The following is a 114037-nucleotide window of genomic DNA, read 5'->3' as shown; positions in this document are numbered from 1 at the left end:
GCCTCGTCCAGCTTGCCGGCGCCACGGAAGCGCTCGGCCAGTTCGCATTCGAACTGCCCGATCAGCTTGCCCATCGGCTCGCCGGTCACGTCTTCGAAGCGGGTGGCGTTGTCGATCGCCTTTTCCCAGTCGCGCTCGGCCTGGTAGATGCCGATCAGGTGCTTGAGCGCCTGCGGCGCACGCTGGTCCAGCTGCGCCAGTTCGGTGAACACGGTTTCGGCACGGTCCAGCAGGCCGGACTTCATGTAGTCCTCGCCCAGTGCCAGCAGCGCCTGCACGCGCTGTGCGTCGCTCAGGTCGTTGCGGTTCACCAGGCCCTGGTGCAGGCGGATGGCGCGGTCCACTTCGCCGCGGCGGCGGAACAGATGGCCCAGCGCGACCTGGGTCTCGAAGGTTTCCTTGTCCAGTTCGGCGATATGCAGGAACAGTTCGATGGCCTTGTCCGGCTGCTCGTTCAGCAGGTAGTTCAGGCCACGGAAATAGGTACTGGACAGGCGGCTGACCTGGTTGTCACCGTGGCGTTGACCGCCACGCCGGCCGATTACCCAGCCTGCAACGGCAGCCAGCGGCACGAACAGGAAAAACCAGAACCACTCGGTGACGAAATCCATCTTCGATCAGCGTCCATCAAAAGATTGGGGGGAAGTAACCGGGGCCGACGTGGCGGCCACCGACTTGTTGGCGCGGCGCAGCTGGCTGTAGAGCGGAATGACCACGCTTACCAGCACCAGCCCGGCACCGACGACCACGCCGACCAGCAGTGCGGCGATCAACGCCACGCCAACCGACGTATGCAACTGGGTGAACAACAGGTTGATCGACATGTCGGTCATGTTGACCGCGCCGATGATCAGGCCAAGGATCAGGACTGCCAGCAGCACCAGCAGACGGAAAACCTTCATGCGACAGCTCCAATGGCAGGAGCCTGTAGCTTATCCGACTGGCGGGAAAAATCGCACGTCGTCGCGCGACAGGACCTTCAGGCCGGATCGGCGTCCAGCGGCAGCACGCTGCTGACCCGCTCGCGCAGTTCCTTGCCCGGCTTGAAATGGGGAACGTGCTTGCCCGGCAGGGCCACCGATTCGCCGGTCTTCGGGTTGCGACCCAGGCGCGGCGGCCGGTAGTGCAGCGAGAAGCTGCCAAAGCCACGTATTTCGATGCGATCCCCGGCAGAGAGGGAACCGCCCATCATTTCCAGCAACGACTTCACCGCCAGATCGACATCATCGGCCTTCAGGTGCGCCTGGCGGCGCGCAAGGATTTCGATCAGTTCGGATTTGGTCATCGCTGGCTCACATCAGGGGTCACTCAGCCTGAAACGGCCCGGGCAATGCCCGGGCCGTCCAGGAAACAACGAACAGCTACAGGCCGATATTACTCGGACTTGTTGCCGTTCAGCTGCGCACGCAGCAGCGCGCCCAGCTGGGTGGTGCCGCTGGAAGCCGAAGAGGACTGGTATTCCTCCAGCACTTCGCGCATTTCAGCGTCGTCCTTGGCCTTGATCGACAGCTGCAGGGTGCGGCCCTTGCGGTCCATGCCCACGAACTTGGCTTCGACCTTGTCGCCGACCTTCAGGTGCTGGGTGGCGTCGTCAACGCGCTCGTTGGCGATGTCGCGTGCCGAGACGTAACCTTCGATGCCGTCAGCCAGCTCGATGATCGCGCCCTTGGCGTCGACTTCCTTCACCACGCCTTCGACCTTGGAGCCCTTCGGATTGGCAGCCATGTACTGGCCGAACGGATCCTGCTCCAGCTGCTTCACGCCCAGGGAGATGCGCTCGCGTTCCGGATCGACGGCCAGGACAACGGCGTCCAGGGTGTCGCCCTTCTTGAAGTTGCGAACGACGTCTTCGCCGGTGGTGTTCCAGCTGATGTCGGACAGGTGGACCAGGCCGTCGATGCCGCCGTCCAGGCCGATGAAGATGCCGAAGTCGGTGATCGACTTGATCTGGCCCGACACCTTGTCACCCTTCTTGTGGGTGGCAGCGAAGGTTTCCCACGGATTGGCGGCAACCTGCTTCATGCCCAGCGAGATACGGCGACGCTCTTCATCGACGTCCAGCACCATCACTTCGACTTCGTCACCAACCTGCACAACCTTGGACGGGTTGACGTTCTTGTTGGTCCAATCCATCTCGGAGACGTGCACCAGGCCTTCGACGCCCGGCTCGATCTCAACGAACGCGCCGTAATCGGTGACGTTGGAGACCTTGCCGAAGACGCGGCTGTTGGCCGGGTAACGACGGGCGATGTTATCCCACGGATCTTCGCCCAGCTGCTTCAGGCCCAGCGAAACGCGGTTGCGCTCGCGGTCGAACTTCAGCACGCGCACGTCCAGCTCGTCGCCGACGTTCACGACTTCGGACGGATGGCGCACGCGCTTCCATGCCATGTCGGTGATGTGCAGCAGGCCGTCGATACCGCCCAGGTCCACGAACGCGCCGTAATCGGTCAGGTTCTTGACGACACCCTTCAGGATCGCGCCTTCCTGCAGCTTGTCCATCAGCTGCTCGCGCTCTTCCGAGTGCTCGCTTTCGACGACAGCGCGGCGCGAGACCACGACGTTGTTACGCTTGCGGTCCAGCTTGATGAGCTTGAATTCCAGCTCCTTGCCTTCCAGGTAGGCCGGATCGCGCACCGGGCGCACATCGACCAGGGAACCCGGCAGGAAGGCGCGGACATCCTTGATGTCCACGGTGAAACCACCCTTGACCTTGCCGCTGATGCGGCCGGTGATGGTTTCGTTCTTTTCCAACGCTTCTTCCAGCTCGTCCCACACCATCGCGCGCTTGGCCTTCTCGCGCGACAGGACGGTTTCGCCGAAGCCGTTCTCGATCGAGTCGAGGGCGACCTTGACGATGTCGCCTTCGGCGACGTCGATTTCGCCAGCGTCGTTACGGAACTGTTCGATCGGCACGATGCCTTCGGACTTCAGGCCAGCGTTGATCACCACGACGTCGCCGCGGACTTCAACAACGGTACCGCTGACGATGGCGCCCGGCTTCAGCTTGGCCAGGTTGGCCTGGCTGGCTTCAAACAGTTCGGCAAATGATTCGGTCATTAGATTTACTCTGTTGGACACATGGGTCGGTGGCGTCCCCTTCAGGGGAATGGCGACCGCCCGCCTGTTGGTCGACCCCGGAAACGCAGGTCGTGTGTAGTAGGAAAACCGCCACGCATCATTGCGCGACGGAGCTTGTACAGCACTGCATTGCGCGACCACCGCCGGTGTTGCTGGCAGCGCTCCTGCGCGAACGGATCAGGCAGCCGGAACCGGAAGCAGATCCATCACTCTGGCAACGACATCTGCGATGCCGATGCCTGTGGTGTCGATGAGGACGGCATCGTCTGCCGGCTTCAGGGGCGCCACGGTACGCTGAGCATCACGGGCGTCGCGGGCCATGATCTCGCGCAGGAGGTCATCAAAGCTAACAGAAACCCCCTTGTCTTTCAACTGCTTATGCCGGCGCTCGGCGCGCTCTTCGGCACTGGCGGTCAGGAACACCTTGTAGGGGGCGTCGGCGAAGATGACCGTGCCCATGTCGCGGCCGTCGGCGACCAGGCCCGGCAGCTCCCTGAATGCGCGCTGGCGCTCTTTCAACGCCGAACGCACCTCGGGAATGGCGGCAATGGCCGAGGCCAGCGCGCCGGTGGTCTCCAGGCGCAGCTCGTCGGTGGCATCGGTGCCGTTCACCAGCACGCGCATGGCATCGCCCTGTTCAACAAACTGAACGCGGGTGTCGAAGGTGCAGCGCACCAGCGCCGAGGCGTCGGAGGTGTCGATATCGGCCCAGCTGGCCGCCACGCCCACCGCCCGGTACAGCGCGCCCGAATCCAGGTAATGCCAGCCCATGCGGCGCGCCACGATGCGGCTGATGGTACCCTTGCCAGCCCCGGACGGGCCGTCGATGGTCAGGACGGGAGCGAGTGGATTCATGGGGGTCCTTGCGCGTGTGAAGGGGCCATTCTAGCCCCTGCCAGACGCCCTGCGCGGCGACTTTCGTGCAACCACTTGAAACCACGGAGAAAAGCCCGGTAGAATGGCGGGCTTGAACGAGCGTCAACTGCCGATTGTCTTTCGCATATCGCGGCCACGCTCCACCCGAACAACTACTGTTTACGCCGAGGTATGCCATGAAAGTCCTGTCCTCCCTGAAGTCGGCGAAGGCCCGTCACCGTGACTGCAAGGTCGTGCGTCGTCGTGGCAAGATCTTCGTCATCTGCAAGTCGAACCCGCGTTTCAAGGCGCGCCAGCGCTAAGCCTTCCGGCCTTCGGGCCCAGGCTGCCCCACGCGGGGCGACCCGATGCAAAAAACCGCCTTCGGGCGGTTTTTTGTTTATGCGGCTTTTTTCCGCCGTTTTTGCTGTAATCGCCTTTCTTGACCACTGGGGAGTAGTTCGAGATGAAGCGTTACCTGTCCACCCTGGCCGTACTGGCCACCCTGGCCGCCGCCACGCCGGCGCTGGCCGACACCCTGCTGATCGACCGCGCCCGTGAAAAGCCGTCCACCGCCCTGCCCGTCCGCGGCCAGAGCATGCAGCAGGTACAGTCGCAGTTCGGCGCGCCGAGCGAACAGCTGCAGCCGCGCGGCGGCCAGAAGCGCCAGTGGCCGACCATCCACCGCTGGGTCTACCCGCAGTTCACCGTCTACTTTGAAAAGCAGAAGGTGATCGATGTGGTGGCCAACCAGGCCGACCCGAACGAAATCGGCCCGAAACCGCCGATCCGTTGATCCCCCACCCCGCCCGTGGCGGGCCCGTGTAGCGAGACCATGAACCAGAACCTTCGTTTTCCTGCCGAATGGGAAGCCCAGAGCGGCGTCCTGATTGCCTGGCCCACCGCCGACACCGACTGGGCCGACCGCCTGGGCCAGGTGGAAGAGACCTACATCGCCCTGGTTGCGGCCATCACCCGCTTCCAACCGGTGCTGATCTGCGTGGCCGATGACGATGTGGAGACCTATGCCGAAATGCGGCTGCGCTCCAACCGCATCGACATGGACAAGGTGCGCTTCACCACGGCGGCCTACGACGATACCTGGCTGCGCGATTCGGGCCCGATCACCCTGCGCCGCGCCGACGGCGGCTTCCAGCTGCTGGACTTCCGCTTCACCGGCTGGGGCGGCAAGTTCGACGCCACCCTGGACGACCAGCTGGTGGGCGTGCTGGACCAGGCCGGTGTGTTCAACGACGCACCGGTGCGCAGCATTCCGTTCGCGCTGGAAGGCGGCGGCATTGAAACCGATGGTGAAGGCACCCTGCTGACCACCTGGAAGTGCCTGCACGAACGCCACCCGGACCGCGACCGCGAAAGCCTGAGCGCCGACCTGGCCGACTGGCTGCAGCAGGACCGCGTGCTGTGGCTGGACCATGGTTACCTGGAAGGCGACGACACCGACGCCCACATCGATACCCTGGCCCGCTTCGCCTCGCCTGACAGCATCGTCTACCAGGCCTGCGACGACCAGAGCGATTCGCACTACGCCGAACTGCAGGCGATGGGCAACGAACTGGCCGCGCTGCGCACCAAGGACGGCAAGCCGTACCGCCTGTTCCCGCTGCCGTGGGCGCAGCCGGTGATCGACGAAGGCCGCCGCCTGGCTGCGTCGTACGCCAACTACCTGATCGTCAACGGTGCGGTGCTGATGCCGGCCTACGGCGATCCGGCCGACGACCTGGCCCGCGACGTGCTGGCCCTGGCCCACCCGGGCCGCGAGATCGTGCAGGTGCCCTGCCGCTCGCTGATCTGGCAGAACGGCAGCCTGCACTGCATCACCATGCAGTTGCCGCAGGGCCTGCTGAAGGCCTGATGCACCATCGCCGGGCCCCGCGCCCGGCCGTCCCTTGGATGCAACATCGCCGGGCCATGCCCGGCGAGCGCAGCGGCGTCCTGAAAATCCGCCGGGCATGGCCCGGCGCTACCGTGTGCGAACGCCATTCAGCGCGCGACACGCCGTCACCGTCCATCCGCGCTAACATGCAGGTTTTCCCCCGCAGGAACGCCCCGCATGAACTCGCGCAGCCCCCTTACCGTCGCCCTGATCCAGGAGCGCAACCACGGCGATGCCGCCGCCAATCTGGCGGTGATCGAAGCGCGTGTGGCCGAGGCGGCTGCGCAAGGCGCGAAACTGGTGCTGCTGCAGGAACTGCACAACGGCCCGTACTTCTGCCAGCACGAATCGGTGGACGAGTTCGACCTGGCCGAGCCGATTCCCGGCCCCAGCACCGAACGCCTGGGCGCGCTGGCCAAGAAGCATGGCGTGGTGCTGGTTGGCTCGCTGTTCGAGCGCCGCGCCGCCGGCCTGTACCACAACACCGCCGTGGTGTTCGAAAAGGACGGCACCCTGCTGGGCAAGTACCGCAAGATGCACATCCCCGATGACCCGGGCTTCTACGAGAAGTTCTACTTCACCCCGGGCGACATCGGCTTCAAGCCGATCGATACCTCGGTGGGCCGCCTGGGCGTGCTGGTGTGCTGGGACCAGTGGTACCCGGAAGCGGCGCGCCTGATGGCGCTGGCCGGTGCCGAACTGCTGCTCTACCCCACCGCCATCGGCTGGGACCCGGACGATGTGCAGGATGAAAAGACCCGCCAGCGCGACGCCTGGGTGCTGAGCCACCGCGGCCATGCCGTGGCCAACGGCCTGCCCGTGCTCAGCTGCAACCGCGTGGGCCACGAAGCCTCGCCGCTGGGCGCGTCGGGCATCCAGTTCTGGGGCAACAGCCACGTGCTGGGCCCGCAGGGTGAATTCCTGGCCGAAGCCGGCACCGACGCCACCGTGCTGGTGTGCGACGTGGACCTGCAGCGCAGCGAGCACGTGCGTCGCATCTGGCCGTTCCTGCGCGACCGTCGCATCGATGCGTACGGTGATCTGCTGAAGCGCTACATCGACTGATCCGGAGACCCGGCATGGCCGTCCTCATCCGTGATGCCGGCCCGGCCGACATCGCTGCGATCACCGCGATCTACGCGGTGGAAGTGACCGATTTCGTCAACACCTACGAGTACGACATTCCGGATGCGGCCGAGATGCTGCGCCGCATGCGCGACATCATCGACCGCGGCTTCCCCTACCTGGTGGCCGAGATCGACGGCCAGGTGGCCGGCTATGCCTACGCCAACACCTACCGCACCCGCGTGGCCTACCAGTGGACCGTGGAAAATTCGGTCTATGTCGATGCCGCCTTCCAGGGCAACGGCGTGGGTACGCGCCTGCTGCAGGCACTGATCGATGCCTGCACCGCGCGCGGCTACCGGCAGATGGTGGCGGTGATCGGCGAACCCACCAACACTGCCTCCATAAAGCTGCACGAACGCTTCGGCTTCCACCTGGTGGGCGTGTTCCAGGGCCTGGGCCGCAAGCACGGCCGCTGGCTGGACACCGTGCAGATGCAGCGCGCGCTCGGCGACGGCGCCGACACCGCCCCTTCCAATGAATGACCCCATGACTGAAACCCTTCCCGAAACCGGCGACGATCTGTTCGCCGGCCAGCCGGTGCGCGTTGTCGAGCGCGACGGCGTGCGCTACACCCTGCTGGGCACCGCCCACGTTTCCCACGCCAGCGTGGAGACCGTGGAAAAGGCCATCGACAGCGGCCGCTTCGATGCGGTGGCGGTGGAACTGGACCCGCAGCGCCTGCAGGCACTGAGCGATCCGGACACGCTGGCCAAGCTGGACCTGGTGGAAGTGATCCGCAAGGGCCGCGTGGCCCTGTTCGCCGCCAACCTGGCCTTGTCGGCCTACCAGCGCCGCCTGGCCGAGCAGCTGGGCATCGAGCCCGGCGCCGAGCTGAAGCGTGCGGTGGACCTGGCGCGCGAGCGCAACCTGCCGGTACACCTGATCGACCGCGAAGTGGGCCTGACCTTCCGCCGCGCCTCGCAGCGCCTGGGCTTCTTCGGCAAGCTGAAGCTGGTGGCCGGGCTCGGCGCCGGTCTGTTCTCGTCCGAAGAAGTGGGCGAGAACGAGATCGAGAAGCTGAAGCAGGGCGACATGCTGGAATCGAGCTTTGGCGAGTTCGCCAGCGAAAGCCCGGCGCTGTACGAAACCATCATCGGCGAGCGCGACCGCTACATGGCCACCCGCCTGCGCGAGGAACACAGCCCGCTGCAGCGCGAGGTGCTGGCCGTGGTCGGCGCCGGCCACCTGGCCGGCCTGGCGCGCTACCTGGAAACCGACAACGACGCCCCGGCAGCGCTGCGTGCCGAGCTGGAAGCAGTGCCGAAGAAGCGCAACATTCCCTGGTTCACCCTGGCGATCCTGGCCATCGTGGTGACCGGCATCGGCGTGGGCTTCTACCGCGGCGGGCTGGGCGTGGGCACCGAACTGCTGGCGACCTGGGCGATGTACACCGGCGGCCTGGCCGGCCTGGGCTGCCTGCTGGCCGGCAGCCACCCGTTGAGCATCCTGACCGCGATCGTGGTGGCACCGTTCAAGCCGTTCCGCCTGAGCATTCCCACCGGCGCGTTCTCGGCGCTGGTGGAAGCGCGCCTGCGCAAGCCGGCGTACGAGGATTTCCTGAAGCTGCGCGACGACGCGCAGAGCCTGAAGGGCTGGTACCGCAACCGGGTCACCCGGGTGGTGCTGACCTTCATGCTGACCAACCTGGGCAGCATGCTGGGCCTGTGGCTGACCGCCGGCCGGGTGTGGGGCAAAGTCGCGGGTTGATTCCAGCGCCCCGCCGGGCCATGCCCGGTTCTACTGGTAGGTGCCAACCTTGGTTGGCACATCATTCCAGAGCGAAAACGGCCACGCATCGCGTGGCCTTTTTTGTGCCGCGCTTCCGGTGTTGATAGCCGCCGCCGGGCATGGCCCGGCGCTACTGCCTTGCGGTGATGGGTAGCGCTGGGCCATGCCCTGCGAAAAAAGGGGGAGACCGCCCCACTACGACCGGTCTCCCCCCACCACTACACACGGTGTTGCCGCCATTGGCGGTAGTCGAGCCAGCTCGACGCTACGCAGCGGTGGCCGCGGTATTGTCGAGGCCGCGGGCGCGGCGGATCAGGCGTACGGCGGCGTTTCGCAGGTCGTCCAGCAGGGCGTAGATCGTGGGCAGGAACAGCAGGCTGACCACGGTGGAGAACGCCAGGCCGCCGGCAATCGCGCGCGCCATCGGGGCGTATTCCGGGCCATCGCCGAACATCTGCGTGTTGGTCAGCGAGATCGGCACCATTGCCAGGATCGCCGTGCCCATGGTCATCATGATCGGGCGCAGGCGCTCGCGTGAGCCCTCCACCAACGCCTGGGTGCGGCCCATGCCGCCACGCCGCAGATTGTTGATGTGCTCGATCATCACGATACCGTTGTTCACAACCACGCCCATCAGCACCAGGATGCCGATGAAGGACATGATGCCGAACGAGGTGCCGGTGATCCAGAACAGCCAGAACACGCCGAAGATCGAGAACAGCACGCCGCTCATGATCGCCGCCGGGAACAGCAGTGATTCGAACACCGCAGCCATCACCACGTAGATCATGACCAGTGCGATGAGCAGGTTGAACACCATCTGCTGCATGGCTTCATCGTCGTTGCCGTAGTCGCCACCGTCGAAGCTGTAGCCATAGCCGGCCGGGAAGTTCATCGGCTTGAGCACGGCCTCGATCGCCTTGCGGCCATCGGGTGCGGTGATCTTCTCGGCCAGGTTGGCCTTGATGGTGAGCGTGGTCTGGCGGTTGGTGCGGCCGATCTGGGTGGCCGACGAACCCACGTCCACGCTGACCAGGCTCAGCAGCGGCACGCTGCGGCCATCGCCGGTGCGCACGCTGAAGCCGGCCAGGTCTTCCGGGCTGCTCTGTTCGGCACCAGCGAAACGCACCCAGACCGGCACTTCGTTGTCGCCACGGCGGAACTCGCGCATGGGGGCGCCACGCAGGGCCAGGCCGACGAAGCTGGCCACCTGTTCGGCGTTGAAGCCGAAGGCCGCGGCACGTTCGCGGTCGACGTGCACCTTCAGCTCGCCGCCCTTTTCGCCGTTGTCGATGCGCACGTCGCGCAGCTCGCTGCGCTGTGCCAACAACGGCAGCACTTCCTGGCCGATCTCCTGCAGCAGGGTGCTGGAATCGCCCACCAGCTGAACCTGCACGCCCTGGTTGCCACCGCCGCCGCCATCGCCGCCCTGGTTGCCGACGAAGTAATCGGTACGCGCGGATTTGGGCAGGCCCTTGCGGATTTCCTCCTGCAGCGCCTTGATGTCGTTGGCGTGCTTCTCGTCCAGGGTGACCACGGTGGAGCTGCCTTCCTGTTCGCTGTACCAGGAATACACCTGCTGCACGTGCAGGCGCTCGCGGTTCTCTTCGATCCACGCTTCCACGCGCCCCACTTCCTCGGACATCTGCCGGTAGGTGTAGGCGCCCTTCCACATGTAGCCGATGAAGATGTCCTTGCCACCTTCGCCGCCAAACATGTCCACCTTGGTCAGCTTCATCGGCACCAGGCTGACCAGCACCACCAGCACGATGCCCAGCAGGCTCCAGCCACGGTGGCGCAGCGACCAGTCCAGCAGCTGCGCGTAACGGTGCTGCAGGCGCGCGATCACGCCGGTCTGCGAATGCACCAGCTTGGGCGTGGCCATGCGCGCTGACAGCATGGGAATCAGGCTGACGGCCACCAGCCACGAGGCCAGCAGCGAGACCGAGATGGTGATCGCGATCTGCGCCATGAAGATGCTGATGTTGTTGGTTTCACCAAACAGGTTGGGCACGAACACGATGCAGTGGCACAGGGTGCCGGCGCTGAGCGCGATGGCCACGTTGCGGGTGCCGATGATCGAGGCCAGCCGCGGCTGCCCGGGCATGCGCTCGCGTTCCTGGTAGATGCTTTCCACCACCACCACGGCGTTGTCCACCAGCATGCCCACCGCCAGCAGCAGGCCCATCATCGTCAGGATGTTCAGGGTGACCCCGGCGAAGTACATGAAGCCCAGGGTGATGGTGAAACAGATCGGAATGGCCAGGGTGACCATCAGCGTGGACGGCCAGTGGCGCAGAAAGAAGAACAGCACGGTGACCGACAGGATCAGGCCGACTGCACCGGCTTCGGCCAGTTCCAGCAGCGAAGACGTGACCGCCTTGCCCTGGTTGTCGATCACCTTGATCTGCACATCGCGCATGGAATCCTGCGCGCGGATCGCTTCCACTTCGGCCAGCGCCGCGCGCGAGACTTCCACCAGGTTCGCACTGCGCTCCTTGTAGATGTCCAGGCCCACCGCCGGGTTGCCGTCCAGCCGGCGGCCGTAGTTCATGCGCGCCGGCTTCAGGCGCACATCGGCGATATCGCCCAGGCGCAGGCCGGTCGCATTGATCACCAGGTCGCGCATTTCCTGCAGGTCGGTGATCTCGCCCACCGGCTGCACGCGCACGCGCTGGCCGTTGTCGTCGATCTGCCCGGCCGAGATCGAGAAGTTCAGCGTGCGCAGGCGCTCGCTCAGTTCGTTGATGCTCAGGCCGTGGGCGTTCAGCCGGTTCGGGTCGATGGCGATCTCGACCTCGTTCGGCGGCGCGCCGGTGATGTCCACGCGGGCCACGCCGGGAATGCGTTCGATGCGCCGCTTGAACTCGCGGTCCAGCATGTCATACGCAGTGGTCAGGTCGGTGGTGCTGGCCAGGCGCACCTTCAGCACCGGCTGGTCGCTGCTGGACCACTTGAACACGTTGTAGCGTTGCAGGTCGTCGGGCAGGTCGCTGCGGATCGCATCGATGCGTTCGCGCGCATCGGACGCGGCAATGGCGATGTCGCGGTCCCAATCGCTGAACTCGATGAAGATCGACGCCGCCTCGGCGGTGGCCGACGAGCGCATCCGCTTGATGCCGGTCATGGTGGCCAGGGATTCCTCCACCGGCCGGATGATGGTGCGCTCCACCTCTTCCGGCGTGGAGCCGGTATAGGGAATCTGCACGAACAGGAACGGCGCGGAGATGTCCGGCAGCGCTTCCAGCGGCAGCCGGAACGAGGCGATCAGGCCGACCACCACCAGCGACACGAAACACATGATGGTGGTGACCGGGCGACGGATGGAAAACTCGGCAACGCTCATGCCGGTTCCTCCGCGCCCGCCGCGCTGCCGGTGGCGCCGTGCAGGCCTTCACCGGCGTGCTTGCGGCCGCGTTCGCGGTAGTAGGCATCGCCGCGGCGGTCCATCAGGTCGTACACCACCGGAATGACCAGCAGGGTGAGCAGGGTGGACACCAGCAGGCCGCCGATTACGGTGATGGCCATCGGCGCGCGCACCTCGGCGCCCTCGCCCATCGCCACCGCCAGCGGCAGGAAGCCGAACAGCGTGCACAGGGTGGTCATGATGATCGGCCGCAGGCGCGAGCGTGCCCCTTCCACCAGCGCTTCGTGCTTGGCCACGCCGGCTTCGCGCAGCTGGTTCACCTTGTCTATCAGGATGATCGCGTTCTTGGTGACCAGGCCGACCAGCAGGATCAGGCCGATGAACACCACCACCGAAATGGGTTTCCCGGTCAGCATCAGCGCCAGGATGGCACCGACCAGCGCCAGCGGAATGGTGAACAGGATGACGAACGGGTGCAGCAGCGATTCGAACTGCGAGGCCATCACCAGGTAGACCAGGAAGATGGCCAGGCCGAAGGCGAAGATGAGCGAGGTGGCGGCCTGCGCCAGCTCTTCGCCCTGCCCGCCGATGTGCAGGCCCACGCCGGCACCCAGCGGCTGTTCGGCCACCATCTGCTGCACTTCGCGCATGGCCGCGCCCAGATCGATGTCGCGCAGGTTGGCCGAGACCACCGCCACGCGGGTCTGGTCGGCGCGGTGGATCTCGCTGGGGCCACTGGTGGCGATGACGTCGGCCACTGCATCCAGAGTGACCGGACGGGTGCTGCCCGGATTGACGATCAGCCGGCGGATGCTGTCCACGCTGGCGCGGTCGCCTTCCTGGGCGCGCACCAGCACGTCGATCTTGCGGTCGCGGAAGCTGTAGCGCGTGGCCACGTCGCCGCGCACCTTCTTCACCACCACATCGGCGATCTGCCGGGTGGTCAGGCCCAGCGCACCGGCGCGTTCCTGGTCGAAGCGGATCTGGATTTCCGGGAAGCCTTCTTCCACGGTGGATTTGACGTCGGCGTAGTGCGCGTTGCCACGCAGCAGCGCGGCCAGGCGCTGGCCGGCCACTTCCAGGGTGGCCATGTCCTGCCCGCGCAGCTCGATTTCCAGCGGCGTAGAGAAGCTGAACAAGGCCGGCCGCGCGAAGTCGACCTGCGCGCCCGGGTGCTGGCCCATGCTGTCACGCAGGCGCTCGGTGATCTCCGCTTCGGTCTTCGCGTTGCCGCCACCGGCCATCACCACGGTCAGCTTGCCGATGTTCTCACCGCTTTCGGTGGGGCTGGCATCCAGCCGGGTGCCGCTGCCGCTGACGCCGTACAGCGAAGCCACGCCCTGGCTCTGGCCATGGGCCAGCTGCAGTTCGCGCACCAGTGCATCGGTCTGCTTCAGCGGCGTGCCGGCGGGCAGCTTCACGGTCATTTCGAAGCGGTCCTGGGCCAGCTGCGGAATCAGGTCCGCACCCAGCATCGGCACCATGGCCATGGTGGCCACGAAAGCCAGCCCGGCCAGGCCCAGCACCTTGCCCGGGTGGGCCAGCGCATTGGGCAGCAGGCGCAGGTAACCGCGCTCGGCGCCGGCATAGGGCTTCATGGCGATATCGCTGGCCTTGCGCATGACCGGGCCGACCACGGCCACGATGCCGCGCCACACCCGCACCACCAGCCAGGCCAGGGCGAAGAAGCTCCAGCGCACGCTGGCCACGAACCCACGACGACCCAACGCGACCGGCTTCTGCCAGCGGCTGTCCGGCCGCCACGCGTCGGCGCCGGGTTCTTCCGGGAACGCCAGCGGCGGGCGGCCCTTCAGCGAGCTGAGCATCGGGATCAGGGTCATCGACACCAGCAGCGAAATGGCAATGGCGATGGCTACGGTCAGCGCCTGGTCGCGGAACAGCTGGCCGGCGATGCCATCGACGAACACCAGCGGCAGGAACACGGCGATGGTGGTCAGGGTGGACGCCACCACCGCCATGCTCACTTCACGGGTACCGACGATGGCCGCCTGCAGGATGCCCAGGCCACGTTCGCGCGCCTTGGCGATGCTTTCCAGCACCACGATCGAGTCGTCCACCACCAGGCCGGTGGCCAGGGCCAGACCGCCCAGCGACATCACGTTCAAGCTCAGGCCAAGCTGGCCCATGAAGAAGAACGTGGCGATGATCGACACCGGCAGCGACAGGCTGATGACGAAGGTGGACCAGCCATCGCGCAGGAACAGGAAGATGATGAGGATGGCCAGCAGGCCACCGATCACCGCGTCCTTTTTCACATCGGCAATGGCGTGTTCGATGAAGCGCGACTGGTCTTCGATGGTGGTCAGTTCGGCATCGGACGGGAAGGTGCTCTTGATCTGTTCCAGACGCGTGCGCAGGGCCTGCGCGGTGGCAACGGTATTTGCATCGCCTTCCTTGTAGATGGCCAGCTCCACCGATTCCTTGCCGCCCAGGCGGATGATCGCTTCGCGTTCCTTGTAGCCCTGGCGCACGGTGGCCACGTCTTTCAGGCGCACCGGCACACCATTGGCGACCACACTGGAATTGCCCGAAGAGGCACTCTGCGCGGCCGACGCAGCGGCAACGGCGGCCGCCGAGCCGGTGGAGGCGGCGATGGTGAACATCTGCTGCAGGGCCGAATCGGCGGCACTGCCGTTGGACGACTGGGTGGTGACCAGCAGGTTGCGGATCTCTTCCAGATCGGCGAACTGGTTGACGGTGCGCACCAGGAAGCGCTGCGAGCCCTCCTCCAGGCGGCCACCGGAGATGTTGATGTTCTCTTCCTTCAACCGCTTGATGACGGTGTCGATGGGCAGGTTGAGCTGGGCCAGCTTCTGCTGGTCGATGTCCACCTGGATCTCATCTTCAAGACCGCCGCCCACCTTCACCGCGGCCACGCCGGTCACCGGTTCCAGCTTCTTCTTCAGGTCTTCGTCGGCATAGCGGCGCAGCCCGGTCAGTTCGCGGATCGCATCTTCGTCGCTGGCCGGCGCGGCCTTGGTCGACAGCACCAGGCGCATGATCGGCTCGGTGGACGGATTGAAGCGCAGCAGCACCGGCGCCTTGGCCTCCAGCGGCAGGTTCAGCGCTTCCATCTTGTCGCGCACTTCCAGGCTGGCCTGGTCCATGTTGGTGCCCCAGGCGAACTCGAGCACCACATCGCTCTGCCCGGTGCGCGAGACCGACTTCAGCTTGCGCAGGTTCTTGACCACGCCCACCGCTTCTTCCACCGGCTGGCTGATCAGGCTTTCGATTTCGGTCGGCGCCGCGCCGGTGTATTCGGTGCGCACGGTGAGCGTGGGATAGCTCAGGTCCGGCAGCAGGTTTACTTTCAGGTTGCCCAGCGCGATCAAGCCGAACAGCAGCAGGGTAACCGTGCACATGGCGATGGTGACGCGGCGGCGGGTGGCGAATTCCACCAGGCCGCCGCGCATGCCGGAGGCGGCGCCGTCGCTCGCCGGCGAGGCACCGTGGTCGTGGCCCGGGGCGGTCATTGCTGGCTCCCGGCCTTGTCTGCGGGCTTGGCCGCGGCCACCGTGGCCGGCTTGGCCTTGGCCTTGGCGTTGGGATCGGCGATGACCTGCACCGCCGTGCCATCGCGCAGTGCCACCTTGCCGGCCGTGACCACCTGGTCACCGGCGGCCAGGCCTTCGCGGATCTCCACCCACGGGCCTTCGGCATAGCCCAGCTTCACCGGTACGCGGGCGACCTTGCCGGCGCGCACGCGGAACACTGCCGGTTCGCCATCGTCCAGCAGCGACAGGCGCGGCACCACCAGTGCGTCGGCGCGCTGGTCGTAGTCGATGCGGATGCGGCCGAACATGCCCGGCTGCAAGGCGTGCGCGGCGCCATCGAAGGCACTGACCACGCGGAAGGTGCCGCTGCCCGAATCGACCACCGGCGCGATGCGGTCCACCGTGCCGGTGAAGCTCTGCCCCGGCAGCGCGTCGGCCGACAGCGTGACCGGCTGGCCGGCACGCAGGGTGGCCAGTTCGCGCTCGGGCACGTTCAGCGTGGCCTCCAGCCGCGAGTTGTCGACGATGCGGAAGATGGGCGTGTTGATCTGTACGAAGTTGCCGGTCTTGATCGAGCGCGAGGCGATGACGCCGGAGATCGGCGCCACCACCGTGGTGTAGGACAGTTCCAGCGTGGCCAGGCGGTACTGGGCGCGCATGTTTTCCAGGTCGTAGCGCAGCTGGTCCACGTCGGCGGCGCTGACCATCTGCTGGCCCACCAGCTTCTGGGCGCGCTGGTAGTTGTTTTCCAGCTTGCGCAGCTGCGCTTCGCTCTGCGCCACGGCCAGGCGTGCGCGATCGGGGTCCAGGCGCACCAGCGGCTGGCCGGCGGAAACCCGCTGGCCCTCTTCCACCAGCACCGCCAGCGCCACGCCGGAGGTCTTGGCTACCACCTGCGATTCGGCGCGCGGTTCCAGCGCGGCCGTGCCGGTGTAGCTGGCGGCCACGGCGCGATGGCTGGCCACGGCCACTTCCACCGGTACCGCATCGACCTTCTTCTCGTCCTTGGTTTCGGCCTTGGCCTCGGCGTTGGGCCCGGCGGCGCAACCGCTCAGCAGCACGGAGGTGGTGAGCAGCAGCGCGGCAGCACAAGTTGCGCTGCGGCGGCCCGGCAGCAAGATGGAGTACGACATCGTCAGGTCCCTGGAAGATGCGTGGACGGGGGTGTGGACAGGTGTGCTACCAAAGTAATGCACCACTTCACGGCCACACCATATCCCAAAGGTCATGGTGCCTTCACGCCGCTGGTCGGACCGCCCCCATTTCAGCTAGATGAAACCTGCGGCTATACTCGGGACCGTTCCGTACCCCACGCCGGAACGACCAGACCCGAATCCCGGAAACGACATCATGCGCCCGCAGCCGCTCGCCGCTTGTCTCGCTCTGGCCGTCCTCCTGCCCCTTGGGGCCGCCGCACAGCCCGCTCCTGCTTCTGCACCTGCCACACCCGCACCGGCCCCGGCACCTGCCGCCACGCCGGCGCCTGCCGCGCCCAGCGGCAACTTCGACAATGGCCGGGTGCTGGCCTACACCTGCCAGGGGTGCCATGGCATCACCGGTTACAAGAACGCCTACCCCAGTTACCGGGTGCCCAAGATCGGTGGCCAGAGCCAGCAGTACCTGACCCAGGCCCTGACCGAGTACCGCCAAGGCAAGCGCCGGCATCCGACGATGCAGGCGCAGTCGATGAGCTTCAGCGAACAGGAGATCGCCGATCTCGCTGTTTACCTGTCCACCGTCAAGTAAGGCCCGCCCATGTCGAAAGCCGCGCATCCCGTGCGTCACGCCATCGCCCTGTCCGTCGCCCTGCTGCTGGCCGCCTGTTCGCAGTCGCAGGTGGAAAACAGCGAGAAATCCGCCGCCGACCCTGGCCATGCCAGTGGCGAGCACGGCTCGTCATCGTCGGCCGGCCTGCCGGCCGGGCGCGAAGCCGCCGGCGAAGCCCGCGCGAAGGTGAAGGGCAAGGCCACCAACCAGAGCTGCATCGATTGCCATGGTGCCGACGGCAACGCGCCGATCGACCCGACCTACCCCAAGCTGGGCGGCCAGTACGGCGATTACCTGGCCCATGCGCTGCAGGCCTACCGCGCCGGTGACCGCGAACATGCGCTGATGACGCCGCAGGCCAAAGACCTGAGCGACCAGGACATTGCGGATCTGGCAGCGTACTTCGGCAGCCGGACCAGCCAGCTGCGGGATCTGCACGGGGTGAAATGACCCCGCCATCCACGCATGGCGTGGATCTACCGGGCATCGGCGCCGGCCGCCGGCTCTGGTAGGTGCGGACCTTGGTCCGCACACATTGCGCCGTCCGCCTTCCGGTAGCGCCGGGCCATGCCCGGCGGATCACCCGATGCGCCGCGCTGCGCGCTCGCGGGGCATGGCCCCGCGCTACCGCATGCCGCGCGATCAGCCTTCCAGCTCTTCCCAGCGCGCGTACGCCGCGTCCAGCTCGGCCTGCACCTTGGCCAGCTGCTGGGTGTGGGCGGTCACTTCGGCGCTGCTGCGGGTGTAGAACGAGGGGTCGTTCATCGCCGCGGTCAGGCCTTCCACATCGCCTTCGAGCTTTTCGATGGTCTTGGGCAGCTGCTCCAGCTCGCGCGCTTCCTTGTAGCTGAGCTTGCGCTTGGCGGCGGCCGGTTCGGCAGCGGCCGGTGCCGGCGCGACGGCCGGCGCCAGCTTGGCCACCACCGGTGCCACCGGGCTGCTGATGCTGGCCGCGTAGCGCTGCCAGTCGCTGTAACCGCCCACGTATTCGCCGATCACACCATCGCCTTCCATCACCAGCGTGGAGGTCACCACGTTGTCGATGAAATCACGGTCGTGGCTGACCAGCAGCAGCGTACCGGTGTATTCGCCCAGCAGCTCTTCCAGCAGCTCCAGGGTCTCCACGTCCAGGTCGTTGGTCGGTTCGTCCATCACCAGCAGGTTGGACGGCTGCGCGAACAGCTTGGCCAGCAGCAGGCGGTTGCGCTCGCCACCGGACAGGCGGGTGATCGGCGCACGCGCGCGCTCGGGGGTGAACATGAAGTCCTGCAGGTAGGCATGCACGTGCTTGCGCTTGCCGTTGAACTCGAGGAAATCGCGGCCTTCGGCCACGTTCTCGATCGCGCTCCAGTCTTCGCGCAGCACCGCACGGTACTGGTCGAAGTAGGCAATCTGCAGGTTGGTGCCGGCGTTGACTTCGCCCTTGGCCGGCTGCAGCTCACCCAGCAGCAGCTTCAGCAGCGTGGTCTTGCCGCTGCCGTTGGGGCCGATCAGGCCGATGCGGTCGCCGCGCAGGATGGTGGTGGTGAAGTCGCGGACCATGGTGCGCTCGCCGAAGGCGAACGAAATGTCCTTGACGTCGATGACCTTCTTGCCGGAGCTGACGCCCTGCGCGGCTTCCATCTTGACGTTACCGCTGAGGTCGCGGCGCTGCGAGCGCTCGGTGCGCATTGCCTTCAGGCGGCGCACGCGGCCTTCGTCGCGGGTGCGGCGGGCCTTGATGCCCTGGCGGATCCAGACTTCTTCCTGCGCCAGCAGCTTGTCGAAGCGGGCGTTTTCCTGCGCCTGCGCGTTGAGGCGTTCCTCGCGGCGGCGCTCGTAGTTGGCCCAGTCGCCCGGCCAACTGGTGACCTGGCCGCGGTCGATCTCGACGATGCGGGTGGCCAGCGCGCGCAGGAAGCGGCGGTCATGGGTGACGAACACGACGCTGCCGCTCCAGCCCTTCAGGAAGGCTTCGAGCCAGTCGATGGCTTCGATGTCCAGGTGGTTGGTCGGTTCGTCCAGCAGCAGCACATCCGGGCTGGACACCAGCGCGCGGGCCAGCAGCACGCGGCGCTTCATGCCGCCGGACAGGCGGCCGAATTCGGCTTCGCCGTCCAGGTCGAGCTTGGTCAGGGTTTCGCTGACGCGCTGGTCCAGGCCCCAGCCGTTGGCGGCATCGATCTTGGCCTGCACGTTGCCCAGCGCTTCGCCGTCGAATTCCTCGGCATGGCTGAGGTGGTGGAATTCGGCCAGCCACTGGCCCAGTTCGCCCAGGCCGTCGGCCACGACGTCGAACACCGAACCGGCGGCGCCATGCGGCACTTCCTGTTCCAGGCGGGTGACGCGCACGCCCTGCTGCACGCGCACTTCGCCGTCATCGGGCTTGTGGTCGCCGGACAGCAGCTTGAGCAGGGTGGATTTGCCGGCGCCGTTGCGGCCGATCAGGGCGATGCGTTCGCCCGGCTCGATCGACAGTTCGGCCTTTTCCAGCAACAACGGGCCGCCGACGCTGAAGTCGACGTTCTGCAGAGTAATCAGAGGCATCCCCATAGTGTAAGGGTTGGGGAGGTCAGCCGGAATCTCGGCGGGTAGCGTCGACGGGTAGCGTCGACTGTCAGTCGACTGCTCTCTGACGCCCGCGCTGCCCGCGATAGTCGACCAACGGTCGACGCTACCGCCCCGGCTCCGGCAGCTTCCGGCGCTCGGTCGGGGCGGGGCTCAGCGTGCAGCCTTGATCTTTCTGACCTCAGGGGTCAGGGCAAAGCAGTCGTCGAATGGCTCCCCCTCCAGCGCCCAGTACTCGATCAGGGCGTGGTGCTCGTGACGATCCTGACGCAGCGCAGCGAGTACGGCGGCAATGCTGCGATCATCCGGCCTGGCACCCGCGCCAAGCAGATCATTGCTTACATCCAGGGCCAGGGTCATCAGCGCATGCCTGACGTCAGGGGGATAGCCGCTGTCGTGATATGCCGCCATGTACCGGTCCAGCCAGGCGTCGGTCCGATACGGGTCGGGCAGTTCGTAGGCCCAGTCCTGGCTATGGCTGTCAGCGGGTGGCAGGCCCAGGTCGCGGCTGAGTCTCTCTATCGCTCGCATGATCCGTTCGGGTTGCCAATACGCGGTGGCAGGGTTGCATCCCCCAGCAACGCCTGCAACCCCGGCAGCCAATGCTTGCCGGGGTGGCGTACCAGCCACAGGGTGCGCTGCAGGGCCGGTAGCGGAGTGTCCAGCACCTGCAGGCGGCCCAGCGCCAGCGGCTCTTCCACGGCGTGGCGCGACAGGCAGGCCACGCCCAGCCCGGCAATGGCGGCCTGCTTTATCGCCTCGGTATTGCCCAACTGCAGGGTCTGGGCGAAGCCGTGCAGATGCGGCAGCAGGGCCTGCTCCACCGCTTCGCGGGTGCCGGAACCCGGCTCGCGCAGCAGCCAGCGGGCGGCGCGCAGTTCGTCCAGCGACCAGCACGCGGCGGCGTCTGCGGCGGCAACGATCACCAGCGGGTCCTGCTGCCACGGCGTCACCTGCAGGCCGCGCTCGTGGCACGGGCCTTCGATCAGACCAGCGTCCACGTCCAGCCGCTGGACGGCGGCCACCACGCCGGCGCTGTTGTCGATGCGCAGGTCGACTTCGGCCTGCGGGGTCTGCCGCAGCAAGGCCGCAATGCGTGCGGGCAGCAGGTAGTTGCCGATGGTGGTGCTGGCCGCCAGCACCAGGCGCAGCGGTGCGCCCTGCCCCGGTGTGCCGCCTGCCGCCAGGTGGCGTTCCAGGTCGGCGGCGTTCGCCAGCAGGGTGCGGGCCGGTTCCAGCAGGGCGCGGCCATGCCCGTTCAGCACCAGGCGACGGCCGATGCGGTCGAACAGCGGCGTACCGAAGTGCGCTTCCAGCTCCTGCAGGGCCGCACTGCTGGCCGATTGCGAGAGGGCGATCGCCTGTCCTGCGGCCGTGGTGCTGCCGTGGTCGGCAATGGCGACGAAGACCTGTAGCTGGCGCAGGGTCAGGCGCATGCAATTACCTGCTTGATAGGTAGTTTTTACCAATAGTATTCGTTTTACAGGTAGGCCGCTCGGGCGCAGGCTGGGCGCACCTCCTCCGTACCCGCCCGCCATGAACGCCCCTGCCCTGTCTCCCTGGTCCCTGCCCGCCCTGCGCCAGCGCTGGCAGCCGCGCCTGCCCGGCCTGCTGCTGGTGGGGCTGCTGGCGGCGGCGTCGCTGTACCTGGCCGAGCTGCCGTGGCTGCAGGCGCATGGCCTGAGCGCGCTGACCGTGGCCATCGTCGCCGGCATCCTGGTCGGCAATACGCTGTACCCGCAGCTGGCCCCCGCCAGCGCGGCTGGTGTCGGCTTTTCCAAGCACTGGCTGTTGCGCGCGGGCATCGTGCTGTACGGCCTGCGCCTGACCTTCCAGGACATTGGCCAGGTGGGCGTGGCCGGCGTGCTGATGGATGCGCTGGTGGTGGCCAGCACCTTCGGCCTGGCCTGCTGGCTGGGCGTGCGCGTGTTCAGGATGGAGCGCGAAGCGGCGATGCTGATTGGTGCCGGCAGCGCGATCTGCGGCGCGGCGGCGGTGATGGCCGCCGAACCCGTGGTGCGCGGGCGCGCCGCGCAGGTGACCGTGGCGGTATCGACGGTGGTGGTGTTCGGCACGCTGGCCATGTTCCTGTACCCGGCCCTGTTTGCGCTGGCGCAGTCGCATGGCTGGCTGGCCATGGACGCGCGCCAGTACGGGCTGTTCACCGGTGCCACCGTGCACGAGGTGGCGCAGGTGGTGGCCGCCGGGCGCGCGGTGAGCGAGGCCGCGGCCGATACCGCCGTGATCACCAAGATGGTGCGGGTGATGCTGCTGGCGCCGTTCCTGGTGGCGCTGTCGCTGTGGCTGGCGCGCGGCGGCAAGGCGGCTGGTGAAGGCACGGCCCCGCGCATCGTGGTGCCGTGGTTTGCGTTCGGATTCGTGGCGGTGGCGGGCTTCAATTCGCTGCATGTGCTGCCGGCAGGCCTGCAGGCCGGGCTGGTGCAGCTGGATACGGTGCTGCTGGCGATGGCGATGGCCGCGCTGGGCCTGACCACCCATGTGTCTGCGCTGCGACAGGCCGGGCTGAAGCCGCTGCTGCTGGCGCTGGTGTTGTTTGCGTGGCTGCTGCTGGGTGGCCTGGCGATCCACCAGGGTGTGCTGGCGGTGCTGGGCTGAGGGCCGGGACACCGCCATCCACGCGTGGCGTGGATCTACTGAATCAACGCGTGGTACACCGGCGGTAGATCCACGCCATGCGTGGATAGGCCCCAGTAGATCCACGCCATGCGTGGATAGGCCCCAGTAGATCCACGCCATGCATGGATGCCGACTCCGATGGGGTCAGAGCCCATTCCTGCGGAATGGGATCCGACCCCACCCCATCAGGCGGGCCCTGCCGCGCAGACAGGTACAATGCGCCATGACTGACTTTTCGACCCTGCCGCTGAGCCCGGCCCTGCAGCCCGGCCTGGACGCCCTCGGCTACACCACGCTTACGCCGATCCAGGCGCAGAGCCTGCCCGCCATCCTGGACCGCCGCGATGTGATCGCACAGGCGCCGACCGGCAGCGGCAAGACCGCCGCCTTCGGCCTGGGCCTGCTGCAGGCCATCGACCCCAGCCTGATCCGCGTGCAGGCGCTGGTGCTGTGCCCGACCCGCGAACTGGCCGACCAGGTCGGCAAGCAGATCCGCAAGCTGGCCACCGGCATTCCCAACCTGAAGCTGCTGACCTTGGTCGGTGGCGTCCCGCTGGGACCGCAGCTGGCATCGCTGGAAGGCCACGACCCGCATGTGGTGGTCGGCACGCCCGGCCGCGTGCAGGAACTGGCACGCAAGCGCGCGCTGAACCTGGGCGCGGTGCGCACGCTGGTGCTGGACGAAGCCGACCGCATGCTCGACATGGGCTTTGAAGAACCCATCCGCGAGATCGCCGGCCGCACCCACAAGGACCGCCAGAGCCTGCTGTTCTCGGCCACCTTCCCCGACAGCATCCGCGCCATCGCCCGCGACCTGCTGCGCGATGCGGTGGAAGTCACCGTGGAAGGCGCCGACCAGGCCCCGGCCATCCGCCACCTGTTCTGCGAAGTGGAACCGGCGCACCGGCAGAAGGCGCTGGCCGGCCTGCTGCTGAAGTACACGCCGGAATCGGCGGTGGTGTTCTGCAACACCCGCAAGGACGTGGACGAAGTGGCCAACTCGCTGCAGCAGTTCGGCTTCTCCGCACTCGCCCTGCATGGCGACATGGAACAGCGCGACCGCGAGGAAGTCCTGCTGCGTCTGGCCAACCGCAGTTGCAACGTGCTGGTGGCCAGTGACGTGGCCGCCCGCGGCCTGGACGTGGAAGAACTGGCGGCAGTGATCAACTACGAACTGCCGACCGACGTGGAGAGCTACCAGCACCGCGTGGGCCGTACCGGCCGTGCCGGTGCCAGCGGTCTGGCGATCAGCCTGGTGGCCGGCCGCGAGAAGACCCGTGCCGAGGCGATCGAAGCACAGATGGGCCAGCCGCTGGATTGGCAGAAGACCCCGCTGGCGACATCGCGCCCGGCCGAGCTGCCGCAGGCAGCCATGCGCACGCTGCGCATCGATGGCGGCAAGACTGACAAGCTGCGCCCCGGCGACATCCTGGGTGCGCTGACCGGCGATGCCGGCCTGTCGGGCAAGCACATCGGCAAGATCGCGATCTTCCCCACCCGCTCGTACGTGGCCATCGCCCGCGAACAGGTGAACAAGGCCGTGGCGAAGCTGGAAGCCGGCAAGATCAAGGGCCGCCGCTTCCGCGTGCGGATGATGTGATCCGGTAGGCGCCAACCTTGGTTGGCGCTCCACAGATCGCGCGAACAGCAGTGCCAACCAAGGTTGGCACCTACCAGAGCAGATCAACGCGATCCGGTAGGCGCCAACCTTGGTGGGCGTTCCACAGGTCGCGCGGACAGCAGTGCCAACCAAGGTTGGCACCTACCAAAGCCTACCGGCTCAGGCTCCCCGCTCAGAACACCAGTTCGGTGTGCAGCGGCAGATCCGCTTCCCAGCGACCGCGGCCGCCCAGGCCGTCCAGTTCCACCAGCACGCCGGCGCCAACCACGTCCACGCCCAGGCGGCGCACCAGCGACAGCGCGGCGACCAGCGTGCCGCCGGTGGCCAGCACGTCATCGATGATCGCCACGCGCGCACCGGCGTGCAGCGCATCGGCGTGCACTTCAATGCAGTCGCTGCGGTATTCCAGCGTGTATTCCTCGCGCAGCACCCTGCCCGGCAGCTTGCCCGGCTTGCGCACCGGCACGAAGCCCACGCCCAGTTCCAGCGCCATGGCTGCGCCCAGGATGAAACCGCGCGATTCGATACCGACCACCGCATCCAGCTTCTGGTCGCGCCAACGATCGGCCATGGCCGTGATCGCGCCGCGGAAGTCTTCGCCGTGCGCGAGCAGCGGCATGATGTCCTTGAACAGGATGCCGGGCTTGGGGAAATCAGCGATATCGCGCAGGCGCGAGGCCCAGGCGGGGACGGCCACGGTGGCGTCGGTCATTGCAGCTACCAGCTTGTATGGCGGCATAGGGTAACCGGTTCGCCTGAACGCTGCCCGTTCCCGGCACTGGCGCGCCGCAACGTTCCATTGGTGGCCCGCCCGATCTAACGCCAAAATCGCACACACGTGCGATAATCGCCCTAACCGGCCATTCACTCCGCCTGCGCCATAAGCAGGTCACTGCCTGCCCGCCCGCTGGACGGCCCGCAGCCAGGGATGCCGAACGGTCCCCGCCACGCCTGGCGCGCGCGGGCCTTCCCCCACGGTCGTGGGGTTTTTCGATACGAGGTTCATGCAACGTGGACGAGACGACGAAAGTTCCGGCCCTGTGCCGGGTGCTGCTGGTCCTGCTCGGCATTCTGGTGGCACTGTTCGGCCTGGCCCTGTTGGTCGGCGGTGTGCGCCTGGCCCTGCTGGGCGGTAGTTGGTATTTCCTGCTGATGGGTCTGGCATCGGCGCTGGCCGGTGCCCTGCTGCTGGCGCGCCGACCGGCCGGTGCGCTGCTGTTCGGCGCCGCCTTCGTGGCCACCGCGGTCTGGGCACTGGTCGATGCCGGCTGGAATTTCTGGCCGCTGGTATCGCGCCTGGTGATGCCGGCCGTGCTGGCCCTGCTGGTGGCATTGGCCTGGCCGGTGCTGCGGCGCAGCCGTGGCGCAGCGGCTGGCCGCGGTGCCTATGGCGTGGCTGCCGTGCTGCTGGTGGGCCTGCTGGCCACCGCGGTGTCGGCCTTCCAGCCGCGCCCGGTGGTGTCCGCCGCCGGTGATGTGCCGCCGGTAGTGCCGGTGGCCAAGGGCAGCGAGCAGCGTGACTGGATGCATTGGGGCAACACCACCGCCGGCACCCGCTTCGCCGCGCTGGACCAGATCACCCCGGACAACGTGCAGCAGCTGCAGGTGGCCTGGACCGCGCGCACCGGCGATGTGCCGGAAAGCAACGGCTTCGGTGCCGAAGACCAGAACACCCCGCTGCAGATCGGCGACACCCTGTACCTGTGCACCCCGCACAACCAGGTGATCGCCATCGATGCCGATTCGGGCACGCAGCGCTGGGCATTCGATCCCAAGGCCACTGCACCGAACTGGCAGCGCTGCCGCGGCCTGGGCTACTTCGACAGCAGCACCGCCGTCGCCGCGCCCGCCGCTGCGGTCGAGCCGTCCGCACCGGCCCCCAGCGTCGCCGCTGCAGTGGGCCAGCCGGCGATCTGCGAAAAGCGCATCCTGATGACCTCCATCGATGCCCGCCTGTTCGCGCTGGATGCCAAGACCGGCGCGCTGTGCCCGGACTTCGGCAGCAACGGCGTGGTTGACCTGAAGGTGGGCATGGGCGAGATCAAGCCCGGCTTCTACACCCTGACCGCCGCACCGCTGGTGGCCGGTGACCTGATCGTGGTGGGCGGCCGCGTGGCCGACAACATCGAGGTGGGCGAACCGTCCGGCGTGGTGCGCGCGTACAACGTGCGTACCGGCGCGCTGGCCTGGGTCTGGGACCTGTCCAAGGAAACCCCGGACGTGCCGCTGGATCCGTCGATCCACTACACCCGCGCCACGCCGAACGTGTGGACCTCGATGGCCTACGATCCGCGGCTGGGTCTGGTCTACCTGCCGACCGGCAACACCACGCCGGACCAGTGGGCCGGCGAGCGCACCCCGCAGGACGACAAGTACAGCTCGGCCGTGGTCGCGCTGGACGTGGCCACCGGCAAGGAGCGCTGGGTCTACCAGACCGTGCGCCATGACCTGTGGGATTACGACCTGCCCGCGCAGCCGACCCTGACCGACGTGCCCGACGGCAAGGGCGGCACGCTGCCGGCCCTGCTGCAGATCACCAAGGCCGGCCAGATCTTCATGCTGAACCGCCAGACCGGCCAGCCGATCACCGAAGTGCGCGAGATTCCCGCGCCGCAGGGCAACGCCCAGGGCGAGCGCTACGCCGCCACCCAGCCGCTGTCGGTGGGCCTGCCGCAGATCGGCGCGCAGACGCTGACCGAATCGGACATGTGGGGCGCCACGCCGATCGACCAGATGCTGTGCCGCATCCAGTTCAAGCAGTTCCGCTACGACGGCATGTACACCCCGCCGGGCGAAGACCTGGCCCTGCAGTGGCCCGGTTCGCTGGGCGGCATGAACTGGGGCAGCGCCTCGGTCGACCCGACCACCGGCTACCTGTTCGTGAACGACATGCGCCTGGGCCTGTGGACCAAGCTGATTCCGCGTGCGCAGATGACCAGCGGCGATGGTGGCGTGGAAATGGGCGCCGCTTCGCAGACCGGCACGCCGTACGGCTCGCTGCGTGACCGCTTCCTGTCCAAGCTGGGCATTCCCTGCCAGCAGCCGCCGTTCGGCACGATGTCGGCCATCAACCTGGCCACCCACAAGCTGGTCTGGCAGGTGCCGGTGGGCACGGTGCAGGACACCGGGCCGATGGGCATCAAGATGCACCTGCCCATTCCGATCGGCATGCCGACGCTGGGCGGTTCGCTGGCCACGCAGTCGGGCCTGCTGTTCTTCGCCGGCACCCAGGATTACTACCTGCGCGCCTACGACAGCCGCAGCGGCAAGGAAGTCTGGAAGGCCCGCATGCCGGTGGGCAGCCAGGGCACGCCGATGACCTATGTCTCGCCGAAGACCGGCCGCCAGTACGTAGTGATTTCCGCCGGTGGCGCGCGCCAGTCGCCGGACCGTGGCGATTACGTGATCGCCTACGCGCTGCCGCAGAGCAAGTGAACCGTGCCCACGCCGTGGCCCATCGTGGCCACGGCGTGCGGGTACCGATCCTGCGGCCCAGCGCTTACCATGCAGGGCTTACGTAGATGAAACCGGTTGCCATGCCTGCTGTTCCTCCCAGCCGTCGCCCCAAGCGTTCCCCGGCCCCGCCACAGGAGCGCGGGCTGGCCCATGAGTTGATGCAGCAGATCCAGGGCAACCAGGGCGATCCGGATTTCATGACCTCGCTCGGCCGCGGCCTGGCCGTGCTGAGCGTGTTTTCGCAGCATCCGCGCGAAGTGACCATGTCACAGATCAGTAGCGACACCGGCATCTCGCGTGCGGCGGTGCGCCGCGTGCTGTACACGCTGGAAAAGCTGGGCTATGTGGGCGAACAGGGCCGCGGCTATGTGCTGCTGCCGCGCGTGCTGGGGCTGGGCGGCGCCTACGTGGCGTCCTCGTCGATGACCGCCGCCGCGCAACCGGTGCTGGATGCACTGCGCGACGACGTGCACGAATCGTGTTCGCTGGGCGTGCTCGATGGCGACGACATCCTGTACATCGCGCGTGCCGAGACCGTGCGCATCATGTCCATCGGCCTGCGCGCGGGCAGCCGCCTGCCGGCGTACTGCACCTCGATGGGCCGGGTGCTGCTGGCGGCCCTGCCGCGCGACACGCTGGAAGGCTATCTGGAACGCACGCCCCTGCGCCCGCGCACCGAGCGCACGATCACCCGCATGGAGGATTTCCTGGAGACGCTGGAGAAGGTCCGCCGCGAAGGCGTTTCACTGGTGGACCAGGAGCTGGAGATCGGCCTGCGTTCGATCGCCGTGCCGGTACGTTCGCGCAGTGGCGAGGTGATTGCCGCGTTGAACATCGGCACCCAGGCCGGCCGCGTGAACCTGGGCGTGATGCAGTCGCAGTTGCTGCCGCGCCTGCGCGAAGCCGCGCAGCAGCTCGGGTCGTTGCTGCATTGAGCCAAGCCCCGGGGTCGGATCCCTTTCCGCAGGAAAGGGCTCTGACCCCAGTCGTGAGTGGGGGTCAGAGCCCTTTGCGTTGCAAAGGGATCCGACCCCGATCTCAGTCGGCCGCCTGCTCTTCCAGGATCGGCTTGGCCAGCGCGAAGGCGTGGTTGGCCGCAGGCACGCCGCAGTAGATGGCGGCCTGCAGCAGCACTTCCTTGATCTCTTCCGGCGTGACGCCATTGTTGCGTGCCGCGCGGATATGCAGCTTGAACTCTTCGTCGTGGCCCAGTGCCACCATCATCACGATGGTCAGCAGCGAGCGGGTGTGCCGCGGCAGGCCGTCGCGGGTCCACACCGTGCCCCATGCCGTGCGGGTGATGAATTCCTGGAATTCAGTCGTGAACTCCGTGCGCGCCTGCAGCGAGCGTTCCACATGGGCTTCGCCCAGCACCTGGCGGCGTACCGCCAAGCCGGCTTCGTAGCGTTCCTGTTCGTCCATCGTCGTCTACCTGTGCAAGTGTCAGTGCGTGGCCTGCGCCAGATGCGCGGCCAATGCAGCGGTGAAGGCCTGCGGTGATTCCAGGTTGCAGATATGCCGGCCGGCCACCTGCGCATAAGCGCCCTGCGCTGCGCCGCTGGCAATGGCCTGCAGATCGGCCGGCACGCAGACCGGGTCGTCATCGCCGGCGATGGCCAGCAGCGGCACCTGGATGCGTGCCAGCACCTCGCGGAAGTCGGCCGTGCCCACCGCGTTGCAGCAGCCCACGTAGCCTTCCACCGACGTGGCCAGGAAGCGCTGCAGGATGTCTTCCACCTGGCTGGCATGGGTCTGTGCGAAGCCGGCCGTGAACCAGCGCTCGCGCGTGCCATCGACCAGCGGCAGCAGGCCGTCGTGCTGCACCTGGACGATGCGCGCCTGCCAGCTTTCGGCGCTGCCGATCTTCGCGGCGGTGGCAGCCACGGTGAGCGTGCGCAGGCGGTTGCCGGCATGCACGCCCAGCCACTGGCCGGTCAGCCCGCCGATGGACAGCCCGCAGAAGTGGCTGCGCTCGATGCCCAGGTGATCCCACAACGCCAGCACGTCGGCGCCCAGCTCGGCCACGCTGTACAGGCCAGGCGGCGCGCTGGACTGGCCATGGCCGCGGCGGTCATAGCGCAGGATGCGGTACTGCGCCGACAGCGCCTGTACCTGCGCCGCCCACATGCCCAGGTCGGTGCCCAGCGAATTGCAGAAGGTCAGCCAGGGGCCGTCTTCACGGCCCTCGGTCTGGTAGTGCAGGCGATGCTGTGGAAGCTCGAGAAACGGCATGCTGGCTCCAGCGGAATGCGTGGGGATCAGGCGCGTGCAAGCACGCGGTCGATCCAGGTATCGGCCATGCCGCGCCAACTGTCGGCGGCGAACAAGGCATCGAGTTGTTCAGCGGAAAGCTGCGCGGTCACCTCGGGCATCTGCGCCAGTACCGCACGCAGGTGCTGCGATTGGCCCAGTGCGCGCTGCGCCGCCTGTTCCACCAGCGCATGCGCGGCGGCCTTGCCGATGCGCTCGCCGAGGGTGACCGCCACGGCTTCGGCATAGAGCAGGCCGCCATGGCTGTCCAGGTGCTGCAGCATGCGCGCGCGATCCAGTTGCAGGCCCTGCACCACCACGGTGACCTGGGCCAGGCTGCCGGCACACAGGCGCACGATCTCCGGCACGGTTTCCCATTCGGCATGCCACTGCCCGGCCGCACGTTCGTGCGGTTGCGGCATGGCGCTGTACAGCGTGGACAGCAGGCCCGGCACACGGGTCGCGGCAGCAATGGCAGCCACGCAGCCCACCGGGTTGCGCTTGTGCGGCATGGCCGACGATCCGCCCTTGCCCTCGCCTGCCGGTTCGAACGCCTCGGCCACTTCGGACTGCATCAACAGCACGATGTCGGTGGCGATCTTGCCCAGGCTGCCGGTCAGCAATGCGAATGCGCTGCCCAGCTCGGCCACGCGATCGCGGGCGGTGTGCCAGGGCAGTGCCGGCACTGGCAACTGCAGTTCCTCGCCCAGCGCCTGGGCAACGTCCAGGCCACGGTGCTGCAGCGAGGCCAAGGTGCCGGCGGCACCACCGAACTGCAGCACCAGGGTGTCTTCGCCCAGGGTCTGCAGGCGGCGCTGACTGCGTTGCAGAGCATCAAGCCAGCCGGCGGCCTTCAGCCCGAAGGTGACCGGCACCGCCTGCTGCAACAAGGTGCGGCCCGGCAGTCCGGTATCGCGCTCGGCATCAGCCAGCTGCGCCAGCGCCGTGCACAGCGTCTGCAGGCGCGACAGCACGTGCTCACGCGCGGCGCGCAACTGCAGCACCGCACCGGTGTCGATGATGTCCTGGCTGGTCGCGCCCCAGTGCACCCAGCGCGCCGCCTCGGCGTCGTTGGCCTTGACCTGCGCGGTCAGTGCCTTCACCAGCGGGATGGCCGGGTTCCCGGACAACGCGGTGGCGGCCGACAGCGCGCTCACATCGTAATGGCCTGCATTGCAGGCCGCCTCGATGGGGGCCACCGCCGCCTGCGGAATCACCCCGCAGCGCGCCTGCGCGCGGGCCAGCGCCGCCTCCACGTCCAGCATGGCCTGCAGCCGCGCCACATCGGTGAACACCGCGTCCACGGCAGGCTCGCCGAACAGGCCGCCAAGCAGCGAAGGAGTCTGGTTCATCAAGGAAGATCCTTCCAGGGTTGTCCCAGCTTACCCGCGCCGGCGGTGACCGGCGTGGGCAAGCGACAGCCCGGGCATTCAGTAGGCAAAGAACACGGTTTCGTCAGGGCCCTGCATGCGCACGTCCCAGTGGTACACGCCCTGGCCCTGCGCCTGCGCGACCAGGGTGTGGCGGCGCTCGGCCGGCACCAGCGCCAGGATGGCATCGTCGCCATTGCTGGCTTCGTCACTGAAGTAGATGCGCGCGCGGGTGGCCTGCAGCAGGCCGCGCATGAACACCAGCACCACCAGGTGCGGCGCCTGCGCTTCACCGCGCAGCCCCGGCACGCGGCCCGGCTTGACGGTGGTGAACGCAAAGCGGCCCTGGTCGTCAGTCGGCACGCGGCCCCAGCCATCGAAGCTGGGATCGTGGTCGTCGCGGCGCGGGTCTTCGGCGTGCGCGTAGATGCCCTGCGCGTCGGCCTGCCAGATTTCCAGCACGGCATCGGACACCGGTACGCCCTCGCCATCGAACACCTGGCCCTGCACCTGCACGCGTTCGCCCTGCGCCTGCGCCGGCGCGATCTCGACGCGGTACAGCGGCTCCAGGCCCAGCCGGTAGTACGGGCCGACGGTCTGCCACGGAGTGGATTGGAAGCTCATGGTCTTACTCCCACACGGTCATCTTGCGACCGCGCAATACGATGTCGAAACGATAGCCCAGCGCAAATTCATTCGCGGTGGTTTCCCAGTCGAACGAGGACACCATGCGCTCCCGCGCCTTGGCGTCATCCACGCAGTTGTAGATGGGATCGAACGCCAGCAGCGGATCGTTGGGGAAGTACATCTGCGTAACCAGGCGCTGGCCGATGCCTTCGCCGTGCAGCGAGAAATGGATATGCGCCGGCCGCCAGGCGTTGTAGTGGTTGCGCCACGGGTAGGCGCCCGGCTTGATGGTGGTGAAGCGGTAGCGGCCTTCGCTGTCGGTCAGCACCTGGCCGGTGCCCTTGAAGTTCGGGTCCAGCGGCGCGTCGTGCTGGTCGCCCTTGTGCAGGTAGCGCCCGGCGGCGTTGCACTGCCACACCTCGACCACCGAATTGCGCACCGGCCGACCGTTCTCGTCCAGCACGCGGCCACTGACGATGATGCGCTCACCCAGCGGCTGGCCGGGGAAGCCAGCGGTCAGATCGGCGGCATGCGCGCCCAGGGTGATGCGGTTGATGCTGGGGCCCGTCACTTCGGAAAGGGTGACCGGAATGGCAATCGGATCGGTGCCGGGGCCGCGCTTGGCGGTGCTGGCATACGGCAGGTGGATGCGCGGCGGCTGGCTGCCGGGATACGGCTTGCGGTAGCCGCGCAGTTCGGTGGGATCGCTCATGGCGTACTCCTGTTGGCGAGCGGCCCGAGGGCCGCGGCTGTCATGCTGGTTACGGGCAGATTACGGAATGCGAGGGGGTCACACGCGCTCGATGGCCAGGGCCACGCCCTGCCCCACGCCGATGCACATGGTGGCCAGGCCGCGCCGGCCGCCGCTGGCTTCCAGCTGGCGCAGCAGGGTCAGCGCCAGGCGCGCACCGCTCATGCCCAGCGGATGGCCCAGCGCAATGGCACCGCCGTTGGGGTTCACGTGTGCGGCATCGTCGGCAAGGCCCAGCTGGCGCATGCAGGCCAGGCCCTGCGAGGCGAAGGCTTCGTTCAGTTCGATGGCATCGAAATCGGTGATCGACAGGCCCAACCGTGCCATCAGCTTCTGGCTGGCCGGCACCGGGCCCATCCCCATGATGGCCGGCTCCACGCCAGCGCTGGCGAAGCCGAGGATGCGCGCGCGCGGGGTCAGCCCCAGCGCCTTGACCTGTGCGCCCGAGGCCAGCAGCAGTGCGGCCGCGCCGTCGTTGATGCCCGACGCGTTGCCGGCGGTCACCGTGCCCGGCTGGCGGAACAACGGCTTCAGTTTGGCCAGTGCTTCGGCGGTGGTATCGCCACGCGGGTGTTCATCGCGGTCGACGGTCACGGTCTCGCCGCGCTTGCGGCCCGGCACGTCCACCGCCACGATCTCTCCGGCGAAGAAGCCACGCGCCTGCGCTGCGGCAGTGCGCTGCTGGCTGCGCAGGGCGAACGCATCCTGGTCGTCGCGGCTGATGCCGTAGCGCTCGGCCACGTTCTCGGCGGTCTGGCCCATCGTTTCCACGCCATGCAGTTCACGCAGGCGCGGGTTGATGAAGCGCCAGCCCATGGTGGTGTCTTCGATCTGCTGGTCGCGGGCGAACGGCGAGGCCGCCTTGCCCATCACGAACGGTGCGCGCGACATCGATTCGACGCCGCCGGCAATGGCCAGGCCCAGCTCGCCCGCAGCGATGCCGCGCGCCACGGTGCCGATGGCATCCAGCCCCGAACCGCACAGGCGGTTGATCGTGCTGCCCGGCACGGTTACCGGCAGGCCCGCCAGCAGCAGGCTCATGCGTGCCACGTTGCGGTTGTCTTCGCCGGCCTGGTTGGCGCAGCCCAGGTAGACATCCTCGATCAGCGCCGGGTCCAGCTGCGGATGGCGCGCCAGCAGGGCCTTCAGCGGAATCGCGCCCAGGTCATCGGCACGCACGCCGGACAGCGCGCCGCCGTAGCGGCCGATCGGGGTACGGATGCCATCGACGATGTAGGTCTCGTGCAGGCTCATCTCAGGCTCCTTCGGCCAGTGCCAGCGGCAGGCCGGTCAGTTCACGCAGTTGTGCGATGTCCATGCCCTCCACCATCTCCAGCACGGTGGCGCCGTCGGGGCCGAGGTCGAACACGGCCACATCGGTATACACGCGCGATACGCAGCGCAGGCCGGTAAGCGGGTAGCTGCAGTCGGCCACCAGCTTGCTTTCACCCTTCTTGGTGAACAGGTCCATCATCACGAAGACCTGCTTGGCGCCGATAGCCAGGTCCATGGCGCCGCCCACGGCGGGAATGGCGTCGGCCGCACCGGTGCTCCAGTTGGCCAGGTCACCGTGCACCGACACCTGGAAGGCGCCCAGCACGCAGATGTCCAGGTGGCCACCACGCATCATCGCGAACGAGTCGGCATGGTGGAAATAGCACCCCCCGATAAGCAGGGTGACCGGCTGCTTGCCGGCATTGATCAGGTCCGGGTCTTCGTGGCCGGGCGCCGGCGCCGGGCCCATGCCGAGCAGGCCGTTTTCCGACTGCAGGAAGATTTCCTTGTCGGCCGGCAGGAAGTTGGCCACCGTGGTCGGCAGGCCGATGCCCAGGTTCACGTAGGCACCTTCGGGAATATCGCGGGCCACGCGCGCGGCCATCTGTTCGCGGCTGAGCTTGTTCATGCCTTTACTCCTGCTGCGGCCACCGGCACCACGCGCTGCACGAAGATGCCCGGCGTCACCACCGCTTCCGGGTCCAGTTCGCCCAGCGCCACCACCTCACGCACCTGCACGATCGCGCAGCGCGCGGCCATCGCCATCAGCGGGCCGAAGTTGCGCGCAGTCTTGCGGTAGACCAGGTTGCCCCAGCGGTCGCCGCGGTCGGCCTTGATCAGGGCGAAGTCGGCGTGCAGCGGATATTCCAGCACGTAGTGGCGGCCATCGATCTCGCGCGTTTCCTTGCCCTGGGCAAGTTCGGTGCCGTAACCGGTGGGGGTGAAGATGGCACCCAGGCCGGAACCGGCCGCGTGGATGCGCGCGGCCAGGTTGCCCTGCGGCACCAGTTCCAGCTCGATTTCACCGGCGCGGTAGGCCGCATCGAAATGCTGCGAATCGGACTGGCGCGGGAACGAACAGACGATGCGGCGCACGCGCTTGTGCTTGATCAGCGCGGCCAGGCCGGTATCGCCGTTGCCCGCATTGTTGTTGATGATGGTCAGCTCGCGCGCGCCCTGCGCGATCAGCGCATCGATCAGCTCGTCGGGCATGCCGGCGGTGCCGAAGCCACCGATCATCACGGTAGCCCCATCGTGGATATCGGCCACCGCTGCTTCGGCGCTGGCCACGGTCTTGTCGATCACTGCATTGCTCCTTGCCCTGCCCTTCGCTGGTACCGACCAGCGCGGCGCACGGCCACTGCGACGGGAAAACATGACGCGGACATGGTGCGCACAGGCCCCTTCCCGGTCAATCCGATATTCGGCCCTTCAATCCGATAATCGCACATTGCCTGCATGACTCCGGAAGGCGGTTCAACGCCGGTTCTGGCCCACGCCCACGCGCAGGCCCAGGCACGCCCAGGCGGCCAGCAGCAGCGGCAGTGCGCACAGCACATACAGCGCCGACGGCGGCCAATGGCCATCCACCAGCACGCCCACGGTGAGCGGCGACAGGATGGCGCCGACCCGGCCGATGCCGATGGCCCAACCCAGGCCGGTGGTGCGCACCTGTGCGGCGAACACCACCGGTGCGGCGGCGTACAGTCCTGCCATGGCGGCGAACAGCGCGGCGCCGATCACGAATGCCAGCGGGAAGGCCACATTCAACTGCGTGTTGAACGCAGCGAAGCCCAGCATTGCCACCATCGCCAGCAGCAGCGCGCCGGCGGTCAGGCGGGACAGCGACCAGCGCGAGGCCAGCCAGCCGAACAGACTGCCACCGACGATGCCGCCCAGGTTCAGCAGCACGCCGCCGGTAATGCCCTGCTGCGCCGAAACACCTGCAGAAACCAGCAGCTTCGGGGTCCAGCTCAGCACGAAGTAGAACGCGAACATGTGCAGGAAGAACGCCAGCGCGATCAGCAGCGCGACACGGCGCAGATCGCCCACGAACAGCGCGGCGTAGCCCTGCGGCTGGCCCTCGCGCACCGGTGCCGGCGGCAGCGCCTGCAGCGCCGGCATCTGCATGCGCGACAGCAGCGCGTTCAAGCGCGGCAGCGCATCGGCCGGGCGCCGTGCCACCAGGAAATCCAGCGATTCGGGCAGGCACTTGAGCACCAGCGGAATGCACAGCAACGAGGCTGCAGCACCGATCAGGAACACGCTGTGCCAGGACCAGTGCTGCAGCATCCACGCCGCCAGCACCCCACCGGCAGTGGCGCCGATGGGATAGCCGGTTGCCTGCAGGGCCACGGCGGTGCTGCGCCACTTGGCGTTGGCATATTCGGCGGTGATCACCCCCACACCGGCCAGCATGCCGCCAATGCCGATGCCGGTGAACACGCGCAGCGCGCCCAGCTGCCAGGCGTTGCCGGCCAGCGCCGACAGCGCCATGCCCGTGGTCAGGATCAGCAGGCAGCACACGATCATCGGCCGCCGGCCCCAGCGGTCAGCCAGCGGCGCCAGCAGGAACGAGCCCAGCGCCATGCCGACCAGGCCGGCACTGAGCATCAGCCCCAGCACCTTGCCCGACAGTTCCCAGTCCGCCGACACGTGCGGCGCGGTGAAGGCCATGACCATCACGTCGAAGCCATCGAGCATGTTCAGCAGCACGCAGATGGCGATGGCGGTCCACTGGAAGGGACTCATCCGTTCCAGGACGAGCGGCGGTGCAGCGGCGGGGGCGTGGCTCATGGTGCGGTTTCCTGCAACAGCGTGAAGCGGCGGAACATCCGGCGTGGTGGTCTCAGCGACCGGCCTGGCTGGAAGCGTGGATGACCTGCAGGACGTCCTGCAGTTGTTCGACTTCAACCTGGCCCGGCGCCGACGGCGTGCCGATCATGCCGAAGGTCAGGGCCTGGCCGAAGGTTTCCCCGGCCAGTCGCGAGACCACGCCGGTGCCGCCCATCGACATGGTCAGCAGCGGCTTGTCACTGCGCTGGCGCACCTGCCAGGTGGCATCGAGCAGGGCCAGCACATCGCCGGCGTCGCGCGGCATCACCGCGATCTTCAGCACGTCCGCGCCCATCGCCTGCTGCTTCAGCAGGCGCGCGACGATCTCCTCGCGCGGCGGCGTGGCCTGGAAATCGTGGTTGGACATCACCACCTTCACCCCCGCCTTGTGCGCCTGTGCCACCAGCGCCTGCACCACGTTCGGGTCGCGGAACATTTCCACATCGATCAGCTGGGCAAAGCCACCACGCAGCAGCGTGGCGTACAGCGCGCCGTAGTCGCGGTCACTGATCGCCTTCGCACCGCCTTCGGCCTTGGTACGGAAGGTGACGATCATCGGCTTGCCGCCCAGCGTGGCCTGGATGCGCTTGCCCAGCGCCACCAGCTTGCTGCCATCGGTGGCGATATCCAGGTAATCGATGCGCCATTCGGCCAGATCGGTGTGCGTGCTGGCGGCGATGGCCACGGCCTGCTGCAGGGCGAGTTCGGCACTGGCACCGGTGATCGGCACGATGGTGCGCGGGCTGCCCTCGCCGATGCGCAGCGAGCCCACCTGCAGCACCGCCGGTGGCGGTGCGGCCAGGGCCAGTACGGGGGAGGTGCACAGCGCACCGGCGAGGACAAGGGAAGCAAACGGAATGCGCATGGCAGTCACCAGGGCGTGGAAGGGGCGCGCGGCCATCAGAAGGTCACCTTGGCCTGGACACCCACGGCCCAGGCGTTGTCGGTGCCGCTGTAATTGAACGTGCCGGGATTGACGATGTACTGCACGTCGGGGCGGATCATCAGCCACGGATTCACCTGGAAGCTGTAGGACAGTTCGAACAGCTCCTCGGCCTGGCTGAGGTTGTACAGCGGCGAATCCACGGGCACGCCACCGGCGGCCAGCGAAGCGCGGCGCGCATCCACCAGGCGGTCGTTGATGTCGGCGCCCACGTAACCCAGCGCGATGCTGTCCTGCGCGCGCGAACCGATGCCCTGGTACACGCCACCCACTGCATACCAGCGCTTGATCTGCGCGGTATCGGCGTCGGACACCATATACTGCGCGAAGGCCGTCAGGCCGCGGCTGGGGTCGGCCGACTCCTGGGTCAGGCGCTGCTCGGCCAGCACGTAGGCGCCGTGGCGGCCGGTGGTGGGCGAGGTATCCAGGCCGCGCTGGTCCACGCGCGAGGTGTCGTAGTAGCCGCCAAACTTGTAGACGCCGGCGTAGCGGCTGCCCTTGGCCGGGGTCCAGGTCACTTCCACCGGGAACAGCGAACCGGTGGTACCGGAGGCGAACGGGCGGAACGCATTGCGTTCGATGTTGCCACCCAGGTTCGGGTTCACCTGGAACCAGCCGGTGCGCACGTTCAGCGCCGGGCTGACCTGCTGCGCCACTTCACCGCCCCAGCGCGCCACCGGGTAGTTGTACCAGCCGCTGTTGCCGGACATCGCCAGCGGGTGCGCGCAGAACGCCGCGTTGACGAAATGGGTCAGCAGGCTGTGCAGGCCGAACTGGTTGCCCATCGCGTAGTAGCCCAGCTTGTAGTACGACTGGCCACCGTTGAAGGTCTGGTCGTAGCTCAGTTCGGTCAGCCGGGTGTACTGGCCGCCGTAGGCTTCCTGGATCGGGAAGCGGTTGCCGACCAGATCGGCCGAGGTACTGCGGCCACGCCGGTCATTGAGCGTGAAGTGGAAGGCACCGCCGTCCCAGCCGGCCAGCTTGCCCATGTCCAGGTCCATGCCCACGCGCACCTGCTGCGCATAGTGGGCGCCGGTTTCCCCGTAGCCGCCATCCACCACGCCCATGGCCTCGCCCACGTAGTCACCGCGGAAGGCGATGCCGCGCTCGTACAGATCGGTGCGGGTACCGCCCCAGTCACCGGTGAGCGTCTTGCCCGCATAGCGGTTGCTGGATTGCGCGCTGGCGACCGCCGGCAGCAGGGCCATCGCGGCGGCCAGCACGGTCAGGGAAACAGGCTTTGCAGGAATCATGGTCAGGGTCTCGGAAAGGTGATCAGCGCAGCGACAGCGGCGCGCTCAGGGGGGACGTGGCACCCTGCGGCGAGGTGACCGTGGCGGTCACACCGCCCAGATCCGCAGCATCGGCGGCATTGCCCAAGGGGAAGGTGAAGGTGCCGTTGCCCTGGCTGTCGGTACGCGCCTGCACGGTGCCCAGCACGCGCTCGGCTTCGCTGCCGTTGGCCGCACGGTTGCCGAACACTTCCACCTGGTAGTGGCTGTCCGGCTGGCCGTGGAAGCTGCCGGTCAGGCTGCGCTGGGCGCCCTTGCCCTGCACCGCAACCAGTTGCGGCGCCGCCTGGCCCAGGTTGGCCAGCGGCTGGCAATCGGCCTGGCCGGCGGCGGTGCAGATGCGCGCACGCTTGGCCGGATCGGTGTCCACGCCGCGCCCGCGCGAGCCGACGAAGCTGGCATGTTCCAGCCCCGGCACACCGAACACGATGGCGCCGCGCGGCTGGCCCTTCACGCAGGCACCGCCGGCTTCGCAACGCTCGATCGGCAGACCGTTGCCGAAGATGCGGTTGGCGGTGAAGCGGTTGGGTGCACTGACCGGCTGCGGGCGCACGCCAATGCCGATGCCGTTGCCGGTGATGGTGTTGCCATCGACCACGTTGCCGCTGCCGGTGATGCTGAGCCCGATCGAGTTGCCGGTGAAGGTGTTGGCCGCGATGTAGTTGCGGTTGCCCCAGTTGATCTGCAGGCCATCGGAGTAATCGACGAAGCGGTTGTGCACCACGCTGTTGTCATTGCCCCACAGGATCTCGATGCCCTGCGAGGGTTCCGGGTTGGCCTTGGTGGACTGGAACAGATTGTCTGCCACCAGATTCCAGGCCGCGCCGCGGGTCAGTTCCAGGCCATCGCCGTTGTCCAGGAACACGTTGCGCACGATACGGTTGTGCACCGTGGTGGTGGCGGTGGACTGGCCCTTGCCATCGTCGCCGGTGAGCATGATGCCGGCACCGCCCTTGTTGGCGACGATGCGGTTGTCATGGATTTCGCTGTGGCTGGCACGGTTGATCAGCACGCCGATGCAGAAGTTGCGGATCTCCAGGCCGGTCAGTTCAACGCCCTGGGTATCGCGCAGCACCAGGCCAGGCAGCGTGGTGGTGCGCACATTGGTGCCGGACTGGCCCGGCTCGGCACCCGGGCAGGCATCGGTGCCGGTGCCGGTCACGTAGGCCGAACCATCGATGGCCACGAACTGGCCGTCGCGTGCCCACGGCGTGCCGACGATCTGCACCGGGCCCTTGATTTCCGGCAGCGGCGAGGCCGGCTTGATCACGTACGGCGCCGCGCCCACCGCATCGATTTCAATGCGGTAGCGGCCCGGCGTCGCATTGGCGGTGTTGATGGCCCAGCGCAGCGAGCCGGCGTTGCTGTCGTCGGCGTAGCGATCGACACGCAGCACCTGCAGCGCTTCACGCGGGGGTTCGGCTTGGTAGGCCAGCGCCAGCGACGGCAGCAGGGCAAGCAGGGACAGGGAAACGACAGACAGACGACGGCACATGCGATCACTCCGCACAGGTGAAAGAGATCCAACGGTCTTCCCCTGCACCTGGCTTCAGCACCGTGACCGATGCTGCCCTCGCCCCGCCAGGGGTGGATCGCTTGGACTGCTATGAAACTGCGGAAGTGAAATTAGGTTTATCGCACTGCACCATTCAAGTGCGGTAATCGACTGTGCGTGCGAATATCGCACTGAATAGGTAATACGTTGGTTGTAGGGGGGGGTCTTTGCAGGGCTTGCAGCCCTGCACCCGCGCAATGCAACGGCAACGTCAAAAGCTGGGGATCCGTGGGATGGCGGGGCGGTTGGTATCTGCGCCAATTGTCCCGCGCGGCTGTTGGTAGGTGTCGACCTTGGTCGACACATCTGTCAGATATCGAATGAACTCATCCACGCATGGCGTGGATCTACTGACGCATGCCGAAGCAATTCCGGGGTCGGCGCCGGCTGTTGGTAGGTGTCGACCTTGGTCGACACATCTTTCAGATATCGAACGAATTCATCCGTGTCGACCAAGGTCGACACCCACCAGAGCAGAATGCCGTTCCAGCAGATCGCGGGAAACTGTCGAAGGTGGGGCGGTGTCGGATTGCGGGGTGTCAGCCGCATGGATGCGGCTGCCAAGCCTGCAAGCACGTACTTGCGGCGTCCCCGCAATCCGACACCGCCCCGCCATCCACGGAATGCAGCTGTTGCTGTTGCTTTCGCCGTTGCCGTTGCCGTTGCATTGCGCAGGTGCAGGGCTGCAAGCCCTGCAAGAGAACACCCCTACGAACTGCAGGACAGCATCGAGCAGCCGGCGCGGTGCTCGGCCCAGGCCGGCCGCTTGCCGGCGTAATGTTCCAGCCCCGGCCGCTGCGTGTACGGATCGCGCAGCACCTCCTGCAGCGCGTGCACGCCACCCAGGTCGCCCTGCTCGGCGCGATCGATGGCCTCCTGCGCCAGCCAGTTGCGCAGCACGTACAGCGGATTGGCCGCCGCCATCTTCGCCTGCCGTGCTTCGGCCGACAGCGGGTCCACACGCAGCCGCGCCGCGTAGTCCTGCAGCCACTGCTGCAACGGCGCCTGCACTACCTGTCGGCGTGCCTGGTCGTAATACACATCGCCCAGCGCGGCCACGTCCGGCGCGGCCACATCCACGCCCATCAACGCACGCCACGCCAAGGTCATGTCCATGCCGCCGTCCTGCAGCAGTTGCTGCCAGCGCAGGTACAGCTGCAGATCCTCATCGTCAGCTGCCGCCAGCCCCAGCTTGGCCGCCGCATCGCGCCGCGTGCAGGCCACGAAGGTGGACTGGAACGCGGCCAATCCGGCCTGCAGCGGCTGCACATCGGCGAACAGCGGCGACAGTGCCTGCGCCAGCCGGTTGAGATTCCAGTACGCCACCTGCGGCTGGGTGCCAAAGCGGTAGCGGCGCCCCTGCGCGTCGGTGGTGTTGGGCGTCCAGTCCGGGTCGTAATCCTCCACCCAGCCGTACGGGCCGTAATCGATGGTCAGGCCGAGCACGGACAGGTTGTCGGTGTTCATCACCCCATGCACGAAGCCGACACGCATCCAGTGCGCCATCAGCTCGGCGGTGCGCACGGCAATCTGCGCGAACCAGTCGCCGTACAGCGCCTCACCTTCCCCCTGCAGTTCAGGGAAATCGCGGGCGATGCAGACGTCGGCCAGTTGTTTCAGCAGCGTGGTCTCGCCGCGCGAGGCAGGCAGTTCGAACGTGCCGAAGCGCATGAACGACGGCGCCACGCGGCAGACGATCGCGCCGGGCTCGGCGCGCGGGTGGCCGTCGTAGAACATGTCGCGCACCACGTCCTCGCCGGTGCCGACCAGCGACAGCGCACGCGTGGTCGGCACGCCCAGGTGATGCATGGCTTCGCTGCACAGGAATTCGCGGATGGACGAGCGCAGCACGGCGCGACCATCGGCGCCGCGCGAATAGGGCGTGGGCCCGGCGCCCTTCAACTGCAGCTCCCAATGGCGCCCGTCGGCGGCCACCAGCTCACCCAGCGATATCGCGCGCCCGTCGCCCAGTTGCCCGGCCCAATGGCCGAACTGGTGGCCACCGTAGTTGGCCGCCCACGGCTGCATGCCGTCGTACAGCGCGTTGCCACCGAAGACCTGGGCGAAGTCGGCGCCCTGCACATCGGCGGCGTCAAAGCCGAGCAGCGCGGCAACCTGCGGCGACCAGGCCAGCACGCTCGGCGCCGCGACAGGGGTCGGCAGCACCGACGACCAGGCCGCCTCGCGCACCTCGCGGCGGCGTGGGCCGGATTCGGGGTCGCCCGGCAGGGCGGTCAACAGGCGGTTGTCGAAACGGGGGGCGTGGGTATCCATGCCAGCAGGATGGGGGCGGTCGGCCCCGGCCTCAATCGCCGCGCAGGGCCTGCAGTGCGCCGCCGTGGGCCTCGGCGCGCTGGTAGGCCGGGCGCTGGCCGATGCGTTCCAGGAAGCCCCGCAACGCCGGCTTGTCGTCCAGCCCGCCGCCACGGGCGGCCGCGGCCTGGATCGGGAAACTCATCTGGATGTCGGCCGCACTGAACCGTTCACCGGCGAACCACGGGCTTTCGGCCAGGCGCCGCTCCATCCAGTCCAGATGCAGGCGGCGCTGCGGGCCGATGAAGCTGCGCTCGGCCTTGTCGGCGATGCGGCGTGCGATCGGGCGGGCGAAGAACGGCATCGGTGCGCTGCGGATCCGCCCGACCACCAGGGTCAGCAGCAGCGGCGGCATGGCCGACCCTTCGGCGTAATGCAGCCAGTAGCGATAGGCGATGCGCTCGGCACTGTCGGCCGGCACCGGCGACGGCGACAGCACGCGCTGGGTGTCGTAGCGGTCGACCAGGTAGTCCAGGATCGCGCCGGATTCGGCCAGCACCTGGTCACCGTCCTGCAGCACCGGCGCCTTGCCCAGCGGATGGATCTGCCGAAGCTCCGGCGGCGCCAGCAGCGTCTTCGGATCGCGCGGGTAGCGCCGCAGTTCGTAGTCCAGCCCCAGTTCCTCCAGCATCCACAGCACGCGCAGTGAACGCGAGTTTTCCAGGTGGTGGACGATGCGCATGCGGAAACTCCTGAGGGAAGCCCGCATCGTACCGCGCGCGATGCATGCACCTCGCAAAAAAAAAACGCCGGAAGCTTTCGCTTCCGGCGTTCTGGCTACCAAACGGTAGCAGACGGATTAGACCGCCTGCACCTGGTCAGCCTGCATACCCTTCTGGCCCTGGACGGCGATGAAGGTAACCTTCTGGCCTTCCTGCAGGGTCTTGAAGCCGGTGCCCTGGATGGCACGGAAGTGCACGAACAGGTCCGGGCCGCTTTCCGGGGTGATGAAGCCGAAGCCCTTGGCGTCGTTGAACCACTTGACGGTGCCGGTCTGACGATCAGACATTTGACTAACTCCTGAAACACATGTTGAAAAAATCGCAGCCACCGGGAATCGGGGCCGAGACTGAGTTGCAGGCGTTGGTAAAGCGGATCGATGAGCGGATCGTGAGATCAACTGCACCAGGCCACGATTCACGGTGACCCTAGCAAACACAGTGGATCGAACGATACGCGTGTTTTCAGCAAAAAGCGATAGCCCCGGCATTCAGCGGCAGGGCCCCGCCCGCTAGGCGTGACAAGGGCTGGACCCAGATCGGGCCTAAACCCGAGTCCCTATTCAGGTTTTTCCTACCCTACACTGGGCTGATGACTGAAGCTGAAACCCCCGCTGAACACGCCCGTCCACGCATCTGGGTCGATGCCGACGCCTGCCCGACGGTCATTCGCGACATCCTTTTCCGGGCCGCCGAACGGGTCGGCCTGGAGCTGACCCTGGTCGCCAACCAGTGGCTGCGCACCCCACCCTCACGCTGGATCCGCTCGCTGCAAGTGCCGCAGGGCCTGGACGTGGCCGACAGCGCCATCGTCGAACGGGTGGCCGCCGGTGACCTGGTGGTCACCCAGGACATCCCGCTGGCGGCGCTGGTACTGGAAAAGAAGGCCGTGGCGCTGAACCCGCGCGGCCAGCTGTACACCGCCAACAACATGGCCGAGCGCCTGTCCATGCGCAATTTCATGGAGGAACTGCGCGGTGCGGGCGTGCAGACCGGTGGCCCACCGCCGCTGGGCGCGCGCGACCGCCAGCTGTTCGCGGCCGAACTGGACCGCTGGCTGGCCCGGGTCAAGCCACGGTGACCAAGCCACGGCGACCAGGCCGCGGTGACCCGGCCGCGCTGATCAGGCGCCCGGCACCGGACCGGCCGGCCAGTGCAGCGAGCGCTCGCTGCGGAACACACGCGGCTCCCCGCTGAGCGGATCCTGGAAGGCCAGGGCCCGCGCCAGCAGTTGCAGCGGCGGCGCCTGCAGCGGATCGGCCGACGGCTGCAGCCGTGGATACAGGTCATCGCCCAGGATCGGCGCCCCCAGCGCCGCCATGTGCACGCGCAGCTGGTGCTTGCGCCCGGTTTCCGGCCACAGCCGGTAGTGCCAGGCCGCGCCGTGCTCGGCAATCACCTCGATGCGGGTGCGCGCATTCGGCTCGCCCGCCATTTCGGCCATGCGGAAGAAGGGCTCACCCGGCACGATCCGGCTCAACCGCTGCTGCGGGAACGGCAGCCCTGGCAGGGCCGGCGCCAGTGCCTCGTAGATCTTTTCGATGCGCCGTTCACGGAACAGGCGCTGGTAGGCGTCGCGCGAATCGGGCCGCTGCGAGAACAGCACCAGCCCGGCGGTCAGCCGATCCAGCCGATGCAGGGGCACCAGGTCGGGATTGCCGGTGCGTGCCACCAGGCGCGCCAGCAGGGTCTCGCGCACATAGCCCCCGGCCGGGGTGACCGGCAGATAGTGCGGCTTGTCGGCCACCAGCAGATGCGCGTCCTGGTACAGCACCGTCTCGCTGAACGGAATGTCCGGCTCCGCGCTGACTTCGCGGAAGTAGACGATCTCCAGCCCGACCTGCCACGGCTGGTCGGCCGCAAGCGCCCTGCCCTGCGCATCCTGCACGCGCCCACGGCCGAAACGATCCAGCCACTGGCCACGATCAATGCGCGGAAAGCGCGCGCACAGGCCGTCCAGCAGGGTCGGCCAGTCACCGGGGGGCAGCTGCAGGCGGCTGGGCAGGCTCATCGAACACACACGCAGGGAAGACGCGGCCAGAGTGCCACCGTTGACACCGCGCAGACACCCCTGCCACGGACACCCCGCCAGCAAACCTCTATCATGGGCGGTCTTTGCCCCCGGAACGCCCATGGCCCTCACCGCCACCATCCGCAAGGCCGAACTGCAGATCAGCGACATGGATCGCGGCTACTACGCGACCCACAACCTGACCCTGGCCCAGCACCCGTCCGAAACCGACGAGCGCCTGATGGTGCGCCTGCTGGCCTTCGCCCTGAACGCCGATGACCGCCTGGAGTTCGGCCGCGGCCTGAGCACCGACGACGAGCCGGACCTGTGGCAGCACGACTACACCGGCGACATCCTGCAGTGGATCGATCTGGGCCACCCGGACGAATCGCGCATCCGCAAGGCCAGCAACCGCAGCCGGTCGGTGCAGGTGGTGAACTACGCCGGCAACGCGTCCGATATCTGGTGGAACAAGCAGGGCAAGGGCCTGGCCCGTTTCGACAACCTGTCGGTGGTCGACCTGGACGGCACCTTCGTTGAACAGTGGGGCCAGCAGATCCAGCGCGCCATGCGTTTCAGCGTGCTCATCCAGGATGGCGAAGTGCAGATCCTCAACGACCAGATCCAGCTGGACGTGATTCCCAGCTGGCGCAAGCGCGCCAAGGCATGAGCATTACCCGCTGCGACGTGGTGGTCATCGGCGCCGGTGCCGCCGGGCTGATGACCGCGCTCACCGCCGGCCGCCGCGGGCGCCAGGTGCAGGTGCTGGACCACGCCAACAAGGTCGGCAAGAAGATCCTGATGTCCGGCGGCGGGCGCTGCAACTTCACCAATACCGGCACCACCCCGGCCAACTTCCTGTCGGCCAACCCGCATTTCTGCAAATCAGCGCTGGCCCGCTATTCGCCGTGGCACTTCATCGACATGGTGGAGAAGCACGGCATCGCCTATCACGAAAAAGAGCTGGGCCAGCTGTTCTGCGATGTCTCATCGAAGCTGATCGTGAAGATGCTGGTGGAGGAATGCCAGGCCGCGGGCGCGCAGATCCGCACCCAGTGCAGCATCGAGCGCATCGAACACGCCAGCGATGGCTTCCGCGTGCATACCACGCAGGGGCTGTTCCATTGCGCATCGCTGGTGGTGGCTACCGGCGGGCTGTCCATTCCCAGTTTGGGCGCCACCGGCTTCGGCTACGAACTGGCCCGCCAGTTCGGCCACAACGTGCTGCCCACCCGCGCCGGCCTGGTGCCGCTCACCCTCAGTGGCAAGCACCAGGAACGCCTGGCCGAGCTGAGCGGGGTGGCCCTGCCGGTGCAGGCGCACTGCAATGGCAAGAGCTTCCAGAACTTCATGCTGCTCACCCATCGCGGCGTCAGCGGGCCGGCCATTCTGCAGATTTCCTCGTTCTGGCAGCCCGGCGACACCCTGGAAATCGACCTGCTGCCCGGCCAGGACGCCGGCGAGTGGCTGCGGCAGATGAAGCGCGAGCGCCCTGCGGCCGAACTGCGCACGGTGCTGGGCGAGGTGCTGCCCAAGCGGCTGGCCCAGCGCCTGTGCGAGCACTGGCTGCCGGACCGGCCGGTGCGCCAGCTCGACGAACCGGTGCTGCGCCAGGCCGCGCAGGTGCTGGGCGCATTCCCGCTGGTGGCCAGCGGCACCGAAGGCTACCGCACCGCCGAAGTCACCCTGGGCGGGGTGGATACGGCCGAAGTGTCGTCTTCCACGTTCGAATCCAAGCGCGTGCCCGGCCTGCATTTCGTCGGCGAGGTGTTGGATGTGACCGGCTGGCTGGGCGGTTACAACTTCCAGTGGGCGTGGGCCAGCGGTCACGCCGCCGGCAGCGTGGTGTGAACCGCATCGCCGTTCGGTGCTCGCCCGGGGCCAGCGCATGGACGTGCCGCCGCGCATCGTGTATCTAGGTTCGCAGATTGGGGAGCAGTGCATGCAGAACGCGAACGACATCACCATCCGCCTGCTGATCGTGGACGACAGCGGCGAAAACGCAGAAGCCATCGTCAGCACCCTGCGCAACAGCGGCATTGCCGTTCGCCCGTGGCGCCCACAGGATTCGGCCGAACTGTCACAGGTGCTGGCCAGCCAGGCCATCGACCTGGTGCTGGCCTCGCCGTCGCAGGGCATCCCCCTGCCGCTGGTGGCCCAGCACATTGCCGCCAGCGGCAAGGACATTCCGCTGGTGCTGCTGGCCGACCGCATCGACGAAGACGAACTGGTGCAGGCCAGCAGCAACGGCGTGCGCGCCCTGGCCCTGCGCCAGCGCAACGAGCACCTGCTGGCCGTGGTGCGTGACCAGTGGGTGGATCTGCAGGCACGGCGCGGCCTGCGCCGCATCGAAGCACAGATGCGCGAGACCGAACGCCGCTGCGACGCGCTCATTGCCTCGTCCCGCGACCCCATCGCCTACGTGCATGAAGGCATGCACATCCGCGCCAACGACGCCTACCTGGGCATGTTCGGCTACGACGAATTCGACGACATCGAAGGCATCTCGCTGCTGGACATGGTGGCCGCCCAGCACGTGGATGGCTTCAAGCAGCTGCTGAAATCACTCAGCCGCGGCGAAGCACCGCCCCCGCAGTACCAGCTGGATGCCCGCCACCAGGACGGCAGCGCATTCCCGGCCACCATGGAATTCACCGCCGCCACCTATGAAGGCGAGGCCTGCCTGCAGGTGGTGTTCCGCCGCCGCCTGGAACTGGACACCGAACTGGCGCGCGAAGTGGAAGACCTGCGCCAGCGCGACCAGGTCACCGGCCTGCTCAACCGCCCCACCTTCATGCTGCAGGTGGAAGATGCGGTGGCCCAGGCCGGCCGCAGCGAAGGCCAGTTCGGCCTGCTGCTGGTCGAGCCGGACCACTACGCCCGCCTGATCCCCGATATCGGCCTGGACTCGGCCGACACCCTGATTGGCGCCCTGGCAGGGCTGCTGGCCGAGGTGGTGGGCGACCAGGCGCAGCTGGCGCGCTTCGGCGAACACAGCTTTGCCGTGCTGCAGTCGGGCCCGTATGCGCAGACCGAAGCGCTGGCCGAACGCATCCGCGCCGCCTATGCCGCGCATGTGTTCAGCATTGGTGCGCGCTCGGCCACGGTCACGGTCAGCGTGGGTGGCGTGCAGGTGGGCGAAAAAATCGCCAGCATCGGCCAGGTGCTGGCCCGCGCCAGCGAATGCACACAGGCCGCCGCCGCGCTGGGCAATACCTGCCGCATCTTCGACCCGGCCGCTGCCGACCGTGTGGAGGAAGAACGCGTGCAGCGCTGGGTGGCGCGCATCCGCGAAGCCCTGGCCGGTGAAGGCTTCCAGCTGCACTACCAGCCGGTGCTGAACCTGCAGGGCGAATCGCTGGAACTGTACGAGGCCTACCTGCGCCTGGAACACAACGGCGAGCTGCTCAGCCCCACGGCCTTCCTCGGCATTGCCGAGGAGCATGGCCTGCTGGCCGACATCAACCGCTGGGTGGTGTCGCGCGCGATCAGCGTGCTCGGCGCGCGTGCGCGCGAGGGCCATGCCACGCAGATGCTGGTGAAGGTGACGCCCGAATCCTTCGACGACCCGAAGATGATCGCCACTTTGCGCCGCGAACTGCAGGCCCACGGCGTGCCAGGCGAGCGGCTGTGGCTGCACGCGCCCGAGGCCAAGGTGTTCACCCATCTGCGCGCCGCACAGCAGTTCCTGGCCGAAGTTGCCCCGCTGGGCTGCCGCATCGGCCTGGAGCAGTTCGGTTCGGGGCTGGATTCGTTCCAGCTGCTGGCGCACTTCCAGCCGCAGGTGCTGAAGCTGGACCGCAGCTTCACCAGCGACCTGGTGTCGACCCGCGAGAACATCGACCTGATCAGCCAGATCACCGCGCGTGCGCAGGAAGCCGGCATCCGCACCGTCGCCGAGTTCGTCAGCGACGCCAATTCCATGACCCTGCTGTTCAGTGCCGGGGTGGATTACGTGCAGGGTGATTTCGTCGGCCCTGCCCTGCCGGTGATGAATTTCGAGTTCGGTTGAGCGGCATGCGCCGGGCCGCAGATCTGCACCGGTAGCGCCGGGCCATGCCCGGCGAGCGCAGCGGCATTCAAGGCATCCGCCGGGCCATGCCCGGCGTTACCTTCGATCTCAGGTCAGATCGACCAGGTTGGCGATCTTCACGTCCGGATTGACGTCGGCCTCGTAGTCCACGCCTTCCACGCCAAAACCGAACAGGCGCAGGAAATCGGCCTTGTAGCCGACCAGATCGCTGATCTCGTACAGGTTCTCGTTGGTCACCTGCGGCCACAGTTCCAGCACCTTGCCCTGCACTTCCGGCGCCATTTCCTTGTAGTCGGCACGCAGGCGGCCTTCCTCGTCCACCAGCGCAACCTTGCGACCCTGGCCATCGACCAGATCGTGGCGCAGGCGGTCGACGGCCACGCCGTCAGCCTTGCCGCCGTACAGGATGTCGTACAGCACATCGAGCTGCTCGATGCAGCCTTCGTGCGTGCCCTGCGCCTTCATCACCTTGAACAGCAGCGACAGGTACAGCGGCATGGTCGGAATGGCCGAGCTGGCCTGGGTGACCACCGCCTTCAGCACCGACACGCGCGCGTCGCCACCAATTTTTGCCAGCGATTCGCGCAGGCCCAGCACCTTGTTGTCCAGGTCCTTCTTGGCGGCACCAATCGAGCCGTTCCAGTAGATGGCCTGGGTGATCTCCTCGCCCACGTAGGTGAAGGCGGTGGTGGTGCAGCCGTCGGCCAGCACGCCGGCATCGGCCAGCGCCTCGATCCACATCTGCCAGTCTTCGCCGCCCATCACCGCCACGGTGCCGGCGATTTCTTCCGGGGTGGCCGGCTGCAGGGTGGTTTCGGTGATCACTTCCTTGTCGGTGTCCAGGCCACGCAGGGTGATCTGTTCGCCGATCGGCTTCAGCGTGGAGCTGATGATCTCACCGGTCTTGGGGTGCTTGCGGCGCGGCGCAGCCAGGCTGTAGACCACCTGGTCGACCTGGCCCAGGTCGGCCTTGATCATCTCGATGGTCTTGGCCTTCACTTCATCGGAGAAGGCATCGCCGTTGATGCTCTTGGCGTACAGGCCGGCTTCGTCGGCGTACTTGTGGAAGGCGGCCGAGTTGTACCAGCCGGCGGTGCCCGGCTTGGTTTCGCTGCCCGGGCGTTCGAAGAAGATACCCAGGGTGGCCGCGCCGCTGCCGAAGGCCGCGGTGATGCGCGCCGCCAGGCCGTAGCCGGTCGATGCGCCGATGACCAGCACGCGCTTGGGGCCGTTCTGGATGGGCGGGCGGGCGCGGATGTAGTCGATCTGCTGCTTGACCGCGGCCTCGCAGCCGGTCGGATGAGTGGTGACGCAGATGAAGCCGCGGACGCGCGGTTTGATGACCATGGATACCTCGGGTTGGCAGATGCGGCGCACGCGGGCGCACGCGAACCGCAGGATCGTAGTGCGCGGGGGGCGATTGCACAACCGACGCAGGCGTAGGGTGGGGTTTCTCTTTTGCAGGGCTTGCAGCCCTGCACCTGCCGAGGCAACGGCAATGGCAACGTCAAATTCAAGAGCGGGCTATTCGGGGGATGGCGGGGTGGGTCCGGTTGCGGGGGACGCCGCAAGTACGTCCGTGTAGGCTTGGCCGCGGCATCCATGCCGCGGACACCCCCGCAACCGGACCCACCCCGCCTTCGACAGTTTTTCGCGATCTGTCGGAACGGCGTTCTGGGGTCAGATCCCGTTGCTCCGCAACGGGCTCTGACCCCAGACGGATTTCGGTATCCGAAAGATGTGCCGACCAAGGTCGACACCTACCAACAGCCGCGCGGAACAACAGGCGCCGTTACCAACCGCCGCGTGAACCTGTCAGAGGTGGGGCGGTGTGGGTGGGCAGGACCGCAGGCGCCATGGATGGCGCCTACGAGCCTACAGTGACGTACTTGCGGCGTGTCCTGCCCACCCACACCGCCCCGCCATCCCACGGAATGCCGCTCTGGCTTTGGATTTGGCATTTGCCGTTGCTCCAAGCAGGTGCAGGGCGCAGTCCTGCCCACAAAAAACCCCGCTTGCGCGGGGTTCTCTGTGTGCTGCGTGCCGCAAGGATTACGGGCGACGCTCCAGGGCTTCGATGTCCTTGGCCTTGGGCAGCAGGTCCTGCTTGCTTACGCGCAGGAAACCGATCGTCAGCATCGGCACGGCCACCAGGATCGAGGACAGCACCACGATCACCGCACCGATCATGTGCGTCTCGGCCAGACCTTCCATCGAGCTGCCGCCGTACAGGTACAGCGCCAGCGCCGACAGGAAGAACATCACCGCGGTGATCACCGTACGCGACAGCGTCTGGTTGATCGAACGGTTCAGCACTTCCATCGGCTCCACGCGCAGGCTACGGAAGTTCTCTCGCACGCGGTCGAACACCACGATGATGTCGTTGATCGCAAAACCCATCACCGACAGCAGGCCGGCCAGCACCGTCAGGTCGAACTCACGACCCAGCAGCGACACGTAGGCCACGGTGACCAGCAGGTCGAACAGCGCCACGATGCTGGCGGTCACGGCGAACTTCCACTCGAAGCGCACGGCGATGTAGATCAGGAAGCCGGCCAGCATGAAGATGGTGGCGTACAGGCCGTTCATCGCCAGGTCCTTGCCGATCTGCGGACCGACAAATTCATTGCGCAGCACGGTGGCCTGGTTGTCGGCCGAAGAGACCGCCTTGACCACGGCGGCCGCAGTGGCCTTGTCTTCAGCCGACGCGCCACCGGTGCCCGGGGCGTGCTCGCCGTGCGGGGCCAGGCGGATCAGAAGGTCGGTGTTGCCACCCACGCTCTGCACCTGCGCGCCGTCGAAGCCGTTCTGCTCCAGCTTGGTACGGACGTCCTCGACGTCCACCGCTTTGTCGAAGCGGGCTTCGATCAGGGTGCCGCCAGTGAAGTCCAGCGCATAGTTGAAGCCCTTCACGCCGATGATGGCGATCGAGGCAATGAACACGGCGATCGTGACCACCATGGCGACATGGCGCCACCGCATGAAGTCGATCTTGGTGTCGTTCGGGAGGATGTGCAGCGGAAACAGTTTCATTGTGCGTGTCGTCCCGTCAGATGGCCACGTTCTGGAGCTTCTTGCGACCGCCGTAGATCAGCGTCGCCAGCGCGCGCGACACGGTGATCGCGGTGAACATGGAGGCGAAAATACCGATGATCATGGTCAGCGCGAAGCCCTTCAGCGGGCCGGTGCCGAAGGCGAACAGGGCCACGCCCACGATCAGGCCGGTCAGGTTGGCGTCCAGGATGGTGCCCGAGGCGCGGTCGTAACCGGTCACGATGGCGGTCTTGCCCGGCACGCCGGCACGCAGTTCCTCGCGGATACGCTCGTTGATCAGCACGTTGGCGTCCACCGACAGGCCCACCGACAACGCCAGACCGGCGAAGCCCGGCAGGGTCATGGTGGCACCGAACAGCGACATCACCGCCACCACGATCAGCAGGTTGAACAGCATCGCGATGGAGGTGATCAGACCGAACACGCGGTAGTAGATGCTGAAGAACACCAGGGTGAACAGGAAGGCGTAGACCACCGCGGTGATGCCGTTCTTCACGTTCTCGGCGCCCAGGCTGGGGCCGACCACGCGCTCTTCCACGAAGTCCATCGGCGCAGCCAGCGAGCCCGACTTCAGCAGCTTGGCCAGGTCTTCGGCTTCCTTCTTCTGCAGACCGGTGGTCTGGAAGTTCTTGCCGAACACGCCGTTGATGTTGGCCACCGAGATCACTTCCTCGTTGACCTTGAAGCCACGCACTTCCTGGCCATCGACCACGGTCACCGTCGGCACGCGCTCGGTGTAGACCACGGCCATCGGCTTGTTCACGTTGGCGCTGGTGAAGTCGAACATGCGCTGGCCGCCGACATTGTTCAGCGTCACGCTGACCGCCGGCGAACCGCTGGTCGAATCGGTCACCGCCTGCGCGGCCACCATCTGGTCGCCGGTCACGATCACGCGCTTGTTCAGCAGGATCGGGCCGCGGCCATCACGCTGCTGGTAGACCTTGGCTTCCGGCGGAATGCGGCCCGAAGCGATGGCGTCCTGCGCATTGCCTTCCACCACCGCACGGTATTCCAGGGTGGCGGTGGCACCGATCATGCGCTTGGCTTCGGCGGTGTCCTGCACGCCGGGCAGCTGCACGACCACGCGGTCGGCACCCTGGCGCTGGATGATCGGCTCGGCCACGCCCAGCTGGTTCACGCGGTTGCGCAGGGTGTTGATGTTCTGCTCGATCGCGCCGTTGGCGATCTGCGCGATCTCCGCGTCCGGCACGGTCACGGTGATGCGGTTGCCAGAAACGTCATAGCCCAGGGTCGGCTGCGCGGTGCCCAGCGCCACGCGGGCACGGCTGGCCGCATCGGCGCCAGCCGACGGACTCAGGTTGGCCACGATGGTGTTGTCAGCGCGGCGTTCCACCGACTGGTAGGCGATGCGCGCATCACGCAGGGTGCTGCGCACGTCTTCGGTATAGGCATCCAGGCGCTTTTCCAGCGCAGCCTTCTGGTCGACCTGCAGCACGAAGTGCACGCCGCCCTGCAGGTCCAGGCCCAGCACCATCGGGCGACCGCCCAGGCTGGCCAGCCAGTCCGGCACGGTGGAGGCCAGGTTCAGGGCCACGGTGTAGTTCTCGCCCACGCTGTCGCGCAGCGCATCGCTGGCGGCCGACTGCGTCTTCAGGTCCGGCAGGCGGACGATCAGGCTTTCCCCTTCCTTCTCCGCGCCGATCGTGTTGATGCCGGCCTTCTTCAGGTCGGCCAGCACACGGTCGCGCAGCACATCGTCGATCTGCCCGCCACGGTTGGCGGTGATCTGGATGGCCGGGTCCTTCTGGTAGATGTTGGGCAGCGCGTACAGGGTGCTGAGCGCCAGTACAATCAGGATGACGACGTACTTCCAGCGTGGAAATTCGAGCATTGCTTGGGTCCCGCGCGGCGCCATCCCCGGCGCCGCGGTTGTGCATCGGAAAGGGAGTGGCTTACTTGGCCGAGTTCAGGGTACCGGCCGGCAGCACGTTGCCGACAGCGCCCTTCTGCACGCGGATGCGCACGTTGTCAGCCACTTCGATGGTGATGAAGTTGTCGCCGATGTCGGTGACCACGCCGGCGATGCCGCCGTTGGTCAGCACTTCGTCGCCACGCTTGATCTTTTCCAGCATGGCCTTGTGCTCCTTCTGCCGCTTCATCTGCGGGCGGATCATCAGGAAGTACATGATGGCGATCAGGATGATCGGGAACAGCAGCGTGGTCAGGCCCATGCCCTGCGGTTGGCCGCCGGCGGCCTGGGCGTGGGCGGCGGGAATCAGGAAGGCAAGCAGGTTCATCGTTGGTCCTTTGGTTGGGCGGCGCTCCCGTCCGTTCACGGGCGGGGGTGTCGACCGCGGATCTGGGTCAGCCTTGAAGTATGCCACGGCCCCGGACGTTCGTCCTTGGGCCGTTCGGCAGGGGTACCACGGGGTTACAGCGGGGGCGCCACCGCCCCACGGGCCGCATAGAAGGACTCGCGGAAGGCCTGGAAGGTTCCCGCCTCGATGGCCGCGCGGATGTCGGCCATCAGTTTTTCGTAATAGAACAGGTTGTGCAGGGTGCCCAGCATGGGCGCCAGCATCTCGTTGCAGCGGTCCAGGTGGCGCAGGTACGAGCGGGTGTAGCCGCCGGTGCAGGCCACGCAGCCGCAGCCCGGCTCGATCGGGTCCATGTCGCGGGCGTACTGCGAATTGCGGATGCGTACGGTGCCGAACGAGGTGAAATAGTGGCCGTTGCGGGCGTTGCGGGTCGGCATCACGCAGTCGAACATGTCCACGCCGCGCGCCACGCCTTCCACCAGGTCTTCCGGCCGGCCCACGCCCATCAGGTAGCGCGGGCGGTCGCTGGGCAGCTCCGGGTCCAGGTGGTCCAGCATGGCGTTGCGCTCGTGTTCCGGCTCGCCCACGGCCAAGCCGCCAATGGCGTAGCCGTCGAAGCCGATGGCCTGCAGGGCGTCGGCCGAGCGGCTGCGCAGGTCGGTATGCACCCCACCCTGCACGATGCCGAACAGCGCCGCGTCGTTGCCCAGCTCGTCATGGGCGTTGCGGCTGCGCTGGGCCCAGCGCAGGCTCAGTTCCATCGAACGGCGCGCCACCTCTTCGGTGGCCGGGTACGGGGTGCACTCGTCGAAGATCATCACCACGTCCGAATCGAGCACCTTCTGGATCTTCATGCTCTCTTCCGGGCCCAGGAACACGCGGGCACCGTCGGTGGGCGAGGCGAAGGTCACGCCCTGCTCGGTGATCTTGCGGCGGTGGGCCAGCGAGAACACCTGGAAGCCACCCGAATCGGTCAGGATCGGGCCGTCCCAGCGGCAGAAGCCGTGCAGGCCGCCGTGGTCGGCAATGATGTCCAGGCCCGGGCGCAGGTACAGGTGGAAGGTGTTGCCCAGGATGATTTCCGCGCCCAGCGCGCGCACCTGGTCCGGCAGGATGCCCTTGACCGAGCCATAGGTACCCACCGGCATGAAGGCCGGCGTTTCCACCGTGCCACGCGGGAAGGTCAGGCGGCCGCGGCGGGCACGGCCGTCACGGGTCTGGAGCTGGAACTGCAGTCGGGACATGGAGCGGTCATTCAGGCAAATAGTTGCCTATTGTCTCCCATCAGGGCGTGCGCACCAAGGTGCGCACCTACCTTGGGCGGTTCGGGGCGTGCGCACCAAGGTGCGCACCTACCGCGGGTGGTTCGGGGCGTGCGCACCAACGGTGCGCACCCACCAGGCGTCAGCCCGCCTGCGGGAACAGCAGCATTGCATCGCCGTAGCTGAAGAAGCGGTAGCGCTGCTCGATCGCGTGCTGGTAGGCCTCGAACACCCGCTCTCGGCCGGCGAAGGCCGAAATCATCATCAGCAGCGTGCTTTCGGGCAGGTGGAAGTTGGTCACCATCGCATCGACGCTGCGGATGCGGTAACCCGGGGTGATGAAGATCTGGGTCTCGCCGGCGAACGGCAGCAGTTCGCCGTCACGCATCGCGCTTTCCAGCGCGCGCACCACGGTGGTGCCCACGCCGATCACCCGGCCACCGGCCTCGCGCGTGCGCCGCACCTGCTGCACCAGTTCGGCGCCCACGTTCAGCCACTCGCGGTGCATCACGTGGTCCTTCAGGTCATCCACCCGCACCGGCTGGAAGGTGCCGGCGCCCACGTGCAGGGTCACGTGGCCGAACGCCACGCCCTTGTCCTTCAGCGCCGCCAGCAGGGCTTCATCGAAATGCAGGCCGGCGGTCGGTGCGGCCACGGCGCCCACTTCGCGGGCGAACACGGTCTGGTAGCGCTCGCGGTCATCCTGCCCCGGCTCGCGCTGGATGTACGGCGGCAGCGGCAGCCGGCCGGCGTGCAGCAGCCACTGCTCCAGCGATTCGGGCACATGGAACTGCAGCAGGTAGAACTCGCCATCGCGGCCCAGTACTTCGGCCTCGCCGCCGGCATCCAGCGCAATGCGGCTGCCGGCCTTGGGCGACTTGCTGGCGCCCACCTGGGCCCGCACCTGCTGGCCGCCCAGCAGGCGCTCGATCAGGATCTCCACCCGCCCGCCGCTGGCCTTCTGCCCGAACAGGCGCGCCGGAATCACCCGGGTATCGTTGAACACCAGCAGATCGCCCGGCTGCAGCAGCGACGGCAGGTCGCGCACCTGCACATCGGTGAAGGCGGCGGGCGCCGGCGGCACCACCATCAGGCGGCTGGCCGAACGCTCGGCCAACGGCGCCTGGGCAATCAGTTCGGCCGGCAGGTCGTAATGGAAATCGGACTTCTTCAAGGCGGTGGCGGCATCAGGTCGACAATGGCGCGCATTGTACGTCCAGCATCGGCCAGGCAGCGCGCATCGTGGCGAACGTCGGGCATTATGCTGCTATGCAGCAGGTTTCTGCGGGGTTATCGCGCAAAAAAACAAGTGCTAGCATCGGGAAGGAAGTCCGCTGCACGAGCCAGCCCCAAAGCGCGCGTGATGACGCGCGTTCTGCATTTTCAGGCCCGTGTGAACCATCGTTTCAGGAGATCTGCAATGAGCTTCATCGAACGTCTTGCCCCCCTGCGCACCCAGCCCGGCACCCGCCTGACCACCGGCCTGGACGATGCCACCCTGACCGCCCTGGCCGACCGCCACCCGCAGCTGGTTGCCGCGGTGGACGCCGCCGCAGCGGAATTCGCGCGCGTGCAGGGCGAACTGGGGCCGCTGCTGGCACAGGACGAGCAGGCCCAGATCGAGGCCATGCAGGACGGCTTCGTGAACTTCTATGCAGACGATGCGGTGACCCCGTACGTGGCACTGGCTGCACGCGGCCCGTGGGTGGTCACCCTGAAGGGCGCGGTGCTGTACGACGCTGGCGGCTACGGCATGCTCGGCTTCGGCCACACCCCCGATGCCGTGCTGGAAGCGATGGCGCGGCCGCAGGTGATGGCCAACATCATGACCCCCAGCCTGTCGCAGCAGCGCTTCATTACCGCCCTGCGCGCCGAAGTCGGCCACCGCCGCGGCGGCTGCCCCTATGCCCGTTTCATGTGCCTGAATTCCGGCTCGGAAGCGGTCGGCCTGGCCGCGCGCATCGCTGATGTGAACGCCAAGCTGCAGACCGACCCGGGTGCGCGCCACGCCGGCGCCGCGATCAAGCGGGTGGTCGTCAAGGGCAGCTTCCACGGGCGCACCGACCGCCCGGCGCTGTATTCCGATTCCAGCCGCAAGACCTACCTGCAGCACCTGGCCAGCTACCGTGGCGAGGATTCGGTGATCACCGTAGCGCCCTATGACGAGGCCGCCCTGCGCCAGGTCTTCGACGATGCCGCGCGCAACCAGTGGTTCATCGAGGCGGTGTTCCTGGAGCCGGTGATGGGTGAAGGCGACCCGGGCCGCTCGGTGCCGCCGGCCTTCTATGCCCTGGCCCGCGAACTGACCCGTGCCCACGGCAGCCTGCTGCTGCTCGATTCGATCCAGGCCGGCCTGCGCGCCCATGGCGTGCTGTCGGTGGTCGACTACCCCGGCTTCGAAGGCCTGGATCCGCCGGACATGGAAACCTATTCCAAGGCGCTGAACGCGGCCCAGTACCCGCTCTCGGTGCTGGCGGTGACCGAACATGCCGCCCAGCTGTACCGCAAGGGCATCTATGGCAACACCATGACCAGCAACCCGCGGGCGCTGGACGTGGCCTGCGCCACCCTGGCCCAGCTGACCCCGCAGGTACGCGCCAACATCGCCGAACGCGGTGCCGAAGCCGTGCGCAAGCTGGAGCAGCTGAAGAACGAGCTGGGCGGACTGATCACCAAGGTGCAGGGCACCGGCCTGCTGTTCTCGTGCGAACTGGCCCCGCAGTTCAAGTGCTATGGCGCCCACTCCACCGAGGAATGGCTGCGCCAGCACGGCATCAACGTGATCCACGGCGGCGAGAACTCGCTGCGCTTCACCCCGCACTTCGGCATGGACAGCGACGAGCTGGACCTGCTGGTGGGCATGGTCGGCCGCGCCCTGCGTGAAGGCCCGCGCCGCCAGCAGGCCGCCGCCGCGTAAGGCAACGCCCCGCGTTCGTAGAGTCGAGCTTGCTCGACTGCGCCGTTGCCGCCCGCCTTGGTAGAGTCGAGCTTGCTCGACTGGTTTTTGCCGATATCCGGACGAACCTCAGTCGAGCAAGCTCGACTCTACAAAGCAGGGTGGACAGCGCGCAGTCGGGCACAACCCCGCCCAAGGCCTCATAATCACCACACACCCCGCCCGCAACCGCTGAACCGGTTGCCGGCGGGGCGTTTTCGTTTCCGCATCAAGAGACAGGCACACCATGAAGTCGATCTGCGTCTACTGTGGCTCCAACGCCGGCAGCAAGCCGGCCTATACCGAACGCGCCATCGCGCTGGGCGACCGCATCGCCCGTGACGGCATGCGCCTGGTGTATGGCGGCGGCAACGTCGGCCTGATGGGCACCGTGGCCAATGCGGTGCTGGCCGCCGGCGGCGAAGTGACCGGCGTGATTCCGCGCCAGCTGGCCGACTGGGAAGTGGCCCACCGTGGCCTGACCGAACTGGAAATCGTCGGTTCCATGCACGAGCGCAAGTCGCGCATGTTCGATCTGTCCGACGGCTTCGTCGCCCTGCCCGGCGGCTTCGGCACCATGGAAGAAATCTTCGAAATGCTGACCTGGCGCCAGCTGGGCATCGGCAACAAGCCCTGTGCCTTCCTGGACGTGGACGGCTTCTACGCGCCGCTGATCGGCATGATCGATCGCATGGTCGAAGAGCGCTTCCTGCACCCGGAACAGCGCCAGGACCTGTGGTACGGCTCGGACATCGAGGAAATGCTGGTCTGGATGAAGAACTACCAGCCGGCCCAGGCCTCGAAGTGGATCGACGAAAAGCGCCGCGCCGCGCTGCGTTGATGTACCCGCGCGCGGCGGCTCAGGCCACCGCGCGCGTCCACGGCGCCGGGCGCCCCAGCAGGTAGCCCTGGCCGTAATCGCAGCCCAGCTCCAGCAGGCTCTGCCGCTGCGGCTCGGTTTCGATGCCTTCGCCGATGGTTTCAATGCCCAGCGTGCGCGCCAGCGACAACACGCCTTCCACCAGCGCGCGCGTGCTCTGCGCTTCCGGCCCGTGCAGGCCGGCAATGAAGCTCTGGTCGATCTTCAACGTGCTGATCGGGAACCGGTGCAGGTAGGACAGCGCCGAGAAGCCGGTACCGAAATCGTCCAGCTGTACCTGGATGCCGCGCTCGCGCAGGCCCTTCAGCGTGCGCAGCGTATGCGGGCCATCGTCCAGCAGCGCCACTTCGGTGATCTCCAGGCGCAGGCGCCGCGGATCGGCATCGCAGGCTTCCAGCAGGCCGAACAGGCGCGCACTGAAATCGGCCGAGCGGAAATGCCGCGGTGACACGTTCACCGACACATAGCCGCGGCCGCCATCGGCCAGGCCGGCGATCACCTGTTCGTAGATCAGCCAGTCGACCTGCTCGATCAGGCCACTTTCTTCGCCCAGCTCCAGGAACGCGCCGGGCAGCAGCAGGCCACGGCGCTCGTGCTGCCAGCGCAGCAGCGCTTCGTGGCCGACCACTTCGCCGTCGGTCAGGCGCACGATGGGCTGGTAGAACGGCACGAAATCGCGGTTGTTGATCGCCCGCCGCAGGTCCGCTTCCAGGTCCAGGCTGCGCATGGCCTGCTCGCGCATGTCCTCGTCGAAGATCGCGCAGCGGTCGTGGCCCTGCGCCTTGGCGCGGTACATGGCCGCATCGGCATCGCGCAGCAGCTCTTCACCGGTGCGGTAGTGGCTGTTCCACAGGGCAATGCCCAGGCTGCCGGACGGGAACAGCTCGCGCCCGGCAATCCAGACCGATTCCTGCAGCGCCAGCAGCAGCCGCTGGCCGAACTCCAGGGCCTGCGACAGACCGCTGGGGCATTCCAGCAGCACGGCGAATTCGTCGCCACCCAGCCGCGCCACCACGTCGTTGTCACCGGCCATGGAAACGATGCGCTTGGCCACTTCCACCAGCATGCGGTCGCCGGCGGCGTGGCCGATGCTGTCGTTCACCAGCTTGAAGCGGTCCAGGTCCAGGAACAGCACCGCGAACACCGGGCCGCCCTCGCGCCGCGCACGCGCCAGTGCGTCCTGCAGGCGGTCCAGCAGGTGCAGGCGGTTGGGCAGGCCGGTCAGCGCATCGTGCATGGCCTGGTGGGTCAGCCGCTGCTCGGCGCGCAGGCGCTCGGCAATCTGGCCCAGCAGTTTGTCGTTCACCTCGGCCAGTTCGCGGGTGCGCTCTTCCACGCGCTTTTCCAGCTCGGCGTGGGCCAGCCGCAGGTTCTGCTGGTCGCGCTGGCGGGCCAGCCCGGTGCCGATGTTCTGCGCCACGAAGGTCAGCAGGCGCTGGTCGTGCACGCTGAAGGAGATCTGCGCGCTGTAGCTCTGCACCACGATGGCGCCCACTACTTCGTCATCGCGCAGCAGCGGTACGCCCAGCCAGCACTGCGAACGCGCGCCATGCTCGCGCACCTCGCCGGCGTCCAGCAGCGCATCGATCTGCGCGCGCGAGGCCAGCAGCGGGCAGCGGTGGCGTACCACGTACTCGGTCAGGCCGTGGCTGAAGGCGCGCGGTGCCCGGCTGGCGTTGTGCTCGTCCACCGAATAGACGAAATCCAGTCCATTGCCGCGGGCGTTGACCAGCGCGATGTAGAAATTGCGCGCATCCAGCAGGCGCCCGACCACCCCGTGCACCTGGCCGTAGAACTGCGCCAAGCTTTCGGCGGACATGGCCAGTTCGGCAATGTTGTACAGCGCGGTCTGCAGCTGCTCGGCGCGGCGGCGCTCGGACACTTCATCCTGCAGGCTGCGGTTGGCCCGCTGCAGTTCCAGGGTGCGGCGCTCCACCTGCTGCTCCAGCCGCACCTGCGCCTGGCGCCGGTCCATGGCCGTCTGCACGTGCTGGGCCACGAAACCCAGCAGCGCGCGCTCGGCCTCGCCATAGCGCGCGCCGGCTTCATAGCTCTGCACCACGATGGCACCGCAGACCCGGCCGTCGCGCAGCATCGGCACGCCCAGCCAGTCCTCGCTTTCCGGGCCGCGCTGCGGGTCGTGCTCCAGCCCGCCCACCTGCGCCAACAGGGCGCGCGAGGGGCCACTGAGCGGCCGCCCATGCTGCAGCAGCGCCACCGTCAGGCTGTGTGGCATGTCATCGGCGGCGTAGGCACGCGCCGGATCGGCAACGAAATCGTCCAGCTGGTCGGCGAAGTACAGGAAGCGGATCTGCCGGCGCACATCGTCGTATTCCACGATGTAGCAGTTCTCGGCGTACATCAGCGATCCCAGCACGCCGTGCACGTGGCGCAGCATTTCGCCCATTTCCAGATCGGCACCGGCCAGGTCGGCAATCTGGAACAGCGCCTGCTGCAGGCGCTCGGCCTGTTCCAGCGCGCGGATCTGCCCGGCCTGGCGGCCGCGCTGCAGGGCCAGTTCCATCGACTGCCGCGCCATGTCCCACCACGCCGGTGCGGGATCGGCGCCTTGCACCTGCAACCGCAACTGCGCGCCGTCGTGGTCCCACTGCTGGCAGCCGGCATCGACCGCGCAGGGCGAAGACCACAGCACCGCCCCGGCCCCGCCAGCGGCCGGCCACGCGTCCTGGCCGCGGCCCAGCTGCGGGTCGTCCCAGCCCACGCGCACGCTGGCTTCCGCGGGCAGCAGCGCATGCAGCGCGCGCACCAGCGCCGTGCTCAGCACGGCCTCGTGTGGTGATTGCGGCTGCACGCGTTCGGCTTGCATGGACAAAATCACGCTCTCTTGGCACTGCAACGCAGCGCCTCCCCTGAGTCACCGAGCATAGCGCGCCACCGGGGGGGCAATGGAAGCCCAACAACCCCGATTCGCATGGCGGGCCGTTATCGCGTGCACCTTCGAACGCAACGCGCCCTTTGAACGCTGCCCTGCCCCTGCCTGCCACCGGCTATGCGCCACCGCCCGCAGCGCTTACTCTGTGCAGCGTGGACGCCGCCGCCCTGCCAACCGACGAAGCCTTGATGCTGGCCTGGGCCGGTGGCGACCTGCATGCGTTCGAAAGCCTGTATGCGCGGCATCGCAAGCGCCTGTTCGGTTTCCTGCTGCGGCAACTGCGCGACAACGCGCTGGCCGAGGAGATCTTCCAGGACGTCTGGCAACGGGTGATCAGCGCGCGCGCCGGTTGGCAGCCTGATGCCGCATTCAGCACATGGCTGTTCCGCATCGCCCACAACCGGCTGAACGACCACTGGCGCGCGGCGCGCCACCGGCCCGCCGCACCGGCCGATGCCGACCTGCGCCTGGCAGCACTGGAAGATGGGCACACGCCGGAAGCTGAACTGTCTGAATTCGAGCAGCGCCGGCGTATCCAGCGCGCGATGGAAGACCTGCCGCCCGAACAGCGCGAAGTGCTGCAACTGCGGCTGGAACAGGAACTGAGCCTGGAGGAGATCGGCCAGATCACCGGCGTTGGCCGGGAGACCGTGAAATCGCGGCTGCGCTATGCGATGGACAAGCTGCGTGCGGGACTGAACGCATGAACCGAGACGATCCACTGACCCCGGAAGAGCGCGCACTGGCCGGCCTGCTGGGGCGCCGCAGCGAACAGGCGCCGCCGGCATCGCTGGACGCGACCATCCTGGCCGCTGCACGCGCCGCGGTGCAGGACACGGCGGCCCCGGCACAGGGCGCCGCCGCAACGCCGCAGCCGGCTGATCGGGCCCGGCGTGTGCGCAAGGGCGGGCGCTGGCCGGCGGTGTTCGGCATTGCCGCCTCGACCGTGCTGGCCGTGGGCATTGCCTGGCAGATGCGGCCGGAACCCCCTGCACCGCCACCGATGGAAGCCACTGCACCGGCACAGGCCGAACACGCAGCCGCAGACGCCGCAGCGCCCGCGGCTGAGCCTGCGGTGGTCGACCGCGCCGCCGAACCGGCGACCCTGCCGCCCCCACCACCGGCCCAGGCCGCGCCTGCACCGCAGATGGCGCCCGCGCCGGCAGCACCCGAACCGCAACCGGCGGCCGCACCGGTCGCCAAAAATGTTGTTGCGCCACCGGCACCGCCAGCACCGCCGGCGCCCGTGGCGTACGCCGCGCCCGCGCCTGCAGCGGAAGCCGCCGCAGCGGACAGCGCCGAGATGGCCGCCGAAGCAGCACCGGCAGCCGCCGCACGCCAACAGCAGCGCGAAGCACCGGCCGCCTTCAAGGCCAGCCCGGCGCCGGCCAGTGCGCCCGCCGCCCGCGCGCCCGGGGTGATGCTGCGTCGCTCCAGCGATGCCGGACTGAGCGCACAGGACGTACACGCTGAAGTACTGGCCGACGCGAAACTGCCGCGCCGGCAGTGGCTGCAGAAGATCCGCGAGCGCCGCGATGCCGGCCAGCGCGACCTGGCCCGCATCAGCCTGGAGCGCTACCTGCAGCAATACCCGGAATCGCGCCTGCCCAAGGATCTGCGCCCGCTGCTGGACGACTGAGGCAAGCCGGTGGCAACGCCGTAGAATGCGTGCAATGCCCGATACCCTCGCCCAGCCCGTCAGCCATACGCTGGAGATCAAGCACAGCCGCTTCACCGCCCATGCCGCGCCCATCGACAGTGCCGCGGCGGCGTTGGCGTTCCTGCAGCAGGTCGCCGTGGCCGACGCCACCCACAACTGCTGGGCCTACCGGCACGGCCAGGATTACCGGTCCAGCGATGATGGCGAGCCCGCCGGCACGGCCGGGCGGCCGATCCTGGCCGCCATTGATGGCCAGGGCTTTGATCGGGTGGTGGTGGTGGTCACGCGCTGGTACGGCGGCATCAAGCTGGGCGCCGGCGGCCTGGTACGCGCCTATGGCGGTACTGCCGCAGAATGCCTGCGCACCGCGCCACGCCAGCCCCTGGTGGAACTGGCACGGCTGCAACTGGCCGCCGCTTTCGAGGATCTGGGCGCCCTGCACGCTGCCCTGCCCGCGCACGGGGCCGAAAAACGCGATGAACAGTTCGACAGCCACGGTGTGCGGCTGCGGGTGGAATTGCCCGCAGAGCAGGTGGAAGCATTGAAAACGCGCCTGCGCGACGCCACCCGTGATCGTATCCGCATCTACAACGACGACCTGCATGACTGACAAGGACGACGCCACCGCCTCGACCCCGCCGCTGCGCCGCCTGGGCAGCCTGCGCACGCTGTGGCCCTTCGTGCGTCGCCACCGCGGCCTGTTCAGTGCCTGGCTGGTGGCGCTGGCCATCTCCTCGGCGGCCACGCTCAGCCTGCCGCCGGCGGTCAAGCAGATGATCGACCATGGTTTCAGCAGCGGCGGCCAGATCAACCGCGCCTTCGCCCTGTTGATGCTGGTGGCCGTGGTGATGGCCCTGGCCACTGCCGCACGCTTCTACTTTGTATCGCTGCTGGGCGAAAAAGTGGTGGCCGACCTGCGCAGCAAGCTGTACGCACACCTGATCCAGCTGGGCGCCGGTTTCCACGACCGCAGCCGCAGCGGCGAACTGGTCTCGCGGCTGACCGCCGACAGCGAGCTGCTGCGCAGCGTGGTCGGCTCCACCATGTCCGTCGCCCTGCGCAGCAGCGTGACCGTGGTCGGCAGCCTGGGCATGCTGTTCGTCACCAGCCCACGGCTGGCCGCATGGTCACTGCTGGGCATTCCGCTGGCGGTGCTGCCGATCATCATCGGCGCACGCAAGCTGCGCACGGTGGCGCGCAACAGCCAGGACCGCATTGCCGATGCCAACAGCCTGGCCAGCGAAACCCTGGGCGCGGTGCGCACGGTGCAGGCGCATGCACGCGAGCCATACGAACGCGGCCGCTTCGACCACGCACTGGCCGATGCCATCGGTGCCGCGCGCCGGCGCATCGGTGCGCAGTCGCTGGTCACCGCCAGCGCCATCCTGCTGATCTTCGGCGCCATCGTGGGTGTGCTGTGGCTCGGCGCCCACGATGTCATCGCCGGCCGCCTCAGCGCCGGCACCTTGGGCCAGTTCGTGCTGTATGCCCTGATCGGTGGCGGTTCGGTGGGCGCGCTGGCCGAAGTGTGGAACGAACTGCAGCGTGCCGCCGGCGGCATGGGCCGCATTGGCGAGCTGCTGCAGGAAGACATCGAAATCCGCGCGCCCGCGCAGCCGCGTGCGCTGCCGCAGCCGCTGCGCGGCGAGATCCAGTTCAACGATGTGGTGTTCCACTACCCGCAGCGGCCTGACCAGGCCGCACTGGACCACTTCAGCATGCACGTGCGCCCCGGCGAAACCGTGGCCCTGGTCGGTCCCTCCGGCGCCGGCAAGAGTACGGTGCTGTCGATGCTGCTGCGCTTCCACGACCCCGAACAGGGCCGCGTCTGCGTGGACGGCATCGACGTGCGCGAAACCGACCCGGCCGCGCTGCGCGCGCAGTTGGCACTGGTGCCGCAGCAGCCCACGCTGTTCGCTGCCAGCGCGCGCGACAACATCCGTTACGGCCGCCTGCAGGCCAGCGATGCCGAGGTGGAAGACGCCGCCCGCGCCGCCGAAGCCGATGCCTTCCTGCGCGCCCTGCCGCAGGGTTACGACAGCGAACTGGGCGAGCGCGGTGCCCGCCTTTCCGGCGGCCAGCAGCAGCGCGTAGCCATTGCCCGTGCGTTGTTGAAGGATGCACCGATCCTGCTGCTGGACGAAGCCACCAGCGCGCTGGACGCGCAGAGCGAACATGGCGTACAGCAGGCACTGGAACGCCTGATGGCCGGGCGGACCACGCTGGTGATCGCACATCGCCTGGCCACCGTGCTCAAGGCCGATCGCATCGTGGTGATGGACCACGGCCGCATCGTGGCCGAAGGCACCCATGCGCAGCTGTTGGCCGAAGGCGGCCTGTACGCTGAACTGGCGCGCCTGCAGTTCATCGATTGATGACGCCCCGCTAACGGGGGGCAGCCCACGCTGGAATCGCAGCGAACCGGCTGCATGCAGGAGCTGGGCGATGTCGTTCCGTCAGTTTCCCGCCGTGGACAGCCACGGCGAAACCCATGTCATCATCGAATTCAAGCCCGATGCCGATGGCAGCGGGCATGCGTCCGAAGCCACCCCGCGCTACGAACTGGACGATGGCCGGCACCTGGTACGCAACGGCCGCGAATTCACCACCACCGGTGGCGAACTGCACCTGACGATCTGATCGGGCCGCCCGGCATGGCCCGGCCCGGTGACCGGTAGATGTCGACCTTGGTCGACACGGGGGATGCGTCGAGCATGGCTCGACGCTACAAAAATGTGTGGCCAATTTTTCGCCAATCGTCTTGACAGCATTGCCTGCCAAGGGCTGCGCGCGGTTATCCACACCTTTACGCAGAAACCATCCACATCCCCTGTGGATGAATACGACTAGGCCAGCACCCGGCCGATGCCACTGGCATCCACGTCCGCCGCCGCCAGGGCGATGGCAGCGACGTCACTGCCGGCCACGAAGCCGATGCGGAAGTGCACTTCGCCGGCCGGCGTGCGCGAGGAATGGATCGACGCCAGGCTGATGCCATGCTGCTCGAACACGTTCAGCAGTTCGCGCAGCGAGCCGGGGCGATCTTCCGGCAGGTGCACCGACAGCGCGTTGCGCTCGGTCAGGTCGGCCAGCAGGTAACCCACCCGTTCGAAGGTGTAGTTGCCCGCCGCCAGCGCGGGCTCGCCGAACGCCGCGTGGTTGGCCGCCAACGACTGCTCACGGAACGCACCGCGCGCCGCATCGTCGCCCTGCCCCACCTGCTGCTGCAGGCGCTGCAGATGACCGACCAGCTTTTCCAGCATCGGCGCCACATACGGGTTGCCGAACTGGATGTCCTCGTAGATGGACGGGTTCAACGACAGGATGCGCGAAATGATCGCCGTATCCAGCTCGAAGGACGCCGAGCGATACGGCATCATCGCCGCCAGGTCACCCAACTGCGGCTGGTATTCGCGCAGCACGCCGGCTTGGGCCAGATGGGTGGCATGCACCATCGCCTGCACCAGCGCCATCATCTGGTCGTGGTGCTGCGGCGTGGCGCGCACGCACTCGGCCTGAAGGGCGCTGCACAGCGCATCCACCCACGGCTGCCACTGCTGCAGCCGCGCCTCGCAGACCACCATCACCCGGCCTTTCAGCGTGGGCGCCTTCGGCGGCGCGGTCATCGGGTGCAGCCCGACCACCTCGGCCTGCGAGGCCAGCATCGCCTGTACCGGTGCTTCCTTCACCGAGGTCACGTCCAGCCACAGGCGCCCGGCCTCGCGCCCGCCCGACTGTTCCACGTAGCGGGCAATCAGCGCCGGCGTATGCCGGATCGGTGCGGAGAACACCAGCACGTCGGCCTGTGCCAGCAGCTGCTCCGGCGAATGTGAGGTGGGGTCGGCCGGGTCGTGGCCGATCACCTGCAGCTGCATGTGCTGCTGGAAGAAACGGGTCAGCCAGCGCCCGTAGGCGCCGGCGCTGCCAACGATGCCGACCGTGCGCGGCGTGCGTGCCTGCGAAGCGGTCATGCCAGCCGTTCGGCCTGGAAGCGGGCGCCGTCGGCCAGCGCAGCCGGGGCCGCGGCAATCACATCGAACTCCTCGAAGCCCTGCGCCAGCGTCGCCTCGAGCGCCGCATGGGTGCCGGCCACGGCACGCGAGATCGCCTGCTGCATCGATTCACCACGCAGCAGGAACGACACGACCAGGGCCATCAGCACATCGCCGGTGCCGGCCACATCCACCGGCAGCAGCGGCGAGGTCCAGCGCCAGGTTTCCTCACGGCCCACGGCCAGGGTGACCAGTTCGCCCGGGTTGCCGCCAACGCTGTGCGCGATCACCCATTGCGGGCCGCGATCAAGCAGCGTGCGCGCGGCGGCAATGGCATCGGCCTCGGCCAGCGCGGGCATGCCGGTCAAGCGATTCAGCTCGAAGGCATTGGGCGTGACCAGCCAGGCGTGCGGCAGCAGCCGTTCGGCGAAGATGGCTTCCAGCCCCGGCTCCACGTAGGGACCGGTATGGGTATCGCCGATCACCGGGTCCAGGCAGTAGCGCAGTTGCGGGCAGGCGGGCAGCAGGGTGTCCAGCCAGTCGGCGAACGCCGCGCCATTGGCGGCGCTGCCGAAGTAGCCCGAGACCAGCATCTTCGCCCGTTTCGGCAGGCCACGTTCGGCGGCACCTTGCAGCAGGTCGGCGAACCAGTCAGCGGGCAGCACGCGGCCGCGGGTGGTGTCGTAGAACGGCGCGTTGCTGAGCAGGACGGTCGGCACTTCGGCCACGCGAAGGCCCAGCGCACGCATCGGCGGCACCGCGGCGCTGTTGCCGGCGTGGCCGTAGACCAGTTGCGACTGGACCGAAATGACGTCGATCGGCGAGGGCCCGTCGGGCCGCTGGCGACGACCGTGGAGCAAGTGGTTTTCGAGGGATTCGCTCATCCCCGCATTCTACGCCCAAGGGAGTTTTCGGCAGGGCTTGCAGCCCTGCACCTGCTTCAAAGCAACGGCAACAGCCAAAGCAACAGCAACAGCCGCATTCCGGGGGATGGCGGGGCGGTGTGGGTGGGCAGGACACGCCGTGAATCCATCCATGGAGGCTCGTAGGCGCCATCCATGGCGCCTGCGGTCCTGCCCACCCACACCGCCCCACCTCTCACACATTCCGCGTGCTGTTGGTCGGCACATCTGTCGGATATCGAAGGAATTCATCCACGCATGGCGTGGATCTACTAAGACGCGCGGCTGTTGGTAGGTGTCGACCTTGGTCGACACAGTAGATCCACGCCATGCGTGGATGAAACCTGTCAAATATCGACATTCAAAATGGGGTCGGAGCCCGTTGCGCAGCAACGGGATCCGACCCCGTGTGGTTCCGACAGATCGCAGGAAACTGTCGAAGGCGGGGTGGGTCCGGTTGAGGGGGCGTGAGCCGCATGGATGCGGCGACCGAGCTTACAGGGACGTACTTGCAGCGTCCCCCTCAACCGGACCCACCCCGCCATCCCACGGAATGCCCGCTTTTGACGTTGACGTTGCTCCAAGCAGGTGCAGGGCTGCAAGCCCTGCAAACAACCCTCCCCCTCAGTGTGCAGCCGGCCGCGACGGTGGCAGCCAGGCGGCGACGATGCCCAGCAGCGGCAGGAACGCGGTCAACTGGTAGACGAACTCAATGCTGGTCTTGTCCGCCAGCAGGCCCAGCACCGCCGCACCCAGCCCGCCCATGCCGAAGGCAAAACCGAAGAACAACCCCGACACCATGCCGATCCGGTGCGGCATCATTTCCTGCGCATAGACCACGATGGCCGAGAACGCCGACGACAGCACGAAACCGATCAGCACCGCCAGCACCGTGGTCCACAACAGATCGGCATGCGGCAACGCCAGCGCGAACGGCGCCACGCCCAGGATCGAGGCCCAGATGATCGGCTTGCGGCCAATGCGGTCACCCAGCGGCCCGCCCAGGAAGCCACCCGCCGCCGATGCCACCAGGAACGCGAACAGATGCAGCTGCGCCTGCGCCACCGGAATTCCGAAATGGTGGATCAGATAGAAGGTGAAGTAGCTGCCGATGCTGGCCATGTAGAAGTACTTGCTGAAGATCAGCACCAGCAGGATGGCCATCACCCGCGCCACCGTGCGCCGGGGATGACGCGGGGCGACCGGGCCCTGCCCGGCCGGCCGCGGCGTACCCAAGTGCAACGCGTACCAGCGGCTGACATAGGTCAGCAGGGCAATGCCGATCAGCGCCGCGCCGGCAAACCACGAGGCGGCGTGCTGGCCGTACGGCACGATCACCGCCGCGGCGATCAGCGGGCCCAGCGCGGTACCGAAATTGCCGCCGACCTGGAACACCGATTGCGCGAAGCCATGACGGCCGCCCGACGCCAGGCGCGCGATGCGTGAGGCTTCCGGGTGGAAGATGGCCGAGCCGACGCCCACCAGCGCCGCGGCCAGCAGCACCATGGCGTAGTTCGGTGCGAAGCCCAGCAGCAGCATGCCGCACAGGGTCGAGGCCATGCCGATCGGCAGCGAATACGGCGCCGGCTTGCGGTCGGTGGCCAGGCCCACCAGCGGCTGGAAGATCGACGCAGTCAGCTGATAGGTGAGCGTGATCAGGCCGATCTGGGTGAAGCTGAGGTTGAAACCGCCCTTGATGACCGGATAGATGGCCAGGATCAGCGACTGCATCATGTCGTTGACCACGTGGGAGGTGGAAATCGCCGCCAGCACGCCCGGGGACGTGCTGCGGGTGCGTGGAACCGGGGAAGCCAGGCTGGACATGGTGCGCAGTCAGGATGGGGCGAGCCACGCATGCTACGGTGCCCGTCCCTTCCCTTCCGCCGCGTTCTGGTCATGCCATATCGCAAAAAGGACACCCCCTGCGCGATCCGGGAGTCCGCGCCCTGGAACGAGGTGCCCGGCCACCGGCCGGTGACCTGCCGGGTGAAGGACTATCCCGCCGGCACCCGGGTGTCGCCGCACCGGCATCGCCGCCACCAGCTGGTCTATGCCATGTCGGGCCTGATGGTGGTGCGCTCGGAAGTGGGCCGCTGGGTGGTACCGTCCACCCGCGCGATCTGGATGCCGGCCGGCATGGCGCACGGGGTGGACTGCATTGCCGATGTGCACATGCGCAGCCTGTATATCGATCCTGCCTTCGCCCCGCAGCTGGCCACCGAACCGTTCGCGGTGCAGGTGGCGCCACTGCTGCGCGAACTGCTGCACGCGGCCAGCCAGATCCAGGGCGAGCACGAAGACGACAGCCGCGACGGCCGCGTGGTGCGCCTGCTGCTGGACGAACTGCATCGCATGGATGTGCTGCCGCTGCACCTGCCAACGCCGGCCGACCCGCGCCTGCAGCGCATCTGCCAGCACATCCAGAAGCACCCCGGCGACGAGGCCACGCTGCAGGACTGGGCGCAGGCGCTGGCGGTGGACGTGAAAACCATCCAGCGCCATTTCGCCAGCGAGCTGGGCATGACCTTCGGCCAATGGCGGCAGCAGGCCCGCCTGCTGGCGGCGATGGAGCGCCTGGCGGTGGGCGAAAAGGTGATCGATGTGGCGCTGGCGATGGGCTATGACAGCCCCAGCGCGTTCACCAGCATGTTCAAGCGGCAGCTGGGGCAGACGCCGGCGGCGTTTTTCCGTTGATCCCTCGAACCACATCCACGCATGGCGTGGATCTACCTGAGAACAGTCCCCTGGTAGCGCCGGGCCATGCCCGGCGGAATGCGTGCGATGTCCACAAACAGAAACGCCGGGCATGGCCCGGCGTTACCGTTCACCGTCTGCGGTGAATCCTCAGGACGTCATCCGGTCCCAGAAGCCCTTTACACCGTCCATGAAGGTGGCCGACTTCGGCGAGTGCTTGCGCGCGTCTTCGCCGTTGAAGGTTGCCTCGAACTGCTCCAGCAGCTTGCGCTGGTCGGCGGTCAGGTTCACCGGGGTTTCCACCACCACGCGGCAGTACAGGTCGCCTTCGCTGCGGCTGCGCACCGAACGCACGCCCTTGCCGCGCAGGCGGAACAGCTTGCCGGTCTGGGTTTCGGCCGGAATGCGGATTTCCGCTTCGCCGCCCAGGGTGGCCACGCGCACGGTATCGCCCAGCGCGGCCTGCGAAATGCGGATCGGCACTTCGCAGTGCAGGTCGTCGCCGTCGCGCTGGAAGATCGCATGCTCGCGCACGCGCACTTCCACGTACAGGTCGCCCGGCGGCGTACCGGCCGGACCGGCTTCGCCTTCGCCGGACAGGCGGATACGGTCACCGGTATCGACGCCGGCCGGCACCTTCACCGACAGCACCTTGTCTTCTTCCACCCGGCCGTTGCCGTGGCAGGTCTTGCACGGCTTGGCGATGATCTGGCCGCGGCCGTTGCAGTTGTGGCAGGCCTGCTGCATGGCGAAGATGCCGCGCTGGATGCGCACCTGGCCACGGCCATGGCAGACGTTGCAGGTCTCGACCTTGCCGTCTTCCGAGCCACTGCCATCGCAGTCGCCGCACTCGGCCAGGGTCGGAATCTCGATGCGGCGCTCGACGCCACGCACCGCTTCTTCCAGGTCCAGCTCCATCACGTAGCCGATGTCGGCACCGCGACGGGCCTGGCGCGGGCCCGCACCGCCGCCACCGAAAATATTGCCGAAGATATCGCCGAAGATATCGTTCATGTCCGGGCCGCCCGGACCACCGCCACCGCCCATGCCGTGCTCGAACGCGGCGTGGCCGTGGGCATCGTACATGCGGCGCTTGTTGCCGTCGGACAGCGTTTCGTAGGCTTCCTTGCACTCCTTGAAGGAGGCTTCGGCCGCCGCATCACCCGGGTTGCGGTCCGGATGGAATTTCATCGCGCAGCGACGGTAGGCCTTCTTCAGCTCTTCGTCGGTGGCGGTGCGGGCAACGCCCAGCACTTCGTAGTAATCGCGCTTGCTCATAGGGTGGATCAGCTTCCGGAAAGTCGGGATTCGTCAAAGCGGAAGAGCGGAACCAGGTCCGCTCTTGCGTCGGGCGCCCCGACACGCCGGGTGGCGGTCAGGACCCTGATGCGACAACGGGACGCTGCCAGGCAGCGCCCCGTGTCGGTCCGGATCAGGACTTCTTGTCGTCCTTGACTTCGGTGAACTCGGCGTCCACCACGTCGTCCTGCGCCTTGCCCGCGTTGCCGGCGTCGGCACCCGGGGCACCGCCCTGGTCGGCCGAAGCAGCGGCGAACAGCGCCTGGCCGGCTTCTTCCAGCACCTTCGACTTGGCTTCGATCTGTGCCTTGTCGTCGCCCTTCATCGCGGTTTCCAGATCGGCCAGGGCCGCTTCCACCTTGCCGATGACATCGCCGCCCACCTTGCTGCCGTGCTCGGTGATGGCGCTGCGGGTGCCGTGGATCAGGGCATCGGCCTGGTTACGGGCCTGCACCAGTTCCTGGAACTTCTTGTCTTCTTCGCGGTTGGCTTCGGCATCGGCCACCATGCGCGCGATTTCTTCCTCGGACAGACCCGAACCGGCCTTGATCTCGACCTTCTGTTCCTTGTTGGTCTTCTTGTCCTTGGCCGACACGTGCAGGATGCCGTTGGCGTCGATGTCGAAGGACACTTCCACCTGCGGCAGGCCTCGCGGGGCCGGCTCGATGCCGGACAGGTCGAACTTGGCCAGCGACTTGTTGAAGCGGGCCTGTTCGCGCTCACCCTGCAGCACGTGCACGGTCACGGCCGACTGGTTGTCCTCGGCGGTGGAGAACACCTGCGAAGCCTTGGTCGGGATGGTGGTGTTCTTTTCGATGATCTTGGTGAACACGCCGCCCATGGTTTCGATGCCCAGCGACAGCGGGGTCACGTCCAGCAGCAGCACGTCCTTCACGTCGCCGCCCAGCACGCCGCCCTGGATCGCCGCACCCAGTGCCACGGCTTCGTCCGGGTTGACGTCCTTGCGCGGTTCCTTGCCGAAGAACTCGGTCACCGCCTGCTGCACCTTCGGCATGCGGGTCTGGCCACCGACCAGGATCACTTCACTGATGTCGCTCGAACGCAGGCCGGCATCGTTCAGGGCCACGCGGCACGGCTCGATCGACTTCTTGATCAGGTCTTCCACCAGCGCTTCCAGCTTGGCGCGGGTCAGCTTGATGTTCAGGTGCTTCGGACCGGAGGCGTCGGCCGTGACGTACGGCAGGTTCACTTCGGTCTGCTGGGCGCTGGACAGCTCGATCTTGGCGCGCTCGGCGGCGTCCTTCAGGCGCTGCAGGGCCAGCGGATCCTTGCGCAGGTCGATGCCCTGGTCCTTGTTGAACTCTTCAACCAGGTATTCGATGACGCGGTTGTCGAAGTCTTCGCCGCCCAGGAAGGTGTCGCCGTTGGTGGCCAGCACTTCGAACTGCTTTTCACCATCGACGTTGGCGATTTCGATCACCGAGACGTCGAAGGTGCCGCCGCCCAGGTCGTACACCACGATCTTGCGATCCTTGTTGTCACCCTTGTCCAGGCCATAGGCCAGCGCGGCCGCGGTGGGCTCGTTGATGATGCGCTTGACGTCCAGACCGGCGATGCGGCCGGCGTCCTTGGTCGCCTGGCGCTGGCTGTCGTTGAAGTAGGCCGGCACGGTGATGACCGCTTCGGTGACCTTCTCACCGAGGAAGTCCTCGGCGGTCTTCTTCATCTTTTCCAGCACCTTGGCCGAGATTTCCTGCGGGGCCATCTTCTTGCCGTCGCTGGTGGCCACCCAGGCATCGCCATTGTCATGGGCCAGGATGCTGTACGGGACGTGGGCGATGTCCTTCTGCACTTCGGCGTCGGTGAACTTGCGGCCGATCAGGCGCTTCACCGCGTAGAAGGTGTTCTTGGGGTTGGTCACGGCCTGGCGCTTGGCCGAGGCACCGACCAGCACTTCGCCGTCCTTGGTGTAGGCGACGATCGACGGGGTGGTGCGATCGCCTTCCGAATTCTCGATGACGCGGGCCTTGCCGCCGTCCATGATCGCCACGCACGAGTTGGTGGTGCCGAGGTCGATACCAATGATCTTGCCCATGGGGGAGACTCCTGAAGAATGCTTGTTGGGTTCAGTCCGGCCGTTGTGCCGGTGGATGAATGGGATGTGGGGGAGGCTCGTGGAACATTCAAGCCATCCCCCGAACGCTGTGTTCAGCGCCTGGAAAACATTGCGGGGGCGGGTAGCGCCGGGCCATGCCCGGCGGCCGTTCGCCTCGGACGCCGGGTCAGTCGGCGGCCACCACCACCAGCGCCGGCCGCAGCAGGCGCTCGTTCAGCAGGTAGCCCTTCTGGAACACGGTGACCACGCTGCCGGGGGCGGCGCCGGGGGTCGGCACCTGGCTGATGGCCTGGTGGTGTTCCGGGTTGAACGGCTGGCCGGTCGGGTCCAGCAGGACCAGGCCATTGTCGGCGGCGACCTTCAGCAGCTGCTTGTAGGTCAGCTCCAGGCCCTCGCGCAGCGGATGGGCGTCATCGCCAGCGGCCTTCAGGCCGGCATCCAGGCTGTCGAACACCGGCAGCAGCTCGCCCAGCAGCTTTTCGTTGGCGAACTTGCGGGCCTGCTCGATGTCGCGGGCCACACGCTTGCGCTGGTTGTCCAGATCGGCGCGTTCACGCAGGGCGTCGGCCTTGATCTGCTCGATCTCGGCGCGCAGGCGCTCGGTTTCGTCACTCACGCCGGCCGCAGCCGCTGCATCGGCCGCGCTCTGCTGGGATTCGATATCGGGGTTTTCGTGGTTCATGTCTGGGTCCCTGGCGGTCACAGCCCGCCTCCACCCACCCTAGTGTGGGCGGGATGCTGCGTTTCAAGCGTCGGATGTGCCCGGGGCGCGTCCGGACGGCGAAAAGGCCGCGCCCAGCACGTCGGCGGTGGCCTGCACCAGTGGAATCATGCGGTCGTAGGCCATGCGCTTGGGCCCGATCACCCCCAGCACGCCCAGCACCTGGCCATTGGCGGTATAGGGCGCGGTGACCAGCGAGACGCCCTGCAGCGGCATCATGCCGGTCTCTTCGCCAATGAAGATGCGCACGCCCGGGGCCTGGATGGTCCGTTCCAGCAGCTGCAGGATCTCGCGCTTGCTGGAAAACAGCTCGAACAGCTCGCGCAGCCGCTCCAGGTCGGACAGGTCCTGCACCCCCATCAGCCGGGTCTGCCCGGCCACCAGCATGTCGTCGGCCGGCGGCTGCAGGGCTTGCTCGGCCAGCTCGATGCTGTGCGCCAGCAGCTGCTCCAGCTCGGAACGGGCATCGCGCAGCTCCAGCAGCAGGCGGGTGCGGATCTCGGCCAGCGGCAGGCCGGCGAAATGCGCGTTCAGGTAATTGGCGACCTGTTCCAGCTGGCCCGGGGCGAAGTCCTGGCGGGTCTCGATCACCCGGTTCTGCACTTCATTGTCGGCAAACACCAGGATGGCCAGCACCCGGCGCCCGTCCAGGGCCACGAAATCGATCTGCCGGAAGGCGAACTGCTCGCGCCGCGGCGCGCTGACCACACCGACGAAATGGCTCATGGCCGACAGCAGCTCCGAAGCGCTGCCCAGCAGGGCCTGGGTGCTGCCGCCGCCGGCCAGTTCCAGGCGCAGGCGGGCCAGCTCGCCCTCGCCCGGCGGCTGCATCTGCAGCAGGCTGTCGACGAACACCCGGTAGCCATGGGCGGTTGGAATGCGCCCGGCCGAGGTATGCGGCGAGGCCAGCAGGCCCAGGTCTTCCAGGTCGCCCAGGATGTTGCGGATGGTGGCCGGACTGACTTCCAGCCCGGCCACGCGCGCCAGTGTCTGCGAGCCCACCGGCTCACCGTCCTGGATGTAACGCGCGATCAGCGTGCGCAGCAGATGGCGCGCACGCGGGGCAAGCTGGTCAGCGGAACCGTGCATGGAATCAACCTGTGAGACACGGACACTAGATAATGGCGGTGCGTCGCCTTGGCAAGTCATTGGACCACCCCGCCGCGCGTGCTAGCGTTGCGCGGCTGCAGACACCCCATTACCCATGCTCAGACATCTTTCGATCAAGGATTTCGCCGTCGTCCGCGCCACCGAACTGGAATTCGGGCCCGGCATGACTGTCGTTTCAGGCGAGACCGGCGCCGGCAAGTCGCTGATGGTCGACGCACTGGGCTTCCTGTCCGGCCTGCGCGCCGACAGCGGCGTGGTCCGCCACGGCGCCGCCCGCGCCGAGCTGTCGGCCGAATTCGCCCTGGACCAGCTGCAGGCCGCGCGCCAATGGCTGGCCGACAACGAGCTGGACGATGACGAGCAATGCCAGCTGCGGCGGGTCATCCGCGCCGATGGCGGCTCGCGCGCCTGGATCAACGGTCGCCCGGTCACCCTGGCGCAGCTGGGCGATCTGGCCGCGCACCTGGTGGAAATCCATGGCCAGCACGAACAGCAGGCGCTGCTGGCGCGGCCGTCGCAGCTGGCCCTGCTGGACGCCTTCGCCAACAACGAAGAGGCCCGCCGCCAGGTGCGCCGTACTGCCGCTACCTGGCAGGCGCTGGTGGACGAATCGCTGGCGCTGTCGCAACAGGGCGACGTCAGCGACCGCATCGGCTTCCTGGAACACCAGCTGCGCGAGCTGGACCGCGAGGATCTGGAGCCGGAATCGATTGCCGCCCTCGGCGCCAGCCACCGCCGCCAGGCCCATGCCAGCGCCCTGCTGACCGCCTGCCAGGCCGCCAGCAACCAGCTCAACGGCGACGACGGCAGTTCCGCGCTGGACCTGCTGCAGCAGGTGCGCCACGACCTGTCGCGCCTGATCGAACACGACGCGCGCCTGGGCGAGGTGGACGGCCTGATCGAGAACGCCTCGATCCAGCTGCACGAAGCCTTGTCGCTGCTGGACCGGGTGCACGACGACCTGGACGCCGACCCGGAACAGTTCGAAGAGAACGAGCGCCGCCTGGGCCGCCTGCACGACCTGGCGCGCAAGCACCGCGTGCCGATGGACGAGCTGGGCGCGCAGCGCGAGCGCATGCATGCCGAAGTGGAACAGCTGCGTGGCGCCGATGAGCGCCTGCAGCGCCTGGCCGGCGAGATCGACAAGGCCGTGGCCGCCTGGCGGGTGCAGGCCGAGGTACTGACCGCCAGCCGGCGCAAGGCCGCTGCGGAACTGTCGGCCACCACCACCGGCATCATTGCCGAGCTGGGCATGGGCGGCGGCCAGTTCCTGATCGAACTGGAACCGCAGGACGCCGGCAAGCCCGACCCGCAGGGCGCCGAGCGCGTCGAATTCCTGGTTGCCGCCAACGCCGGCCAGCCGCCGCGCGCCCTGCGCAAGGTGGCCTCCGGTGGTGAACTGTCGCGCATCTCGCTGGCCATCGAAGTGGCCGCGCTGGATCTGGACGCCGTGCCGACCATGGTGTTCGACGAAGTGGATTCGGGCATTGGCGGCGCCGTGGCCGACATCGTCGGCCAGAAGCTGCGCGCACTGGGCGAGAAGCGCCAGGTGCTGTGTGTTACCCATCTGCCCCAGGTCGCTTCCAAGGGCCACGCCCATTACCGGGTCAGCAAGGCGCCGGTGGAAGGCATGACCCAGAGCGCGGTGGAGAAGCTGGACAACAAGGCCCGCGAGGAAGAACTGGCGCGCATGCTGGGCGGGGTGGAAGTGAGCAAGGAAGCACGCGCGGCCGCGCGCAAGCTGTTGGTCGCGTCGAGCTTGCTCGGCTGAGCGCACACATCCACGCATGGCGTGGATCTACTGGGATCATCCACGCATGGCGTGGATCTACCGGGGCGTCGGGTCAGGCCAAGGGTTTGGCCAGATCCACGTGTTCCACCAGGAAATCCAGCAGCGCGCGCACCCGCAGCGGCAGGTAGCCGCCCTGCCCCACGAACACGGCGTGCACTTCTTCCAGATCGCCGGGGTTGGCCTCTTCCAGCACCGGCAGCAGACGCCCGGCAGCCAGGTCGTCGCGTACCTGGAAGGCCGCCAGCCGCGCCATGCCCAGACCGCCCAGCACCAGCTGGCGCAGCGCGTCGCCATTGCTGGCGCGCAGGTTGCCCTGGGTCGGCACCCGCACCTGCTGGCCGTCGTGCAGCAGCGGCCAGCCCTGCAGCGTCCGCGCATGGCCGATGTCCAGCCGGTTGTGTGACAGCAACGCATCGGCGTCGGCAGGCAGGCCGTGGCGGGCCGCATAGGACGGCGCCGCCACGATCATCATCCGCGTCGCGCCCAGCTGCCGCGCCACCAGGCTGGAGCTCTTCAGCGGGCCGGCGCGCACGGCCACATCGGTGCGCTGTTCCAGCAGATCGATCACCTCGTCATTCAGGCTCAGGTCCACCCCCACCTGCGGGTGTGCCTGCAGGAACACCGGCAGCAGCGGCAGCAGGAAATGGCGCCCGAACGGCACGTTGGAATTCAGCCGCAGCCGCCCGCGCGGTTCGGCGTGTGCACTGGCGCAGCGTTCGGCCTCTTCCAGGTCGGCCAGCACGCGCAGGCCGCGCTCGTAGAAGCTGCAGCCCTCCGGGGTCAACTGCAGTTGCCGGGTGGAGCGCTGCAGCAGGCGCGTGCCCAGCCGTTGTTCCAGCCGCGCCACCAGCTTGCTGACCGCCGAAGGCGTCATGTCCAGGCTGCGCGCGGCGGCGGAAAAGCCCCCGGTCTCGATCACCCGCACGAACACTTCCAGTTCGCCGGATCGGTTGATGTCGGGGCGCGCCATGGTGAATCCCGTTCACAGATGATTGTCCGTACGCAGTCTAGTTCACAGGTGGCGCAACGGCCACGCTGGCTGCCCCTTCCGAGGACGCCCGCCATGCACCGCTACCTGCTTGCCGCCGCCGCCCTGCTGTCGCTTTCCGCCCACGCGGGCCCCGCCCAGCCCCATTGGGTGGCCAGTTGGCAGGCCAGCCCGCAGCCGGTCTGGGGCGAGGACTTCCTGTTCCCCACCCTCATTCCGGCCAGCCTGCACGACCAGACCTTCCGCCAGACACTGCGCCTGAGCCTGGGCGGCAGCGCACTGCGGGTGCGCCTGAGCAATGCCCACGGCCGCCAGCCGCTGCGGATCGACCGGGCCAGCGTGGCCAGCCAGCCCGGTGCGACGCCGTTGCCGCTGGCCTTCGATGGGCAACCCGACGTCGTGATCGGCCCCGGCCAGGACCGGTTGAGCGACCCGCTGCCACTGACCACCGCCGATCAGCAGGCACTGCAGGTGAGCGTGTACGTAGCTGGACCGACGCCGCTGCAGACCTTCCACTGGGACGGCCGGCAGACCAGCTGGATCACCCCCGGTGACCAGAGTCTGGCCAGCGCCCTGCACGGCGCCAGCACCACCACCGCGCGCCTGTTCGTCAGCGGCATCGAGGTCGCGGCCCCGTCCGCGGCACGCAGCGTGGTGGTGATCGGCGATTCGATCACCGACGGGGCCACCGCCAGCCTGGACGCCGACCAGCGCTGGACCGACCATCTGGCCGCGCGCCTGGCGCCGCACGGGGTGGCCGTGGTCAATGCGGGAATCTCCGGGGGGCGCCTGCTGCGTGATGGCATGGGTCTGTCCGCCCTCGCCCGCCTCCAGCGCGATGTGCTGGACCTGCCCGGCACCGCCAGCGTGATCGTGCTGATCGGCATCAACGACATCAGTTGGCCGGGCACCGCGTTCGCCCGTGACCAGCCCCGACCGACGCTGGCCGAGCTGCAGGCCGGCTACCGCGCCCTGGCGCGACGGGCCCATGCGCGCGGCGTGCGCATCTTTGGCGCCACCCTGCCGCCATTTGCCGGCGCGCTGCCGGGCACCCCGCTGCAGGACTACTACCAGCCGGAAAAGGACGCCCTGCGCCAGCAGCTGAACGCCTGGCTGCGCACCGACAGCCCGTTCGATGCGGTGATCGACCTGGATGCCGCCCTGCGCGACCCGGCGCAACCGTCACGGATGGCCGCAGCCTACGATTCGGGCGACCACCTGCACCCCGGCGATGCCGGCAACCGGGCCATGGCCGAGGCGGTGGATCTGGGCGTTCTGGCAGGTCCATCCACGCATGGGGGGACGGGGGTCAGAGCCCTTTCCTGGCGGAAAGGGATCTGACCCCGGGGTCGGCAGGTCCATCCACGCATGGCGTGGATCTACCGTAAGCAACGAAAAACCCCGGGCCAGGCCCGGGGTCTTCGCACATCTCAGCAGGCGGGAAACCGTTACTTGCGCTTCTTGCGCACGTACAGCACCAGCGAATGCTCTTCCAGCTCGTAGCCATGCTCGGCCGCGATCTTGCGCTGCAGCTCTTCGATTTCGTGGCTTTCGAACTCGATGATCTTGCCGCTGTCCACATCGACCATGTGGTCGTGGTGGCCGCCGCGGTCCAGCTCGTAGACGGCCTGGCCGCCTTCGAAGTTGTGCTTCAGCACCAGGCCGGCGGCCTCGAACTGGGTCAGCACCCGGTACACCGTGGCCAGGCCGATCTCGTCGCCGTGCTCCAGCAGCTGGCGGTAGATGTCTTCGGCGGTCATGTGGTGCTGGGCATTGCGCTGCTCGAGCAGCGCCAGGATCCGCATCCGCGGATGGGTCACCTTCAGGCCGACTTTGCGCAGGTCGTGGGTTTCCATAGGTCTCCGTTCATTGGCGATTTAGCGCCAGCTGCCTCGGATTGGGTCGCGGTGGCACGCCGGGAGTGTATCATCGGTTCGATTTCCCCAAACGCCCTTTCCGATGCGCAATCTCCTGCTGGTCGCCACCATCGCTCTGTCCACCACCGGGTGCGGCATCATCTACAAGCAACCGATCTACCAGGGCAACCTGATCCGCGAGGACGCCGTTGCCAAGCTGCAGGTCGGCCAGAGCAAGCAGCAGGTGAATGCGCTGCTGGGCACGCCCTCGGTGCCCGATCCCTTCCATGCCCAGCGCTGGGACTACACCTCCAGCGAGCGCGTGAACCGCCTCGGCCGTACCGAAGTGAAGAACTTCACCGTGTACTTCGAAAACGACGTGGTCACCCGTTGGGAAGGCGATTACTTCCCGGCCAACGACAAGGCCCTGGCCCAGCAGACCGTGCGCCAGTTCGGCCGCAACCTGCCGAAGGACAAGAAGAAGGGCCGCTGAGCCCCGCTTGGCCGCGCCGCCTGGCGGTGGCGCGGTTCAGTCGCCGCGTGCGCGCTTGCGCCGGTTGTCCTTGGGGTCGGCCAGCAGCGGGCGCAGCAGTTCCACCCGGTCGCCGTCGTGCAGCACCTGCTGCGGGCGGGCCAGCACGCCATGCACGGCCAGCGCAGGGCAGTCGGCACTGCCTTCCAGCGCGGCGGCAGCGACCGCATCGGCCACGGTGGCGCCCTCTTCCAGTTGCAGCCGGCGCGCCAGCACGCGCTGCGGCCAGGCCAGCACCACCTCGACCTCGATCATCGCTCAGCCCTCGTCGGCCACGCGCACGAAATCGTTGACCATGCGATCGGCCAGCCCCTGGAAGCCGATGGCCAGCGCCGGCCCGAGCAGGCGTGAGCTGGGTTCGAATTCCAGGGTCAGGGTCACCTTGCAGGCATCCTCGGCCAGGGCATGGAACTCCCAGCGGCCGTGCAGCTGCTTGAACGGGCCGTCGCGCAGCTGCATATCAATGCTGTGCGGGCGCTGCAGGGTGTTTTCGGTCTGGAACCAGGTGCTGAACGAGCCAAGGCCCAGGTCCAGGCGGGCCACCAGCCGGTCCTCGCCCTGTTCCAGGATGCGGGCATCGGAACACCAGCGGAAGCGGCGCGGATAGGCCTGCACGTCGTTGACGAGATCGAACATGCGGGCGGAGGAATGTTCGACCAGGGCGCTGCGGCGGATAGTAGGCATAAAGACGGAACGTTTCGGCAATCGACCGGGCGGGCCCGAATCGGAGACAATACGGAAATGAGCAAGAACAGCGGCAAGGATAAAGCAAAGAACGCGACGGCCAACAAGACCATCGCGTTGAACAAGCGTGCCCGCCACGAGTACCACATCGAAGAGCGCTTCGAGGCGGGCTTGGCCCTGCAGGGCTGGGAGGTGAAGTCGATCCGCGCCGGGCGCGGCAACATCATCGACGCCTACGCGTACGTGAAGCAGGGCGAGATCTTCCTGATCGGCGCGCAGATCACCCCGTTGATCCAGGCCTCGACCCACGTGGTGGCCAACGACCGCCGCGAGCGCAAGCTGCTGCTGCACCGGAGCGAGATCGACAAGCTGGTCGGCAAGGTCGAGCGCGATGGCTACACGATCGTGCCCACCGCCATGTACTGGAGCAAGAACAAGATCAAGCTGGAAGTGGCGCTGGCCAAGGGCAAGCAGACCCACGACAAGCGCGATGCCGCCAAGGACCGCGACTGGGCCATCGAAAAGCAGCGCGTGATGCGCCGCGGCAACCGCGACGCCTGAAGCACCGCCCCGCCCCCGTAGAGCCGAGCCATGCTCGGCTGCCCTGCCTGGTAGAGTCGAGCTTGCTCGACTGCTGTTGCCTCGCGTCGTAGAGTCGAGCTTGCTCGACTGCTGTTGCCTCGCTTCGTAGAGTCAAGCTTGCTCGACTGCTGTTGCCTCGCTTCGTAGAGTCGAGCTTGCTCGACTGTGGCGGACCGATCAGTCGAGCAAGCTCGACTCTACCCAGGGCGTGGAGCAGTCGAGCAAGCTCGACTCTACCCCCCGCCCCGGTCAACCGGCCAGCATGCCCCGCCCGCCCAGGCGCGGCGCCAGCGCCGCATGCATCACCGCCAGGTGCATCACCACCGCCAGTTCCGGCGCATGGCGGTCATCGCCGGCGCGCCACTGCTGGGCCAGGCGCGCCGCGTCGGCCGGCAGCAGCGACATCAGCTGCGCATCGTCCAGGGCATCGGCCGCACCCTGCAGCTGCCGCGCGGTCTGCCGCGACTGCCACACATGCACGCCCATGCTCAGGCTGGCCAGCGACATCAGGGTCAACGCCAGCCCATGCTCGAACCATTGCGCCAGCACGTCCGGCCCCCACAGCAGGGCCGCCAGCACGGCCAGCGCCGGCAACCGCCAGCCCAGCCAGTGCATGCGCCCGCGCTGCGGCCAATGCACCACCACCGCACTGGCCACCAGCGCCGCCGCGGCCGTGGCCGGCAACTCACTCAGCCAGGTGGCCGCCAGCAGCATCGCCATGACCGCCCACACCCAAACCGGCGGCACCGCCCGGCGCTGGTAGTCGGCACCCACCGGCCCGACCAGTTGTCGCAGGCTGCGCTGTTGCTTGGCTTCGGTCACCCACTGTCTCCGTGTCGATCCTGGCTCGGATGGTCGCTGCCAGTGTGTCGCAATTTCGTGCCCGGGAAGTTAGCAATCCGCTATGACAAAGGCTCTACAACCTGTTGCGGATTGAAAAACCGGCAAAGGTGACGGTTCAGCATTTTTGCCGTAGCATTACAGGCGTTGGGCAGGCTTGTGCCGTGGCAACACGGAACCGGCCTTGTACCTTGCAGCACTGTAGAAACCGGGGGTGCATTGGTTTCGACGGGGGTTGTGAAGTCGCCTGGCGCATGCCGAGGGGGTAGCTTTCCTCGTAAATCCAGCTGCAAAACTCTAGTTGCCAACGACGACAACTACGCTCTGGCCGCTTAAGGCCTAAGCCTCGAAACCGCTTGTGTCCATGCTCGCGGTGTAGAGTCACTATCATGGAATCGCGCTGGGCGGCTGCCTGTCAGTCCGGCACTAGAACACAACAGGCTGGTCCCCGGGTGCGCTTTGCACACCGTGCTGCTCGGGGGCGAGATCCAACGGTGAGCTAAGCATGTAGTGCTGGGGATGGAGTGCCTTCGGACGGCGGTTCAATTCCGCCCACCTCCACCATCTGTATGGCCTGTCGAGGCCGCAAGAAGCCGGATCTCCTAGCAAGGGGTTTCGGCTTTTTTGTTTCCGCGTCCCTCCCCGCGGTGACAGCCCACCCGCACCTGCCGCACACTGCAGAACCAACGGCCACACGCCCTGCCCGGCCACCCCAGAAGGATCTGCAATGAACCTCCACCTGCCCGCCCTGCTGCTCGCCCTGGCCACTGTCGCCACCACCACCACAGCCACCGCCGCGCCCGCCGCCAAGCCCACCGCCGCCCTGGAAACCCTGCTGGCCTGCCGGCCCGGTTCCGATTTCACCCACGCCCAGGCCGAACAGGCGCTGCGCGCGGCCGGGCTGACCCCGGTTCCGGGTGGCGTGTTCCAGCCCAAGGGCGGCAAAGTGGCGCTGCTGGGCGGCAGCGTGACCAGTGCCGATGTCAGCGTGATTGCCGGCGGGCAGAAGAGCATCCACGTGTACCTGCAGGGCATCACCGCCGCGCAGGTTGGCCGCAGTCTGTCGGTCACCACGGTGAACGATGATGCCGACACCGAGGCGCCGTCCTACATCCGCAAGGTCGATGCCCGCCACACCCAGCACGTGGGCGCGGCCGACGATTACGAGGGCTATTCGGCCGCGGTCAGCTGCCAGATCTCCCCGTAACCCTGCGCGGCACGGCGCCTACATCCAGCGCCGCACCTGGCTGCGGAATGCCGCGTAGCGGGCACCAAAGCGCGCGGCCAGCGCGCGCTCTTCCGGCACGATCTGCAGGCGGGTGATCCACGCCACGAACAACGGCACCACCAGCAGCGCCAGCGCGTTGCGCAGCAGCAGCATCGCGCCCAGCAGCACCAGCGCCTGGCCCAGGTACATGGGGTTGCGGCTGTAGCGATAGATGCCGCTGGTCACCAGCACCGTGGTCGACGCCGGCCGCAGGGGATTCACCGTGGTGCGCACGCGGCCGAAGGTCCACTTCGGCAGCAGGTTCAACAGCAGGCCCAGCACGCCGATGGAAACCGCTGCCCAGGCCGGCACAGGCAGTGGCCACCCGGGCAGCAGGCCGTCCAGCGCCCACCCCGCCAGGCCGCACAGCAGCATGACCAGCGGGGGCGGAATGCGGGTTTCCAGCAGGTGCATCGGCTTCCCCAGGCGTCAGCGCAAGGCCCGCAGTGTCACACACGCCGCCACTTTCTTCCGCGTTGACGCCGCTCCGGCTAGAGTGGCGCCACTGCGCAGGAGGACTGCATGGCATTACCGGGTTTCACCGTCGTTCGCCACATGGCGCTGGCCGCCACCGCCCTGCTGCTGCTGAACGGCTGCGCCACGCTGCGCCAGTTCGGCCCGTCGGTGCAGGTGGGTACGGTCACCCCGGGCCAGTACATCGCGCTCAAGCGCGGTGACATCCTGACCAGCGGCAAGCTGAGTGCGGCCACCTGGGAAACGCTGCGCGTGGCCGGGCTCGACGAAACCGCATGCGCCAAGCCGGGCCCGGCGTGCATCGAGGCAATGGAAGCGAGCATCGTGGTGCGCGAGGAAGACAAGCGTTCCAGCCTGGCCGAACTGTGGCTGCAGTATGCGATGAGCCTGCCCGCGCCCAAGCGCGAATCCCCGGCCGCGGCACGTGCGGCGACGCCGACGCAGCCGCTGGCCCCGCTCGATGCCGGCTTCCAGCCACGCCTGGATGCGTGGATGCAGGTGGCCCGCCAGGCCTACGCGTATCTGTTCTTCACCGAGCGCACCGCCAACCAGCGCGGCTTCGAAGACCGCCAGACCCAGGTGCGCGATTACTACAACCTGGCCGTGCAGGAAGCCTCGGTGATGCTGTTCGAGGTGTATTCGCGCGGCGACGCCGGCAGCGACCGTTCGCGCTTGCAGGTGGGGCCGTGGACATTCGTGCTGGCGCCCGATGCCGACGGTGCCACCCAGGATGGCCGGCAACTGGTCGAGCTGGTGCCGGCCGCGTCGATGTCCTTCACCGGCACCCTGCGCAGCGTGCACCGCCGCGATGGCTTCGGTGCCGAGCTGGTGGCGGTGATGGCCGACCCCAGCGAGCAGCCTGCTGCTGCGCCGGCGGCAGCGCCGGGCAGTCCGCAGGCGGCTGCCGCCACCACCGTGCGCGACTGGAGCGAGATGCCCTCGCCGTCGATGACGGTGCTGCTGCGCTTTGCCGGCGCCAACCTGTGGGAAGTGCTGCACGACAACGCGCCCACGCTGGAAATCCACGACCCCTATCAGGTGTCCGAAGTGCAGCTGCATGGCGAACAGGTGCCGCTGGCGGCCAACTTCACCGCCGGCTATGCGCTGTGGCTGGCGCGCTCCAATTTCAGCCGGCAGTCGTTGCGCTCGCTGTTCGGTGGCAAGGGCGGCATCGAGCGCCCGCATCTGTTCATGATGCAGCCGTTCGACCCGGACCGGCGCGTGCTGCTGATGATCCACGGCCTGGCCAGCAGCCCGGAAGCGTGGGTGAACGTGGCCAATGAACTGATGCGCGACGAGGAGATCCGTCGCGACTTCCAGATCTGGCAGTTCTACTACCCTACCAACATGCCGATCGCGCTCAGCCATGATGCGATCCGGCATACGCTGGACGATGTGCTGGCGCACTTCGATCCGGGCGGCAAGGATGTGGCCTCGCACGACATGGTGGTGGTCGCGCACAGCATGGGCGGGGTGATCTCGCGGCTGTTGGTTTCCTCATCTGGCGACCATCTGGTGCAGACCCTGCTGGACACTGCGCAGATGTCGCCGGTGCAGCGCGAGCTGCTGCGCACGCGCGGCGCACCGCTGCTGAATTTCCAGCCGGAACCGGAGATTTCGCGGGTAGTGTTCATCGCCACCCCGCACCGCGGCACCGATGTGGCCGGCACCCGCCTGGGCCGATGGATCGGCAAGTTCGTGCGCCTGCCGTTGACCGTGCTGGAAGACGTGGCCAGCCTGGCCAACGACGGCCAGATCGAACGCAACGATGACAAGCACGGTTACCGCATGAACAGCATCCAGAACCTGGACAAGGACGATGCCTTCATCAAGGCGGTGACCGACCTGCCGATGGCGCCGAAGGTGCGCTACCACTCCATCATTGCCCGCTCCAGCGCGCAGGGCCCGCTGCAGGACAGCAGCGATGGCCTGGTGCCCTACTGGAGCTCGCACCTGCCGCATGCGCAGTCTGAAAAGGTGATCGTGTCCGGCCACAGCGTGCAGGAAGCGACACCGGCCATCGTCGAGCTGCGGCGCATCCTGCACGAGGACATGCAGGCGCACGACGCCCCACGCGACTGAAGCCCCTGCCGGCCGCCAGCGGCCACACCCGGCATATCCGCGGGATGCCATCCGTGCGATCCTCTGGAATCGTTTTCATGGAATGGAGGGATTCCACGATGTTGCAGCACGTCCGCCGCACCGCGCTCTGCGCGCTGTTGGCCCTGGCCCTGCCGGCCGCCGCCTGGGCTGCCAGCCCGGCACCCCTGAAAGTCATGTCGTTCAACGTGCGCACGCCGGCCGATACCGAGCCGGGCAAGCGCTGGCCGGACCGCCGCGATGCGATGGTCAAGGTCATCCTTGAGGCCCACCCGGCGGTGATCGGCACCCAGGAACTGGTGCCGGAACAGGCCAGCTATCTGGCCGAGCATCTGCCCGGCTACCGCTGGTTCGGCAAGGGCCGCCGCGGCGGCGACGGCGACGAGCACATGGGCGTGTTCTACGACAGCAAAGTACTGGCGATCGAGCAGTCCGGCGACTTCTGGCTGTCGGACACCCCGGACGTGGCAGGCAGCATCACCTGGGGCAACCTGTACCCGCGCATGGTCACCTGGGCGCTGTTCCGCCGCCTGGACGACGGCCGCCGCTTCTACTTCATGGACACCCACCTGCCCTACCGCGACGAGGATGAGCCGCGCCGGCAGAAGGGCGCCGAACTGATCGCCCAGCGCGTGGCCGGCCTGCCGGCGGATCTGCCGGTGGTGCTGACCGGCGACTTCAACAGCGAACCGGGCAGCGGCACCTACCAGGCCTTCACCCGCGTGCTGCAGGACACCCGCACCCAGGTGGCAGCACCGAAGGGGCCGCGCAAGACCTTCCATGATTTCACCGGCACGGCCACCACGCAGCTGGACTGGGTGCTGGTGCGCGGCTTCCACGCCCGCAGCTTCACCACCGACGACCGCCGCATCGGCGGCGTGCTGCCGTCGGACCACTTCCCGCTGGTGGTGGAACTGGACTGGCCGACACCCTGACCGATACGCCCCCTGCTCAGGGCGGGGGGCGCTTGTCCAGCAGACGGAACAGGGCCTGGTGCTGGTCGCGCGCCTGGAAGATGCGTGCGGCCACCGCCAGGAACAGGGCCACGCAGATCAGGCCGACGCCGAGCATGGAATCGGGCAGCCGCATGAAACCCACGGCGCCGGTCAGCGCGGCCAGCACCATCAGCACCACCACCGCCACCGACAGCCCTGCCCCAGGCAGGCCGGGATCGCCAAACAGCATCCGCTGGGTGGATCGCTTCTCGTCACGCATCGCCGGTCCTTGCTGGGGGGTGTCCCACTAGGTACACCGCGCAGGCAGATTCCGGCAGAGTCAGAAACGACATGGCACCGACAGGCGTTGCCGCCAGACCGTGCAGTGCGCGGGCATCACGCCGCCAGCCACGCTGGATACGACGTGATGCCCTCGCCTGCTGTCAGCGGCTGGCCACCGCCGGCTGCGGCGCCTGGCCCCAACCGCCAAGTGCCTTGTAGACACCGACCACACTGACATTCACTTCCGCCTCGGCCGCAGCCAGGGCATCGTCGGCGGCCAACTGGGTGCGCTGCGCATCCAGCAGGGTCAGGAAGTCTTCCGAACCTTCGCGGAAGCGGATCTGCGCCAGCGATTCGGCACGTCGTGCCGCCTTCGCCTGCTCGACCACGATGGCCAGACGCGCCTGCTGCTTGGAATAGCGGGTCAGCGCGTTTTCGGTGTCTTCCAGGGCCAGCAGCACGGCCTGTTCGTACTGCGCCGCCACGCCTTCGGCTTCGGCCTTGCTGGCACGCAGGCGCGCCTTCACCGTGCCGAAGTCGAATGCGGCCCAGCTGATCGACGGGGTGAGCGACCACGCCTTGTTGTTGCCGTTGACCAGGCCGCTGGCATCGCCGCCGAGGAAACCAACGAAGCCGGACAGCGACAGTCGCGGGAACAGATCGGCGGTAGCCACGCCTACCCGCGCGGTGGCAGCGGCCAGACGGCGTTCGGCCATGCGCACGTCGGCACGCTGGCGCAGCAGCTCGCGGGTATCGCCCAGCGGCAGCGCCTTGGCGAATGCCGGCACGTCATGCGGGGCCAGCATCGCGGTCAGCACTTCCGGGCGCTGGCCCAGCAGCACGGCCAGACGGTTGCGCGACTGTGCTTCGGCTACTTCCAGCAGCGGAATGTCAGCCTCGATCGCCTTCAGGCGCGCGCGGCTGCTCTGCACGTCCAGTTCACTGCCAGCGCCCAGTTCCCAGCGCGCTTCGGTCAGCTTCTGCGTATCGCGCAGGTTTTCCAGCGTGTGCTGGGCCACCGCGATGCGCTTCTGGCTGCCACGCAGTTCGAAGTAGTTGCGCGCCACTTCGGCCGCCACCAGCACCTGCGCGTCGGCCAGGTTGGCCTGCTCGGCGCCCAGGTCGGCACGTGCGGCTTCGGCGGCGCGGCGCTTGCGGCCGAACAGATCCAGTTCCCAGCCGGCATCGAAGCCGAGCTGGTAGCTTTCGCTGAACACCCGCTCGCCGCCCTGCTGTGCATCGGGCTGCTTGCGGCGGTCGTAGCTGCCACCGGCGGTGACATGCGGGGCCTGGTCGAAGCGGCTTTCCACGAACACCGCGCGGGCCTGGCTGACGCGGGCCACGGCCACGCGCAGGTCCAGGTTGTCCGACAGGGCGCCGTGCACCAGCTCTTCCAGCACCGGATCGTCGAACTGCGCCCACCAGCTGGCCACTGGCGCGGCCGTGCTGAACACTGTCTGCTGCGCGCTCTGCAGGGCCACCGGTTCCTGCACCGGTGCCGTGTAGTTGGGGCCGACGGTCACGCAGCCAGCCAGCACCAGGCTGGACACGGCGGCGGCCAAGGTACGGATCACCACGGCAGCACCTCGCCCAGGTAGGTGAAGCTGCCGCTGGCGCCGGCTTCGCCGATCAGCGCCATTTCCACGCTGGAACGGGCGCCTTCGCTGATTTCGATTTCGCCGTTGCCACCGTTCATGTCGGTCTTCACGTAACCGGGGTGCACGGTGTTGACCTTGATCGGCGTGTTGCGCAGCTCGTAGGCCAGGGCCAGGGTCCAGCTGTTCACCGCCGCCTTGGAGGCGTTGTAGGCGGGAATCTTGAAATCGTAGATGCCCGAGTTCGGGTCGGCATGCAGGGTCTGCGAGCCGAGCATGCTGGACACGTTGACGATGCGGCCCGACTTGGCCTGCTTGACCAGCGGCAGGAAGGCCTGGGTAACGGCCACCAGCGCATATACGTTGGTGTCGAAGGTGCGGCGCCAGGTATCGAGCGACTGCTCGGACGGTGCCTGCGCCGGGTTTTCGATCATGATGCCGGCGTTGTTCACCAGGATGTCCAGGCGACCGTGGCGCTGGCGCACCTGTTCGGCGGCTTCGGCAATGCTGGCCGCATCGGTCACGTCCAACTGGATGGCTTCCACCGGCAGGCCTTCGGACTGCAGCTGCAACGCCTGTTCCACCGCCGTTTCGCGCTTGCGACCGGCCAGCAGCGTGTGCACGCCGGCCTGCGCCAGCTGGCGCACGGTTTCCAGGCCGATGCCGCGGGTGGCACCGGTAACCAGGGCAATCTTGTTCTGATGGGTGTTCATGGGGTCATGCCTCGATAGGGGAAAGCGGGCGCCGGCACCGGGCCGGCGCAACCGCTGTTTTCCAGGTCAGTGATGGATGGTCGGTTCGCCGTGCTGCACCAGCTGGCCACCGCCGTTGCGGGTGACGAACTTGCGCAGGGCGACGTAGAACACGGGGGTCAGGAACAGGCCGAACAGGGTCACGCCCAGCATGCCGGCGAACACGGTGATGCCGGTAACCGAGCGTACCTCGGCACCTGCGCCATGCGACAGCACCAGCGGCACGGTGCCGGCGATGAAGGCGATGGAGGTCATCACGATCGGGCGCAGGCGCAGGCGGCAGGCTTCCAGGGCGGCCTCGACGATGCCCTTGCCGCCCATTTCCAGCTCGCGGGCGAACTCGACGATCAGGATCGCGTTCTTGCACGCCAGGCCCATCAGCACCACCAGGCCCACCTGCACGAACACGTTGTTGTCACCGCCGGTCAGCCACACGCCGAAGAGGGCCGACAGCAGGGTCATCGGTACGATCAGGATCACCGCCAGCGGTAGCGACCAGCTTTCGTACAGCGCAGCCAGCACCAGGAAGGCCAGCATGATCGCCACCGGGAAGACGATGAAGGCCGCCTTGCCCTGGGTCGCCTGCTGGTAGCTCAGGTCGGTCCATTCGGTGGTCATGCCCACCGGCAGCACCTTGCCGGCGATCTCGGTCAGCTTGTTCATGGCTTCGGCCGAGGACAGCACGCGCGGGTCGGCTTCACCGGCCAGGTCGGCGGCCGGGTAGCCGTTGAAGCGCAGCACCGGGTCCGGGCCGTAGGTCTGCTTCACAGTAACCATCGAACCGATCGGCACCATCTCGCCACGGTCGTTGCGGGTACGCAGCTTGCCGATGTCTTCCACGCTTTCACGGAACGGACCATCGGCCTGGGCGATCACCTGCCAGGTACGGCCGAACTGGTTGAAGTCGTTCACGTAGGCCGAGCCCAGGTAGGTCTGCAGGGTGTCGAACAGCTCGGTGAGCTGCACGCCCTGCGCCTTGGCCTTCACCCGGTCCACTTCCGCATCCAGCTGCGGCACGTTGGCCTGGTAGCTGGTGATCGGGAACGCCATGCCCGGGGTCTGTGCCACTGCACCCTGCATCGACTGCACCGCATTCTGCAGGGCGCCATAGCCCAGGTTGCCGCGGTCTTCGATGAACATCTGGTAGCCGTTGCCGTTGCCCAGGCCGAGGATCGGCGGCGGCATCATCGAGAACGCGAAGCCTTCCTGCAGGCCGGCGATCTTCTGGTTGATCTCGGCATTGATCTGCGCGGCGGTACGGCCGTGGCGCTCGTTGAACGGCTTGAGCGGGATGAAGGCCACGCCGGTGTTGGGCGTGTTGGTGAACTGCAGCGCGTTCAGACCCGGGAACGAGATGGTGTGGGCCACGCCATCGGTTTCCTGGGCGATCTTGGCGACCTTGCGCAGCATTTCATCGGTACGCGCGATCGACGAGCCTTCCGGCAGCTTCACACCGGCAATCAGGTACAGCTTGTCCTGGGTGGGAATGAAGCCGGGCGGGACCAGCTTGAAGATCACGCCGGTACCCACCAGCAGGATCGCGTAGACCACGAACACCGCACCGCGACGGCCGAGGATCTTCGAAACACCACGCTCGTACTTTTCCGAGCTGGACTTGAAGAAGCGGTTGAACGGACGGAACACCCAGCCGAAAAGACGGTCGATCAGGCGGCTCGGCGCATCCTTGGGCGCACCGTGCGGCTTCAGCAGGCGCGCGGCCAGCGCCGGCGACAGGGTGAGCGAGTTGATGGCCGAGATGACCGTGGAGATGGCGATGGTGACGGCGAACTGCTTGTAGAACTGGCCGGTGACACCGGACAGGAAGGCCATCGGCACGAACACTGCGCACAGCACCAGGGCGATGGCGATGATCGGCCCGGACACTTCGCGCATGGCCTGGTGCGCCGCCGCGGTGGGCGACAGGCCTTCTTCGATGTTGCGTTCAACGTTTTCCACGACCACGATCGCATCGTCCACCACGATGCCGATCGCCAGCACCAGGCCGAACAGGCTGAGCGTGTTGATCGAGAAGCCCAGCAGGTACAGCGCAGCGAACGTGCCCACCACCGACACCGGCACGGCGATCAGCGGAATGATCGACGCGCGCCAGGTCTGCAGGAACAGGATCACCACCAGCACCACCAGGGCGATGGCTTCCAGCAGCGTGGACACCACGGCCTTGATCGAATCGCGCACGAAGATGGTGGTGTCATACACCGCTTCGTACTTCACGTCGGCCGGGAACGTCTTCTGCATCTCGTCCATGGTGCCGATCACAGCATCACGGATTTCCAGCGCGTTGGCGCCGGGCGACTGGAAGATGCCGATGCCTACCGCGTTCTTGCCATCCAGCTGCGAACGCAGGGTGTAATCGCCGGCGCCCAGTTCCAGGCGGGCCACATCGGACAGGCGCACGATTTCGCCATCGGTGCCGCTCTTGAGCACGATGTCGCCGAATTCCTGCTCGCTCTTCAGTCGGCCCTGCGCGTTGATCAGGGTCAGGAACTGGCTGTTGGGCAGCGGTTCGGCACCGAGCTGGCCGGCCGAGACCTGCACGTTCTGTTCGCGCATGGCGGCCACCACGTCGCTGGCGGTCAGGCCGCGCGCGGCCACTTTGTCAGGGTCCAGCCAGGCGCGCATGGCGTAGTCACCGCCACCGAAGATCTGCGCATCACCCACGCCCTGGATGCGCGCCAGCGCGTCCTTCACGTGCAGGCGTGCGTAGTTGCGCAGGTACAGCGTGTCGTACTTGCCATTGGGCGAGGTCAGGTGCACCACCATCAGGAAGGTGGGCGACTGCTTCTGCGTGGTCACGCCCTGCCGGCGCACGTCTTCGGGCAGGCGCGCCTGCGCCTGGGCCACGCGGTTCTGCACCTTCACCGCCGCTTCGTCCGGATCGGTGCCCGGGCGGAAGGTGATGGTCATCTGCAGCACGCCGTCCGAACCGGCCACCGACTTGAGATACATCATGCCCTCGACGCCGTTGATCGCTTCTTCCAGCGGGGTGGCCACGGTTTCAGCAATGACCTTGGGGTTGGCGCCCGGGTAGACCGTGCGCACGACCACCGAGGGCGGCACCACTTCGGGGTACTCGCCGATCGGCAGGATGGGGATCGAGATCAGGCCAGCGGCGAAGATCACGATCGACAGCACCGCCGCGAAGATCGGCCTGTCGATGAAGAAACGGGAAAAGTCCATGGAGGAATTCCTGGGAAATGCCACCGACGGGCAACAGCCGCCCTGCCCCTCGTCGAAATGACGAAGGCAGGGAAGGCTGCCGCAGGCGCCGGCAGCTAGAGGGAAACGCGGATCAGTGCTTCAGTGCGGCGGTCGCATCGCGGCCCGGTGCGGGGGCCGGCTGCGGCTGCATCGCCACCGCCTTGGCCTGCACCGGCATGCCCGGCATGAAGACCTTCTGCACGCCGTCGATGATCACCTTGTCACCGGCAGCCAGACCGTCTTCGACGATGCGCAGGCCTTCGGCGGTACGGCCCAGGCGGACATCGCGCCGCTGCGCCTTGCCGTCCTTGTCGACCACGTACACGTACTTGCGGTCCTGGTCGGTCAGCACCGCCTTGTCATCGATCAGGCGGGCTTCGAACTGGCCGCTGCCCAGCAGCTGCACGCGAGCGAACAGGCCGGGGGTGAACTGGCGGTCGGCATTGTCCAGCAGCGCACGCACGCGGATGGTGCCGGTGCTGCGGGTGACCTGGTTGTCGAGGAAGTCGACCTTGCCGGTGTGCGGGTAGCCGTCTTCGCCGGACAGGCCGACCTTCACCGGCAGTTCGCTGTCACGCTCGCTCGGGCGCTGGCCGTTGCGGGCCATCTGGGTGTAGCGCAGGAAGGTGCTTTCGTCGGCATCGAAGTAGACGAACACCGTGTCCAGCGACACCAGCGTGGTCAGTACGCTGGCGCTGTCGCCGGCGGTCACCAGGTTGCCGGCAGTGACCATCGCGCGGCCGGCACGGCCATCGATGGGCGCACGGACCTTGGTGAACTCCAGGTTCAGGCGCGCCGCATCCAGCGCGGCCTGCGCGGCCTGCACGGCAGCGCCGGACTGGTCCGCAGCAGCACGACGCTGTTCAGCAGTTTCGGTGGAAATGGCCTGCTGTTCGGACAGACGCTTGGCGCGCTCGGATTCGCTGCGTGCCAGGCTGGCCTGGGTGCGGGCACGGGCCAGTTCAGCGGCGGCGCGATCGTACTCCGCCTGGTAGCTGCGCGCGTCGATGGTGAACAGGACGGCGCCCTTCTTCACTTCTTCGCCTTCGACATAGTTGACCTTGTCGATGTAGCCGGACACGCGCGGACGCAGCTCGACGCTCTGCACGGCTTCAACGCGGCCGCTGAATTCGTCCCACTGGCTGACCTGCTTGACCAGTACCGGCGCGGCGCTGACCTGCGGCGGCGGCGGTGCACCGGCCTCTTCGGCATGACCGCCACTGCAGGCGGCCAGCACCGCCGCGGCAAGGATGGAGACACCGGCCATCGCCAGGCGATGACCGATACGGTGTGGAGGGGTGTTGGGGGAAGTCATGGCATGCATCCGTACGGAAGGGGTGGTGGTTCGGTGACGTGTTCGTTTTTCTGGCGGCGTAGCCTGCGACCTCAACGATGGTTGAGGTCAAGCAACGCCTGCGGTGTCGCGCCACAGCGGTGGCAGGTCCAGGTTCAACAGCCCGCGCGGCAGTTCGGCATCACTGCTGTCACAGCGGACGATGGCGCGGTTGTCGCGGCAGCCATCCAGCAGGGACACCACGCGGCGGCCGACCAGCAGCGAGCTGGGCCATTCGATGCAGGCGTTGGCCGCATTGCTGGGGGTACAGACCGGATTGCCGACCTCCAGCATCTGCGCGCGCACGCCCATCGCCTGCGCTTCCTGGTGCACCACCTGCGCGTACATGCGCAGCGCTGCGGTGGTGATCGAGGTCTCGCCGTAGCCGGCCCATGGCTTGGCACCGGCCGGACTGCCGATCAGCACATAGCGGCGCGCGTGCGGGTTGTCCTGCAGCAACGGCAGCAGATGGCGTGCGGCGTGCACGTGCGGCATCAGGTCGGCCTGCAGCGCGCCCAGCAGCGCATCGCCGCTGCGCGCGGTGACCCGGCCACGGTTGTACGGGCCGCCCATGGCCGCCACCACGGCGGCCAGCGGACGCGGGCGCTGTGCCACGCGCTCGGCCACGGTGCGCGCCGACGCATCGTCGCTGAGCGAGCCGAGCATCGTCTGCAGGCCCGGCTCATCGGCGAACTGTTCGTGCAGTGCTGCCAGGCGGCCGGGATCGCGGCCGACCACCAGCACCGGGCTGCCGGCCTCCAGCAGCGCACCGACCACTCCCTGGCCGACCGCACCGGTGCCGCCGAGGACCAGGACCTCTGGGGTCAGAATCCCATTCACGGGACATTTCCTCCCAAATCCGGGATAGTCCCAATTCGACGAAGGCGATCACCCTGGCGCGGGGCCAGGCGGATGGCACCGCCACGCTGTTGACGCAGGGGCGCGGTAAACTCCCGGAAATCCTTGTGCACCAAGGAACTCGGGCGGACTTCCACGGTCATTGCCTGGTCCAGGGTGTCCTGGCCGGCAAGCCGGAAGCGGGCAAGAATGTTGCGCAGGCTCATGGCGGACGGGCTCCAATCAACGAATGGCGCCACGATAGACCTCAAACCTTTACTTGATTAGTCCGGATTAAGGGGAATAATCATCCCGTCTCCGGTCCAATCGTTCTGTCACGATATCCCCGTCCCCGGCGTCCAGGATCCCGATCATGTCCCACGATCTCAATGAAACCCTGATCTTCGTCAAGGTGGTCGAGCAAGGCAGCTTCATCGCTGCCGCCAAGTCGCTCGGCCTGCCCAAGACCACCGTCAGCCGCAAGGTGCAGGAACTGGAAACGCGCCTGGGCGCGCGCCTGCTGCACCGGACCACGCGCCGGCTCGGCCTGACCGAGGCCGGTTCGATCTACCACGAGCATTGCCAGCGCATCGCGCGTGAACTGGAAGAAGCCGAGAGCGCGGTCAGCCAGTTGCAGTCGGGCCCGCGCGGCTGGCTGCGCTTCACCGTGCCCTACTCGATCGGCATCACCTGGATCGCACCGCTGCTGGGCCAGTTCCATGCGCAGTACCCGGAAATCCGCCTGGACATGCACATGGGCAACGAGAAGCTGGACCTGATTGCAGGCGAAGCCGACCTGGCCCTGCGCGTGGGTGCCCTGCCCGATTCCAACCTGGTGGCGCGCAAGCTGGGCAGCCTGCGCACCCAGGTGTTCGCCAGCCCGGCCTACATTGAACGCTACGGCGAGCCGCTGCACCCGGAAGAGCTGCAGTTCCACCGCATCTTGGCGATGCGCAAGCCGCACCACACCGGCAATTCGCCGCGCTTCACCTGGCAGCTGGGTGAGAACGGCGGCGAGCTGCGTGACTTCCCGGTCACCCCCCTGATGACCGCCAACGACATGTCGGCGCTCAATGGTGCGCTGGTGTGCGGCGAAGGCCTGCTGCTGACCGGCGATGTGATGGCCAAGCCGTTCGTCGAATCGGGCATGGTGCGCCGCGTACTGGCCGGCTGGACCGGCCCGGAAGTGGACTTCAATGCGGTGTTCGCCGGCGGCCGCCTGGTATCGCCGAAGGTACGCGCCTTCGTCGATTTCCTGGTGGAAAAGCTCAACTTCGATGCCAACTACATGCTGGCCCAGTGCCCGGCCGCGAAGCTGGCACAACGGCAGCAGGAGAAGGAAGACGCCGCGCTGGAAAGCAGCGGCAAGCGGATTCTGGAGAAGGTGACGGCTGCGGCGTGACCGGTGGTCGTCATCCACGCATGGCGTGGATCTACTCCGGCTTCTGGTAGGTGCCGACCTTGGTCGGCACGCTTTCAAGCAGTCGAGTGTGCCGAGCAACGCTCGGCACCTACAAAAAATGCCGCCTGTAAGGGCGGCATTTTTGTTCCGGCTTTGCCGGAACAGCAGTAACGCTGCGCGTTACTGCTTCAACGGAATCACGCGGATTTCCACGCGGCGGTTCTGCGCGCGGCCGGCGTCGGTGCTGTTGTCGGCAATCGGGTAGGCCTTGCCGGCACCCAGAGTTTCGATACGCACCTGCTGCACGCCCTGGCCCACCAGGTACTGCGCCACCGAATCGGCACGTTCCTTGGACAGGCGGTTGTTCACCGCATCGCTGCCGATGCTGTCGGTGTGGCCGACCACTTCGATCATGGTCTGGTTGTACTCGTTCAACGTGCTGGCAACACCGTTGAGCGAGCTGTAGAACTGCGGCTTCAGCGCCGACTTGCCGAAATCGAAGGTGATGCCATCGGGCAGGTTCAGGGTGATGTTGTCGCCCTGGCGCTGCACGTCGATGCCGGTGTTGGCAGTGCGCTCACGCAGCGCGCGTTCCTGGCGGTCCTGGTAGTTGCCGATGGCCGCGCCGCTGAGCGCGCCGATGCCTGCGCCGATCAAGGCATGCTGGCGGCGTTCGGTGGCGCTGTTGCCGGTCAGCAGGCCGGCCGCCACACCCACGGCGGTGCCGATCAGCGCGCCACGACCGGTGCGGTTCTGCTGCTCGGTCGGATTGCCGTACTGATCGCTCTGCACGTAGGAGCCGCCGGTGGCGCACGCACTCAGCGCGGCGGCAGTCATCAGGGCCAGTGCGACGTTGCGGGTGGTGTTGCGGATCATGGGTGGTCTCCTTGGATGCCGGCCGATGCGGCGTGCGAACGCTCAGGAGGATATACACGCCGGCGCGATGCCGGGATGATGAATGTGAAGGCCGGACGTGCTGCATTCAGCTTTCTGACCCGGCCTTCATCCAGCCTCTTTACGCCCCGCCCGTGCTTCGGTAGGCGGCCAGCGCGGCGTCGCGGCCGGCCGCCAGGTCGACCAGCGGCGTGCGCGGGTAGCCGGGCGCTTTCTCGGCCAGCAGCTGTGGGTGCTGCCACGGGGCGAAGCGCGCCTTCACCGGCAGCGCCGCCAGTTCCGGTACCCAGCGGCTGATGTAGCGCGCCTGCGGATCGAATTTCTCGGCCTGGGTGACCGGATTGAACACACGGAAGTACGGCGCCGCATCGGCACCGGTGCCGGCCACCCACTGCCAGCCCATCGTGTTGTTGGCCAGGTCCGCATCGACCAGGGTGTCCCAGAACCAGCGTGCGCCGTGCAGCCAATGTGCGCGCAGGTGCTTGCACAGGTAGCTGGCCACGATCATGCGAACCCGGTTGTGCATGTAGCCGGTGTGCCAGAGTTCGCGCAGACCGGCATCGACGATCGGCACACCGGTGTTGCCACGCTGCCAATCGTGCAGCTGCGCGGCGCTGGGATTGGCCCACGGAAAGCGATCGAAACGCGGATTGAGATTGTCGGTGGGCGTTTTCGGGAAGTGGTGCAGCAGGTGGTAGGCGAAGTCGCGCCAGCCCAGCTGGCGCAGGTAGCCATCGATATCGGCGTCGGTACCGGCGCTGCGCTGGGCTTCCAGCGCGTGGGCGATGCGCCACGGTGCGATCTCACCGAAATGCAGGTGCGGCGACATGCGCGAGGTGCCTACGCGATCAGGCAGGTCACGCTGCTCGCGGTAGCCACGCAACGCACCGTCTTCGAACACCGACAGCGCTTCCAGCGCACCGGCTTCGCCCGGCTGCCAGTGCTCCCAGAAGCCGCTGTCCCAGTCCAGCGTGGGCGCCAGCTGCAGCGCGTCCAGCGCAAGGCCGTGTACCGCGTGCGCCGGCAGTCGCTGCGGCGCGGCCTGCAGTGCCGGCAGGCGCCAGTGGCTGAGCACGTTGCGCCAGTATGGGGTGAACACCTTGTACGGCTGCCCCTGCTGGGTGGCGATATCCCACGGTTCGAACAACAGGCTGCCATTGCAGCTCTGCGCATCGATGCCCTGCTCGCGCAGCGTTCGCTTGATGGTGGCATCGCGCGGCTGGGTGGCCGGCTCGTACTTGCGGTTCCAGTACACCGCTTCGGCGCCGGTCTGCTCGATCAGCGCCTGCAGTTCGGCCAGGCTGTCGCCGGCGCGCAGCACCAGTGCGGAACCGCGCGCACGCAGATCGGCATCCAGCGCCGCCAGCGAACGGTGGCGCCAGGCATCGGACGCGGCACCCGGCATCCACTCGCCCTCTTCCTGCGGCGCATGGATGTAGACCGGCACCACGTCATGCCCGGCATCGCGTGCGGCCTGCAGGGCCGGATTGTCCTGCAGCCGCAGATCGCGGCGGAACCATACCAACGCTACCGACACGTGCATCGCCTTCGTTCTGAGTGCCGCACATGATAGCCAGCGACAGTGAAGGCCGTGCGCGCGGCGCGGTCTGCTAGGCTGGCCCGCCCGCCAGTGGAACGTTGCATGCAGGATCTACGTGACCGGTTCGCCGCGTTCGGCCCGTTGCAGGCGCAGGATGAAAACGATTGGCAGGGACCGTTCCCGCTGCCGCCGGTCGTGGCCCGCTTCTACGCGCAGGTGGGGCCCCTGGGCCGCGAGATCAATGCCAAGGTCGGCCATGCCGGCATCACCATTCCCGGGCTTGAGGTCTGGATTCCGCCCTTGCAGCGCCTGTGGAGCCACCAGGCCGGTTATCGCTGGCATGGCATCAGCGGCGAGCCGTTCGAGGACTGGCCTTCGAACTGGCTGGTGATTGCCGACCTTGGCGCCGACCCCTTCATCCTGGACATGGACGATGGCCGCATTCTGTTTGCCCAGCATGGGCGCGGGCACTGGGACGCCGGTGTGTTCCTGGATGACCTGCAGACCCTGATGGCCGCGCTGGCCGCCGTCGGTGCGGTGTATCTGCAAGCCGGCGATGATCTCTACAACGATGACGACGAGGGCGGCATCCGCGCCGAGCACCAGGAGACAGCCGTGCAGGCGGTGGCCCAGGTGCTGGGCGACCGCCTGCAGGCCGAGTCGTTCATCGAGACGCTGCAGGGGTGAATCCACGCATGGCGTGGATCTACTTTTCGAAACGCTGCATCGCCTCGCTGATCAGCGCACGGGCTTCGGCCGCATTGCCCCAGCCGTTGAGCTGCACCGGATTGCGCCCGGCTGGCAGGTCCTTGTAGACACGGAAAAAGGCTTCGATGCGCTGCCGCTCGATCTCGGGGAGATCGGCCAGGTCGCGGATATTGGCGTAGCTGGGGTCCACCTTGTCGGTGGGCACGCCGATCACCTTCGCGTCGTGCTCACCGTTGTCGATCATCCTCAGGTAGCCGATCGGACGGAAGCGCACGATCACGCCCGGATGCAGCGGCTCGCGGGTCAGCACCAGGGCGTCCAGCGGGTCGTTGTCACCGGCCAGGGTGCGCGGCATCGAGCCATAGTTGGCCGGATAGGCCACCGGCATCGACTGGAACCGGTCCACATGGACCAGCCCGTCTTCCTTGATCTCGTACTTGGTGAAGCTGCCGGCGGGGATCTCCACCGCCAGGTTCACTTCCTGCGGGGCCTGCTTCGGCTGCGCGGCCAGGAACGGGTGCAGTACGGCTTCGGCAGCGGTGGCAGCCCCTGCCACCAGCAGCACGGCCGCGGCGAGGGCGGCCACCGGCACGAAACGTCGGGAGGTGATCATCGTTGGTTCCTCATTCCCAGCAGCGGTCGGCGCGACCCTTGGCAGTCTGCGCACGCGGGCATGCACGCGGGGTGATGCGCCCCTGCTGCAGCTCCACCTTCTGCGTGCTGCCATCGGCAGCGCGGCGCAGTTCGAAGGCGTCGTACAGACGGCCGGTAACCGTGCGGGCTTCGTAACGCAGCTTCTGCGGATCGATGCGCAGCACCTGGAACAGCTGGGTGTCTTCGGCCACCGGGTCCATGGTCTGTTTCGCCTCGTCCGACAGCCGGTACTGCTTCGGCCCGGCCACGGTCACCACGTACTGCGGCGTAGCCGCCTGGCCTTCGCCACGACGGCCGTAGGTGTGGTCGTGGCCCTGCAGCACCAGATCCACCTTGTGGCGACGGATCACCGGCTGCAGCACCTGCTGCAGCGCGGCGTTCTGGCGGCCTTCGCGCGGCGAATAGAACGGCTGGTGCAGCAGCACGATCGTCCAGGCACGCGGGTTGCTGCTCAGCACGGTGTCCAGCCACTGCGCCTGCGCCTGCGCGGTGCCCAGGTCGAGCGCCGAGGTGCCATCGAGCACCACCACGCGCACGTCCTGCACGTCGAACCAGTAGGTACTGGTATCGGCCGCTGCCACACCGTTGCCCGGCAGCGCGAAGGTGACCGGCCAGTGGCGGCCGAGCACGCGGCGTTCCTGCGGCGTGTCTTCGAATTCCTCGAAGTATTCGTGGTTGCCGATGGCCGGCGCCACCAGCGTTTCCTGCGCCAGCCAGCCGGTGGCGGCGAACCATTCGCCCCACTCGGTATCGTCGGCGCCGTCGCCACCGCTGACCAGGTCGCCGGCGAACAGGCTGACCCGCGCATCGGGCGCGGCCTTCTGCGCGGCACGCACCACGCGGCTGACATGGCTCAGGTTCTTGTTCTGGGTATCGCCGAAGTACAGCAGGGTCAGCGCCTGTCCCGCGGCACCGGCGGTGCGCAGCTGGTTCCATGCACTCCAGCCGCCATTGCCCTGCACGCGATAGACATACAGCGTATCCGGCTGCAGCCCTTCCACCTGCACGCGGTGGTGATGTGAAACGCCGTTCTCGCTCTGCAGCGGCTGCGTGCTCGCGCGCAGCTGGCGCACGCCCTCGATGGCCGGCGAATCGCCAGCCACGGCCACTTCCAGCAGCGGCGACTGCACGCTGCCGTCGGTACGCCAGGCCACCGCGAATGCGTGCGCCGGATCGGCCGAAGGCGAGGCCACGATGCGGTCCGGCAGTGGCGTGGCCGCGTAATGGCGGCTGCCCTGCGGAACCTGGGTATTGGGCTCGGCTGCCGCGCCCGCCAGCAGCGGTGCGGCCAGCAACAAGGCGACAGTCAGTGCGCGCATGCAACGACCGCTCATGCGCCACACTCCAGCGGCAGCGAAAGCTGTTTGGCGATGGCCTGCCAGTCGAAGGCGACGACTCCCTGGTCGTCATGCACCGCATACAGGGCGCCATGCGGGAAGCGCGGCGTGGGCTGCTGCATCATCCAGATGCCGTCGGTGTTGGCCACGGTGTTGCCCTGGAACGCGCCGACCGGTTTCAAGGTGTGGCGGTCGAACAGGTGGAACACGCTGCGCTGCTTGCCCTGTTCGGTGGTGATCCACCAGCCATCCTTGCCGCAGGTGCGCAGCATCACGCCTTCGGCCTGCGCCTTGAACACATCGCGGCCGAAGGTGGTGCCGGTGAAGCGGCCGGCCAGGGTGTAGACCTTGAACTCGCTGGCGTAGCTTTCGTCTTCTTCGGCAATCAACAGGCGGTCGTTGGCCGGGTCGCCCCAGATCGATTCGACCACGCGCAGCGCACCGGCCTCGCTGGTATCGCCGATGCTGGCGGCCAGGGTGGCGTCAAGCTTCATGCCATCACGACTCACGTGGTACTGGCGCACGCGCTTGTCCAGCTCGGCCAGCGGCGGCAGGATGTCCCTGCCCTGCGCGTCCTCGCCGTTGTCCCACGAATCGGTGACGTACACGCTGTAGCCGTCGGCCCGCTTATCCACCCACAGGCCGTACGGCTTGCGCAGATCCTGCGCACCAAACACGGCCAGCGGGGTGAAATCGGGCAGCGAGAACACCTGCACGCGGTGGTTGTCACGCTCCACGATCCACAGCAGGTCATCGGTCACCGAGATGCCATTGGGGCGATCGAACTGACCCAGTGCGGTGCCGCTGCTGCCGATATCGCGCAGGTGTTTGCCGCTGCTGCCATCGTAGACCACCAGCTTGTCGGTGGCCTTGGCGGTGGCGATCAGCCAGGTCGCGCCATCGGGCGCGTGCCAGCTGGCGGGCGAATCGATGTTGTCGGCCGGGGTCATCGGGGTCAGGAAGGCCTCGGCGATGGTCGCCACGGCCCGCGGTGCATCGGCGCCAGGCGTGGCCTGGGGGGCAGCTGGCTGGGACGAGCTGCCCGCATCCGGCGACGGTGCCGGGGTGCAGCCGGCCGCCAGGCAGGCGACCAGCGCGGCCGCCAGCAGGTTCATGCCGCGCGCCATCACAGGGCCACCTTCAGGCCGACGGCATAGGTGCGGCCATACTCTTCCAGCTGCAGGGTGCGCGAACGCGTGCCCTGGTACAGCTCCAGCGGCTTGTCCAGCAGGTTCTGTGCTTCGAAGTACATGCTGATGCGCGGGGTGAACTTGTAGTCCAGCGAGAAGTCCAGCTGGGTGTTGGGTGCCACGTAGATGTCGAACGCGCGGCCCTTGCCGATGCTGTCCAGGTATTCGCTGCGGTACACCGCGGCCAGGCGCGTGCTCAGACCATACTTTTCATAGCCGATATGGGCGCTGTACACGTGCTTGGATGCGCGCGGCAGCATGAAGTCCTCATCGGCACGGTCTGCAATGCCGGCGTCGAATTCGGTGTCCAGCCAGGTGCCGCTGGCACCGACCAGCAGGCCATCCAGCGCGCCCGGCAGGAACGACAGCTGCTGCTGCCAGTTCAGTTCGGCGCCACGCACGGTGGCCTTGCGGCCGTTGATCGGCTGGGTCACGTCGAAGCCACCGTAGGCCGGATCATTGGTGCGCACGGTTTCCACGATGTAGCCGTCGATGGACTTGTGGAACAGGCCCAGCGAGACGATGCCGGTGGTGCCCAGGTACTTCTCCACCGACAGGTCGATGTTCTTCGACTCGTACGGATCCAGTTCCGGGTTGCCCAGGCGCACTTCTTCATCGCCACGGCTGTAACCCACGCGCGGCGAAACATCGCCGAACGACGGACGCGAGACGGTCTTGTTGGCCGAGGCACGCAGCACCCAGTCGTCGGCCGCGTCGTAGCGCAGGTGCAGGCCCGGCAGCACGTTGGTGTAACTGCTGTTGGCCACCCGCGGGGTAACCGTGAAGCTGCGCCCGTTGGCGGCCACGTCCACCTGGTTGCCGGTGGCCTGGAAGCGCGTGCTTTCCACGCGCACGCCACCGATCACGCGCAGCGCGCCGATGTCCCAGGTGCCCATGGCGTAGCTGGCGAAGATGTCTTCGCTGGCCACGTAGTCTTCTTCCAGCGAGGTCATCGCATTGCCGCCGACATCCTGCGGACGGGCGCTGTACTGACCGCCATTGGCCGCCCAGTAGGCGCGCATCGCGTCCGAGCTCATGCCATCCCCCAGGTTGCCGTGGCGGTGCTCGGGCGAGCCGGTGGTCCAGCTCGACAGCGCCACCTTCGGGCCGACGCGCAGTTCGCGCTCGTCCACGTTCACGTCGCGGTCGCGCCAGCGGCCCAGCAGGCCGAACTTGATGCTGCTGCTGTCGCCGTCGAAGCGCACGTTCACCTGCGCGCTGTGTTCCTTGTCGTTCACCTGCTTGGGCGAGAGCACGAAGCGATCGAACGCGTAGTTGCCGTTGTCCAGCCACTGCGGGTTGTCGAAGGTGTAGGTGGGCAGGCGGCTGCGCTGGTCGAGCGTGCCGTTGAAATCGTCGCCGTCCAAGCTGAAACGCGCTTCCATTTCATCGTTCACCCGCTCTTCGGTGCGGGTGTAGCCGACCTTGTAATCGACCACGGCGTTGGTGAAGGTGTTCTCGCCGCCGAGGCTGGCGGCGAAGGTGTTTTCTTCCTTGGTGCGGTAGCGCATGCGCTTGTCGATCGCATCGCCGGGCATGTCGTCCAGGCGGTACTGGTCGGTGCCGGTGCGGACCATGTCGGCATCGTCGAAGTTGAAGATCACCCGCTGGCGGGTCTCGGCATCATCGAACTGGCTGTACAGCGTGCGCAGGTAGTACTTGCTGTACTCGCTGGGGCGCCAGTCCAGGTTGAGGTTGGCGCCGATGCGCTTGCGCTCGATCTCGTACTTGCGGTGCTGCAGGTTGATCGCGGTGACGTCACCGGGTGCGGCATCGTCCTCGCCGTCGTACTCCACTTCGCTGTTGTCCGATTCGAACGTGCGCTTCTGGTAGTTCACGCCCAGCGCCACGCCGAAGGTATCGGCGAACACTTCGCTGTAGTTGAAGGCCGCCTTGGGGCTGGTTTCACCCGACAACTGCTGGTGACTGGCTTCAATCTTGCCGCGCAGGCTGCGGCCATCGCGGTCGAAGGCCGAGGCTGATTCGACCAGCACCGCGCCACCGATGGCATCACCGGGCATGTCCGGGGTAGGCGACTTGACCACGCGCAGGCGCTCGGTCGAATCGGACGGAATCACGTCCAGCGGTGCGGCGCGGCTGGAATCTTCCGGCGTGCCCACGGCAATGCCATCCACGCTGACGCTGTTGAGGTTGGCATCCAGGCCGCGGATGACCACGAAGCGGCCTTCACCCTGGTCGCGGGTCACGCTGACGCCCGGCAGGCGCTGCAGCGATTCGGCCTCGTTCTTGTCCGGGTACTGGCCCAGCGCATCGGACGAGACCGCGTCTTCGATCGCATTGCTGCTGCGCTTCAGATCCACAGCGCGCACCTGCGATTCCAGCTGGGCGCGCACTTCGATGCGGTCCAGGTCGACCGCATCGGCGGCAACCGCGCCGGCACCGGCCACGACCTGCTGCCCGGCAGCGTGCAGCGGCGCTGCAGCCCCCATCGCCAAGGTCAGGGTGATGGCCATGGCCAGCGGAGTCTTGATATGCACGTTGAAGCCCCGTTCCTGTTAAGAATGGGTCTGCACGGTATGTCCGCAAGGTTGCACGGTCGTGACATGCCGGTGCAGCCGGCGGCAGCCGGCGTTTGGGTTCGGACCGGCGTTCCGGCAAAATGGAGCCCTCTCCCAGACCCCCTTTCCGACCATGAAGATCGTCGAAGTGCGCCACCCGCTGGTGCAGCACAAGATCGGCCTGATGCGCAACGCTGCGCTCAGCACCAAGGATTTCCGCGAACTGGCCAACGAGCTGGGCACCCTGCTGGCCTATGAGGCCACCGCCGACCTGGACACCGAACCGCACACCCTGCCCGGCTGGGCCGGCCCGGTCACCGTGCAGCGCATCGCCGGTGCCAAGATCACCGTGGTGCCGATCCTGCGCGCCGGCCTGGGCATGCTCAGCGGCGTGCTGTCGCTCATTCCGGCCGCGCGCGTGAGCGTGGTCGGCCTGCAGCGCGACGAAGAAACCCTGCAGCCGGTGCCCTATTTCGAGCGCCTGACCGGCCGCCTGGAAGAGCGCGACGCGCTGATCCTGGACCCGATGCTGGCCACCGGCGGCACCCTGATCGCCACCATCGACATGCTCAAGCGTGCCGGTGCGCGCCGCATCAAGGGCATTTTCCTGGTGGCCGCACCGGAAGGCATCGAGGCAGTGAAGGCGGTGCATCCGGACGTGGAGATCTACACCGCCGCGATCGATGCCCATCTGAATGAGAAGGGCTACATCCTGCCCGGCCTGGGCGATGCCGGCGACCGCATTTTCGGTACCCGCGTGGCATGACCCACCCCAGGGGTCGGATCCCTTTCGCAGAAAGGGCTCTGACCCCGATGCGTGGATGCATCCCGCGCCAGTCGAGCAAGCTCGACTCTACGACCGCGCAGGCGCGCGACCGCACAGGGCCAGATTCAGGGGTCAGAGCCCGTTGCCACGCAACGGGATCCGACCCCGCTACTCAGCCCAGCGCGCGGGCCTTCAGTTCGCCCTGCTCGTGCAGGGTCACGAAACGGCCCTTCTCATCGCGCCCCAGCTGGGCCAGCGCCACCTGCGGGTCGTGGGTGAAGAACAGATGGACGTTGCGCGCCAGCTTGTCTTCCAGGAACTGGCGCTTCTCGTCGATCAGCAGTTCGGCATTGCGGTCGTAACCCATGGTGATCGGCACGTGCACCCAGGAGCGCCCGGGAATCAGATCAGCACAGAACACCACGCCGCCCTGCGGCGCCTGGTCGGCATGCGCATGGCCGACGATCTCGGCCAGCATCAGCCCCGGCGTGTGGCCGTCGCTGTAGCTGAAACGCACGCTGCGGCCCAGCACCTGCGAATATTCGCCCTCCACCACTTCCAGCCGACCGCTGGCCTGCAGCAGCGCGGGCAGTTCGGGGATGAAGCTGGCCCGATCGCGCGGATGCGGCTGCAAGGCCCGTTGCCAGTGCTGCGCACCGACCACGAAGGTGGCATTGGGGAACAGCAGTTCCGGGCCACGGCCTTCGGTCCACGGTGCCAGCAGGCCGCCGGCATGATCGAAATGCAGGTGGCTGAGCACCACCACGTCGATATCTTCGTGTTCGAAACCGGCTTCGCGCAGCGAATCAATCAGCACATGCCGACTTTCCTGCACGCCATAGCGTTCGCGCATGCGCGGATCGAAGAAGGCGCCGATGCCGGTTTCAAACAGCACCGTCTTGCCTTCCAGCGGACTGGCCAGCAGCGCACGGCAGGCCAGCTCGATGCGATTGAGCTCGTCCGGAGCCGCCCATTTTTCCCACAACGCGCGCGGCGCGTTGCCGAACATCGCCCCGCCATCCAGGCGCTGCGAGTTTCCACGAATTGACCAGAGTTTCATGCAGCGATTATCAGTCGGCTGCCGTTAAATAATCGCTAGCCGGAAAATGGAAAACCCCGCCGGGTGGCGGGGTTCGCGGCATTGGGCTTCGCCGGGCGTGGCCCGGCGCTGCCTGCATTTCAATGCGCCGGCACGACCTGGGCGCTGCCCACCGGGTTGCGCGGATCGCTGCCACCGAACAGCTTGTTGGCCTTGCGGTCCCATTCCACGGTCTGCAGGTTGCCCCAGACGTGGCTGGAACCGCGGCCACCGGCGGCGACGTCGCCCGGCAGGTCGATCTTGTGGCCCATCGCCTGCAGCTGCTTCACCGTCTCGGCGTCGAAGGCATCACTTTCGGCCTCGATCAGGTCGGGCAGCCACTGGTGGTGGTAGCGCGGCAGCGCGGCGACCTGCTGTGCGTCCAGGCCGGCGTCATAGCCGAGGATGCCCAGCAGCACCATGGTGATGATGCGGCTGCCACCGGGCGTACCGAGCACGACCACTTTGTCGCTGTTTTCCATGAAGGTGGGCGTCATCGAGCTGAGCATGCGCTTGCCCGGCTTCGGTGCATTGGCCGCGTAACCCATCACGCCGAAGGCATTGGGGGTGCCCGGCTTCAGCGCGAAGTCGTCCATTTCATTGTTCAGCAGCACACCGGTGCCCTTGGGAATCAGGCCCGAACCGTACAGCAGGTTCACCGTCTGGGTGGCGCCCACGCGGTTGCCATCGCGATCGATGATCGAGAAATGGGTGGTCTCGTCATCTTCCAGCGGGGTCGGATTGCCCGACAGCAGGTCGCTGGGGGTGGCCTTTTCCGGGTGGATGGTGGCGCGCAGGCCCTGGGCGTAATCCTTGCTGGTCAGCACCTTCTGCGGAATCTGCACGAAATCCGGGTCGCCCAGGAAGAACGTGCGGTCGCGGTAGGCGCGGCGCATGGCTTCCACCACCAGGTGGGTGCGGTGCGCGGCGTCCATCTGCTTGATGTCCCAGCCTTCCAGGATCTGCAGCATGCTGGCCAGGGCGATGCCGCCGGACGACGGCGGCGGCGCGGTGGTGATCTTCCAGCCGTTGTAATCGAACACGATCGGCTCGCGCAGCTTGACCTGGTAGCCGGCCAGCTCATCGGCGGTCCACTTGCCACCGGCCTGCTTCACCCCTTCCAGCAGCAGCTTGCCGGTCTGCCCCTTGTAGAAGCCATCACGACCGCCGGCCGCCAGGCGTTCCAGGGTCTGCGCCAGTTCGGGCTGCTTGAACAGATCGCCGGTGGCGATCGGCTTGCCATTGCGCAGGTAGACCTCGCGCGTGCCGGGGAAACGCTCCATCACTTCACGGCGCGAGGCGTAGCCCTTGGCCATGCGCTCGTACACCGGGAAGCCGTCGCGGGCAATGCGGATGGCCGGCTGCAGCGAGGTGGCCAGCGGCAGCTTGCCGTGCTTGGACGACAGTTCCACCAGCGCGGCCGGCAGGCCCGGAATGCCCGCCGACCAGGGCCCGTTCACAGAGCGGTCGCGGTCCAGGTTGCCCTGCTTGTCCAGGAATGCCTGCGGCGTGGCGGCGGCCGGCGCGGTTTCGCGCGCGTCCAGCATCACGTCCTTGCCGGTGGCCGCATCGTGCAGCAGGAAGAAGCCGCCACCACCGAGGCCGGAGCTGATCGGTTCAACCACCGCCAGCGTGGACGACACCGCCACGGCCGCGTCGAAGGCGTTGCCGCCCTGGGCCAGGATGTCGATGCCGGCCTGGGTGGCCAGCGCATGGCCACTGGCCACGGCCACCCCATCGGGGCGCTCGGCGCGGGCGGGGGTCTGGGCAGGACTTTCAGCCCAGGCCTGGGGGGCCAACAGCAGGCCGAGCAGCAACAAGGGGCGGACGATCAGCTTCATTCGGATGGGGGCTCCGCATAGAGTTCGGGATGATCGTTCTGCAGCTGGCGCAGCTTGGCCAGCAGCTGGACTTCCGTTTCCACGATATCCGGGTCCGGGTCGATGCATTCGACCGGGCAGACGACCACGCACTGGGGTTCGTCGAAATGACCCACGCATTCGGTACAGCGTGCGGGATCGATCACGTAGATGGTTTCACCCATCGAAATGGCCTGGTTCGGGCAGGCCGGCTCGCATACGTCGCAGTTGACGCAGAGCTCATTGATTTTCAGCGACATGGCGATACTCCTCGCCCGCGCCTTGGGACAAGGACCGGCACGCGCGGGCGCGCGCACCGGTCAGGTCATCGGCGGCATCCCTTGCAGGATGCCGCCCGGGCCACGCCGCAGCGTGGCCGCCACGGCTCGGTCTTACTTGGCTTCGACGAAAATGTACTCGGCGCCGGTCGGCTGCACGGCAGCCTGCACGCGGGCGTTGTCGGCCGACAGGCCGATGAAGACGACGCGCACGCCCTTCATCGAATCCGGCGACACGTCCTTGAACACGGCCTGGATCATGTCAGCCATCTTGCCCGAGGCCGACGAACCGAAGGCCAGCATGTTGCCCGGCTGCACGCCACGGGCCACGGCCTGGGTCGCGCTTTCGGTCTGGCGCTCGTACTTGGCCTGGAAGTCCGGGTCCGATTCCGGCGAGAGGTAGTACAGGAACGGGCTGTTGCTGATGTTGCCCATGTTCTGGATGGCCACTTCCTGCAGGTACTTCTTCCAGCCTGCATCGTCGTCCTTGGCCGGAGCGACCAGGGCCTGCTTGGCCTCTTCGACCGGAGCAGCCTCTTCCTTCTTGCAAGCGGTGAAGGCCAGGGCAAACGAGGCGATCAGCATCGCGCGCATGGTGGTGTTCATGGGTTTCCTCCCGAGATGGTGCGTGTTGGTGTACGTAATGGGGGTGCGTGGTACTACAGGAACGGCCGCTTGGCAGCGGTTACGACTGTGCCGCCTTCGCTTCGCGGACCTTGCGCAGCGCTTCGAGCACGGCGGCCGGCACGAAGCCGGACACGTCGCCACCCAGGCGCGCGATCTCGCGGACAAGCGAGGACGAAATGAAACTGTGCTGTTCGGCCGGGGTCAGGAACAGGGTCTCGACCTCGGGAATCAGGTGGCGGTTCATGCTGGCCATCTGGAATTCGTACTCGAAATCGGACACCGCGCGCAGGCCGCGCAGCAGCACCCCGCCCTGCACCGAGCGTACGAAATGGGCCAGCAGGGTATCGAAGCCGATGACCTCGACATTGCCATGGTGGCCCAGGGCGCCCCGGGCCAGCTGCACGCGCTGCTCCAGCGGCAGCGCCGGCCCCTTGGACGGGCTCTGCGCCACGCCCACCACGACCTTTTCAAACAGCGGCGCGGCCCGGCTCACCAGATCGATGTGACCATTGGTGATGGGGTCGAACGTGCCGGGGTAGACGGCAATGCGGCGGTTGGCCACGGTCATGGGCGGTTGCAGATGTTCAGATGAAGTCAAAGTGTAGCAGCGGCGCGGCGGTACAGGGCAAAGCGGACTTCGCGGGTGGCGCCCTCGCGGTGCAGCAGCCATTCCGGCGGCAGCAGCGGCGCGTGCCCGGCCGGCGATTCCAGGTACAGCCAGGCATCGGCAGCCAGGTGTCGCGGCAGCTGGGCCAGCACGTCCTGCCACAGCCCATCGGCGAACGGCGGGTCGATGAACACCAGGTCGGCCTGCTGGGCCGGCGCGCCCTGCAGCCAGCGCAGGGCATCGGCCTGGACCACGGTGATCTGGACGGTGGCCTGCAGCTTGGCCACTGCGGCGGAAAGGTTGCGCCCCAGCTGGGCATCGCGCTCGACCAGGGTGGCGTGGGCGGCGCCGCGCGAGACGGCCTCCAGGCCCAGCGCACCGCTGCCGGCAAACAGATCCAGCACACGGGCACCGGCCAGCCTGGGCATCAGCCAGTTGAACAGGGTTTCACGCACGCGGTCGCTGCTGGGCCGCAGGCCCGGCAGGGTCGGCACCGGCAGGCGGGTATTGCGCCAGCGCCCACCGATGATGCGGACCTGGCCATCATTGCCCCCACGGCCGCTCACCGGCGCCCCCGCAGGGGGTAGTTCAAGAAATTCAGCATGGTCGTGATTGTAGTCGGCCGGGCGGCGCCCGGGTACGCGCCAACGCATACGCGCTGTCGCTCCCACGCTTCGCTGCGCGAAACGTGGGGCCCCCTTACCATCTCCCACACCCCCGCCGCTTCGCGGCCGCCCCCTGACTCAGGGGGCTCTGCCCCAGACGCGATCCCGTGGGTCGGATCCCGTTGCTCCGCAACGGGCTCTGACCCCAGATTCATATCGGTATCTGACAGATTTCATCCACGCATGGCGTGGATCTACCGTGTCGACCAAGGTCGACACCTACCAACAGCCGCGGGGAGCTGTCAGAGGTGGGGCGGTGTGGGTGGGCAGGACCGCAGGCGCCATGGATGGCGCCTACGAGCCTACAGGGACGTACTTGCGGCGTGTCCTGCCCACCCACACCGCCCCGCCATCCCACGGATACACAGCTTTTGCCGTTGCCGTTGCATTGAGCAGGTGCAGGGCGCAGCCCTGCCCGACCAACCCCTTGATTTCGGGACAATCAGCCATACCCCTTGGCGAGGCCGCACGCGCTGGCGCGGCATTGCACACGGAGCCCTATCGATGACCGAGACCC

The 114037-nt window shown here is 67.4% G+C and carries 101 protein-coding genes, 1 other RNA gene and 1 pseudogene (2 of these 103 only partly in view); 36 read left to right on the top strand and 67 right to left on the bottom strand.

Annotated features, from left to right (window positions below; genetic code table 11):
* From lapB to cmk, 5 genes are all read right to left on the bottom strand, one after another.
* Positions 1-611: the 5' portion of a lipopolysaccharide assembly protein LapB gene (gene lapB / locus C1930_RS08710; protein ID WP_108752871.1), read on the bottom strand. The gene continues 568 nt to the left of window position 1, outside the view; 611 of the gene's 1179 nt are visible here — the first part of the coding sequence; the start codon lies at positions 609-611; the stop codon falls past the left edge of the window.
* A 6-nt stretch (positions 612-617) separates the two neighbouring features.
* A complete protein-coding gene (locus tag C1930_RS08705) occupies positions 618-902 on the bottom strand; it encodes a lipopolysaccharide assembly protein LapA domain-containing protein (RefSeq protein WP_108749389.1) in 285 nt (94 codons plus the stop codon).
* Positions 903-979: 77 nt separating this feature from the next.
* Complete coding sequence (locus C1930_RS08700) at positions 980-1285, bottom strand: integration host factor subunit beta (protein WP_005409286.1); 306 nt, start codon at positions 1283-1285, stop codon at positions 980-982.
* Positions 1286-1374: 89 nt separating this feature from the next.
* On the bottom strand, positions 1375-3060 hold the full coding sequence (gene rpsA, locus C1930_RS08695) for a 30S ribosomal protein S1 (RefSeq protein WP_057498113.1): 1686 nt from the start codon (positions 3058-3060) through the stop codon (positions 1375-1377).
* A 198-nt stretch (positions 3061-3258) separates the two neighbouring features.
* Entirely contained in the window at positions 3259-3936 is a 678-nt protein-coding gene (cmk, locus tag C1930_RS08690; protein ID WP_108749388.1) for a (d)CMP kinase, read from the bottom strand.
* Positions 3937-4133: 197 nt separating this feature from the next.
* Between cmk and ykgO the strand changes: the two genes are divergently transcribed.
* The 6 genes from ykgO to C1930_RS08660 all read left to right on the top strand — a co-directional run bounded on the left by ykgO (position 4134) and on the right by C1930_RS08660 (position 8665).
* Positions 4134-4259: a type B 50S ribosomal protein L36 gene (gene ykgO, locus C1930_RS08685; protein ID WP_005409283.1), complete on the top strand. Its 126-nt coding sequence runs from the start codon at positions 4134-4136 to the stop codon at positions 4257-4259.
* A 143-nt stretch (positions 4260-4402) separates the two neighbouring features.
* Entirely contained in the window at positions 4403-4732 is a 330-nt protein-coding gene (locus tag C1930_RS08680; protein WP_108771500.1) for a hypothetical protein, read from the top strand.
* A 39-nt stretch (positions 4733-4771) separates the two neighbouring features.
* A complete protein-coding gene (locus C1930_RS08675; protein ID WP_108761817.1) occupies positions 4772-5809 on the top strand; it encodes an agmatine deiminase family protein in 1038 nt (345 codons plus the stop codon).
* Positions 5810-6007: 198 nt separating this feature from the next.
* Complete coding sequence (locus C1930_RS08670; protein WP_046983810.1) at positions 6008-6895, top strand: carbon-nitrogen hydrolase; 888 nt, start codon at positions 6008-6010, stop codon at positions 6893-6895.
* A 14-nt stretch (positions 6896-6909) separates the two neighbouring features.
* On the top strand, positions 6910-7440 hold the full coding sequence (locus tag C1930_RS08665) for a GNAT family N-acetyltransferase (RefSeq protein ID WP_108755985.1): 531 nt from the start codon (positions 6910-6912) through the stop codon (positions 7438-7440).
* The gene (locus C1930_RS08660; RefSeq protein ID WP_108755984.1) at positions 7433-8665 is read left to right on the top strand and encodes a TraB/GumN family protein; all 1233 of its coding nucleotides are present in this window, start codon (positions 7433-7435) and stop codon (positions 8663-8665) included. Before C1930_RS08665 ends, C1930_RS08660 begins: the two co-directional genes overlap by 8 nt.
* Positions 8666-8951: 286 nt before the next feature.
* On the opposite strand, the gene C1930_RS08655 is transcribed toward C1930_RS08660, so the two are convergent.
* From C1930_RS08655 to C1930_RS08645, 3 genes and pseudogenes are all read right to left on the bottom strand, one after another.
* Positions 8952-12032, bottom strand: coding sequence for an efflux RND transporter permease subunit (locus C1930_RS08655; RefSeq protein ID WP_108771499.1), 3081 nt, complete (start codon positions 12030-12032; stop codon positions 8952-8954).
* Positions 12029-15481 (bottom strand): annotated as a pseudogene (locus C1930_RS08650) (efflux RND transporter permease subunit); the annotation flags it as partial. The gene C1930_RS08655 and the pseudogene C1930_RS08650, both read right to left, overlap by 4 nt.
* Before the next feature lie 62 nt (positions 15482-15543).
* Entirely contained in the window at positions 15544-16701 is a 1158-nt protein-coding gene (locus tag C1930_RS08645) for an efflux RND transporter periplasmic adaptor subunit (protein WP_199912418.1), read from the bottom strand.
* 217 nt (positions 16702-16918) lie between these two features.
* Between C1930_RS08645 and C1930_RS08640 the strand changes: the two genes are divergently transcribed.
* Both C1930_RS08640 and C1930_RS08635 read left to right on the top strand, forming a co-directional pair.
* Entirely contained in the window at positions 16919-17314 is a 396-nt protein-coding gene (locus tag C1930_RS08640) for a c-type cytochrome (protein WP_108752863.1), read from the top strand.
* A 9-nt stretch (positions 17315-17323) separates the two neighbouring features.
* On the top strand, positions 17324-17785 hold the full coding sequence (locus C1930_RS08635; protein ID WP_108752862.1) for a cytochrome c: 462 nt from the start codon (positions 17324-17326) through the stop codon (positions 17783-17785).
* A gap of 192 nt (positions 17786-17977) precedes the next feature.
* Here the strand turns inward: C1930_RS08635 and C1930_RS08630 are convergent, their stop codons facing one another.
* From C1930_RS08630 to C1930_RS08620, 3 genes are all read right to left on the bottom strand, one after another.
* Positions 17978-19861 (bottom strand): ATP-binding cassette domain-containing protein, encoded by a 1884-nt coding sequence (locus C1930_RS08630; protein ID WP_108752861.1) that lies wholly within the window; start codon positions 19859-19861, stop codon positions 17978-17980.
* A 174-nt stretch (positions 19862-20035) separates the two neighbouring features.
* Positions 20036-20413 (bottom strand): hypothetical protein, encoded by a 378-nt coding sequence (locus C1930_RS08625; RefSeq protein ID WP_108771498.1) that lies wholly within the window; start codon positions 20411-20413, stop codon positions 20036-20038.
* Positions 20401-21318: a LysR family transcriptional regulator gene (locus C1930_RS08620; RefSeq protein ID WP_108771497.1), complete on the bottom strand. Its 918-nt coding sequence runs from the start codon at positions 21316-21318 to the stop codon at positions 20401-20403. Before C1930_RS08620 ends, C1930_RS08625 begins: the two co-directional genes overlap by 13 nt.
* Before the next feature lie 100 nt (positions 21319-21418).
* Here C1930_RS08620 and C1930_RS08615 point away from each other — a divergent pair, with 100 nt between their 5' ends.
* Positions 21419-22498, top strand: a complete 1080-nt coding sequence (locus C1930_RS08615) for a YeiH family protein (RefSeq protein ID WP_108755981.1) — start codon at positions 21419-21421, stop codon at positions 22496-22498.
* 244 nt (positions 22499-22742) lie between these two features.
* Complete coding sequence (gene dbpA, locus C1930_RS08610; protein ID WP_108755980.1) at positions 22743-24119, top strand: ATP-dependent RNA helicase DbpA; 1377 nt, start codon at positions 22743-22745, stop codon at positions 24117-24119.
* Positions 24120-24312: 193 nt separating this feature from the next.
* Here the strand turns inward: dbpA and C1930_RS08605 are convergent, their stop codons facing one another.
* Positions 24313-24852: an adenine phosphoribosyltransferase gene (locus C1930_RS08605; protein WP_108755979.1), complete on the bottom strand. Its 540-nt coding sequence runs from the start codon at positions 24850-24852 to the stop codon at positions 24313-24315.
* Positions 24853-25151: 299 nt separating this feature from the next.
* Here C1930_RS08605 and C1930_RS08600 point away from each other — a divergent pair, with 299 nt between their 5' ends.
* Positions 25152-27575: a membrane-bound PQQ-dependent dehydrogenase, glucose/quinate/shikimate family gene (locus C1930_RS08600; protein ID WP_108771496.1), complete on the top strand. Its 2424-nt coding sequence runs from the start codon at positions 25152-25154 to the stop codon at positions 27573-27575.
* A gap of 101 nt (positions 27576-27676) precedes the next feature.
* Positions 27677-28531, top strand: coding sequence for an IclR family transcriptional regulator C-terminal domain-containing protein (locus C1930_RS08595; RefSeq protein ID WP_108771495.1), 855 nt, complete (start codon positions 27677-27679; stop codon positions 28529-28531).
* A gap of 103 nt (positions 28532-28634) precedes the next feature.
* On the opposite strand, the gene pcaC is transcribed toward C1930_RS08595, so the two are convergent.
* The 15 genes from pcaC to C1930_RS08520 form a co-directional block, all read right to left on the bottom strand.
* Entirely contained in the window at positions 28635-29018 is a 384-nt protein-coding gene (gene pcaC / locus C1930_RS08590) for a 4-carboxymuconolactone decarboxylase (RefSeq protein WP_108771494.1), read from the bottom strand.
* 21 nt (positions 29019-29039) lie between these two features.
* Positions 29040-29828 carry a 3-oxoadipate enol-lactonase gene (pcaD, locus tag C1930_RS08585; protein ID WP_108771493.1) on the bottom strand — a complete coding sequence of 263 codons (789 nt, stop codon included), beginning with the start codon at positions 29826-29828 and terminating at the stop codon, positions 29040-29042.
* Positions 29829-29854: 26 nt separating this feature from the next.
* Complete coding sequence (locus tag C1930_RS08580; protein ID WP_108771492.1) at positions 29855-31198, bottom strand: 3-carboxy-cis,cis-muconate cycloisomerase; 1344 nt, start codon at positions 31196-31198, stop codon at positions 29855-29857.
* Positions 31199-31276: 78 nt separating this feature from the next.
* Positions 31277-31840, bottom strand: a complete 564-nt coding sequence (pcaG, locus tag C1930_RS08575; RefSeq protein ID WP_108771491.1) for a protocatechuate 3,4-dioxygenase subunit alpha — start codon at positions 31838-31840, stop codon at positions 31277-31279.
* A gap of 4 nt (positions 31841-31844) precedes the next feature.
* Positions 31845-32555: a protocatechuate 3,4-dioxygenase subunit beta gene (pcaH, locus tag C1930_RS08570; protein WP_108761803.1), complete on the bottom strand. Its 711-nt coding sequence runs from the start codon at positions 32553-32555 to the stop codon at positions 31845-31847.
* A gap of 78 nt (positions 32556-32633) precedes the next feature.
* Positions 32634-33842, bottom strand: a complete 1209-nt coding sequence (pcaF, locus tag C1930_RS08565) for a 3-oxoadipyl-CoA thiolase (RefSeq protein ID WP_108772562.1) — start codon at positions 33840-33842, stop codon at positions 32634-32636.
* Positions 33843-33849: 7 nt separating this feature from the next.
* Positions 33850-34497, bottom strand: a complete 648-nt coding sequence (locus tag C1930_RS08560; protein WP_108771490.1) for a 3-oxoacid CoA-transferase subunit B — start codon at positions 34495-34497, stop codon at positions 33850-33852.
* The gene (locus C1930_RS08555) at positions 34494-35174 is read right to left on the bottom strand and encodes a 3-oxoacid CoA-transferase subunit A (RefSeq protein ID WP_108771489.1); all 681 of its coding nucleotides are present in this window, start codon (positions 35172-35174) and stop codon (positions 34494-34496) included. Before C1930_RS08555 ends, C1930_RS08560 begins: the two co-directional genes overlap by 4 nt.
* A gap of 171 nt (positions 35175-35345) precedes the next feature.
* Entirely contained in the window at positions 35346-36665 is a 1320-nt protein-coding gene (locus tag C1930_RS08550) for an MFS transporter (RefSeq protein ID WP_199912417.1), read from the bottom strand.
* 52 nt (positions 36666-36717) lie between these two features.
* Positions 36718-37605: a type I 3-dehydroquinate dehydratase gene (gene aroD, locus C1930_RS08545; RefSeq protein WP_234412751.1), complete on the bottom strand. Its 888-nt coding sequence runs from the start codon at positions 37603-37605 to the stop codon at positions 36718-36720.
* A complete protein-coding gene (locus tag C1930_RS08540) occupies positions 37605-38900 on the bottom strand; it encodes a carbohydrate porin (protein WP_108771488.1) in 1296 nt (431 codons plus the stop codon). Before C1930_RS08540 ends, aroD begins: the two co-directional genes overlap by 1 nt.
* A 22-nt stretch (positions 38901-38922) precedes the next feature.
* Positions 38923-40434, bottom strand: a complete 1512-nt coding sequence (locus tag C1930_RS08535; RefSeq protein ID WP_108771487.1) for a right-handed parallel beta-helix repeat-containing protein — start codon at positions 40432-40434, stop codon at positions 38923-38925.
* Positions 40435-41202: 768 nt separating this feature from the next.
* The gene (locus tag C1930_RS08530) at positions 41203-42768 is read right to left on the bottom strand and encodes a YdiU family protein (protein WP_108771486.1); all 1566 of its coding nucleotides are present in this window, start codon (positions 42766-42768) and stop codon (positions 41203-41205) included.
* Between the two features lie 31 nt (positions 42769-42799).
* On the bottom strand, positions 42800-43489 hold the full coding sequence (locus C1930_RS08525) for a glutathione S-transferase (RefSeq protein ID WP_108771485.1): 690 nt from the start codon (positions 43487-43489) through the stop codon (positions 42800-42802).
* A gap of 117 nt (positions 43490-43606) precedes the next feature.
* Positions 43607-43816 carry a cold-shock protein gene (locus tag C1930_RS08520; protein WP_004153307.1) on the bottom strand — a complete coding sequence of 70 codons (210 nt, stop codon included), beginning with the start codon at positions 43814-43816 and terminating at the stop codon, positions 43607-43609.
* 302 nt (positions 43817-44118) lie between these two features.
* Here C1930_RS08520 and C1930_RS08515 point away from each other — a divergent pair, with 302 nt between their 5' ends.
* The gene (locus C1930_RS08515) at positions 44119-44607 is read left to right on the top strand and encodes a YaiI/YqxD family protein (RefSeq protein WP_108755967.1); all 489 of its coding nucleotides are present in this window, start codon (positions 44119-44121) and stop codon (positions 44605-44607) included.
* Between the two features lie 42 nt (positions 44608-44649).
* On the opposite strand, the gene C1930_RS08510 is transcribed toward C1930_RS08515, so the two are convergent.
* Positions 44650-45537: a pseudouridine synthase gene (locus tag C1930_RS08510; protein WP_108771484.1), complete on the bottom strand. Its 888-nt coding sequence runs from the start codon at positions 45535-45537 to the stop codon at positions 44650-44652.
* 121 nt (positions 45538-45658) lie between these two features.
* Between C1930_RS08510 and C1930_RS08505 the strand changes: the two genes are divergently transcribed.
* The 3 genes from C1930_RS08505 (at position 45659) to C1930_RS08495 (ending at position 49549) form a co-directional block, all read left to right on the top strand.
* On the top strand, positions 45659-46207 hold the full coding sequence (locus tag C1930_RS08505; RefSeq protein ID WP_108771483.1) for a YaeQ family protein: 549 nt from the start codon (positions 45659-45661) through the stop codon (positions 46205-46207).
* Positions 46204-47388, top strand: a complete 1185-nt coding sequence (locus C1930_RS08500) for an NAD(P)/FAD-dependent oxidoreductase (RefSeq protein WP_108752838.1) — start codon at positions 46204-46206, stop codon at positions 47386-47388. The genes C1930_RS08505 and C1930_RS08500 overlap by 4 nt, the downstream gene beginning before the upstream one ends.
* Before the next feature lie 91 nt (positions 47389-47479).
* Positions 47480-49549, top strand: a complete 2070-nt coding sequence (locus C1930_RS08495; protein ID WP_108754776.1) for an EAL domain-containing protein — start codon at positions 47480-47482, stop codon at positions 49547-49549.
* Positions 49550-49657: 108 nt separating this feature from the next.
* On the opposite strand, the gene fabV is transcribed toward C1930_RS08495, so the two are convergent.
* From fabV to queA, 6 genes are all read right to left on the bottom strand, one after another.
* A complete protein-coding gene (gene fabV / locus C1930_RS08490) occupies positions 49658-50917 on the bottom strand; it encodes an enoyl-ACP reductase FabV (RefSeq protein WP_108771482.1) in 1260 nt (419 codons plus the stop codon).
* Positions 50918-51622: 705 nt separating this feature from the next.
* Entirely contained in the window at positions 51623-52603 is a 981-nt protein-coding gene (gene secF / locus C1930_RS08485) for a protein translocase subunit SecF (protein WP_108749354.1), read from the bottom strand.
* Between the two features lie 16 nt (positions 52604-52619).
* Positions 52620-54476 carry a protein translocase subunit SecD gene (gene secD / locus C1930_RS08480; protein ID WP_108755963.1) on the bottom strand — a complete coding sequence of 619 codons (1857 nt, stop codon included), beginning with the start codon at positions 54474-54476 and terminating at the stop codon, positions 52620-52622.
* A gap of 61 nt (positions 54477-54537) precedes the next feature.
* Positions 54538-54882 carry a preprotein translocase subunit YajC gene (gene yajC, locus C1930_RS08475; protein WP_108749352.1) on the bottom strand — a complete coding sequence of 115 codons (345 nt, stop codon included), beginning with the start codon at positions 54880-54882 and terminating at the stop codon, positions 54538-54540.
* 134 nt (positions 54883-55016) lie between these two features.
* The gene (tgt, locus tag C1930_RS08470) at positions 55017-56147 is read right to left on the bottom strand and encodes a tRNA guanosine(34) transglycosylase Tgt (protein WP_108755962.1); all 1131 of its coding nucleotides are present in this window, start codon (positions 56145-56147) and stop codon (positions 55017-55019) included.
* 160 nt (positions 56148-56307) lie between these two features.
* Positions 56308-57339 (bottom strand): tRNA preQ1(34) S-adenosylmethionine ribosyltransferase-isomerase QueA, encoded by a 1032-nt coding sequence (gene queA / locus C1930_RS08465; RefSeq protein ID WP_108755961.1) that lies wholly within the window; start codon positions 57337-57339, stop codon positions 56308-56310.
* 246 nt (positions 57340-57585) lie between these two features.
* On the opposite strand from queA, the gene C1930_RS08460 reads away from it, so the two are divergent.
* Both C1930_RS08460 and C1930_RS08455 read left to right on the top strand, forming a co-directional pair.
* Positions 57586-59082 (top strand): aminotransferase class III-fold pyridoxal phosphate-dependent enzyme, encoded by a 1497-nt coding sequence (locus tag C1930_RS08460; RefSeq protein WP_108755960.1) that lies wholly within the window; start codon positions 57586-57588, stop codon positions 59080-59082.
* Positions 59083-59347: 265 nt separating this feature from the next.
* Positions 59348-59941, top strand: a complete 594-nt coding sequence (locus tag C1930_RS08455) for a TIGR00730 family Rossman fold protein (protein WP_108749348.1) — start codon at positions 59348-59350, stop codon at positions 59939-59941.
* Positions 59942-59960: 19 nt separating this feature from the next.
* On the opposite strand, the gene C1930_RS08450 is transcribed toward C1930_RS08455, so the two are convergent.
* Positions 59961-62807, bottom strand: a complete 2847-nt coding sequence (locus C1930_RS08450; RefSeq protein WP_108771481.1) for an EAL domain-containing protein — start codon at positions 62805-62807, stop codon at positions 59961-59963.
* A gap of 254 nt (positions 62808-63061) precedes the next feature.
* Between C1930_RS08450 and C1930_RS08445 the strand changes: the two genes are divergently transcribed.
* The 5 genes from C1930_RS08445 (at position 63062) to C1930_RS08425 (ending at position 67173) form a co-directional block, all read left to right on the top strand.
* Positions 63062-63580: an RNA polymerase sigma factor gene (locus C1930_RS08445; RefSeq protein WP_234412775.1), complete on the top strand. Its 519-nt coding sequence runs from the start codon at positions 63062-63064 to the stop codon at positions 63578-63580.
* The gene (locus tag C1930_RS08440) at positions 63577-64512 is read left to right on the top strand and encodes a hypothetical protein (protein WP_108771480.1); all 936 of its coding nucleotides are present in this window, start codon (positions 63577-63579) and stop codon (positions 64510-64512) included. Before C1930_RS08445 ends, C1930_RS08440 begins: the two co-directional genes overlap by 4 nt.
* 34 nt (positions 64513-64546) lie before the next feature.
* Complete coding sequence (locus tag C1930_RS08435; RefSeq protein WP_108771479.1) at positions 64547-65143, top strand: YigZ family protein; 597 nt, start codon at positions 64547-64549, stop codon at positions 65141-65143.
* A complete protein-coding gene (locus tag C1930_RS08430; protein ID WP_108771478.1) occupies positions 65136-66908 on the top strand; it encodes an ABC transporter transmembrane domain-containing protein in 1773 nt (590 codons plus the stop codon). Before C1930_RS08435 ends, C1930_RS08430 begins: the two co-directional genes overlap by 8 nt.
* 70 nt (positions 66909-66978) lie before the next feature.
* A complete protein-coding gene (locus C1930_RS08425) occupies positions 66979-67173 on the top strand; it encodes a hypothetical protein (protein WP_108755956.1) in 195 nt (64 codons plus the stop codon).
* A 206-nt stretch (positions 67174-67379) separates the two neighbouring features.
* Here C1930_RS08425 and C1930_RS08420 read toward each other — a convergent pair whose 3' ends face one another.
* From C1930_RS08420 to C1930_RS08410, 3 genes are all read right to left on the bottom strand, one after another.
* Positions 67380-68504 carry a prephenate dehydrogenase gene (locus C1930_RS08420; protein WP_108771477.1) on the bottom strand — a complete coding sequence of 375 codons (1125 nt, stop codon included), beginning with the start codon at positions 68502-68504 and terminating at the stop codon, positions 67380-67382.
* Entirely contained in the window at positions 68501-69409 is a 909-nt protein-coding gene (gene pdxY / locus C1930_RS08415) for a pyridoxal kinase (protein WP_108771476.1), read from the bottom strand. The genes C1930_RS08420 and pdxY overlap by 4 nt, the downstream gene beginning before the upstream one ends.
* A 642-nt stretch (positions 69410-70051) precedes the next feature.
* Complete coding sequence (locus C1930_RS08410; protein ID WP_108755953.1) at positions 70052-71251, bottom strand: MFS transporter; 1200 nt, start codon at positions 71249-71251, stop codon at positions 70052-70054.
* A gap of 72 nt (positions 71252-71323) precedes the next feature.
* Here C1930_RS08410 and C1930_RS08405 point away from each other — a divergent pair, with 72 nt between their 5' ends.
* A complete protein-coding gene (locus tag C1930_RS08405; protein WP_108752823.1) occupies positions 71324-72121 on the top strand; it encodes a helix-turn-helix transcriptional regulator in 798 nt (265 codons plus the stop codon).
* A 150-nt stretch (positions 72122-72271) separates the two neighbouring features.
* Here C1930_RS08405 and dnaJ read toward each other — a convergent pair whose 3' ends face one another.
* The 4 genes from dnaJ to hrcA all read right to left on the bottom strand — a co-directional run bounded on the left by dnaJ (position 72272) and on the right by hrcA (position 77307).
* Complete coding sequence (gene dnaJ / locus C1930_RS08400; RefSeq protein ID WP_108749336.1) at positions 72272-73399, bottom strand: molecular chaperone DnaJ; 1128 nt, start codon at positions 73397-73399, stop codon at positions 72272-72274.
* Positions 73400-73553: 154 nt separating this feature from the next.
* Positions 73554-75476 (bottom strand): molecular chaperone DnaK, encoded by a 1923-nt coding sequence (gene dnaK, locus C1930_RS08395; protein WP_108749335.1) that lies wholly within the window; start codon positions 75474-75476, stop codon positions 73554-73556.
* A 187-nt stretch (positions 75477-75663) separates the two neighbouring features.
* Complete coding sequence (grpE, locus tag C1930_RS08390) at positions 75664-76179, bottom strand: nucleotide exchange factor GrpE (RefSeq protein WP_108749334.1); 516 nt, start codon at positions 76177-76179, stop codon at positions 75664-75666.
* 63 nt (positions 76180-76242) lie between these two features.
* Entirely contained in the window at positions 76243-77307 is a 1065-nt protein-coding gene (gene hrcA / locus C1930_RS08385; protein ID WP_108771475.1) for a heat-inducible transcriptional repressor HrcA, read from the bottom strand.
* A gap of 115 nt (positions 77308-77422) precedes the next feature.
* Between hrcA and recN the strand changes: the two genes are divergently transcribed.
* A complete protein-coding gene (gene recN, locus C1930_RS08380; RefSeq protein ID WP_108771474.1) occupies positions 77423-79099 on the top strand; it encodes a DNA repair protein RecN in 1677 nt (558 codons plus the stop codon).
* Between the two features lie 73 nt (positions 79100-79172).
* On the opposite strand, the gene C1930_RS08375 is transcribed toward recN, so the two are convergent.
* On the bottom strand, positions 79173-80090 hold the full coding sequence (locus C1930_RS08375; protein ID WP_108771473.1) for a LysR family transcriptional regulator: 918 nt from the start codon (positions 80088-80090) through the stop codon (positions 79173-79175).
* Positions 80091-80183: 93 nt separating this feature from the next.
* Between C1930_RS08375 and C1930_RS08370 the strand changes: the two genes are divergently transcribed.
* Positions 80184-81449 (top strand): SGNH/GDSL hydrolase family protein, encoded by a 1266-nt coding sequence (locus tag C1930_RS08370; protein WP_108771472.1) that lies wholly within the window; start codon positions 80184-80186, stop codon positions 81447-81449.
* A gap of 107 nt (positions 81450-81556) precedes the next feature.
* On the opposite strand, the gene fur is transcribed toward C1930_RS08370, so the two are convergent.
* Complete coding sequence (gene fur / locus C1930_RS08365) at positions 81557-81964, bottom strand: ferric iron uptake transcriptional regulator (RefSeq protein ID WP_108749330.1); 408 nt, start codon at positions 81962-81964, stop codon at positions 81557-81559.
* Between the two features lie 103 nt (positions 81965-82067).
* On the opposite strand from fur, the gene bamE reads away from it, so the two are divergent.
* Positions 82068-82457 (top strand): outer membrane protein assembly factor BamE, encoded by a 390-nt coding sequence (gene bamE / locus C1930_RS08360; RefSeq protein WP_108749329.1) that lies wholly within the window; start codon positions 82068-82070, stop codon positions 82455-82457.
* A gap of 36 nt (positions 82458-82493) precedes the next feature.
* Here the strand turns inward: bamE and C1930_RS08355 are convergent, their stop codons facing one another.
* Positions 82494-82751: an RnfH family protein gene (locus C1930_RS08355; protein WP_108752817.1), complete on the bottom strand. Its 258-nt coding sequence runs from the start codon at positions 82749-82751 to the stop codon at positions 82494-82496.
* 3 nt (positions 82752-82754) lie between these two features.
* Entirely contained in the window at positions 82755-83180 is a 426-nt protein-coding gene (locus tag C1930_RS08350) for a type II toxin-antitoxin system RatA family toxin (protein WP_108749327.1), read from the bottom strand.
* Positions 83181-83237: 57 nt separating this feature from the next.
* Between C1930_RS08350 and smpB the strand changes: the two genes are divergently transcribed.
* A complete protein-coding gene (smpB, locus tag C1930_RS08345) occupies positions 83238-83741 on the top strand; it encodes an SsrA-binding protein SmpB (RefSeq protein ID WP_065722998.1) in 504 nt (167 codons plus the stop codon).
* Positions 83742-84011: 270 nt separating this feature from the next.
* Here smpB and C1930_RS08340 read toward each other — a convergent pair whose 3' ends face one another.
* Positions 84012-84584 (bottom strand): hypothetical protein, encoded by a 573-nt coding sequence (locus tag C1930_RS08340; RefSeq protein ID WP_108771471.1) that lies wholly within the window; start codon positions 84582-84584, stop codon positions 84012-84014.
* Positions 84585-84812: 228 nt separating this feature from the next.
* Here C1930_RS08340 and ssrA point away from each other — a divergent pair.
* Both ssrA and C1930_RS08330 read left to right on the top strand, forming a co-directional pair.
* Positions 84813-85166: a transfer-messenger RNA gene (gene ssrA, locus C1930_RS08335) on the top strand.
* A 163-nt stretch (positions 85167-85329) separates the two neighbouring features.
* Positions 85330-85809 (top strand): hypothetical protein, encoded by a 480-nt coding sequence (locus C1930_RS08330; protein WP_234412750.1) that lies wholly within the window; start codon positions 85330-85332, stop codon positions 85807-85809.
* An 18-nt stretch (positions 85810-85827) separates the two neighbouring features.
* Here the strand turns inward: C1930_RS08330 and C1930_RS08325 are convergent, their stop codons facing one another.
* Positions 85828-86283, bottom strand: coding sequence for a methyltransferase (locus C1930_RS08325; RefSeq protein WP_108755948.1), 456 nt, complete (start codon positions 86281-86283; stop codon positions 85828-85830).
* Between the two features lie 108 nt (positions 86284-86391).
* Here C1930_RS08325 and C1930_RS08320 point away from each other — a divergent pair, with 108 nt between their 5' ends.
* Both C1930_RS08320 and C1930_RS08315 read left to right on the top strand, forming a co-directional pair.
* On the top strand, positions 86392-88425 hold the full coding sequence (locus C1930_RS08320; protein ID WP_108771470.1) for an alpha/beta fold hydrolase: 2034 nt from the start codon (positions 86392-86394) through the stop codon (positions 88423-88425).
* Positions 88426-88523: 98 nt separating this feature from the next.
* Positions 88524-89378, top strand: a complete 855-nt coding sequence (locus C1930_RS08315; protein WP_108771469.1) for an endonuclease/exonuclease/phosphatase family protein — start codon at positions 88524-88526, stop codon at positions 89376-89378.
* 16 nt (positions 89379-89394) lie between these two features.
* Here the strand turns inward: C1930_RS08315 and C1930_RS08310 are convergent, their stop codons facing one another.
* From C1930_RS08310 to C1930_RS08280, 7 genes are all read right to left on the bottom strand, one after another.
* Entirely contained in the window at positions 89395-89658 is a 264-nt protein-coding gene (locus C1930_RS08310) for a hypothetical protein (protein WP_108749314.1), read from the bottom strand.
* A gap of 163 nt (positions 89659-89821) precedes the next feature.
* Positions 89822-91237: an efflux transporter outer membrane subunit gene (locus C1930_RS08305; protein WP_108771468.1), complete on the bottom strand. Its 1416-nt coding sequence runs from the start codon at positions 91235-91237 to the stop codon at positions 89822-89824.
* Complete coding sequence (locus C1930_RS08300; protein WP_108755944.1) at positions 91231-91968, bottom strand: SDR family oxidoreductase; 738 nt, start codon at positions 91966-91968, stop codon at positions 91231-91233. Before C1930_RS08300 ends, C1930_RS08305 begins: the two co-directional genes overlap by 7 nt.
* Positions 91969-92034: 66 nt before the next feature.
* Entirely contained in the window at positions 92035-95205 is a 3171-nt protein-coding gene (locus tag C1930_RS08295; protein WP_108752810.1) for a multidrug efflux RND transporter permease subunit, read from the bottom strand.
* Between the two features lie 112 nt (positions 95206-95317).
* Complete coding sequence (locus tag C1930_RS08290) at positions 95318-96541, bottom strand: efflux RND transporter periplasmic adaptor subunit (protein ID WP_199912013.1); 1224 nt, start codon at positions 96539-96541, stop codon at positions 95318-95320.
* Between the two features lie 87 nt (positions 96542-96628).
* A complete protein-coding gene (locus C1930_RS08285; protein WP_108752808.1) occupies positions 96629-97399 on the bottom strand; it encodes an SDR family NAD(P)-dependent oxidoreductase in 771 nt (256 codons plus the stop codon).
* Positions 97396-97623: a hypothetical protein gene (locus C1930_RS08280; protein ID WP_108755942.1), complete on the bottom strand. Its 228-nt coding sequence runs from the start codon at positions 97621-97623 to the stop codon at positions 97396-97398. The genes C1930_RS08285 and C1930_RS08280 overlap by 4 nt, the downstream gene beginning before the upstream one ends.
* A 146-nt stretch (positions 97624-97769) precedes the next feature.
* On the opposite strand from C1930_RS08280, the gene C1930_RS08275 reads away from it, so the two are divergent.
* Positions 97770-98798, top strand: coding sequence for a LysR family transcriptional regulator (locus C1930_RS08275; protein ID WP_108749308.1), 1029 nt, complete (start codon positions 97770-97772; stop codon positions 98796-98798).
* 180 nt (positions 98799-98978) lie between these two features.
* Here C1930_RS08275 and C1930_RS08270 read toward each other — a convergent pair whose 3' ends face one another.
* Entirely contained in the window at positions 98979-99674 is a 696-nt protein-coding gene (locus tag C1930_RS08270; protein ID WP_108749307.1) for an OmpA family protein, read from the bottom strand.
* A gap of 139 nt (positions 99675-99813) precedes the next feature.
* Complete coding sequence (locus C1930_RS08265; protein ID WP_199912416.1) at positions 99814-101229, bottom strand: deoxyribodipyrimidine photo-lyase; 1416 nt, start codon at positions 101227-101229, stop codon at positions 99814-99816.
* Between the two features lie 105 nt (positions 101230-101334).
* On the opposite strand from C1930_RS08265, the gene C1930_RS08260 reads away from it, so the two are divergent.
* Positions 101335-101919, top strand: coding sequence for a hypothetical protein (locus C1930_RS08260; protein ID WP_108755940.1), 585 nt, complete (start codon positions 101335-101337; stop codon positions 101917-101919).
* 19 nt (positions 101920-101938) lie between these two features.
* On the opposite strand, the gene C1930_RS08255 is transcribed toward C1930_RS08260, so the two are convergent.
* Genes C1930_RS08255 through C1930_RS08240 form a run of 4 tightly spaced genes read right to left on the bottom strand, consistent with a single transcriptional unit; the run spans position 101939 to position 107619 of the window.
* Positions 101939-102553, bottom strand: a complete 615-nt coding sequence (locus tag C1930_RS08255) for an inorganic diphosphatase (RefSeq protein WP_108771466.1) — start codon at positions 102551-102553, stop codon at positions 101939-101941.
* Positions 102554-102563: 10 nt separating this feature from the next.
* Positions 102564-103913 (bottom strand): metallophosphoesterase family protein, encoded by a 1350-nt coding sequence (locus C1930_RS08250; RefSeq protein WP_234412749.1) that lies wholly within the window; start codon positions 103911-103913, stop codon positions 102564-102566.
* Between the two features lie 11 nt (positions 103914-103924).
* Complete coding sequence (locus C1930_RS08245; protein ID WP_108771464.1) at positions 103925-105058, bottom strand: phytase; 1134 nt, start codon at positions 105056-105058, stop codon at positions 103925-103927.
* Positions 105058-107619, bottom strand: coding sequence for a TonB-dependent receptor (locus C1930_RS08240; protein WP_108771463.1), 2562 nt, complete (start codon positions 107617-107619; stop codon positions 105058-105060). The genes C1930_RS08245 and C1930_RS08240 overlap by 1 nt, the downstream gene beginning before the upstream one ends.
* A 154-nt stretch (positions 107620-107773) precedes the next feature.
* On the opposite strand from C1930_RS08240, the gene upp reads away from it, so the two are divergent.
* On the top strand, positions 107774-108406 hold the full coding sequence (gene upp, locus C1930_RS08235; RefSeq protein WP_108749301.1) for a uracil phosphoribosyltransferase: 633 nt from the start codon (positions 107774-107776) through the stop codon (positions 108404-108406).
* A gap of 172 nt (positions 108407-108578) precedes the next feature.
* On the opposite strand, the gene C1930_RS08230 is transcribed toward upp, so the two are convergent.
* The 6 genes from C1930_RS08230 to rsmD form a co-directional block, all read right to left on the bottom strand.
* On the bottom strand, positions 108579-109466 hold the full coding sequence (locus C1930_RS08230; protein ID WP_108749300.1) for an MBL fold metallo-hydrolase: 888 nt from the start codon (positions 109464-109466) through the stop codon (positions 108579-108581).
* A gap of 119 nt (positions 109467-109585) precedes the next feature.
* Positions 109586-111325 carry a gamma-glutamyltransferase gene (gene ggt, locus C1930_RS08225; RefSeq protein WP_108771462.1) on the bottom strand — a complete coding sequence of 580 codons (1740 nt, stop codon included), beginning with the start codon at positions 111323-111325 and terminating at the stop codon, positions 109586-109588.
* Positions 111322-111603, bottom strand: a complete 282-nt coding sequence (locus tag C1930_RS08220) for a YfhL family 4Fe-4S dicluster ferredoxin (protein ID WP_108749298.1) — start codon at positions 111601-111603, stop codon at positions 111322-111324. The genes ggt and C1930_RS08220 overlap by 4 nt, the downstream gene beginning before the upstream one ends.
* Before the next feature lie 132 nt (positions 111604-111735).
* Positions 111736-112227 carry a hypothetical protein gene (locus C1930_RS08215; RefSeq protein WP_108755934.1) on the bottom strand — a complete coding sequence of 164 codons (492 nt, stop codon included), beginning with the start codon at positions 112225-112227 and terminating at the stop codon, positions 111736-111738.
* A gap of 79 nt (positions 112228-112306) precedes the next feature.
* Positions 112307-112816 carry a pantetheine-phosphate adenylyltransferase gene (coaD, locus tag C1930_RS08210; protein WP_005409091.1) on the bottom strand — a complete coding sequence of 170 codons (510 nt, stop codon included), beginning with the start codon at positions 112814-112816 and terminating at the stop codon, positions 112307-112309.
* Positions 112817-112842: 26 nt separating this feature from the next.
* Entirely contained in the window at positions 112843-113421 is a 579-nt protein-coding gene (rsmD, locus tag C1930_RS08205; protein ID WP_108755933.1) for a 16S rRNA (guanine(966)-N(2))-methyltransferase RsmD, read from the bottom strand.
* A gap of 603 nt (positions 113422-114024) precedes the next feature.
* Between rsmD and htpG the strand changes: the two genes are divergently transcribed.
* Positions 114025-114037 carry the start of a molecular chaperone HtpG gene (gene htpG / locus C1930_RS08200; protein ID WP_108771461.1) on the top strand. 1877 nt of this gene lie beyond the right edge of the window, so only the first 13 of its 1890 coding nucleotides appear in the window; the start codon lies at positions 114025-114027; its stop codon lies off the right edge, out of view.

Origin of the sequence: Stenotrophomonas sp. SAU14A_NAIMI4_8, assembly GCF_003086695.1 — a bacterium.
GTDB lineage: Bacteria > Pseudomonadota > Gammaproteobacteria > Xanthomonadales > Xanthomonadaceae > Stenotrophomonas.
Note: the sequence above shows the minus strand (reverse complement) of the source record. Positions and strands in the feature narration are given on the sequence as shown.

Excerpts from the sequence above, each read along its gene's own strand:
- C1930_RS08455 (WP_108749348.1), top strand. The coding sequence starts at position 59,348 with ATGAAGTCGATCTGCGTCTACTGTGGCTCCAACGCCGGCAGCAAGCCG.
- C1930_RS08520 (WP_004153307.1), bottom strand. The coding sequence starts at position 43,816 with ATGTCTGATCGTCAGACCGGCACCGTCAAGTGGTTCAACGACGCCAAG.
- C1930_RS08550 (WP_199912417.1), bottom strand. The coding sequence starts at position 36,665 with ATGAGCCACGCCCCCGCCGCTGCACCGCCGCTCGTCCTGGAACGGATG.
- C1930_RS08215 (WP_108755934.1), bottom strand. The coding sequence starts at position 112,227 with ATGAACACCACCATGCGCGCGATGCTGATCGCCTCGTTTGCCCTGGCC.
- ykgO (WP_005409283.1), top strand. The coding sequence starts at position 4,134 with ATGAAAGTCCTGTCCTCCCTGAAGTCGGCGAAGGCCCGTCACCGTGAC.
- smpB (WP_065722998.1), top strand. The coding sequence starts at position 83,238 with ATGAGCAAGAACAGCGGCAAGGATAAAGCAAAGAACGCGACGGCCAAC.
- C1930_RS08620 (WP_108771497.1), bottom strand. The coding sequence starts at position 21,318 with ATGCGCCTGACCCTGCGCCAGCTACAGGTCTTCGTCGCCATTGCCGAC.
- C1930_RS08515 (WP_108755967.1), top strand. The coding sequence starts at position 44,119 with ATGACTGAAGCTGAAACCCCCGCTGAACACGCCCGTCCACGCATCTGG.
- C1930_RS08675 (WP_108761817.1), top strand. The coding sequence starts at position 4,772 with ATGAACCAGAACCTTCGTTTTCCTGCCGAATGGGAAGCCCAGAGCGGC.
- cmk (WP_108749388.1), bottom strand. The coding sequence starts at position 3,936 with ATGAATCCACTCGCTCCCGTCCTGACCATCGACGGCCCGTCCGGGGCT.
- C1930_RS08250 (WP_234412749.1), bottom strand. The coding sequence starts at position 103,913 with ATGCGCGCACTGACTGTCGCCTTGTTGCTGGCCGCACCGCTGCTGGCG.
- C1930_RS08625 (WP_108771498.1), bottom strand. The coding sequence starts at position 20,413 with ATGCGAGCGATAGAGAGACTCAGCCGCGACCTGGGCCTGCCACCCGCT.
- C1930_RS08450 (WP_108771481.1), bottom strand. The coding sequence starts at position 62,807 with ATGCAAGCCGAACGCGTGCAGCCGCAATCACCACACGAGGCCGTGCTG.
- C1930_RS08645 (WP_199912418.1), bottom strand. The coding sequence starts at position 16,701 with ATGTCGTACTCCATCTTGCTGCCGGGCCGCCGCAGCGCAACTTGTGCT.
- ggt (WP_108771462.1), bottom strand. The coding sequence starts at position 111,325 with ATGAAGCTGATCGTCCGCCCCTTGTTGCTGCTCGGCCTGCTGTTGGCC.
- pcaG (WP_108771491.1), bottom strand. The coding sequence starts at position 31,840 with ATGAGCTTCCAATCCACTCCGTGGCAGACCGTCGGCCCGTACTACCGG.
- C1930_RS08525 (WP_108771485.1), bottom strand. The coding sequence starts at position 43,489 with ATGCGCATCGTCCACCACCTGGAAAACTCGCGTTCACTGCGCGTGCTG.
- fur (WP_108749330.1), bottom strand. The coding sequence starts at position 81,964 with ATGGAAACCCACGACCTGCGCAAAGTCGGCCTGAAGGTGACCCATCCG.
- C1930_RS08530 (WP_108771486.1), bottom strand. The coding sequence starts at position 42,768 with ATGGATACCCACGCCCCCCGTTTCGACAACCGCCTGTTGACCGCCCTG.
- C1930_RS08640 (WP_108752863.1), top strand. The coding sequence starts at position 16,919 with ATGCGCCCGCAGCCGCTCGCCGCTTGTCTCGCTCTGGCCGTCCTCCTG.
- C1930_RS08255 (WP_108771466.1), bottom strand. The coding sequence starts at position 102,553 with ATGATCACCTCCCGACGTTTCGTGCCGGTGGCCGCCCTCGCCGCGGCC.
- fabV (WP_108771482.1), bottom strand. The coding sequence starts at position 50,917 with ATGGTCATCAAACCGCGCGTCCGCGGCTTCATCTGCGTCACCACTCAT.
- C1930_RS08700 (WP_005409286.1), bottom strand. The coding sequence starts at position 1,285 with ATGACCAAATCCGAACTGATCGAAATCCTTGCGCGCCGCCAGGCGCAC.
- C1930_RS08540 (WP_108771488.1), bottom strand. The coding sequence starts at position 38,900 with ATGATTCCTGCAAAGCCTGTTTCCCTGACCGTGCTGGCCGCCGCGATG.
- C1930_RS08440 (WP_108771480.1), top strand. The coding sequence starts at position 63,577 with ATGAACCGAGACGATCCACTGACCCCGGAAGAGCGCGCACTGGCCGGC.
- C1930_RS08310 (WP_108749314.1), bottom strand. The coding sequence starts at position 89,658 with ATGCGTGACGAGAAGCGATCCACCCAGCGGATGCTGTTTGGCGATCCC.
- C1930_RS08320 (WP_108771470.1), top strand. The coding sequence starts at position 86,392 with ATGGCATTACCGGGTTTCACCGTCGTTCGCCACATGGCGCTGGCCGCC.
- C1930_RS08260 (WP_108755940.1), top strand. The coding sequence starts at position 101,335 with ATGCAGGATCTACGTGACCGGTTCGCCGCGTTCGGCCCGTTGCAGGCG.
- recN (WP_108771474.1), top strand. The coding sequence starts at position 77,423 with ATGCTCAGACATCTTTCGATCAAGGATTTCGCCGTCGTCCGCGCCACC.
- hrcA (WP_108771475.1), bottom strand. The coding sequence starts at position 77,307 with ATGCACGGTTCCGCTGACCAGCTTGCCCCGCGTGCGCGCCATCTGCTG.
- C1930_RS08535 (WP_108771487.1), bottom strand. The coding sequence starts at position 40,434 with ATGTGCCGTCGTCTGTCTGTCGTTTCCCTGTCCCTGCTTGCCCTGCTG.
- pdxY (WP_108771476.1), bottom strand. The coding sequence starts at position 69,409 with ATGAGCGAATCCCTCGAAAACCACTTGCTCCACGGTCGTCGCCAGCGG.
- pcaH (WP_108761803.1), bottom strand. The coding sequence starts at position 32,555 with ATGAGCGATCCCACCGAACTGCGCGGCTACCGCAAGCCGTATCCCGGC.
- C1930_RS08580 (WP_108771492.1), bottom strand. The coding sequence starts at position 31,198 with ATGAACCAGACTCCTTCGCTGCTTGGCGGCCTGTTCGGCGAGCCTGCC.
- grpE (WP_108749334.1), bottom strand. The coding sequence starts at position 76,179 with ATGAACCACGAAAACCCCGATATCGAATCCCAGCAGAGCGCGGCCGAT.
- C1930_RS08270 (WP_108749307.1), bottom strand. The coding sequence starts at position 99,674 with ATGATCCGCAACACCACCCGCAACGTCGCACTGGCCCTGATGACTGCC.
- C1930_RS08435 (WP_108771479.1), top strand. The coding sequence starts at position 64,547 with ATGCCCGATACCCTCGCCCAGCCCGTCAGCCATACGCTGGAGATCAAG.
- coaD (WP_005409091.1), bottom strand. The coding sequence starts at position 112,816 with ATGACCGTGGCCAACCGCCGCATTGCCGTCTACCCCGGCACGTTCGAC.
- C1930_RS08430 (WP_108771478.1), top strand. The coding sequence starts at position 65,136 with ATGACTGACAAGGACGACGCCACCGCCTCGACCCCGCCGCTGCGCCGC.
- C1930_RS08595 (WP_108771495.1), top strand. The coding sequence starts at position 27,677 with ATGCCTGCTGTTCCTCCCAGCCGTCGCCCCAAGCGTTCCCCGGCCCCG.
- C1930_RS08290 (WP_199912013.1), bottom strand. The coding sequence starts at position 96,541 with ATGACTTCCCCCAACACCCCTCCACACCGTATCGGTCATCGCCTGGCG.
- rpsA (WP_057498113.1), bottom strand. The coding sequence starts at position 3,060 with ATGACCGAATCATTTGCCGAACTGTTTGAAGCCAGCCAGGCCAACCTG.
- C1930_RS08355 (WP_108752817.1), bottom strand. The coding sequence starts at position 82,751 with ATGATCGAGGTCGAGGTGGTGCTGGCCTGGCCGCAGCGCGTGCTGGCG.
- pcaD (WP_108771493.1), bottom strand. The coding sequence starts at position 29,828 with ATGCCGTTTCTCGAGCTTCCACAGCATCGCCTGCACTACCAGACCGAG.
- C1930_RS08300 (WP_108755944.1), bottom strand. The coding sequence starts at position 91,968 with ATGAACACCCATCAGAACAAGATTGCCCTGGTTACCGGTGCCACCCGC.
- C1930_RS08500 (WP_108752838.1), top strand. The coding sequence starts at position 46,204 with ATGAGCATTACCCGCTGCGACGTGGTGGTCATCGGCGCCGGTGCCGCC.
- C1930_RS08375 (WP_108771473.1), bottom strand. The coding sequence starts at position 80,090 with ATGGCGCGCCCCGACATCAACCGATCCGGCGAACTGGAAGTGTTCGTG.
- C1930_RS08230 (WP_108749300.1), bottom strand. The coding sequence starts at position 109,466 with ATGAAACTCTGGTCAATTCGTGGAAACTCGCAGCGCCTGGATGGCGGG.
- C1930_RS08665 (WP_108755985.1), top strand. The coding sequence starts at position 6,910 with ATGGCCGTCCTCATCCGTGATGCCGGCCCGGCCGACATCGCTGCGATC.
- bamE (WP_108749329.1), top strand. The coding sequence starts at position 82,068 with ATGCGCAATCTCCTGCTGGTCGCCACCATCGCTCTGTCCACCACCGGG.
- C1930_RS08605 (WP_108755979.1), bottom strand. The coding sequence starts at position 24,852 with ATGACCGACGCCACCGTGGCCGTCCCCGCCTGGGCCTCGCGCCTGCGC.
- C1930_RS08220 (WP_108749298.1), bottom strand. The coding sequence starts at position 111,603 with ATGTCGCTGAAAATCAATGAGCTCTGCGTCAACTGCGACGTATGCGAG.
- C1930_RS08410 (WP_108755953.1), bottom strand. The coding sequence starts at position 71,251 with ATGTCCAGCCTGGCTTCCCCGGTTCCACGCACCCGCAGCACGTCCCCG.
- C1930_RS08405 (WP_108752823.1), top strand. The coding sequence starts at position 71,324 with ATGCCATATCGCAAAAAGGACACCCCCTGCGCGATCCGGGAGTCCGCG.
- C1930_RS08655 (WP_108771499.1), bottom strand. The coding sequence starts at position 12,032 with ATGAGCGTTGCCGAGTTTTCCATCCGTCGCCCGGTCACCACCATCATG.
- C1930_RS08315 (WP_108771469.1), top strand. The coding sequence starts at position 88,524 with ATGTTGCAGCACGTCCGCCGCACCGCGCTCTGCGCGCTGTTGGCCCTG.
- dnaK (WP_108749335.1), bottom strand. The coding sequence starts at position 75,476 with ATGGGCAAGATCATTGGTATCGACCTCGGCACCACCAACTCGTGCGTG.
- yajC (WP_108749352.1), bottom strand. The coding sequence starts at position 54,882 with ATGAACCTGCTTGCCTTCCTGATTCCCGCCGCCCACGCCCAGGCCGCC.
- C1930_RS08660 (WP_108755984.1), top strand. The coding sequence starts at position 7,433 with ATGAATGACCCCATGACTGAAACCCTTCCCGAAACCGGCGACGATCTG.
- C1930_RS08445 (WP_234412775.1), top strand. The coding sequence starts at position 63,062 with ATGCTGGCCTGGGCCGGTGGCGACCTGCATGCGTTCGAAAGCCTGTAT.
- C1930_RS08505 (WP_108771483.1), top strand. The coding sequence starts at position 45,659 with ATGGCCCTCACCGCCACCATCCGCAAGGCCGAACTGCAGATCAGCGAC.
- pcaC (WP_108771494.1), bottom strand. The coding sequence starts at position 29,018 with ATGGACGAACAGGAACGCTACGAAGCCGGCTTGGCGGTACGCCGCCAG.
- C1930_RS08425 (WP_108755956.1), top strand. The coding sequence starts at position 66,979 with ATGTCGTTCCGTCAGTTTCCCGCCGTGGACAGCCACGGCGAAACCCAT.
- tgt (WP_108755962.1), bottom strand. The coding sequence starts at position 56,147 with ATGTCCCGACTGCAGTTCCAGCTCCAGACCCGTGACGGCCGTGCCCGC.
- C1930_RS08460 (WP_108755960.1), top strand. The coding sequence starts at position 57,586 with ATGAGCTTCATCGAACGTCTTGCCCCCCTGCGCACCCAGCCCGGCACC.
- C1930_RS08680 (WP_108771500.1), top strand. The coding sequence starts at position 4,403 with ATGAAGCGTTACCTGTCCACCCTGGCCGTACTGGCCACCCTGGCCGCC.
- aroD (WP_234412751.1), bottom strand. The coding sequence starts at position 37,605 with ATGGCCGCGCGCCCCTTCCACGCCCTGGTGACTGCCATGCGCATTCCG.
- C1930_RS08635 (WP_108752862.1), top strand. The coding sequence starts at position 17,324 with ATGTCGAAAGCCGCGCATCCCGTGCGTCACGCCATCGCCCTGTCCGTC.
- upp (WP_108749301.1), top strand. The coding sequence starts at position 107,774 with ATGAAGATCGTCGAAGTGCGCCACCCGCTGGTGCAGCACAAGATCGGC.
- C1930_RS08615 (WP_108755981.1), top strand. The coding sequence starts at position 21,419 with ATGAACGCCCCTGCCCTGTCTCCCTGGTCCCTGCCCGCCCTGCGCCAG.
- C1930_RS08275 (WP_108749308.1), top strand. The coding sequence starts at position 97,770 with ATGTCCCACGATCTCAATGAAACCCTGATCTTCGTCAAGGTGGTCGAG.
- C1930_RS08280 (WP_108755942.1), bottom strand. The coding sequence starts at position 97,623 with ATGAGCCTGCGCAACATTCTTGCCCGCTTCCGGCTTGCCGGCCAGGAC.
- C1930_RS08370 (WP_108771472.1), top strand. The coding sequence starts at position 80,184 with ATGCACCGCTACCTGCTTGCCGCCGCCGCCCTGCTGTCGCTTTCCGCC.
- C1930_RS08705 (WP_108749389.1), bottom strand. The coding sequence starts at position 902 with ATGAAGGTTTTCCGTCTGCTGGTGCTGCTGGCAGTCCTGATCCTTGGC.
- secD (WP_108755963.1), bottom strand. The coding sequence starts at position 54,476 with ATGCTCGAATTTCCACGCTGGAAGTACGTCGTCATCCTGATTGTACTG.
- C1930_RS08325 (WP_108755948.1), bottom strand. The coding sequence starts at position 86,283 with ATGCACCTGCTGGAAACCCGCATTCCGCCCCCGCTGGTCATGCTGCTG.
- C1930_RS08330 (WP_234412750.1), top strand. The coding sequence starts at position 85,330 with ATGAACCTCCACCTGCCCGCCCTGCTGCTCGCCCTGGCCACTGTCGCC.
- secF (WP_108749354.1), bottom strand. The coding sequence starts at position 52,603 with ATGAAACTGTTTCCGCTGCACATCCTCCCGAACGACACCAAGATCGAC.
- C1930_RS08495 (WP_108754776.1), top strand. The coding sequence starts at position 47,480 with ATGCAGAACGCGAACGACATCACCATCCGCCTGCTGATCGTGGACGAC.
- C1930_RS08245 (WP_108771464.1), bottom strand. The coding sequence starts at position 105,058 with ATGGCGCGCGGCATGAACCTGCTGGCGGCCGCGCTGGTCGCCTGCCTG.
- C1930_RS08670 (WP_046983810.1), top strand. The coding sequence starts at position 6,008 with ATGAACTCGCGCAGCCCCCTTACCGTCGCCCTGATCCAGGAGCGCAAC.
- C1930_RS08295 (WP_108752810.1), bottom strand. The coding sequence starts at position 95,205 with ATGGACTTTTCCCGTTTCTTCATCGACAGGCCGATCTTCGCGGCGGTG.
- C1930_RS08350 (WP_108749327.1), bottom strand. The coding sequence starts at position 83,180 with ATGCCTACTATCCGCCGCAGCGCCCTGGTCGAACATTCCTCCGCCCGC.
- C1930_RS08420 (WP_108771477.1), bottom strand. The coding sequence starts at position 68,504 with ATGACCGCTTCGCAGGCACGCACGCCGCGCACGGTCGGCATCGTTGGC.
- C1930_RS08630 (WP_108752861.1), bottom strand. The coding sequence starts at position 19,861 with ATGCCTCTGATTACTCTGCAGAACGTCGACTTCAGCGTCGGCGGCCCG.
- C1930_RS08510 (WP_108771484.1), bottom strand. The coding sequence starts at position 45,537 with ATGAGCCTGCCCAGCCGCCTGCAGCTGCCCCCCGGTGACTGGCCGACC.
- dnaJ (WP_108749336.1), bottom strand. The coding sequence starts at position 73,399 with ATGAGCAAGCGCGATTACTACGAAGTGCTGGGCGTTGCCCGCACCGCC.
- C1930_RS08560 (WP_108771490.1), bottom strand. The coding sequence starts at position 34,497 with ATGAACAAGCTCAGCCGCGAACAGATGGCCGCGCGCGTGGCCCGCGAT.
- dbpA (WP_108755980.1), top strand. The coding sequence starts at position 22,743 with ATGACTGACTTTTCGACCCTGCCGCTGAGCCCGGCCCTGCAGCCCGGC.